Raw genomic sequence first — 115,343 nt, 5'->3', positions numbered from 1 at the left:
CCGCGCGCCCCTCGCACCACGACGGCGAGGAGGAGCACGAACACAACGATTTTGCCTCCATTGTCGTCGAGCTCCCGGAAGTTGCGAACATCGATGCGCTGGTCGCATCGATCCAGCGGCTTGCGCGCGAACAAAATGTGCTGCGCGCCAAGGGATATATTGCCGTCGCGGGCAAGCCGATGCGATTGCTCCTGCAATCGGTCGGGGAGCGGGTACGGCATCAGTTCGATATGCCTTGGGGCACACGACCAAGGCAGTCGAAGCTGGTTCTGATCGGTGAACACGACGACATCGACGAAGCTGCCATCAGGGCGGGACTTGGAGTCTGATGCACGTCGTCTTTCGCGAGAGCCGCGGTCTCGAGGAGACCGCGACGCCCAAGGATCTCGGCCAGGATCCGGCCGACCTTGTGGTGCTCTCGTTTTCGGACAGCGATCTCGCCGCGTTTGCTTCCGGCTGGCGCCGCGGTCGTGCCGGCCTGCCGTCGCTGAGGCTCGCGAATCTTGCAGAGCTGCGTCATCCGCTGTCGGTCGACACCTATATCGAACGGACGTTGTCGCATGCGCGCGGCGTATTGGTGCGCCTGATCGGTAGCGAGTCCTACTGGTCATATGGACTGTCTGCCCTGCATCAATTGGCGAAGGACCGCGACATCGCGCTCGCGGTGCTCCCGGCGGACGGTCGCGACGACCCGCGCCTGGATGCGCTCTCGACATTACCCATCTCGACGCTCAGACGGCTGAAAGCCTTGTGCGACAAGGGCGGTGCGACGGCGGCGCAAGCGTCGATCGCCCAGCTCGCGCTGGCCGCGGGCTTCTATGCGGGGCCCGTCATGGGAGAGATTGAAATCCCGGAGATCGGTTTCTACGACCCGGATTGCGGTGCAATGGCGGTACAGCCAAGTCCCGATCAGCGGCCGCGCGCGCTGGTCACTTTCTATCGTTCCTATCTCACCGCTGCAGATACCGCACCGGTCGACGCGCTGATCACAGCGCTACGGCAAAAGGGCTTTGATGCCTATGGCGTGTTCGTGACCTCGCTGAAAGCTGCCGGTGTGGCGGATTGGTTGAGGGCTCATTTCGAGCAGCGTGCTCCGGCCGTTATCGTGAATGCGACTGCCTTTTCTGCGGTCGGCGACGGTGGCACGACGCCTTTCGATATCGTATCCTGCCCGGTATTCCAGGTCGCGTTGTCGACGGCCGGGCGCGATGACTGGGCCGGATCGCTTCGCGGTCTTTCGCCGGGCGATCTGGCGATGCATGTGGTGTTGCCGGAGGTTGACGGCCGGCTGTTCGCCGGCGTGGTGAGCTTTAAGTCACCGGGCGAGCGCGACCCCGATCTGCAATTTGCCGGTCTCGCGCACAGGCCCGACGACGAACGCGTGTGTGCTGTCGCCGAGCGGGTGGCGGCTTGGCACAGGCTCGCCAACACGCCGGCAGGCGAAAAGCGGCTGGCAATTGTGCTTTCGAGCTATCCCGGTCGGCCGCACCAGATCGCACATGCAGTCGGGCTTGACGCGCTTGCTTCGGTCGAGACGCTGCTGTCGGATCTCGGCGCTGCAGGTTTCGATGTCGAAGCTGCAGAAGCACTCGGTGAAGCCCTCCTGCGGGAGGAATTGACCTTTGGCGTTGCCGATTACCGCGCGGCGCTGGCAAAGCTTTCACGCGAATTGCAGGAAGACCTTGCGAGCGCATGGGGAGCGCCGGAGGATGATCCCTCTTGTCGCGGCGGCGAATTTCGTTTCGCAGCGATCCGGCGTGGCAAGACCATCATTGCGGTTCAGCCAGAACGCGGCGAAGTCTTTAATCGTGATACCGAGTATCACGATCTCTCGCGCACGCCGCGCCACGCCTATGTCGCCCTCTACCTCTGGCTCAGGCAGCAAGGCATCCACGCCATCGTCCATATGGGGACGCATGGAACGCTCGAATGGTTGCCCGGCAAGTCCGTCGCGCTGTCGTGCTCCTGCTGGCCGGAGGCTTTGATCGGAAATTTGCCGGTGATCTATCCCTTCATCGTCAACGATCCCGGCGAGGCGGCGCAGGCCAAGCGGCGGATCGGCGCCGTCGCGATCGGCCATTTGCCGCCGCCGCTGGCAAAGGCCGCGTTGCCCGAAAGTCTGCGCCGGCTCGAGCAGCTGCTTGATGAATATTCGACCGCCGATGGCCTCGATCCCGCACGCCGCCAGCGCCTGGTTGGGGCGATCCGTGATGAAGCCCGTGCCGCGGGCCTCGATGATGATCTTGGCCTTGCCGCTTCAGCCGCGCCGGCCGATGCCATTCCGCGGATCGATCGATTCGTTTGCGATCTCAAGGAGAGCCAGTTCTGTGACGGCCTGCATGTGTTCGGCCTCGGGGCTTGCGGTGACGCGGAGAAAACCGCGCTGCTCGATGCGCTCTCCGGCAGGCGCGTTGCGCCGGGGCCTGCCGGCTCGCCGTATCGTGGGCGCAGCGATGTGCTGCCTACTGGACGCAATCTGTATGCCGTCGATCCCCGCGCCATACCAACGCCGTCGGCGCATGCGCAGGGGATCAAGCTTGCCGAGGAATTGCTGCGCCGTCATCTGCAGGATCACGGGGACTGGCCGAAGGGGCTGCTGGTCGATCTCTGGGGATCTTCGACCATGCGCACCGCAGGCGAGGACTTTGCGATGGCCTTGCATCTTGCGGGCATTGCGCCGCGCTGGGATCAGGCCTCGGGGCGGATTACGGGTTATGACATCATCGCGCCGGCCGCGCTCGGCCGGCCACGCATCGACGTGACGCTTCGCGTGTCAGGGCTGTTCCGCGACGTCTTTTCAGGTCTTGCACGGTTGTTCGAGGCGGCGAGTGAAGCGCTTTCCGAACGCGACGAGGAGGGTGACGAAAATCCCTATCGCCATCGCGCGGCGCGGGTGTTCGGACCGCGTCCCGGGCAGTATGGCGTCGGCATGGCATCGATGCCGGATGTCTTCACGGAGGAATCGCGCGAAGCGGCCGGTGAAGCCTGGCTATCGGCTTCGTCCTGGGCGTTCGCGACCGATGGAGCGATGCGGCCTGACCGCGCGGGTATCGAGGCGAGGCTCGCCGCGGCTGACGCCTTCGTCCATGCTCAGGACCTGCCAGAGACCGACCTGCTCGTTGCCGCAGACTATGCCGTGCATGAGGCGGGCGTTGCGGCCGCGGCCGCGCGGCTTGGTGCGGCCGCCCTATCGCTCTATCACCTCGACACAACGCGACCCGATCGGCCGCATGCACGCGCGTTGACGGAGGAAATATCGCGCGTCGTGCGTGCGCGCGCGGCCAATCCGGACTGGATCGCAGGCATGATGCGTCATGGCTTTCGGGGTGCGGCCGAGATCGCCGCGACGCTCGAGCACATGGCCGCTTTCGCCCATCTTGCCGACGCCGTGCCTCCGCATCTCTTCGATCTCTATTACGATACGACGCTCGGTAACGACGACGTTCGCGCGTTCATGGCACGTGAGAATGCTGTGGCGCTCGCGGCGATCGAAACCTGCTTCACCCGATTGCATGAAGCTTCGCTCTGGATGACGCGGCGCAATTCGATCGCGGCCGCGCTGCGGGAGGCTTCATGAGCGTCGTCGCGATCAAGGGCTGGTGCCCCGGTGCCCTGCGTCCGATGCAGTCGGGGGACGGCCTGGTGGTACGCATTCGCCCGCATGGCGGAAGGCTCGATGCGAGGCAGGCGGCAGGAATTGCGGAACTGGCAGAGCGCCACGGCAACGGTCTGATCGATCTGACCAGCCGGGCGAACCTCCAGATCCGGGGTGTCAGTGATGGAGGTCTTCTGCCGCTGACCGACGGACTCGCGCGGCTGGAGTTGCTCGATCAGAATCCGGAGTCCGAGGCGCGGCGCAACGTTCTGGTGACGCCGTTCTGGACCATTGGCGACGACACCTGCTCGATTGCCGCTGAGCTCGAGCGGGCTCTTGCCAGCAGTCCTCTCGATCTACCGACCAAATTCGGCTTCGCCGTCGACGACGGGAAGGAGCGCCGGCTAGCCGGCGCCTCCGCCGACGTTCGGATCGAGCGCGATCTTGTAGGTGAGCTCATTGTGCGCGCCGACGGCCAGGCGCTTGGCCGGCCCGTCAGGCGACGAGAAGCCGTGCAGGTCGCGCTCGCGTTGGCCGAATGGTTCATCGCCTCGGGCGGAGCCAAGGGCGGGCGAGGGCGGATGGCCGCCCACATCGGCACCGGCGCAAGACCGCCGGAAGCTCTTCGCGGCCACGCCGAACCCGCTCGCCTCCTGGCTGCGCCACTTCCCGGCCTTTATCCGCATGGCGCGATGCTCGGCGCAGCGTTCGGGCAAGTGCCCCACTCGGCGCTAAGCTATCTCGCCAGTCACGCACCGGCGCTGCGCGTCACGCCGTGGCGGATGATATTGGCGGAAGGGCTGCACGCGGTGCCTCGCTGCGAGAGCTTTATCACACAAGCCGATGATCCAGTTCTGCGCGTTGTTGCCTGCAGCGGCGCTCCGCGCTGTCGCGAGGCGCATGCCGATACGCGCGCGCTGGCGGCCGCGCTTGCGCCGCATATTGCCGCAAATGTCCGGCTTCACGTCTCCGGTTGCGCCAAGGGTTGTGCCCATTCCGCCCCGGCTTCGATCACGCTCGTTGCGACCAGCGCAGGATTCGATCTCGTTCGCGGCGGCTCGACGCGCGATGCGCCGTTCCTGCGTGGACTGAGCGGTACGGAGATCGTTGCGGATCCCTCCGTTCTAATGGGAGGGCATTGATGCCGCACACCTATGAGACCGACGGCGCGGCGATCTATCGGCAATCCTTCGCCACTATCCGGGCCGAGGCGGACCTTCGGCGTTTCACTCCCGACGAGGAGCCGGTGGTCGTGCGCATGATCCATGCTGCCGGCATGGTGGGTCTCGAGGCGCATATCCGCTTCACGCCCGGCATGGCGCATATCGCGCGGACTGCCTTGCAGAATGGTGCGCCTGTGCTCTGCGATGCGCGCATGGTGTCGGGGGGAATCACGCGCGCGCGCCTGCCCGTCGGCAACGCCGTTATCTGCACGCTCGACGATCCTGCTGTCCCCAGGCTCGCGCAATCGATGCGCAATACCCGCTCAGCCGCAGCACTGGAGTTGTGGCGGTCGCATCTCGATGGGGCGATCGTCGCCATCGGCAATGCGCCGACCGCGTTGTTTCACCTCCTCAACATGCTGGAGGATCGCAACTGTCCAAGGCCGGCGGCGATCATCGGCTGTCCGGTCGGTTTTGTCGGCGCGGCTGAAGCCAAGGCTGCGCTGATGGCCGATCCGCCCACGCCCGCGCTCACGGTCGAAGGACGTCTTGGCGGATCCGCGATCACGGTTGCCGCCGTGAATGCGCTGGCAAGCCGGAGCGAATAGCCGTGGGTCGTATTATCTGCTGCGGCCTCGGGCCAGGCGATCCGGACTTGATGAGTGTGCGCGCTGATCGCGAGGTCCGCGCGGCGACGCATGTTGCCTATTTCCGGAAGAAAGGTCGCCCCGGCCAGGCCCGGCGCATCGTCGATGGGCTACTTGCCAAGGACATCTGCGAATACCCGATGGAATATCCGGTCACTACGGAGATCGCCTTTGACAGTCCGGAATATGTCCGCCTCCTCGCCGGCTTTTACGACGAGTGGGCAGAGCGTCTTGCGCGGCTCACTCGCGCGGTCGACGTTGTCGTGCTTTGCGAGGGCGATCCCTATTTCTATGGTTCCTTCATGCACCTGCACGCTCGCTTGCAGGGGCGAATAGAGATCGAGGTGGTCGCAGGCATTCCCGGAATGGCGGGCTGCTGGAATTCGGTTGGCCAGCCGATCGCCCTTGGCGACGACGTGATGACGGTGCTGATGGGAACGTTGCCGGAGCACGAACTCGAACGGCGCGTGCGCAATTCCGATGCGCTCGTGATCATGAAGACCGGGCGCAATCTCGGGAAGGTCCGTCGCGCGTTGGCGGTCGCCGGCCGGCTTGATGACGCATGGCTGATTGAGCGCGGCACCATGCCGGGCGAGCGCGTGGCGCGGCTGAGAGACGTCGACGAGGCAGATTGCCCCTATTTTGCGATCGTGCTGGTGCACGGGCGGGGGCGGCGCATGGAGTCCGCCGAATGACGGGCTCGCTGACCATCGCGGGACTTGGGCCGGGCGACGAAGCGCTGGTCACGCCGGAAGTCTCCGCCGCGCTCGCTGCCGCGACCGACATATTGGGCTATGCGCCCTATGTCGAGCGCGTGCCGGCCCGTGACGGGCTTACGATGCATCCATCCGACAATCGCATGGAGTTGCAGCGTGCGGCCGTCGCCCTGCGGCTGGCATCGGAAGGACGCCACGTCATTGTGGTCTCCTCCGGCGATCCCGGCGTGTTCGCGATGGCTTCAGCCGTGTTCGAAGCGCTTGAAGCATCGCCGCAATGGCAGGGGCTTCCCATCCGGGTCCTTCCTGGCGTGACGGCGATGCTGGCGGCCGCTGCCCGCGCCGGCGCGCCTCTCGGTCACGATTTTTGCGCCATGAACCTCTCCGACAATCTGAAGCCGTGGCCGACGATCGAGAAACGCCTGCGACTTGCCGCCGAAGCCGACTTCGCGATCGCGATGTACAATCCGCGTTCGGCGAGCCGGCCCGAGGGTTTTGGACGCGCGCTCGAGATTCTGCGTGAGGCAGGCTGCGGTGAACGCCTCGTGATCTTCGCGCACGCTGTCAGCACGCCCAAAGAGCGAATTCGAACGGTCACGCTGCACGAGGCGCGATCGGAGATGGCCGACATGCGAACCCTCGTCATCGTCGGTAATTCGGCGACCCGTCGCGTCGGTCGCTGGGTCTATGCTCCGAGGCATGCCCGATGACCGAGCCATTCCATGACCTCGGCCACGCTTTCCGCCCGCGGCCTGTCCGGCAGTTGCGGCCGCGAGAGCATGACAACTGGAAGGCCGAGTTCGCGCGCGGCGTCGATCTTGGCACGCGCGCCCGTTCCCCCGGAATTGCGGGCAACGATCCATTCGATGCCGCGCGAGCGCATCATCTCCAATTCGCCGGCGAGGGTGAATGGTCCGCGCGACACGATGACGTCGGCGTCTGGCAACGGCAGCGGTCCAGCGGGAGGATCGACAAACCTCAAAGTGTAGGCGTGCTGCGGCTTGGCGCCGAAGGGGGCGATATGCTGCCGGCCGATCGCAAGAAACACCTGCGCGTGCTCGTCTGGCAACACCGCGACAGCGGAGCTGATGTCCGCGACCTCGATCCAGCTTTCATCGTGCGCTTTCGCCCAGGGCGCGCGCTCGAGCGCGATCAGCTGGGCTCCACTCGTCGCACACGCCGCAACCGCGTTGCGGCTCATCTCGGCCGCGAAGGGATGGGTCGCGTCAATGACATGCGTAATTCGTTCTCGACGAAGGTATTCGGCAAGGCCGCTCGCGCCGCCGAAGCCGCCGATGCGGGTCGGCAGCGGCTGGTTTGCAGGGGCGCGGGTGCGTCCCCCGTAGGAATAGACCGCGTTGAGCCCCGCACGCGCCGCGGCGTCCGCGAGCACATTGGCATCGCTCGTTCCGCCCAGGATGAGGGCGCGCATCATGGGTAATCCCTGGCTGACAATTATCGGCATCGGCGAAGATGGCCTTGCAGGCCTCTCCGAAGCAAGTCGAAAAGCCCTTGCAGAAGCCGAAACGGTTTTTGGCGGCGAACGGCATCTCGCGCTGGCAGGCATTGCCGACCGCGGCCGTCCCTGGCCGGTGCCGTTCGATGCGGACTGCGTGCTGGCCTGCCGCGGCCGGCCGACGGCGGTGCTCGCCTCGGGCGATCCGTTCTGGCACGGCGTCGGCGCAAGTCTCGCGGAGAAATTGCTTGCCGGCGAATGGATCGTCCATTCCGCACCGTCAACATTCTCGCTGGCGGCAGCACGGCTTGGCTGGCGGCTGGAATCCGTGAGCTGTCTCGGCCTTCATGCTGCACCGTTTGAACGGCTGGTTCCGCATCTGGCGCGCCGCGCGCGCATCATTTGTCTGGTGCGCGACGGCAAGGCGGCCGGCGATCTGGCCGAATGGCTGACAGCGCGCGGCTGGGGGAGTCGCGGTTATGGACTCTCACCGCGGTTGGCGGCCCACGCGAGACCATCACGCAACATCGCGCTGACAGCTACGTCACCGACCATAGCGCCGGTCTGGCAGCCATTGCGTTGGAGGCCGGCGGATCGGACGGGCTGTCACGCAGTTCTGGCCTCCCGGATTCGCTGTTCGTGCATGACGGCCAGATTACCAAGCGTCCGATGCGCGCTCTTGCGCTTTCGGTGCTGGCACCCAAGCCCGGCGAGCGATTGTGGGACATCGGTGCGGGCTCCGGCTCGATCTCCGTGGAGTGGGCCTTGTGCGGAGGCGTGGCGACGGCCATCGAAGCACGAGGCGATCGCGCGGCGAATATCCGCAGCAATGCCGCCGCCTTCGGCTTGGCGCATCGGATCACCGTCATCGAGGGAACGGCCCCCGGCATTCTGTCGGGCATCGAGACACCACAGGCGGTGTTCGTCGGCGGAGGGCTTGATGCCGCGATGTTCGATGGCGTGTGGTCCCGCATGCAGGCGGGAACGCGGATCGTTGCGCACGCCGTCACGTTGGAGACGGAGGCGTTGCTGTCGGACCTGCAGCAGCGTTGCGGCGGCGAACTGATGCGGGTCGAAATCGCGCAGGCAGGTAGCCTCGGCCGCTACCGGTCCTGGGAGGCGGCGCGGCCGGTCGTGCAATGGAGTGCGGTGAAGTGAAGGTCGCGGGTCTGGGATTCAGGCGTGACGTGAATGTTGCTTCGCTGCGCGAAGCGCTTGTCGCCGCAGGTGGTCCCGACGGAATCGCGGCTGTCGCAACCGTCAGCGAGAAGGCAGAAGCGGCGGCGCTCAAATTGCTGGCGCGTGAGCTCAACGTGCCGATCAAGGCCGTGCCGGCCAAGGCCCTGGCTGGCATCATTACGCCGACACAGTCTGAATTCATCAAGGCGAAGCTCGGCGCGGGATCCGTCGCGGAAGCCGCCGCGCTTGTAGCGGCCGGCCGACATGCGCGCCTTATTTCGACACGGATGGTTTCGCACGATCGGACGGCCACCGCAGCGATCGCGGAAGGAGATGGCGAATGACGGTGCACTTCATTGGCGCAGGGCCGGGGGCCGCCGATCTGCTGACCTTGCGCGGCCGTGATCTGATTGCCGCCTGTCCGGTCTGCCTATATGCTGGCTCGCTCGTGCCCGAGGGCGTTCTTGCGCATTGCCAGCAAGGTGCGCGGATCGTCAATACCGCACGGCTATCGCTCGATGAGATCATCGCCGAGATCGTTGCCGCGCACGCGGAAGGCAAGGATGTCGCACGGCTTCATTCCGGCGACCTTTCGATCTGGTCGGCGATGGGCGAGCAATTGCGCCGCCTGCGTGCGCTTTACATTCCCTATACAATCACCCCCGGCGTGCCGGCCTTTTCCGCAGCGGCGGCGGCGCTCGAAGTCGAGCTCACGCTGCCGGGTCTTGCGCAGTCCGTGGTGCTGACGCGAACGCCGGGCAGGGCGAGCGCGATGCCTGAGGGCGAAAAACTCGCCGCCTTCGCCGCCACCGGTGCGGTGCTCGCCATCCATCTCTCGGTGCATATGCTCGCCAAGGTGGTCGCCGAACTCGCGCCTCATTATGGTCTGGACTGCCCGGTGGCGATCGTCTGGCGCGCGAGCTGGCCCGACCAGCGCATCATCCGCGCCACGCTCGGTACCTTGGACGCTGCGGTTGGTACCGAGCTCGAACGCACTGCCCTCATCCTGGTCGGCTGTACCTTGGGAACGGAGGAGTTTGGCGAAAGTCGTCTGTACGCCACCGATTATGACCGTCGCTACCGGCCTGTCGGCACGACGCCGCGTTTTCCGGAGGCGTCGTGATGGCGCGGAGCCTCGTCATCTCCGCGCCGGCATCCGGTGTCGGCAAGACGACGCTGACGCTGGCGCTGGCCCGCGCCTATCGCGATCGCGGGCTGAAGGTCCAGTGCTTCAAGAGCGGGCCGGACTACATCGATCCGGCCTTTCATACCGCCGCTACGGGACGCGCCTCCGTCAATATCGACAGCTGGGCCATGCGGCGTGAGGCGATCGAAGTGCTCGCCGCGCGCGGTGCGGATGCGGATCTCGTTCTGGCCGAAGGTTCGATGGGCCTGTTCGATGGCGTTGCCGCGCGGGGCGTCTCGGGCACCGGCGCCACCGCCGATATTGCCGAGATGATGGGCTGGCCGGTCCTGCTTGTGATCGATCCTTCCGGACAGGCGCAAACCGCTGCAGCGGTGGCTGCGGGACTGCGCGATTTCCGCGCGGGCGTGCGTCTTGCCGGCGTCGTTCTCAACCGCGTCGCCAGCACGCGGCACGAGGACCTGGTGCGCCGTGCCATGGCAGGCGCCGGCATTCTGGTGTTCGGGACGTTGCCCCGCCACGCCGCGATCACTTTGCCGAAGCGGCATCTTGGCCTGGTACAGGCTGAGGAGCAGGGCGAGGTCGACGGCCTGATCGCGGAAGCCGCCCGCTTCGTCGCTGAGCATGTCGATCTCGATGCAGTGCTGCAATCGGCGGCATGCGCCTGGACGGCGCCATGCGCCGCGTACGGCCCAAGCGTAAAGCCACCCGGGCAACGCATCGCTCTGGCGCGCGACGGCGCATTCTCGTTCGTCTATCCGCACATGCTGGAGGCCTGGCGTGCCGCCGGAGCCGAGATCACGACCTTCTCGCCGCTCGCCGACGAGGGTCCTGATGACAGTGCCGACGTCTGCTGGCTGCCCGGCGGCTATCCGGAATTGCACGCCGGCCAACTCGCGGCAAATCGCCGATGTCGCCGTGCGCTAAAATCCTTTGCCGAGACACGGCCGGTGCATGGCGAGTGTGGCGGCTACATGCTGCTTGGCACCGCTTTAACTGACGCCCACGGCACACACCATGAGATGACGGGACTGCTCGGCCTGCATACGAGTTTTGCCCAACGTCGCATGCATCTGGGCTATCGGCTTGCGGAACTTGCTCTGCCGATGCCCGGATATCAGGCCGGCGCGCTACTGCGCGGCCATGAATTCCATTACTCCACGATCGTCTCGCAGCCCGATACAGCTTTGGCTATCGTACGCGACGCGACTGGCGCGGTCGTTGCGGAGACGGGCTCGCGGCGCGGCTACGCCACCGGCACGTTCTTCCACCTCATTGCGGAGGACAGGTGAGCGGCTTTGTTTCCTTTGTCTCGGCCGGCCCAGGCGATCCCGAGCTCCTGACGCTCAAGGCGGCAGCGCGTCTGCGCGCCGCTGATGTCGTGCTGTATGACGACTTTGCCTCGGGCGCGATCCTCGATTACGCCCGAGCCGGGGCCAATCTGGTAGCGGTTGGCAAGCGTGTGGGCCGGCCCTCAGCCAAACAGGAGCACGTCAACCGGCTGCTCATCGACTACGCCGCCGCAGGCGCCCGCGTTGTTCGTTTGAAATCGGGAGACGCCGGCATCGTCGGCCGGCTTGAAGAAGAAATTGAGGCGCTGCAAACTGCGGGCATTGACTACGAGATCATTCCAGGCGTCACGTCGGCCTGCGTTGCGGCAGCGCGCGGCATTCCACTCACCCGCCGGCACACCTCGCGCCGCGTCCAGTTCGTGACCGGCCCAGATGTCACCGGGCGGTTGCCCGCGAATCTCAATTGGGCGGCACTGGCCGATCCGGAATCGACGACCGTGGTCTATATGGGCAAGCGCACATTCCCGGCGCTCGCGGCAAAGCTGATCGAGCACGGCATGGCTCCCGACACCCCGGCGCTATTTGCGGAGTCTCTGGGCCGCGCCCAGGAGCGGATTGTCCGCACCACGATTGCAAAGCTTGCAGAGCAGCTCGCGCAAGCCAGCGCCGCAACGGCGGCGGTCATTCTTTTCGGCGCGCTGGCGGGAGAGACTCTATGATGAGGCCGTCGCCCGATCTCGCGAGCCCCTTGACGTCTCCTCGTCGGAAGGAGCACACAGATCAGGCATGGTGCTCGAAGCGGCGCAAAGCGCCGGAGCATAATCGGGAACCGGGCAAGGGCGGACCTGAATGCGGCGCCCAAAGCCCCGGCCGCCCCCCCCCCGCGCCTGTAAGGCGGTGAGGGGCTCCAATCCGCCACTGGGCCGTCAGCTTGGGAATGCCGGGGCCCGTTTTGAACCGCGAGCCAGAAGACCGGCCCTGCAGTTTTTAACACCAGCGCCGTCGTGTGACGGCAGAAGGGACGTAAGTCATGCATATCGAACCAGGTATCGTTACGGGCGCCAAGCTCGTGCTGAGTTACGCGACCGGTGCCGTTGCCGCCGGCTGCGCTCTCAAGCTCACGGTCGAAACCGTGCGCGAGCAGGGTTTGTTTCATTCGCGGTGCGCACCGTCGCAACAACGGTCCTGGTCTTCTCTTTCTTCGAACTGCTGCCGCATTTCCGGATCGGGGTCTCGGAGGTGCATTTCATTCTCGGCTCGACGCTGTTTCTCCTGTTCGGCGCAGCGCCAGCCGCATTCGGGCTGGCGCTTGGTCTTCTGCTGCAGGGGCTGTTCTTCGTACCGACCGACTTGCCGCAATATGGTATCAACGTGACCACGCTGCTGGTGCCTTTGTTTGCGATCCAGGCGCTGGCCGGGTGGATCATTCCTCGCAGCACCGCCTATGTTGACCTGCAGTATCGCCAGGCGCTTGCGCTTTCGACCGCCTATCAATCCGGCATCGTGGCGTGGGTCGCCTTCTGGGCGCTGTATGGTGCGGGCTTTGCGGCCGAGAACCTCGCCTCCATCGCGTCTTTCGCCGCTTCCTACGCGCTCGTCGTAGTATTTGAGCCGCTGGCCGATCTGGCCGTGCTGGCACTGGCGAAATCACTGCGAGATGTGATGGCCGACGGTCTTGTTACCTATCGCCTTCACAACGCCGCCTGAAGATGGCGTAAGGGCGGTCGCAAGTCGCGGCCGCCCCCACTCATAACGTGATGCTGACACTCTCCCTGATAGGCATTGGCTGCGGCGATCCCGAGCAGCTCACGCTTGCTGCGATCCGCGCGATCAATGCGGCTGACCTGGTGCTGATTCCGCGCAAAGGTGCCGCGAAGTCCGATCTCGCCGACCTGCGCCGGCTGATTTGTGCGCAAGCCTTGACGAACAGCCGCACGCGCGTTGCTGAGTTCGACCTGCCCGTTCGCGGCACCGCGCAGGAGCACTACCGCAAGGGAGTGGAGGAATGGCACGACGCCGTCGCCGTGACCTGGTCCCGGGCAATTGCGGCGTATCTCGGTCATGACGGGCGCGTTGCCCTGCTGATCTGGGGCGATCCTTCGCTATACGACTCGAGCCTGCGGATCGCACGAAGGCTTGATCCGTTGCCAATGATCGAGGTCGTGCCAGGCGTCACGTCGATCCAGACGCTTTGCGCCGCGCATGCACTGCCGCTGAACGACATCGGGGAGCTCTTTCTCGTCACCACCGGACGGCGGCTGCGCGAGGTCGGTTGGCCGTCAGGCACCGACACCGTGGTCATCATGCTCGATGGCGTTGCCGCGTTCCAGTCGCTCGACCCGAACGGACTACATATCTGGTGGGGCGCCTATCTCGGGATGCCCGAGCAGATCACCATGTCAGGTGCGCTTGCAGAAGTGGGGCCAGGCATCGTCGCCGCACGACAGGAAGCACGCGCCAGGCACGGCTGGATCATGGATAGCTACATCCTCAAGCGCGTGTCGTAGCACTCGTGCGAAGGCCGCTGGCATCTTGAACCATCACCAAGGGCAGGACCACATGCTACCCGAGTGGGTCTACCAGGAGTGCCCGGGCGTTTCGACCGTCCATCGCGATGCCGCCCTGGCCCGTCAGGCCGAGCTCACCAAGCCGACCGGTGCGCTGGGTCGCCTCGAGCAGCTCGCGATCGAGCTCGCCGGTCTGCAACAAACCGACCGGCCTCGAGCCGAGCGCGTGCCGATCATCGTCTTTGCAGGGGATCACGGCATCGTCGCGCAGGGAGTATCGGCCTATCCTCAGGAAGTTACGAGCGCGATGATGTCGAATTTCGCGTCAGGCGGTGCAGCAATTTCGGTTCTCGCGCGCGAGCTGGGCTCAATTCTGGAGATCGTCGATGCCGGCACGCTCGCCGAACAGCCAATCCCGGGAGTCGCGACAGACAAGCCGCGCCGGGGCAGCCGGGATTTCAGCAAGGAAGCGGCGCTCGAGTTGGGGGAGGTCGCCTTCGCCTTCGACTGCGGCAAGCGCGCCGTCGCGCGGGCGGCCTCAGCAGAGCCAGATCTTCTGATCCTTGGTGACATGGGGATCGGCAACACCACGACTTCTGCGGCAGTCGCCGCCGCCCTGCTTGGCATGGGCGCCGAGCAGGTGGCCGGCAATGGCACCGGGATCGATGCAGACACCCGTGCGCGCAAGGCGCACCTGATTGATGCATCGCTGGCTCGTCATGACCTTACAAGACCAGGAACTTCTGCCGAGCGGATCCTGTGCGCGGTAGGCGGTCTCGAAACTGCTGCGATTACGGGCGCGATCATCGCCGCCACACAGCGTCGCCTCCCTATCATGATCGACGGTTTCATCGTGTCCGTCGCGGCATTGACGGCGGTGCATCTTAATCCGTCGTGTCGACCCTTTCTCTTATCCTCGCATCAATCGGCCGAGCAGGGGCACCGCCTGGTTCTTGAGGCCCTGAATGTGCAGCCGTTGTTCAATCTGGACCTCAGGTTAGGGGAGGGATCGGGCGCCGCGCTTGCATTGCCGATCCTGCGGCTTGCATGCGCTCTGCACAATGGCATGGCGACCTTCGCGCAAGCCAGCGTTCCGAATCGCTCATAACGCGACATTCTGATTGACCGACACAATCCGCCAATTGTTCCGTAGCCGATCAATTCGGGGGATCGACAGCGGATCGATAACAAAGCGCAACGCTGCTTGCGGTGCGATGTCGAGGGCTACGCAGAGCGCGGCGCGAATAGTGCCGGAATGCACGACGAGCGTTGCTGGACCAGCAGCTATTTTACGTAGTCCATCCCGAACCCTCGCAATTTGATCTTCGAAGCTCTCGCCGCCGGGTGGGCTTGAACGAGCGGGATCCTTCCAGAACTCGGCGTACCCTTCTTCTCCGAGAGCGGCGAGATCGTCGTGACGTCGGCCGGTCCAATCCCCGAAGTCCTGCTCCCGAAACTCAGGCACCAGGATTGGATCAAGCTCGAATGCGCGCGCGGTATCGAGAGTTCGTTGAGACGGACTCGCATAGCTTGCGGCGACCCGTGGCAAGCGCCTTCGCACGGCTTCCAAATGCGCCCGATCGCTGAGATCGGCCGGAGCGCCCGAAGGGGAGATCGTTCCTTCGATAGAATCGACGACCGCATGCCGGACCAACCAAAGAAAGGCTTCCCCTTCCATTCCCATATCTCCGAGATGCTTATCAATGCGAGAAACATCTTGAACATTCGCCCGCGGACGGTTTACCGCGACCAAGGACTGATATCACAGCCGGAGCAAAATGCGTATCTCAACACCTCCCGGCGCCGCCGCCGTGCAAGGAAGGCGCGTTGTTGCCTCGCGTCAGGCCGGGTTTTCATGACCGCGCTCGTGCCTTGTTAATGCGACGGCGATGGGCGCTCGCGCTGATTGCCATCGGCCCCTGTTCTGGAATCGACATCGGCCGGCCTGCGGATGCGTCGGGCATCGAGCTAACTGAGCTCCCGAACGTCTCGAACGGTCGCCGGGGGATCTCCTGCGCGTCGTCGCGGGCGGCAAGTTGTCCCGCGCAGAGACATGCTTTGCAAGCTTAACGGCTAAATCGCCGACAACCTATACCACTGGCTGATATGATCAGGCCAACAGCGAGAATAACCATAAGCTGGTGCGATGTGCAGCAGCATCGCTCCCCCTGGCTGACTTCCCGGTCGGCCGCCGAAAGGGGCAACTGAGCTCGTCGAGAGACGACCATCGTCATTCGATGCTCCGTGGTGTCGTGTTCGGCGTGTCCGGTTGAAGACGCATATGTCCGGAAACCGACGCCGAGGCGCAAGTATTCCGTCGCCGCGGCGCGAAGCACATGATTTTCACTCTTCAAGCAAGGCTCGCACAACGTGCTTGGTGGCACGTCGATTGCTTGGACAAGGTAAAGGATCCGCACGACCATGCCGCTCTCCCAGTCGTTGGCGCAGGAGCTAAATGAACTTTACTCGCTTGATCCAAATCAACACCAGAGACGCCGCACTGAGTGCCGTCAGGTTTCGCAACGCACGAAGAATATTCGCGTTGGCCGCGACACCTGCCTGTCCTCGACAATCTCTAGTCATCCCGCGCGTCTCGCTGAGCGCATCGCGACGTGCGATCTGATCGGGGTCCAGTGGGAGGCGAATGCAGGTGGCTGATCGAAATGTGCTGCTTCAGTAACGAGCCAAAGAAGAAACTGATGGGACGCGGCCGCAGCTGCCATCGCGGCTTTCCTGCACACGAAAACTAAAGGAGTTCCAAAGCATGAACGCGCCAAGCTATTCCGAGGCCCTGGAATTCGCGATCGACCGTTCGTACGAGATCAACCTAGACATGTTGAGATCGCGAAACTTGCACCTTGATACGCACAACGATTATCTCGTCGGCACCTATCCGCCTCTCAAGGCAATGGGGGACCTGAATGCCGAAAGGTTGTTGACTCAGGTCGCGTCGTCAATTGATCTCTATTTCCACATCCCCTTCTGTAATCAGTATTGCAGCTTTTGCCACTTCGCCAAGGAAATCAATCCATCTTCCGAGCGAGTGGAACGTTATTTGGTGGCTTTGAATAAGGAGATGAGTTGGTCAGATGCGGCGCTTGCTGGCAGAGATGTTGAGACTGCTTTTTTTGGAGGTGGTACTCCCTCGTTTTTGACCAACCATCAACTCAAAACGCTATTTGATATGACTAATCAGCGCTTTGATTTATCGAGGGCCGAAGTAAGTTTCGAATTGCATCCCTCTCTTGTGAAGCATGCGGACGCTGCGGATCGCATATCCACTCTACTTAGAGGTGGCGTAAACCGCTTCGTACTGGGCGTTCAAAGTCTAGACTGGAATATTTTGCGCATACAGAGCTGGTCCCGGTCGTCTGAACAGAGTTTCCGCGTCGATAGGTGGAGCCTCTGCCGGGGTTAGGCTGCCATGCGGAGTGGCAGCGGGGTGAAGTAGGCGTGATCCGGCGTGCTGCCGTCAAGACTCGAATGGGGACGCCTGCTGTTATAGAAGTCGAGATATCGGCCGATCGAGCTGCGCGCCTCGCTGACGCTGTCATAGGCCCGCAGGTACACCTCCTCGTATTTGATGCTGCGCCAGAGCCGTTCGACAAACACGTTGTCCCGCCATGCGCCCTTGCCGTCCATGCTGATCGCGATGCCGTTGTCGGCGAGCACGCCGGTAAAAGCCTGTCCGGTGAACTGCGAGCCCTGATCGGTGTTGAAGATGTCCGGCTTGCCGTGACGAGCCAAGGCATCCTCCAGCGTCTCGACGCAGAAGGTCGCTTCCATGGTGATCGACAGCCGCCACGACAGAACACGACGTGTTGCCCAGTCCAGCACCACGGCGAGATAGACGAAGCCACTCGCCATCGGGATGTAGGTGATGTCCATCGCCCAGACCTGGTTCGGTCGCGTGATCTCCATGCCGCGCAGCAGGTATGGATGGATCTTGTGGCCGGGCTCGGGTCTGGTGGTGCGCGGACGGCGATAGAGCGCCTCTATCCCCATCCGCCGCATCAGCGTCTTGACATGCCGGCGGCCGATCTTGCACCCCTCGGCAGCCAGCAGGCCTCTCAGCATTCGCGAACCGGCGAAGGGAAACTCCAGATGCAGCCGGTCGAGACGCCGCATGATCGCGAGATCGGCGTCCGGCACCGGCCGCGGCAGGTAATAAACGCTGCCGCGGCTGATCTGCAAAACTTCCGCCTGCCTGGTGATCGACAGATCATGCTCGCGGTCGATCATCGCTTTGCGCTCAGCAATCCCGCCTTGGTGAGCGCTCCTTCTAAAAAATCGTTCTCCAGCGTCAACTCCCCGATCTTGGCATGCAGCGACTTCACATCGATCGCAGGCGTGGCCGGCGCAGCGCTGCCAGATCCAAAAACTCCGGAAGCGCCGCCCTCCAGCTGCGCCTTCCACGCCGTAATCTGATTGGGGTGGACGTCGAACTGCTCGGCAAGCTGAGCTATCGTCCGGTCGCCCTTGACGGCGGCAAGCGCCACCTTCGCCTTGAAGGCCGGTGTGTGGTTCCGGCGTGCTCGTCTGCTCATCGTCACTCCTGATTCGCAGGCACCAGCGTGCCCGCTGTCAGGCAGAAACTCCACTTATCGACCTGTTCAAATTTGCGGAGCCGGCTCTTACTGAACCGCGGGCACGGTGTGGAGGAGGTGATACAAACCGTAAAATTGCTGAATGAAATGGGCGTTGAGAACCTGTCGCTTGACCTCATGTATGGGCTGCCGCAGCAAACGCTCCGAAGCTGGTACGACTCAATTATCGGCCTATTGGACATGGGAATAGAGAAGTTCAATGTATTCCCATTGATGTTTAAATCGACTGACCCCGTAGCCCGCCATTTGGCTAGAGGACGATATCAATTCGCCGGGGCTAAAGAGCGCATCATAATGCACTTTATGGCAGAGCACATCCTCACTAAACTCGGCTATCGCCACGGGCCGATTTTCTATTGGACTAAGAGGTCGCAGCCGCACTCCGTTCAACAGCGCCGTAAGTACGATTCCTGGAACGACAATAATCTTGTCCCGTTTGGGGTTGGCGGATTTGGTTACATGAGCCAGTGCCAGTTCTATAACGAGGCAGACTTAGATCGCTACCTCTCTAGGGTTGAGGCAGGCGAGAAGCCAGTGTGGAGGGGTGTTGTACTGTCGCAAGACGACCTTATGCGCCGAACGTTAATGTTTGCTTTGCGAAGCAGCGGAGTGTTGCTCTCCCGATTCGAGCGGGAGTTTGGAGTATCGGTTGAAGAATACTTTTGCCGCGAGCTTGAAATCTTAAGGGAGGCGGGTCTCGTCTGCATCTCAAACGATGGCGTGCTGTCGTTAACTGCCGCCGGCAATATCAACTCGGGCGCTGTATCGCTGCTATTTTTCTCCGACAATGTGCTTGAGCGGGTCGCGTACAACGATGGCAGGATAACAGACAAGCGAACCGATCTGCTCGAAAAACACGACTACTCGCCGGCCGCAAGATACGGGTCAAGTGCAGAAATGCAAGCTGTCTTTCGATGAAATCGGGGCGCTCGTCTATGATCCATAGTTTATCCCTTTCCACTCCGGAGCCGCCGCCCTATCGGGAGCAGCAGATATTTTCTCATCTTACCGATGGCATTGATCGCGGGCAGCGAAAACGCCCGCTTGGGCTTGTCAGCAATTTTGTCGCCGATCAGCTTCCGCACTGCATTGCCGAGATCAAAGGCAGTAAACGGCCAGATGAAGGGGTCAAGGCTCTTGGACGCAGCGTCAACGCGATGATTGCATCGACTGACTATGTGGTACAGCTGCTGAATCTGCCGCAGCCCGACTTCGCGATCGCTAAGACAGACATCCAGTATCTCGTCAACTGTGCTTATCAGATGTCAGCGTTTGCCGGTCTTGATCCCGTGGACGCGGAGTTGACGGTGGGAGAGGAGCTGAGCCGTCTTGCCTGCTTAAGTTGTCATCGGCAGCCTAGCATTGAGGTCCTCTCGTATGAAGATATGATCCTTGCGAACCCGGTGCAGAGCGATCCACGCGTGTATTGCCTCGGCGCGGCCGGGGTCGAGGAGCGAGATTTTTGCTTAGGTCACCAACTCATCGAGAGCGAGCTACAGCTAGCAATCGACGCTCTACTTGAATTGCGTGACGCGGCTGGCGCGGACGCTCGTCAATGTCTTTCGGTATGCTTGGAGCGCCTTGAGTCAGCAAATAATGTTCTGACCCGCTTTTACGAACATATGTCGCCTGACCTATTTGGCCAATTCCGTGTGTTTTACGGAAAGAACCCTTACAAGAACAGGCTTGGCCCGAGCGGCCGGTTCTCTGCCCGCATAGTGGCGGTCTCGGTGCTACTGGTCGGTGAAGAACTCTTCCAACAGAGGCCGCAGTTTTATAGGGATGTATATCGGCTGTCCGAATACTATCCGCAGGGATGCATTCACGAGGTGTTCCGCTGGTTGTCACCGGACAATAGAAGCGCGGAGCTCACGCCAACTTGGCTAGAAGGGAAAGCGGACTTTCCTAAGTCTGCAACCATTTCGCCCGTCATGGAACGCCACGGCAATGAAATCGGAAAACTGCGCGCGTCTTGTGTTTATGCGCTGGATCAGTTCACCCGGATGCACCGTATTACTGCCTTAAAGTATACGGTTGAACCGGGTCGTCCAACTGTCGGAGTTGAGGCGTCGGAAAGTGTTGAGGTTGTCCTTTCACAGCGGCTATTAACGGCGGCGCGTCCGTAAGCTGACGGTATGCGCCAGACTTGCGGCGCCCGACACCGGTCGAAAGGTGATGTTCGATGTCTCAAGACGAGGTGATCTTTCGTCGGTTTGAGTCAGGGGATACTGATGATGTATGGCATATGCATAGAAGCGCATCGGAGGATGTTGGTGTGCGTGGCCCGGAAGGAGCGTGGGAGGATGATTTACGCAACATTGGAGAAGTATACATCGCGTCAGGCGGAGACTTCGTGGTTGCGCATATTGGTTCCCGACTCGTTGCCATGGGTGGATTGAAACCTGTTGACGGTGATGTCGCAGAGCTGAAGCGGATGCGGGTCGATCCTGCCTTTCACCGACGAGGGCTTGGGAGGAGGATTCTTAGTGAATTGGAATCGCTAGCCGGTGCTCTAGGATTCAAGTGGATAATTCTCGACACGACAAAGATCCAAGTAGGGGCTCAAAGGCTTTATGAGACGGCTGGCTACGTTCGCCGCAAGGAAGGGATGTTGCACGGATATGCAGTGATTTTCTACGATAAGCGGCTCACCGGCCGGGATGCCCCACCTCACATGATAGACGACATTGTGAGCCTGGATAATCCAGTCTAATCCTGAGTGACCAGCTTCGTGAAAAGCTGAAGAAGGTGGAGGCGCTAGGATTTCGGCGCGCGACGACCAAGAGAAGCGCGGCGTCGCGGAAGCGCGGAAGGTGAGCTCGACGAGTAAAGACGTAGCGATGCCCCCATTGAGGTGATGGTTACCTATCAGACAGTGTCGAACAGCGACTTGGTCAATGCAGACGCTGCGACCAGAATATCGTGCGTTTGTTCGGCCCTGCGTGATGTGTACGACGGACTGATCGCAGAGCCACCGAGCTAAAGCCGGCAGCTTACTTGCCGATTTCTGATTGAATGCGTTCCGTTTCCCCGGCTCTCATCGCCCTTGCGTGACTAATTTGAGCGCTTCTTCTGGAAACGGCTTGGTATCTCTCAAGTGTTTTACGTGTGGTGTTGGCCTGCTTCTTGCTACCCTAGCGTCAGCAAGTCGTCGCTAACAGATCTCGGGGAAGAATTTATGGGCGGGGCAGCGGAAACGTTTTACGGCGTCATCAGACGTCAGGGTATCACGCGTCGCAGTTTCCACAAATTCTGCAGTTTGACGGCAACGAGCCTCGGGCTCGGTCCGCTCGCGGCAAGCCAGATTGCCAACGCGCTGGAGACAAAGCCGCGTGTGCCCGTGATCTGGATGCACGGGCTCGAATGCACCTGCTGTTCGGAAAGCTTTATCCGCTCGGCCCATCCGCTCGTCAAAGACGTGGTGCTGTCGATGATCTCGCTGGATTATGACGCCCTGATCATGGCGGCGGCAGGACACCAGGCCGAAGCCATCCTCGAGGAGACCCGCGCCAAGTACAAGGGCGAGTATGTGCTTGCCGTTGAAGGCAATCCGCCGCTGAACGAAGGCGGCATGTTCTGCATTGATGGCGGCAAGCCGTTCGTCGAAAAGCTCAGGGCGATGGCGGAAGATTCCATGGCGATCATCGCTTGGGGGACTTGTGCGTCCTGGGGTTGCGTGCAGGCGGCCAAGCCCAACCCGACTGGGGCGACGCCGATCGATAAAGTGATCACGAACAAGCCGATCATCAAGGTGCCCGGCTGCCCGCCCATCGCAGAGGTCATGACCGCCTTGGTGACATTCATCACCACGTTCGGAAAGCTTCCCGAGCTCGACCGCCAAGGGCGTCCAAAGATGTTCTATTCCCAGCGCATCCACGACAAGTGCTATCGGCGTCCCCATTTCGACGCCGGCCAGTTTGTCGAGGTGTGGGACGATGAGTCAGCGCGCAAGGGCTATTGCCTCTACAAGATGGGCTGCAAGGGGCCGACCACCTACAACGCCTGCTCGGCCGTTCGGTGGAACGGCGGCGTTTCCTTCCCGATCCAATCCGGCCACGGCTGCTTCGGCTGCTCCGAAGATGGCTTTTGGGACAAGGGCTCGTTTTACGATCGACTGACGACCATCAAGCAATTCGGCATCGAGGCCAACGCCGATCAAATCGGCATGGCCGCTGCTGGCGCGGTCGGCCTAGCCGTTGCCGCGCACGCGGCGGTCACGGCCGTGAAGCGGCTGACCCTAAACCGGGCCGAGTAGCTCAGGAAAAATAATCGAATTCAGAAGGACAACGATGGGCGCCCAGACACCCAATGGGTTCAAACTCGACCATTCCGGCAAACGCATTGTCATCGATCCGCTGACCCGGGTCGAAGGCCACCTCCGCGTGGAGGTCAATCTCGATTCCGACAATGTGATCCGCAACGCGGTCTCATCCGGAACTATGTGGCGCGGCATCGAGACGATCCTGCGTGGACGCGATCCTCGCGATGCCTGGGCGTTCACCGAGCGGATTTGCGGCGTCTGCACCGGCACACATGCGCTCACCTCGGTACGCGCGGTGGAGAACGCGCTGGGCATCACCATTCCAGAGAATGCTAATTCGATCCGCAATATCATGCAGCTCTGCCTGCAGGTGCACGATCATCTTGTACACTTCTATCACCTGCACGCGCTGGATTGGGTCGATGTGATTTCCGCCCTCAAGGCCGATCCCAAGGCGACCTCTGCGTTGGCGCAATCGGTCTCGTCCTGGCCGCTATCATCGCCAGGCTATTTCAAACATCTGCAGATCAGGCTCACCAAGTTCGTTGAATCAGGGCAGCTCGGCCCGTTTAAGAATGCCTATTGGGGGCATCCGGCCTACAAGCTTCCGCCGGAAGCGAACCTGATGGCCTTGGCGCATTATCTGGAAGCGCTCGACTTCCAGAAGGACGTCGTCAAGATCCACGCCATCTATGGCGGCAAGAACCCACATCCGAATTGGCTGGTCGGTGGCGTGGCCTGTGCCATCAATGTCGATGGTACCGGTGCAGTGGGCGCCATCAATATGGAGCGGCTGAACCTGGTATCCTCGATCATTTGCCGTTCGATCGAATTCGTCGAGCAGGTTTATCTGCCCGACGTTGCCGTGATTGGCTCCTTCTACAAAGACTGGCTCTATGGCGGTGGTCTCTCGGGTAAGAGCATAATGTCCTATGGCGACATTCCCGAGAACGCCAATGATTATTCCGCGAAAAACCTCAAGCTGCCGCGCGGCGTGATCCTCAATGGCAATTTCAGCGAAGTCCTGCCGATCGATCACGGCGATCCCGAGCAGATCCAGGAGTTCGTCGCCCATTCCTGGTACAAATATCCCGATGAAACCAGGGGGCTGCATCCCTGGGGTGGTATCACCGAGCCGAATTTCCAGCTCGGGCCCAACGTCAAGGGCACCAGGACCCACATCAAGGAGCTCGACGAAGGCGGCAAGTATTCCTGGATCAAGGCGCCGCGCTGGCGCGGCAACGCCGTCGAGGTGGGACCGCTGGCGCGATACATCATAGGTCACGCGCAAGGCAAAGCGGAGTTCAAAGAGCCGACCGAGAAGCTGCTGAAGACGCTCGATCTACCCTTCGCTGCACTCTTCTCTTCGCTCGGCCGCACTGCGGCGCGTGCGCTCGAATGCCAATGGGCCGCGCACCAGATGCGCTATTTCCAGGACAAGCTTATGGCGCATTTCAAAGCGGGTGACACCGCTACCGCCAACGTCGATAAATGGAAGCCGGAGAGCTGGCCGAAGGAAGCCAAGGGCTACGGTTTCACTGAGGCGCCGCGTGGTGCGCTGGGGCACTGGATCAAGATCAAGGAGACCAAGATCGACAACTACCAGTGCGTCGTGCCGACGACATGGAACGGCTCGCCGCGTGATCCAAACGGCAATATCGGTGCATTTGAGGCCTCGTTGATGGATACGCCGATCGCTGATCCGGAGAAGCCGCTGGAAATCCTGCGCACGATCCATTCCTTTGATCCATGCCTGGCCTGCTCGACCCATGTGATGGGGCCGGATGGCCAGGAAATGGCAACGGTCAAGGTCCGCTAGGGGAGGCGGCATTGCTGGACAAATCTCCGCAAGCGCTAACCGCCGCTGTCGCGGCCGACGCGGTACGCTCCGGCCGCAGCGCCGAGCGTGGCGTCGTCTACGTCTACGAGGCGCCGGTGCGGCTATGGCATTGGATCAACGCCGCGGCAATCCTGGTGTTGGGCCTCACCGGCTATTTCATCGGCAGTGGGATACCGACCATGCCGGGAGAGACAAGCGACAATTTCCTGTTCGGCCATATCCGTTTTGCGCATTTTTTCGCAGGCTATGTGCTCACGCTCGGCTTCCTCTTCCGCATTTACTGGGCGTTCATGGGCAACCCCCATGCTAAGCAGATTTTCTACGTGCCGCTCTGGCGCAAGAGGTATTGGCGCGAGGTGTGGCACGAGATTCGCTGGTACGCTTTCGTTGCGGCCGAGCCAAAGAAATACGTCGCGCACAATCCGCTGGCCCAGCTTGCGATGTTCTTCATGTTTACGCTGGCGATCGCGTTCATGATCGTCACCGGCTTTGCACTGTACGCACAGGGCACCGGCAACGACAGCTGGCAGTACATGCTGTTCGGCTGGGTGTTTTCGATTTGGCCGAACAGCCAGGACCTCCACACCTGGCATCATCTCGGCCTGTGGATGATCGTGACGTTTGCGCTCATCCACATCTATACAGCGGTTCGCGAAGACATCGTGTCGCGCCAGAGCATCGTCTCCTCGATCATTTCTGGCGAGCGCGAATTCCGCGATTGATTGACGATGCAGATGCCAACTCCGGAGAACACGAAACGGATTCTGGTGCTCGGCATCGGCAATATCTTGTGGGCCGATGAGGGGTTCGGCGTGCGGGTGGTGGAGCAGTTCCACTGCCGCTACGCCGTCCCTGGCAATGTCACCATGCTCGATGGCGGCACGCAGGGGCTCTACCTCGTCAATTTTCTCGAGGAGGCCGATTGCCTGATAGCGTTCGATGCCATCGATTATGGACTCGCGCCCGGGCACTTGAAGCTCGTGCGAGACGAGGAGGTGCCGAAATTCACCGGCGCCAAGAAGGTGAGCCTGCATCAGACCGGTTTCCAGGAGGTCTTAAGTGCGGCCGACCTGCTTGGCCGCTGCCCGCGAGAGCTCGCTCTAATCGGCTGTCAGCCACTTGATCTGGAGGATTGGGGCGGGCCGCTGACGGCTCCGGTGCGCACTCAGATTGCGCCTGCGATCGAACTGGCTTGCGAACTGCTGGCGCAGTGGGGTTCTCCGGCAAAACTGCGGACCGCGCCGCTACCGGAGTCGGAGCGTCTACTCGCGAACGACATCGACCATGCAAAGTATGAGAGGAGGGCGCGGCCGATCTAGCGGCTCGCCGATTACCATGTGCCTTGGCTTGCCAATGACGATTATTGAGACCGACGGCATGTCGGCGCTTTGCGAATATGCTAATGAACAGCGGCGCGTCTCAGTCATGCTGCTCTCCGAGCCGCCGGTCGGTGCCAAGGTGCTTGTCCATATCGATACCGCGGTGCGGCTCTTGGATGACGACGAAGCGCGGCTGATCGCGGACGCGCTTGAGGGCCGTGATGCGGCCCTCAATGACCACGATTGCGATCGTTTCTTTGCGGACTTGATCGGTCAAGAGCCGCAACTGCCCGAGCACCTGCGCTAGCCTGGTGCCGCCTCCCGGACACTGCCTGCCCATCTTTGCCTATATCAGCGGGAACCAAATTTGCAGCCGAAACAAGGTTCACGCGGAATATGTCGAGCGGGTGCTGATCCGAGCGGGAACGCAATCGCGAAAGAGCAATGATTGGCACGTGCCTTGCTACACCTCATCCAGCAGAACCATGGATTATCAGGGAGACGGCTGATGGACCTTCAGCCCGGAAACATGATCTGACGCGGCTCCGTCTGTCCGAGGTGGGGACCGAAAGCGTCGCACAAGCGCGAGACACTCGGCATAATCGCCAAGATCCGGGAGATCTCTATCGACCGCATTGCGAAGCTCATTGATCGCCCGCGCGCCAATGGCGCGTCTGTGGACATAAGCATCATCCCTCAGCACACCAACGGAACGTCGTACATGAAACAGGTTTCCGGGTCGCGCCCGATAGCGCCGAGAAAATGCGAGCAGCTGATGAGCGTGTTTCCTATCGCCGCGGAAAGTCTCGGCGCAGCCCATAGCGGGCTGACGGCTGCGGGTGCGCTCGCGAGGCCCGCTTCGCTCAATTGCATCGAGCTGGCAAGGAACTGTCAGAGTGCCAACGCGCTGTTGTCTTCCGTCGCGGCTGCCGTTGCCGGCCAGAAGAGCGACGTGCCGACGCAGCTGTTCAGGCTCGGGAATCTCAGCGATCTCGAGCGCAAGCTGATTGCGGACGTGCTTGGAGAGGGCGAGCTGGCCGGCGTCGTGGCGCTGCCGGGTGGCCGCGTGGCGCAAATCCAGGAATCGGTACTTGCGGGAATCTGGCGCGTGCGCATCGAGACCGACGCCGCACACGAATATGTCGAGGTCGGTGCCATCCCGGAGATCGTGCGGCGCGCCGCAACCGACCTGACGTCGAGCGATCTCATGATCGGCGCGGCACCGGACGGCGCGATGAACGTGCTGCCGGTGCTCGCGGAAATCCGCGAGCGGGCATTGGCCTGGCGGCCGGGCATGCGCTCGCAGATCATCAACTTCACCCTGCTGCCGATGAGCCCGGTCGACCAGGCGTTTCTGCAGCAAAGCGTCGGCAACGGGCCGATCCAGCTCAGCTCGCGCGGCTACGGGACTTGCCGAGTGCTTGCTACGGGCATCCGGAACGTCTGGTCGGTGCAGTTCTTCAATGCCATGGACACCATCATTCTGGATACGCTGGAGATCGGCGGCGTGCCAACGGTCGCCTTGGCCGCCGAGGAGGATTTCTGGGATTCCGCCGAACGCCTGCAAGAAATCATCAAAGCTTACTTCGAATGACGAGCTTCGAGAATTTTAGCGTCCGGAAGGATATCGCAGACGGCGCGCGCATGGAGTGCGGCATCTGTTGGATCGTCTACGACCCAGCTGAGGGGGATGAGGCGACGCAGATTGCAGCGGGAACGCCTTTCGCCGGGTTGCCCGAAAATTGGCGTTGTCGCAAATTGCGATGCGCCCAAATCGAAGTTCATGGGGATTGAAGATGACGCCTAACCGCGAACAGCATCCCCGCAGGAGCGTGCACGCCGATGCGTCGGCGTGGGGCGAGATGCTCTCGGCAGCCTATCGGGATATCGCCGATCGCACCATGCGCGACCTGCCGATCTTCAACGATGCCTTGAGCGTCGAAGCCATCGCCTTTCGCGCGCGCGAGGGCAGGGTCGTCGGCATGATGGTCACGCCCTGGTTCATGAACGTGGTCATACCCATGCGTGACGGCACTTCGCAATCGTCTCCGGGCCCGGGATCGAACCTGCGCTTGCGATTTCCGGCCGGCGAGATCGAATTCACCGTCAGCGATCTGGTGCCCGTGGGCTCGATCGCGAGCTACTCACTGTTCTCGCCGATGTTTGAGTTCGAGGATATGGCGTCCGCGCGCGCCACCGCCGAAGCAGCGCTCGCGGCGCTGATGTCGCCGGCCAATCGCGCGGCGTCACATGGGACAGATGCGCCACATATCAGTTCGTTCGACCGCCGGCATTTCTTGCACGGTGTACTGACGGAGCGGCGCGCATGAGCCTCGCCGTCCGCAACCAGATCGATGTTACCGTATCGCTTGCTGGCGACGCAATTGCCGCGGTCGAGATTCTGCCGTGCGCCCGGCCGCCACTGGCGCGGCTATTCGCCGGCAAGCCGGCCGCTTCGTTGCTCAACGTGCTGCCGCGGATCTTCTCGTTGTGTGCCGCCGCGCACCAGGTGGCATTCCTGTCCGCGATCGAAGCGGCGCGCCGCGAAAACATCAGCCTTGCGACGCGGCAGCATCGTATCGCCATGGTCGTTGCCGAGCGGCTGGCGGAATTGCTGCGGGGCCTGTTTGTCGGGCATTTCGCGCTGGATACCACCAGCGCCGCAGCGATCCGCGCCCTGATGGAGGGGGTATCGGCACTTCTCAGCAGCTCAGAGCCCGGCTGCGGCCAGGTTCGACGCGAGGCAACAGCGCGGGTTCCGATTGCGCTGGCAGCGCTTGGCATAACGAACGAAGACGGCGCGCCGACACTCGGTAACGCACTCGCGCTTCGCATCGCGGCTCTCGAGGAAGACGCGTTGAACCCAATGCCTACGCAGCACTCGTTTTTGTCCGTTGCCGACGACCGCAGCGTCATTGAACGGCTGCTCGCGGATGATGCAGGATTTTGCCGTTGCCCCGACCTGGAGGGCCGCATTCCCGAGACAGGTGCGTGGGCGCGCCAAATGATGCGTGATCAGCTCACGCTAGGCCGGTCGGGGCCGGCCGAGCGGCTGAAGGCGAGGATCGCGGAAATCGTGCGACTGCACGCTTGGCTCCGCTCCAGTGCTTATGTTGAAACAGCGGAGGATGGGATCGTCGAAAGCTACAGGCTGGGGCCGGGCCGTGGTGCGGCCGCGGTCGAATGCGCAAGGGGACGTCTCTATCACGCGGTTGAGCTTGATCGTCAGGGGCAGATGTTGCGCTTGGAATTTCTTGCCCCAACCGAGTGGAATTTCCACGCGCGCGGACCGCTTGTCCGCAGCCTGCAAGGCGCGGTGCTGGCCGCGAAACCGCGGGGACTGGGTGCGGTTCGCGCGATGGTCGCATCCTTCGACCCTTGCGTCGGGTTCGCTCTCAATTTTCGCGAAATTGGCGATGCATGAAATGGCGCTTTGTGAGGGCATCGTCGAGATCGTCGAGGAGGAGGCGCGCCGGCGATCGTTTTCCAGGGTGAAGACCGTGTGTCTGGAGATCGGGGCGCTCAGCCATGTCGCTCCCGAAGCGATGAAGTTCTGCTTTGCGGTCGTTGCCGCGCGGACAATCGCCGATGGCGCGGTTATTGAGGTCATCGAATTGCCTGGCGTCGCCTGGTGCATTGCCTGTTCGAGGAGAGTTGAGATTGCGCAGCGCGATGAGCCGTGTCCCTGCTGCGGCAGCTATCAGCTGCAGGTGACCGGGGGCGAAGAGATGCGGTTGAAAGAGCTGGAGGTCGATTGATGTGTACCGTATGTGGCTGTAGCGAAAGAACGCCCTCCATCGAACGCGCCGACGCGCAAAGTGCGCAAACCCAGGGTCATCACCATGATCATGCGCATGATCACTACGGTCACCACCGTGATCATGTGCATAGCGGTCAAAACGTGCATGATTCTCACAACCATCACCACGGCCATTATCACCATCATGATCATAGCCATCAACATGCTCAGGGCGGAGGGGCGCTTGTGGATTGCGGTGCCGATCCGGCCGGCTTGAAGATCGCAGGTATGAGCAGCGAGCGAACCATTCGGATCGAGCGCGACATTCTTGGCAAGAACAATAGGATCGCCGCCGACAACCGCGCGCGCTTCTTGACCGATGACCTGCTCGTGTTCAATCTTGTTTCCAGTCCGGGCGCCGGCAAAACCTCGCTGCTCGTCCGCGCCGTCTCGGAACTGAAGGATAGCCGCCCGGTTGGTGTCATCGAGGGAGACCAGCAGACCTCGAACGATGCCGATCGCATTCGCGCCACCGGCGCGCCCGCAATCCAGATCAATACTGGCAAGGGCTGCCATCTCGATGCTGCGATGGTCGGTGAGGCTTATCGCCGCTTGCCGCCGCTCAAGGGCGGTATTCTCTTCATCGAGAATGTCGGGAATCTAGTTTGTCCCGCGGCGTTCGATCTCGGCGAAGCCTGCAAGATCGTGGTGTTCTCGACCGCCGATGGTGAAGACAAGCCGCTCAAATATCCGGATATGTTCGCCGCATCGTCGCTGATGCTGATCAACAAGATTGATCTGGCGCCGGTGGTCGACTTCGATTCAGCCAAGACCATCGAATATGCGAGACGCGTCAATCCGAACATTGAGGTGCTGACGGTTTCGGCGCGTACGGGCGAGGGCTTTGCCGCGCTCTACGCCTGGATCCGGAAGCAGGCTGCGAATCAGAGGCGTCCCGTCGGTGACGCATTGCCATGAGCGCGAGCGGCGACGCCATCATCCGCGGCGGAACGCGGCTGCGGGTGCGCGTCAGTGGCGCCGTGCAGGGTGTCGGCTTTCGTCCGTATATTTATGGTCTCGCTACCCGTTATAGGTTGGCCGGGTTCGTCGCCAACGATCCTGATGGCGTGATCATCGAGGTTGAGGGCGACCTTACGTGCGAGTTTGTGGCCGCTTTGCCACTCGAAAGCCCTCCATTGGCGCGGATCGACCACATCTCCGTTCAGGAGATTGATGCGCTTGCGGCGAAAGACTTCTCAATCCGCGCCAGCGAACACGGGAGGGGCTCGACGCGGATCGTCGCCGATGCCGCGACATGCCAGCAATGTCTCGATGAGTTGTTCGACCCGAACAGCCGCCATTACCTCTATCCCTTCATCAACTGCTCTCATTGCGGCCCGCGCTATACCATCGCCGAACGGCTTCCCTACGATCGCCGCAACACGGCGATGGGGGAGTTTGCGATGTGTGCCGCCTGCGCGGGCGAATATGCCGATCCGGCGAGCCGCCGGTTTCATGCGGAAGCGATTGCATGTCCGACATGCGGTCCTCGGCTCAGTCATGGGATCAACGACATTGCCGCGGGGATCGATGGCGGCCAAATCGTCGCAATAAAGGGGGTTGGCGGGTACCAGCTGCTTTGCGACGCTCGCAACCATGACGCCGTGCAGCGTTTGCGCAGGAGGAAGCAGCGCGACCAGAAGCCGTTCGCGGTCATGGTTGGTTCCGTAGAGCAGGTCAGCGAGATTGCGGAGGCGAATGCCGCCGAGCTCCCACTGCTCGAATCTGTCGCCCGTCCGATCGTCCTCCTGCCGTCGCGCAACAATCTAGCGCCGGCGATAGCCCCTGGCCTGTCGCGCGTCGGCGTGATGCTGCCGGCGGCCCCGTTGCATCACCTTATCTTCCATGCGCTTCGTTCGACAGGTGCATGGCATGGGGCTGAAGGTCCGGTCATTGTCAGCACCAGTGCTAATCCCGGCGGCGAACCGCTCCCGATCGACAACGCGGAGGCGCTGCGGCGGCTCGCGGGCATCGCCGATCTTATTGTGACCCATGATCGCGATATTCTGACGCGCGCCGATGATTCGGTAGTGGCGGTGGTGGCGGGGCGGCGCCAATTCATTCGTCGCGCCCGCGGCTATGTTCCCGAACCGATTCGGCTTGCGAGGTCCGTGCCGCCCGTCCTCGCCGTCGGCGGCGCGTTGAAATCGACCATCACGGTCACACGGGGCAGTGAGGCCTTCGTCTCCCAGCACATCGGCGATCTCGATACGGCTGAAGGCATCCGGTTCTTCGAGGAGACGATCCGGCACCTCACATCGACCCTCGACATCGATCCGGTCGTCATTGCCCATGATCTGCATCCCAACATGGCGGCCACCCGCTTTGCGGAAGCAAGCGGCCGCGCGCTGGTCGCTGTTCAGCATCACCACGCGCACGCTGCGGCCGTCATCGCGGAGCATGGCCTTGCGGGACCTACGCTCGCCCTTCTCCTCGACGGCTATGGTTATGGCCCCGACGGCGGCAACTGGGGTGGCGAACTCTTGTTGTGCGAAGGCGCCGGGTTTCGACGGATCGGGCATTTCGCGCCGTTGCAAATGCCTGGCGGAGATCGCGCAGCCCGCGAGCCTTGGCGCATGGCGAGCGCAATATTTCACTTGCTGGGACGGGAAAGCGAAATCAGGCCGCGCTTTGCAGCACAGCCTCAGGCCGAGCGTCTGCCGTCAATGCTCGATCAGCCCGGCGTGGCGACCACGACCAGCGCGGGCCGACTGTTCGACGCAGCGGCGGCGCTGCTGGGGATCGCGACTTTGCAGAGCTATGAGGGCGAAGCCGCGATGAAGCTCGAGGCGCGTGTGCGGCGGACTGCGGTGCTTGAAGCGGGCTGGATGATCGATGGCGACGTGCTGTCCTTTCGCCCGCTGTTTGCGCGTTTGATTGCAGACAACGTCGGCGCCACGGAGGGAGCGGAGCTGTTTCATGGCACGTTTGCCGCTGCCTGCGTTGACTGGGTCGCGCGCGCGGCGCGGACAACTGGCGTTACCGCCGTCGTTCTGAGCGGCGGCTGCTTCCTGAACGCGGTACTCGCGGATGAAATCGAGCGCGGCTGCATTGCGGCCGGCCTCACTCCGCTGCTGCCACGGCAGGTTCCGCCCAATGACGGTGGCTTGAGCCTCGGACAAGCCTGGATCGCCGCTCTGCAGATTGCAGAATGGCCGTCAGCCCTGGAAGGAACAGCCTAATATGTGTCTCTCGGTACCAGCTGAGGTCGCGAAAATTCTTGCTGATGACATGGCCATCGTGTCCATCGACGGCATCAGCAAGGAGATATCGATCGCGTTCATCGACGATCTCGCGGTGGGGGACTACGTCCTTGTCCATGTCGGCTATGCCCTGGCTAGAATTGACCCGGCGGAAGCCAAGCGCACGCTGCAGCTCCTACAGGAGCTGGGCAGCGTGGGGCAGGACCTCCAGTCATGAAATATGCCGACGAATTTCGCGACAAGACCATCGCGCGGGGGCTAGCGCGTGTGATTGGCGCCGAAGCCGATCTGCAAAGGGAATATCGGTTCATGGAATTCTGCGGCGGGCACACGCATGCGATTTCCCGCTATGGCCTGGAGGATATGCTGCCTGCGAATGTTCGCATGATCCACGGGCCGGGTTGTCCCGTCTGTGTTCTCCCCGCCAGCCGGATCGACATGGCGATCAGGCTCGCCGAGCAGCCGGAGGTCACTCTCTGTGTCTATGGCGACCTGATGCGCGTGCCCGGCTCGCAGGGAAAATCCCTGCTGAGCGCCAAGGCGTTCGGCGCCGACATTCGGATGGTCTACTCGACGCTCGATGCGATCCGGATCGCCGAACAGGCGCCGAATCGAGAGGTGGTCTTTTTTGCCATTGGATTTGAGACCACGACGCCGCCGACAGCGGTGATGATACGGCTTGCCGAGAAGAAATGGCTGAAGAGTTTCAGCGTGTTCTGCAACCACGTGCTGACTCCCTCGGCGATGCACAGCATTCTCGAGAGTCCCGATATCCGCAATATCGGGTGGGTCGAAATTGATGGCTTCCTCGGGCCTGCGCATGTCAGCACCATCATCGGCACGGAACCTTACCAGGTCCTCGCAGAACAATTCGGCAAGCCGATCGTGATCGCGGGATTTGAACCGCTCGACATGATGCAGGCGATCCTGATGCTGGTGCGGCAGGTGAACGAAGGCCGACATGAGGTGGAGAACCAATACAGCCGTGCGGTGACGCGGAAAGGCAATCGGCGCGCCCAGGAAGAGGTGTCGGATATCTTCGAATTGCGTGACCAGTTCGAATGGCGCGGGCTCGGGCTCGTACCCCATAGCGGACTAAAGCTAAAGCAGGCTTACGCTCAATTCGACGCCGAGATGCGTTTCACGATGCACGAAGTGCGCGTCGCCGATAATCCGGCGTGCGAGTGCGGGGCCATCCTGCGCGGCGTGAAGAGGCCGGTTGACTGCAAGCTGTTCGGAACCGTCTGCACGCCGGAAATCCCGATAGGATCCTGCATGGTCTCATCGGAAGGCGCCTGTGCCGCGCATTGGACGTATGGACGGTTTCGCGATTATCGGTTGAGGCGGGCGTGATGAGAGCCTATCAACGCAAGCTCGACATCAAGAACGGACGGGTCGACCTGTCCCATGGCGCCGGGGGACGCGCCATGGCCCAGCTGATCTCCGGCCTGTTTCACGAAGCCTTCGGCAATGAATGGCTCGCCCGCGGCAACGATCAGGCGGCCTTCGATGTTGGCGCCGGCAGGATGGTGATGACGACCGATGGCTATGTGATTTCGCCGCTGTTCTTTCCCGGCGGCAATATCGGATCGCTCGCGGTGCACGGCACGATCAATGATGTCGCGATGGGCGGCGCGCGTCCGCTCTATCTGTCGGCAAGTTTCATCATCGAGGAGGGCTTCCGCTTTTCGGATTTGAAGACGATTGCGGATTCGATGGGTGAGGCCGCGCGCGCCGCCGGCGTTTACATCATCACGGGCGACACCAAGGTCGTCGAGCGCGGGAAGGCGGACAGCCTGTTCATCTCGACGACGGGGGTCGGGGTTTTAGCCGATGGGCTCGATCTCTCCGCCGAGAAGGCAAGGGTCGGCGACCGCGTGCTGGTCTCCGGCAGTCTCGGCGACCATGGTACGGCGATCATGTCGAGGCGCCAGAATCTCGCTTTCGAGACCGAGATCGTCTCGGATTCCGCAGCGCTGCATGATCTCGTAGCCCTAATGGTTGCGGCCGGTGGCAGCAGCATCCGGGTGATGCGCGACCCCACGCGCGGCGGTCTTGCGGCGATGCTCAACGAGATTGCGCATCAGTCGGGTCTCGGGTTCCATCTGCAGGAAGAGGCCATTCCGGTGAAGCCGGCGGTTGCCGCCGCCTGCGAACTCCTTGGGCTTGATCCGCTACACGTCGCCAACGAGGGCAAGCTCGTTGCCATCGTGGCGCCTGACATGGCCGATGCCGTGCTTGCAGCCATGAAGGCGCATCCGCTCGGGTGCGATGCGGCTGATATCGGCGAGGCCGTAGCCGACAATCATCAGTTTGTGCAGATGTCAACCAGCTTTGGTGGCGGGCGAATTGTCGATTGGCTGTCGGGCGAACAATTGCCCCGGATCTGTTGAGCGCAATCGCACTTCTGCCATTTCGTGCTTTGAGGAGATCGCTCTGCGATCCTCATGAAGCACTTGTTCGCCTCGAGCGCATCAATCAAACCGAACATGCGGGATGGGACTCGAAGCGGAACGGCGCACGTCGATCCTCGACATCAAGCCCTGCTCTCAACATCAGTTGTGTGATAAATTCCTTCTTCTCACAAACATTAAATGAGTGTCAGGGAGTGGCTATCGCTCCCGCTATCATGCTAACCGGTCTCCTTAGCATGGACATCGACGGAACGCAGATTTCGCGGCTAAAGCGGACCGATTGATATGGCGCAAAGACACAGGGGAGCGCAGCGGTTAGGGTGATGCTGATATAAGCGTGGGATAGTAACCGTTGCAGGCCTCAATCCTGAAAAAGTATTGCGATGCCTGCCTGCCTTGGTACACCATCTATCCAACTGTACCGGAGTTCTCCCCGGCTGTCGGTGCACAGGATTGTGAGAAATGGCTGAGGCGCCTGCCGGCTGACGACTCCGTGTCGCTCTATCTCCACATTCCGTTCTGCCGGTCGATCTGTTGGTATTGCGGCTTCCCTACGGCCATCACTGGCCGGGTTGCGCCGATCCTCAATTATTTGTCGGTGCTGCGCGAGGAGATCCGGTTGGTCGCGGAGCAAGCGCTGCCCGTGAGAGACGTGCACTTCGGCGGCGGAACGCCGACCGTCATCGAGCCAGCGGAGTTCCTGGCCCTGATGGAACTCCTGCGCCGCCGCTTCGCGTTCAGGAAAACGGCTGCGATCGCCGTCGAGATCGACCCGCGCACGTTCACGGTCGAGATGGCCGAAGCCTTAGGAGCAGCCGGCGTGAACCGCGCGAGCGTCGGCGTGCAGAGCTTCGATCCCATTGTTCAAAAAGCGGTCAACCGGTCCAGAGTAAGGCGCAGACGGCCGCTGCCGTCGAAAAATCTGCGCCAGCACGGAATAAGCCGCATCAACTTCGACCTCATTTTCGGTCTCCCAAATCAGACGGTGCAGTCCTGCGTCGAGAGCGCGACGACGGCGGTAGCCATGCGCCCGGACCGGCTTGCGGTTTTCGGCTACGCGCACGTTCCTTCGTATATGAAACGTCAGCGCCTGATCGATGAGGCAGCGCTGCCGGACAGTGCTGCCCGCGCCGAACAGGCCGCGGCCGTGGCCGATACGCTTGTCGCCACCGGCTATCACCAAATCGGGCTCGACCATTTCGCCTTGCCGGACGATGAGCTCGCGCTGGCGCAGAAAGCCGGTCGCCTGCGGCGTAACTCCTTGGGTTACTCGGCCGACACCTGCAAAACCCTGATCGGCTTCGGCACGTCGGCCATCGGCCGTCTCGGCGACGGTTACGTCCAGAACGATGTTGCAACAGGCTCCTACAGCCGGCACATCAGCTGGCCGTCTGGCGACGTCAAAAGGCTACCGTCTCACCGATGAAGACCGCGTCCGAGCCGCGATCATCGAGCGGCTGATGTGCGATCTGGAGGCCGACGTGCCGGCAGTCTGTGCCGCCCACGGAGTTTATGCGATCCCTTTTCTCGATTCAGCTGAACGCTTGGCGATGCTCGCCGAGGACGGGTCTCAATTGAGCCAATATGCGACGAGAGCGGCGAGCTGAACAGCGGCCAAGAAATTCCGGGCGAGCTTGTCGTATCGTGTGGCGATGCGGCGGAAGTCCTTGAGCCGGCAAAAGCAGCGTTCGATGACATTTCGGCCTCTGTAGGCGCGTTTGTTGAAGCGATGAATGACGACAAGGAGGCGTTACGCCAGGCGGCCTGACGATGCTCGGGCCCACCAAAGGGATGGACGCCACCCCTCTCCGCCGCCGTCGCTCGCCCGCTGCGCTTCTGGGTGAGGCGAGCGACGGCGGCTCCGAGGGGATGGCTCGGCCGGACCCCATGATCGATTTTGCTGAACTTGACGCACAGAACTCTCTTCAGTCGCGGGGTTCGGCTGGATATGTCTGCTACGAATTTGGGTTCGCCTGACCTCCTGCCTCAGCCTTGGTTTACTGACGGGCCTTAGTGGCAAACCCAGGCCCGCACTTTGCAGTCCTCGTCACCGGTCTCATTGCATCTGACCACCGCGCCTTGTTGCGATCGCTCCTCTTCCAATTCACCAAGTGGGTGGGACCACCACGCACGTCCCAGCCCGCGTCCCCTGCCTATGGCAACGGCGGCGCAAGCGTTATTTTCGTAAGCTGTGATTTGGCAATCCGAGCCGCCGTTGCCGCGACAGTTGAGCAGGGCCCACCGTCTAGCGTCCCGTTGTGATCCAGACCCGTACGAGAAACCGACCACGTCATCTGGTTTGGAGTATGCGATGGCCCCGGAGCCGGCGAACGCGGTAGTGTTTGAAATGAACAGCGCGAGGGCGCCGATTATTAGTTTACGCATTCACTTTCCTCCATTTGGATTTGAGCATCGCACCGAGCAAGAGGCCGCTTGCTCGCTGCTCCGTTTGTTGCCTGCAACCTCTTGCAAGTTTCGGGCGCAAAATTCGGCGCTGTTCCGCCAATCGCCGATTGACACTCGACTATGGTGAAAGCGAAAGGCGGGCTTTTTTGGCGGGGTAAATTGCCCCCATCGGTCACGAGACGACAGCCACAAGGCCGCCGCGCCGATCGTGCTCCCGCTACTCCGCGGGCGCTGCGGAAAGCGTCGGAATTCCATGATGAGCAGGCACGTACTCGATCTTTGTCATCGGCGCCTTGGTGGCTCGCAGACTGCCGACATGATAGCCCTGCCTCTGAACGGCAGACTTGATCTCGTCGCTGACTTTCAGAACCCTTCTTCTGCTCTTCCGCCATTTCATCTGGTAGCAAAACAGCTCTAGCCGCAACTATCGCGTCCTGTGATATGCTCCCAAAACCGCTGTGGATCGAAGTGCCGCGAACTTCTTTGGCGTTGGTCTGTTCTTTACTCGGCATCAGCGCTTTTCTCCATAATCCAAGATCCTGTCGTGCCGTTCATGTTCAGCTCAAATTGGCGCCTATTGCCCTACGGCGAGATAGAGCAAGGGCCGTGCCAGCGCTCCTCGCGCGCATTAAGCGCCTGATTGTGCTTTGAAACAGTTCGCGATGCGCAAACGGCGCACGGTGTTTTGAATCTCACAGCTTTGTGCACCGCTGTCAGAAAGCGGACAAGGATCGAGGGGCTGACGCATCCGGACCTTGCCCCACGGACTTGATCCGGGTTGAAGGCAATTCCTTTTTGGCAATGCGCGCGGCGCCCTGGGAGACTTGCGGTGGGCTACCGCCAACTGCTGCAAGAGGATTTCACGGTCCATGCCGCGCTTACAGCAAACTAGCTAGCACTACTTTGGCAGATTTATTGGATTGATCGTCGCAACAGGATTGAACGAAGCCGCTACCGCGGCGTGAACGGCGAGGTGGCGTAGAGCGCCTCCTGCCTGAGAGGATGTGGGTGTTGCAGCCCACCCTCTCAGACAGGAGTATTGAGATGGCCGATTTGAGCCCTCTTCGCCGCCGCATGATCGAGGACATGACCGTCCGCAATCTGTCGCCGGCGACGCAGCGATCCTACATCAGCGCGGTTTCGAAGTTCAGCCGTTATTTCGGCAAATCGCCGGATCGGTTGGAACTGGAAGACGTTCGCGCCTTTCAAGTGCATCTGGTCTCGACCGGCATATCATGGCCGGCGCTGAACCAAATCGTCTGTGCGCTGCGGTTTTTCTACGGCGTTACTCTTGGCGAGGCGCTGATCCCGGAACGCATTCCCTATGCGCGAGAACCGCGCAAGCTGCCGGTCGTGCTCAGCGCCGACGAAGTGGTTCAGTTTCTTGAAGCGGTATCGAGCCTGAAGAGCCGCGCCGCACTGACCACCGCCTATGCGGCCGGGCTGAGGGCCTCGGAGGTCGCGGGACTGCGGATCGAAGACATCGACAGTGCTCGCGGTGTCATCCAGGTGCGCCACGGCAAGGGGGCGAAGGATCGCAACGTGATGCTGTCGCCCCAACTACTCGGCATCCTGCGCACCTACTGGCGGCTCGCCCGGCCGCGGGTTTATCTGTTCCCGGGACGCGACGAAGACCATCCGATCGATCAGACCGTGTTGCATGCCGCCTGCCGGTCGGCGGTGAAGGCTGCGGGCCTGACCAAGCGCGTCACGCTGCACACGCTGCGCCACAGCTTCGCGACACATCTTCTGGAGAACGGAACCGACATCCGGATCATCCAGGTTCTGCTCGGGCACAATAACCTGTCGTCGACGGCGCGCTACACGCAGGTCGCCACCGATACGATCCGGGCGACGCAGAGCCCGCTCGACCGCCTGTCGCTGGAGGTGACGCCACCGGTATGACGACGCGTCCGGGATGCGGGTTATGGCCCGCCCCGACGTCCGTCCGCACAGACCCGCCATCGAGATTGCCGATATCTTGCGCCGGCATGGCGACGCCTATCGCCGTTTGCATGCCGGTCATCTCGGTCGGGTCGAGCGGCGCGTGATGAGTGCGATCGTTGCGTGCCGAACCGAGGCGCTCGGCGGTCACATGGAGGCTTGCGACGACTGCGGCATGACACGCATCGCTTATAATTCCTGCCGGAATCGGCATTGTCCGAAGTGTCAGGGGCGAGCCCGAGCCGCGTGGCTTGCCGCGCGAGAAGCCGACCTGCTGCCGGTTCCCTATTTCCACGTCGTCTTTACGCTTCCTGCACCGATCGCAGCGATCGCTTTCCAGAACAAGGCCGTCGTCTATGCCATCCTGTTTAAGGCCGCCGCTGAGGCGATGACGACGCTTGCTGCCAATCCGCGAAGGCTCGGTGCAGAGATCGGCGGCGTCGCGGTCCTGCATACCTGGGGACAGGCGCTGACGCATCATCCTCACATTCACTGTGTCGTGCCGGGCGGCGGCCTCTCGCCCGATGGCGCGCGCTGGATCGCCAGCCGACCAAACTTCTTCCTGGCCGTCAAACCGCTCGCCCGGCTGTTCAGACGCCTGTTCCTCGAACGTCTGACCGCCGCCTTCGACGCCGGCACCCTGAACTTCTTCGGCGATCTCGCATCCCTGGCCGAGCCTGCTGCCTTCGCAGCTCACCTCCTCGCTATGCGGCGCATCAGCTGGGTCGTCTATGCCAAGCGGCCGTTCGGCGGCCCCGCGCAGGTGCTGGCCTATCTCGGCCGCTATACCCATCGCGTTGCAATCGCCAACAGCCGGCTCGTAGCCCTCGACGAGGATCACGTCGCCTTTACCTGGAAGGACTACCGCCAGAACGGCGCGACAAGGATCATGAAGCTCAAGGCCGACGAGTTCATCCGCCGCTTCCTTCTTCACACGCTGCCCGATGGCTTCCATCGCATCCGCCACTTCGGCTTCATGGCCAACCGCCATCGCGCTGCCAAGCTCGCCCTTTGCCGCGAACTTCTCGATCGCGAGCGAACAGCCCCAAACGATGGCCAGCCGCCGCCTGTGGATTCGGAAGCTCAAACCTGGGCCGAGGTTCCTGCCTGTGCCGATTGTGGTGGCGTCATGCGCATCATTGAGCGCTTTCGACACAGCTTCAGCCGCTCCAGCCCTCGAACACCACCGTTCCGATGCGACACATCGTGAGCCAAGTCATGCCGTGCACGACGATCATCATTCGTCATTCCGCTCCCAGCGTCTCGATCATCGCGGACGATGTCGAATCCGTGCTGTCACACTGCGCGACAACAACCGTCCGATGCAACAAAAAGTCTATCGTGATCTCCGGCGAAGCGCGTTTGGTCTCAACTCTTCCCCGATGCGCACATCTCGTGTCTCTGCCTCACGCGCCGAGCCAGCAGATCGGGCCTTGCGATCTCAAACAATCCCCATAGCGTAAAATCGCGCATAGCCTCCCGCGCCTTCGTTCAATCCGGCTTCAATGAGGTCGCGTCATAAGCGCCTGCCGCGCCCTCGCGTGAGCGCGACCTCACAGAACCCTCCAGATTCCCCAATCAGGTTTTCAATGATTCATGAGAGGTCGGCTTATGGAGGGCCGATCTATGGACGTGGACTGGCAAGCCGATCTCGATCGCTGGCTTGCGCCGTTTGTCGCGGCGCTAGGGCATAAGACGCGGGCCCGGATGTGCCCACTCTACGTCGCGGGTTTGATTGGTCCGGGAGACCGCAAGAGCGATCAACCGATGGCGGCACGCGCCAGCGGGGTCGGTTACGATCAGCTCCATCATTTCGTCGCTGCCGGAGTTTGGGACAGTGCTCCACTCGAGGCTGCCCTGCTGAAGGAGGCAGACAGATCGGTTGGCGATGATGCGGGTTTTCTTGTCATCGATGATACGGTTGCCCAAGAAGGGACGTCACTCGATTGGCGTCGCGCCACAATATGCCTCGTCGCTCGGAAAGACTGCCAACTGTCAGTCGCTGGTCTCGCTAACATTGGCGTCGCGGGAGGTGCCGGTGATGGTGGGCCTGCGGCTGTTCCTGCCCGAGAACTGGACAAATGATCCTGAGCGCATGGCGCGGGCCGGTGTGCCGAAGGATGGACAGACTGCTCTGACAAAGCCGGAGATTGCGATCGAGGAGATCGACCGCGTCATCGCCTCTGGTGCGCGTTTCGGCTGTGTGCTGGCCGATTCAGGGTACGGCTCCAGCGGGCCTTTCCGTCAGGCTTTGAGCGAGCGCGGTCTGCTGTGGGCGGTGGGTCTGTCGCGGCGCCAGAACGTCTATCCCGCCGACATTGCCCTGATCTTCCCCATCGCGAAGACCTGAAAGCCCGCAAATACCACATCCCTGATCAGCCACCGGTCTCTGCTGAAGCGTTATTGGCCGAAGGCAAATGGCAAAGGGTCAGCTGGCGGCGGGGCACCAAAGGTCGGCTGACATGTCTCTTCACGGCCCGCCGTGTCCGCGTTGCGGATGGCCATAAGCACCGGATGATCAATAACCGTATGCAGTGCATGCCTGGCGACGAGGTCTGGCTCGTCGGCGAGCGGCGGTCGACCGGGGAGCAAAAATACTATGTGTCGAACCTGCCGGCCGATGCCACCATCAAGACGCTTGCTGCCACGATCAAGGCCAAGTGGGTCTGTGAACAGGCTCACCAGCAGCTCAAGGAGGAGCTTGGGCTCGACCACTTCGAAGGTAGATCCTGGACGGGATTACATCGACATGCGTTGATGACGATGATCGCCTACGCCTTTCTCCAATCCCGCCGCCTCAAAGCCGCGGGACGGAAAAAAGAATCTCAGGACCGCCACCACAACCAAGCATGCCGGCCATCAGGCAAGCCATCCTCGACCTCTTCGCACGACCTCCACCCCGACGATGTCCTCACTGTGACCTGCTCCTTGCAGATATCGCGACGACTAAAGTGCCAAAGTAGTGCTAGTCACGTGACTCTAAAGTTCGCCACATAAAGTCTCCTGGGCTTTGTGGCAGAAGCGTTTGACGGAAGCCAAAATCTGGTACGCCGACTTGGACCATTTGAAGGGCTTCTGATATTTGTTGTGCTGGTCGATGAAGGTACGGATGTCGGCCTCGAGCTGCCTGACGGAGGTGTGGACACCTCGCTGGATCTGCTTTCTGGTGAGTTCAGCGAACCAGCGCTCGACCTGATTGATCCATGACAGGGCTTCGACGTCTTATCGGACGGAGCACAGTTCGGATGGCGAGCGATCCTTGAAGCAAATCGCCATAGAGGGGGCTGCCGGGTGGCGAACGTTGAAAAAGCCCTCGCGACCACGCGTGCGGTTCTCAAAGATCAATGCGAGGAGGAAACCGAAGATCTTGGCTTGCCGGTCCGCGGTGCGATTCAGGCAATGCGTGCCACTCACGAAGCACGAGCCGCGCAGCGCAATGTTGAAGCAGATGAAGCCGAACGGCTGAAGCGTTTGGAGCGGTTGAACACGATCACGCCCCTGTCAAACGCACTGATCGGCGATGCACATTCGAATTGGATAGAGACGCCGCACTCAAGCCTCATCGGGATGACACCGCGCGAAGCCGCAGCACAATCCGCCGGACTTCTCGAAAACGCGACACGCCTGCTGCACAATTTAGCGGCGGAGTTGGCGAAGAAGGCGAAATGGGTCGATGAGTTGGAGCGGGAAGCGTCCAAGCTGTTTTCACGCCCCGACAAGCTTTGTCTCTGTATGACAGTCAGCGATCCGGACCTGCCCGGACTGGCCTCGCCAAGCGTCTACATCAAGGACGAGCAAACGATGCAGCAATGTCTCGTACTTTGAGGCGTCGTTTTGGAAAGCGGTAGTGTCGCCTATCGCACGGCGCCAATGGATACGAGGGGCAAGAGCCTGTGAAATTCTTTTCGACTATCATCGAATAGTTGGACATGGCGGTTGCGGAGATTGCCGTCGATCAGCCGATTTACAGCCGCTTGGCGCTGATCCTGATCGATAACGCCACGGAATTGCTCATTCACCGATCGTGCGAACAATACGCTGCCCACGGCACCGAAAGGATAGGACTCCGCCTAGTCCCAAGATGCGTCGCGAGGCGACGGGTGATTACTTGGAGCAGAAGCTGGCCGTAATGAGGCATGTCGATGCAATCACGGAGGATGAAAGACGCTTCATTGCGATAGCGCATGGCTGCCGTAGTGAACTGTATCATGTCGGATTGCGCCACGAGGAAATTTCGCGGCCGATTGCTCAACAATACTTTCAACTCGCGTGCGCGTTCCTTCCGAAGATGGGACCAGGGTCGATAGGGTGGGGGCCTGATTTCAAGCTCAGCGAGCGTGTCAGAAGATACATTCCGGAGGGTGGTGGACCAGGATCGATGGCTTTCCGTCATCGGGAGCCGATAGCTGCTGCGCTACTTGCGGCGCTGCCTCGCAGTGCGGTCTCGTTGGGAACGTCGCTCAAGACCGACCTGATGCAGCGGATCGGACGCATCGAAAAGCACTTCAATTACCTCAGTCGGGGTCTCGATGGGAGAGCACCGCCGGCTGCGACGCTGGAAAATCTCCAATTTGCATACGATCACAATTCCGCGCTTCGGAGAAAGAGTGGCGAGAACATTTGGATTCCATGGGACGCGCCGTTCATGCAGGGCCATAAAACGCGTCTCATGGCGACGTGGAAGCGACGGTACTCGACTGTGCCCATTGTTAAGTGGCGGCAGAAGGCGAATCTTATCGGAAAGGAGACGAATTGGCTGCGCGCAGCTGCGGCGCATGATGATCTCGGCCGGCAGATGGATTATTTGGATGTCGCTATTACCGAAGCGCTTTCTGAATTTGATGGCTGGGTGCAACAGCAGATCGACCGGGCGCGGGGCAAGTGAGCTGTGCGATTAGCCGAAGTGGTCGTGGCACCCTCAAGGTCCTTCCCGCGGAGGCCCGGGTCAGGCGATGACAGCGCGACCTCAGGGCACCGGAATTCCATGACCGTATGATGGTATTCCCTGTAGGTTTCTAGTCCTGCAGGGCCGGATCATCAGCGGCAGCAGCATGCGGCGAGTATGGCAGGTCGGGCCATTGACCGAGGCCGGCTCGTTTCACCCGCCTTCCGAGCGCCAGCACCTGCGGGAATTGGCCGTCCCAAGCCAATGTTAGATAGACACGGTTACGGATCATTTCCCATCCGAAAGATCTGTTTACGTTTCACCTTGACAGGAATGACCTGTTTACGTATCATCCACCAACAAAATGATCCGGGAACATATCAATGGCCCCAGACCCCTTCCTCAAGGATCTTGGCATGCACTTTAGAAAGGCGCGCATGGCCGCTGGCTTGTCCCAGGAGCAAATCGCCCTTCGGGCGAACATCAGCAGACCCCGCTATCGGGACATTGAAACCGGTGCCGCTGCCGCCCGTGCAACGACGCTCGTCAACATCGCCCGCGCCCTTGGCATGGAAATAATGTTGATCCCGCAGGCGATGGTGCCCGCTATTCAGTCGATGCTGCAGCCCGGCGCCGACGATGATGATCGCCCCGCATTCACGTCAGACGTCGAAGAGGAGGAAGGCGCATGAGTCCGACCGTCCTCGCGGCGGAGCGCATCCAGTCGCTCGATATCTCGTTGAACGATCTTCCAGTCGGCACGCTCGTGCGGACGCCGGGCGACTACAATGCGTTCAACCTTTTGCCCGCTTACCGGAACTTAAACAACCCGCCAATCTTCAGCCTGTCGCTTCGCTCAGCGGACGGCAGCCTTCGCCGGGATCCCAAACCCATACGCGGCGCGCTGCCACCGTTCTTTGCCAACCTGCTGCCCGAAGAGAAATTGCGCGAGGCGATGGAAAAGCACCACGCGGCGTCAGTAAGAAAAGGAAACGACTTCGATCTTTTGGCTGCGCTCGGGACCAACCTGCCAGGAGCGGTACGCACTTTGCCGAGTGACGGTATCCCCATTCCAACTGGTCCAGAAGTGAAGGGCAATAAAAAGCTGCGATTTTCGCTTGCCGGTGTGCAGATGAAGCTTTCCGTTATGAAAAACACAGGAAAGGAAGGTGGGATCACACTCGCCGTAGACGACGAGCAAGGGCAATATATCGCGAAATTTCCCTCCCTCACGCACATCGGACTATCGGAAAACGAATTCGCAATTCTCGCCTTGGCGGAAGCGCTGGGGATGGAAGTGCCGGCACGCGAACTCGTCGACAAGAAGGAGTTCGCCGGCATTCCGGAAGAGTTCAACACCATGTCCACGGGCAAGGTGCTGCTTGTCCGCCGCTTCGACCGCGGCGCGGACGGGGCCCGCGTCCATATGGAAGACTTCGCACAGGTCTTTGGCCGCTATCCGTCGGAGAAATACACTGGCGCAGCCTATCATAATATCGCGGCAGCGCTGAACAGCGGCGTCTCCTTTGATTCAGCCATCGAATTTGTTCGGCGCCTTGCACTTACCGCGGTCACCGGGAACGGTGATATGCATCTCAAGAATTGGTCGTTGCTGTATCCCGGAGACGGACTGACACCAACGCTGTCGCCTGTCTACGACGCGCTTTCAACAATTCCCTATATCCCTAAAGACGGCCTCGCCCTCAGCCTCGCCGGCGAAAAGTCGTTCAAGGCGCTTACTCCAGAGCGCTGGCGCAATTTCGCAAATCGTAGTCGTCTTCCGGAAGGGGCAGTGATGACAGCCGTAGCCGAGACGGCGGCGACCGTGCGCGACAAGTGGTCGGTTCTTCCAGAACGCGATGTTGTGCCTGCCCAGGTCCTCAGCCGGATCGATGCCCATATCGAAGAAATGGCAAACGTTCTCGATCCGTAGATCCCAAGCCGACGATGCAGGGTCAGGGACGTGAACCTATAAATCCAGAGTGGTCCGCAGAGTTCCGCTTTGATACGGATTGTGTTGAGAAACTCGAAAATCGCGGGGCTCCGAAAATCTCGCAAGTGTCGCGCATTGGCAATTTCAGCCGCTGCAAGGCTTTGCAGAATCGATACGAGCGCCAGCGATCGTTTTTGGGTAATTGATGTGGTCATCTCACAGCGAGATAGACGCACCAGCGGTCCTGAGAATTTTCAGTCATCAGCGAAAAGGGACTTTTTCAACACAATCATACATATTCCGGGCTCCAGCCCGGACATCGCGTGAGGTCTGGAAAAGGGCCACCAGTGGACTCTAGGCTGACCGCCCGACGACCACAGTATCGATGGTTGCGACAGAGCATGAGATGATGAACAGATGCGAGCCTCCCCAAATGCGCGTCTGCAAGCATTTCCGCAAACCTGCTGCATCAGTCCGTCCCGATCAATTGGCATCGCTCGGGCTACGGCTAATTGATCCTGCGCAATAGGGGCGGAAATCGCTGAATTTCTGCACCATTTGGCCGCCAGAGGACGGCCGAAGACCTTGCTCCCGCGCGAACCGAGATATTTTTTGTTCGATGCTGTCTATTCATAATATTTCGGAACGCGATGTCTCTATTATTCGCGAGGCGACTGAGCACAACAGGACGCGCGTGTTGTGGATGTCGGCGGGCGTTAGAAGAATATTTCAACAAACGGACGAAGTCGCAAACGCAAGTGATTCAAGTGGACGATAGATGATGCCGCGAAGCGCGGACTGGCGACGATTTGAGAGGGCTTTCAGCGACCATGCGATAGGTGGCCGCAAATCGCTTCGACAGAATGGAGACAATTGTCGTTGGAGGAACAGGAGAGCCGCTCGCTTGCAATCGCGCACGCAGGGAGCAGAATTGTACGAATTCGTTAGGTAACGAGTTCGTGCACGCTGTTCGTCACCGCACGGCAACAAACAATGCGTCGGCTGCGAAATTAAGAAAAATTGAGTATCTCCTCTCAACGAAAAATAGTTCGTCTTAGACTCGCGCATTCGAAAATTCTTTGAGAGGATTGATAATCAGGCAATGATGCCGGTCAGGGAGCTCATGATGCGCAACAACATCTTCGGCATCGTGATTTCGTTACGCGCAGAGCTTGTTGATAACTTGTGTGCGTCCTTTTGTTGACGCTGCCCGGATGCCGCTGGTCGGCCAGCCGCTCGAGCTGTTCTACGAAGGGGGAAAATAGATCGACATGCGCGGGGCTGCTCGCAAACGGTCAGCCGGGCTCCAACGCTCCCAGCACGAACACGAGGGCCCCGATGTGGGGGCGACACGCAGGTCCAAAGAAGAAGAGAGCGCTCCAGACGACCATGACGATGTTGTCGACAAGTTATTTTCGATTTTCTGTGATATTTTTGGCCAGGAGCGACACGAACATCTTATCACCTCATTGTGAACTAAGACGTCATATTAATTTCAACCACAGGGTGTATCTGCTTCGGGCTGGGTGCTGCAGCAGCCTCCGGCGCCGCTACTGAACTAGCTGGTATGTTGCTTGAGCTTGGACGAGGATGTGACATGGTGACCACGCGTGAAGTGTCTGTCGATGACGTCACAACGGTAACCCACATGGTTGCTGCCCTACTTGCTGAACTTGAGGGCGGCCAAGTGCAGGCCGGACTAGATACCCAGCTTGCTGTCGACCTCCTCGTAAAAGAGCGCGTCTATGGGTTTCTGGCTTTCGCGGAGGCTCGTCCTGTAGGCATCATCATGTTGTCGGAAAGCGCGGCCCTTTTTGCGCGCGGAACCTACGGCATCATTACCGAACTCTACGTGGTGCCGGACCAGCGATCGTCTGGGGTCGCGATGCGCCTCATTGAGGCTGCCGTGAGCCTGGGGACGGTAAAAGGCTGGGGTCAGCTTGAACTGGGGGCGCCGAGGCAGCCGACGTGGAGCCGCAACCGCAGCTTGGCCTTCTACTTGAAGGCCGGTTTTGCAGAGATCGGCCCACGCCTCAAGTTGCCGTTGCACCGCCTTGGCCAGAGCATTTTCGCCGAACGCTGGCCAGTCTCCCAGGGCGTCCGGACGGGAAGGCTTGCGAGCGGGCCGTTTCTCGAACGTCGCGATAGCTCTAAACTAACAGCTTGTTGAAGAAGTCACCAGCGGGCAGGCGTTTGGCATAATTCTCTGGAGTGATTGAATCGGGAAATGGAGATGCGCCGCTGCTGACGAGCAGTATGGATCGCTATTCAGCTATGTGGATTTGGAAGCCCGCCTCCGCGGTGATCATCCGCTGCGAACGATCCGGATAATAGCAAACGCGGCGTTGAGTGTCGAAGGCTTTCACGGCGCTTTACGTGGACTTCGGGCGGCCATCGATCGCACCAGAGAAGCTGCTTCGAGCGGTGGTGCTGCAACCCTTCTAGTCATCTGGAACGCAAGTTCGTCACATTATAATGATAGCTCGAATCTCTCTGTAGAGGAGAGCGCTTGTGGCGAATGCAGCTGTGAGAGGCCGGCCGATCGAGCCGTTGGTGCTGAGTGCGCAGGAGCGGAGTACTTGGAGAGACAAGTCCGTCGTCACCGTGTTGCGCGGTCGCTATCTGACCGGTGCCGCGCGATCCTGCGATGTGCGGACGGCTTGCCAATTGCCCCATGAAGGAGAGCTTGGCGCCTTGGCCATCACCTTTGCGATAGAGCCTGGCGTCCGGTCGGTGGTTGATCCATGCGTCTCGTTGGAGCGCTTCTCCTTGTGGAAGCCGCGCTCGCCATTGCGGCCTGGATCCGGCGGCTTGTCTTGCCGTCCTTGCCCGCTCTTCATTGATGCCCACGCCTCGATAAGCGTGCCATCGACCGAGAAGTGATCGTTCGACAGGAGCTGCTTCACCTCAGCCTGGTCCAACACCGCGCCGAAGAACTTCGCCGCCACATCCCCTTCCAGAAGCCGCTCCCGGTTCTTGGTGAATACCGTCACGTCCCAGATCGGCGCGTCCATCGACAGCCCGACGAACCAACGAAACAAAAGATTGTAATCGAGTTGCTCCATCAACTGGCGCTCTGAGCGCACCGAGTAGAACGCTTGTAAAAGCAGCGCCCGCAACAGCTTCTCTGGCGGAATCGAAGGCCGGCCAAGCTTCGCGAAATCGCCTGAGAGCGCCTCACGTGCCCCATCGACAAGCCGCCTAATGGCCCGCAGCGGGTAATCTTTGAACCCGCGCCGAGCAGCTCACGTACGAAAAAAGGCCCTCTGACGCCTCATCCGCGCATCGGCTGTCCTCCGCCCCGATTCAACAGGACAAAGGAATCACAATCGCAGCCGATCCGCGATACTTTTTTCCGCAGCCTGCTCGTCTAGTAGGTAAACCTCTGCACTGACGAGTGGGGGAGAGCGATGTCGTACTGCGCAACCGCTAACCCTCCAGCTAAGGAGCAGTCCCAAACGCTGCATGACGCCGAACACTTCATCGCCAAGCTGCCAAACGCGAGCACGACGCGGCGGAACCTTGGTGGATAAGATTACTGTAGTCCATCCGATCGGCGCTGCCGAAATTGCCGACGTTGCAGTAGCCGGCAATGACCTCTCTGTGCGATGGAGCGGTCGAAAGTTTGGACAGAGCCTCCATTTGTCAATTCTGGCATTTTGGGCGCCCCCTTCGTTGCGTCGAAGCAATGCAGCGTCTCGCCTCCGTTCCGCTTGTTATCAGCCTGGTACAGGCTGGGAATACTCGCTTACGACGGACGTGCTGAGGGCCGTGATCGAGAAAGTGACGGGAAGCAGCCTGGAATCGTTTGTCACCGAGCGGTTCATGACCACGACGGCGATTATTGGCCCCGGCGCGATCTCGAATCCCATTCGGGAAGCGTTCTATGCGGCTGATTGAGGTTCGACACCCAGCGCTCTTCTGATCACAATCGTGGGATCCGCCCCGCGAGGCTGACACGTTCGAGTTGGGCCCATAAGCATCGGTCGAAGGCCAGCGCCAACCCTGTCCGATTCACCCCAGATAGTGTTGCAAAAGTCGAAAGTTGCAGGGCTCAAGATTTTTCGCGAAAGCACTAAGCAGCGAGCGATCGCTGATTCGTATGACCTCAATCGTGGTATTGAAGTTGCCTGTGAATTTTGCGTGAGGCCGTGAGGTCCCTCACATTTTGTATACGAAAGTCGCGCCCACGGCCCGCAGAATTTTGGTCATAGGCGAAAATCGACTTTTGCAACACAATCCCCCAGAAAGCGGACCGCGCGTCCTTAGTGATGGTCTTCGGCTTGGGGCCAATAGCCGGCGTTCAGCTCGCTCCCAGCCCTAATCGCGGGGGCCCTGCCGCGGCTGAGGATTGTTGGCAGGGTTGGTATCGTACTTCGATATTCGCGTGATGAGCCCGCTAGTAGTGAGCGGTTGCAAGTCCACCTCCAGCGCGTCGGCAATCTCCTTGGCATAGATCTCCCGGTCGTCTACGTAGAGTGCAAAGGATTTCAAATACTTTTCCTTCTTCGCTGGATTCTCAATCGTCGCCTTTGTCCACTGGTAGAGCGGATAGTTTTCGACGCAGTGCTCTTCTGCTGCGGCGACATACTCCGCAAAGGCATCGAACTGGCATTTCGGCGCAGCGCGATGCTTGGCGAGGATATCGAACAGCGGTGCCAGTGCCGGAACACGAAGTTTTCGGCCTACCGATTCCGCCGTGGCGGAATCATTCACATCGAACCTAACCTGATACTGCCAGTGAGAAGCCACGCTATGCTCGCCTTCTGGTCGCACCCGATTATTCTCCTTTTCCCATCGCAAGGCGCTACCGCTTCCTCACGAGCAGGTCCGGCATGCATTGTATCACAAGCTGGCCGCAATGTCAGGCCACCGTTGCGTTAGGAGCTCCTCATTTTTAAGGCACTCGTTGGACGAACGAAGATCGATCACCACCCGTTGATAGGTGCCGCTGCCGATCTCCTCTATCCCGTCGCTTGCCGGCACCTTGAAGTCAACTCGTTTTCCCTCGACGTTGATTACCTCGGCCGTCGCGCACACCTCGTGGCCTACAGGCCGTGGCGGCGAAGGGCTGTACGTCTACTGCAGCGCCGACCGCGCTTTCGATGAGGCTCGCGAAAACCAGATCTTCGTCAGACCCGCGCTGGCCGTTTGACCTCAACTAGCACAAGCAACGAACGCGGGAGCATAGTCTATAACGGTAGGAGCTCCGTGAATTTGCGAACGCGTTAGGCGGTCTTCATTGGGCGGCTGCTTGGTGACCTTACGCGCGTTACACTGCACCGGCCATCAATGCTGACGGGCACGTCACCCTCGATGGTGGCGCGACGAACGACGCGATGCTGGTCGCCGTAATCATTGACCGCATAATGGTGTGTGGCGCGGTTATCCCAGATCGCGACATCGCCCTCCCTCCAGTTCCAGCGCACGGTGTTTTCAGGCGCGGTGATATGAGACTGGAATATATCCAACAGCTTTTGGCCGTCATATTTGGGGATGCCAAGAAAACGCTGTACCAAAGCGCCGAGCACTAGCGTCCGCTCTCCGGTCTCGGGGTGGACACGCACCACGGGATGCTCAGTCTCGAAGTTGGTTCTGGTGAAGACCTCGTCAAAATGCTTCTTATCGACCTCGCGGACTCGGGCCATTCCGGCATAGTCGAAGACGTTGCTGTGAACGGCCCAGAGCTCGTCTGCAAGCCGTTGCAGCGGTGGCGGCAGGTCGAGATAAGCGGCCGCGGCGTTCGACCAGACCGTATCGCCGCCGAATAGTGGGATCACAACGGCCCGCAGCACCAAAATCTTGGGATAGGAATCGGCGAAGGTCCCATCGGCGTGCCACACATCGGCCCGGCCACCGCCGCGCGCGGAGTCAAGCTCGAGGAGCGATGCCGTTCCCTTGGCAACGCCGAGCATCGGATGCGGCACCAGCTTCCCGAAACGGGCAGCAAATCGCTCCTGCTCGGCGTCATCGAGATGACCTTGGTCGCGGAAGAAGATCACCTTGTGGTCGAGCAGCAAGCTGTTGAGTGCAGCGATCGTCTGGTCCGGCAAATCGCTCGAGACCTTGGTATTTCTGATTTCGGCGCCGATGCGCGCTGCGCGTTTGACGATATCGGTACGCGGAATGACATTATCGATCAAGGTCGTTTCGCTCATGGATGTTCCAGCCTTTGCGGTTTCTTCACCAAACGAACGCATTCAGCTGCGACCCGGATTGGGTGAACGCTAGATTGCTAATCATCAAATCCGCGGCAATCGGCCCGTTGGTGCGCTGTTCGTGCGAGGCAAAAGCGGCCACGCACGGATCGCGGCTGATCCGTACCATTTTCGATGGGATACGCCTGAAACTCGCCGGTGCCCCTTGCCTCGGTGCAGCATTAGCTTGATTGAGGATCGACGATCCGGCAGGTTCAACTTCGAAGAGTCTCATCGAGACTGCCTTCGATCATTGGTTTGGTGAAACTTCTCTACGATCGCGGATACGATCTCGTCCTTCCAAGAAGATACGAAGCGCTTGGGTGCGCAGGTGACGTCACCGGGTTTCATAGGCAAACCTCGCATTTAGCAAGTGATCTCCAGCAAGCACCGTGCCAGCCGCGAAAACGAGCTGCGAACGACTACCTGGCGGCAAGAGCGCCAAAGGATCGGGAAAACCCGGCGCGACGGTCACCAAATTGGGCCGATAATTCGACCAGAAAGCTGGCTAGCCCCGATGGCCAGCGCGCGCGAAGAAGCAGCGCCTAACGATACGTGAGGTCGAGCGCGTAGGTCGGGGCCAACGGCACAGCGGCGTATGATCGTCAGGCGTCCGTTCGGATCCGCACGAGAGGCGATAGTCATCAGATGACCTTCCATCTTTCAACATCAGACACGTCCGGTTCAAGACGGAGATGTCGGAGATCTGACAACCTGCAGCGTCGATCCAAAGGCATGCTGGCGGCTATGCCGTGTGTTTTCTCTCGTGAAGCAAGGCACACACCAAATCCGGCACCATCGCGGCATCCCCGATCTCGATGTGGTAGCACCTTTCATTCCCGAGCTGCTCCGGCGATAGCCGACCGCCCGATGCACGTAGATTCAGATCGAGTTACGGGGGGCTGGTCGACAATACCGCCGGCGCATCGTTTGCAGCTCTCCGCGAGTGATCGAAGTTCCCGTCACGAGAACATCGCGGTTGATGTTTGCCCAGGTCATTCCCCGGCCAATGGATGAAGAGAACCGTGACCCGCCTCGCTGCTAGCGTTCTGTCCCGCAAGTTCGTAGCATGGTTATTGCATCGGTTCCGCGTACCCGATGAAGGAGATATCGATGCGCACCGGACGGGCGAAGGCGATGCTGACGATTTCCAGCGACGAAGACACGCAGCTCACGGCCATAACACGGTCGCGCTCGCTGCCGCGGCGCTGACGCTGCGAACAGAGATCGTGCTGGCCTGCCAACGCGAGCCGAGCAACGTCGTCTTGGCGACGCGGCTTGGTGGTCGGCCCCATACGATCGGCAAACGGCCCAATCGCTTTATCGCAAATCGCATCGAGGATCATCTACGATGAGACGCGTACCGGCGGACCCCCGCACGGTTGAGGATGAGGCTGTGGCCGAGCTGATCAGCAAGACACTTGCTCGCAAGCCCAAAGCCGCAATCCATTGGAGCGTGCGCCCATCTAAAGAGACGGAAGTTGCCAAAAGCACCGTTCATCGCCTGTTCCAACTCTTCGGTCTGCGGCCTCACTGTACCGGCAGCTTTAAACCCTCGACCGATGCTTTTTTGTCGAGAAGTCCCGCTTCCAGAAGATTGGAAGGCGATGGAGGAGACTGCTCGCATGAGTGACGGGCTTCAAAAGGGAGATGACGCGGCCACCATTGAGGAACTGCTCCAACTGCTAATCAGCATCCTAGCGTCAGCAAGGCGGCTTCCGCGCGGCCCAAAAAGCGATGCAGCGTTACGGCAGATAGGGGAACTTCAAAAAGGTGTAGGCGTGGTCCTGCTGAAGCGGTTTTACGATAAAGCATAGCAAGCTCCTTTGCCGTGGGGCAGGGCTGCCTGCGGACAATCTGCCTCAACTCACGACGGAGCCGCGTAAGGCCCGCAACGAGATGTCGGATCTCGCTTGGCGGCCGATGACTCCGGGCGATCTACACCCCCGTCGGCCGCCCGGTTGGCAGCAATCTCGGCGAAGCACAGTGGAGCGCGCGGCTTCGGCACATCAGAGTCAAGCTCTTGGGCTGCCGCGAGACTTGGCATCGCTGCACTTCACCTGCCAGCGTGGTGAAGCGGCGAAGAAAATGCAAGGGGCTATCCGCCGAAAGGCGAGAATGCGTAACAGCTCCCATACTTTCCTGCGCGGTCCAGTAAGGTGCCGCGGCGATGTGCGGCAGAAAGTTCGCTGGTTGCGAGCGGCTTGATAGATGGCGGCCATAACCAGACAGACCTTGAAGGGAGCAGATTGAATATCACGCACAACGTTCTCTTCGGATTTCATCTCTTAGACAGCTCGTGCTGAAACACCATCGGCTATTTTGTTTCAGGGGAGGGTGAGAGATAGACAATGCAAGCGCTAAGCGTCTGCGGACTACCGGGCGGCCGTAAAGTGTCTGAACGCCGCCGAGCGGCGGCGGTTTGCTAGAGCCGGCCACTTGGGTCGCTTCCGAAATCGATCGGTTGTGCGGCCCTTTTCACTCAGCGGCAACAGGAGCTCCGAAATCGTCCTATCGGCACCGGCCGCCATTGAACTCGATAGCTGCATCGTAACTGTCCCGATGCTCAAACGCCTCAAGCCCGGTATGCGAAAAGCCTGGTACTTTCCACGATGTGTGCTGTCTGAGGCTGTCGAACCCGTGATCTTGCGGGGCTATCACGGCGCAGCACGACCGACGCCGGCATTTATCACCGTGAGGAACCTCGCACGCATGACCGCGGGGTGATGACCGAAAGATTGCGGGTCATCACCGATGGCGGGCATTCCTATTCCAAAGAACTCGTCGATTTCTTGCAGCATATATTACGTACCGGGTGCCAAAATCCGAACGTGCCGCACTGTCGTGCTCGACGGGTCCTACCATGAGGATGGAATCGGACCTTGAAGGAGCTTGGTCAGCACGAGGCTCGATCATGTGCAGCGCGGCCACCCGCTCGGTTCTCCATCAGCCCGTGCCCAATGGAGCCCTCTTGGTAAGGACTGCCGGAGACTGCCGCTGCGAGCGTGCTGTTCGGGCCTCTGCAAGAGCGTCTGGATCGGTAGTCGAAGCATGGGTGTCGTTCGAGCGTTTCTGGCCGTGGAAAGTCCGCATCGGCATTGCGGCCGCCGCCTTGCGCCGGCGGTTCGCCGGAGCCGTCCTTCGGCTTGACACTCTTCATCGAGGCCCAGGCCTCGATCAGCGTACCATCGACCGAGAAGTGATCACTCGGTAGAAGCCTCTTCACCATAGGCTGCGCCAGCACCGCCGCCCGATGTCGCCTTCCAGCAGCCGGTCGCGGTTCTTCGAGAATACCGAATGGTCCCAGGCTGCGTCGTCGACGCCGATGCCGACGAACCAGCGGAACAGCAGGTCGTATTCCAGCCGCTCCATCAGGAGCCGCTCCGAGCGGATCGAATAAAACGCCTGCAACAGCATCGCCCGCAGCAGCTTCTTCGGCGGGATCGACGGCCGCCCAATCGGCGAATAGAGCGCGGCAAACTCGCGCTCCAGCTCTGACAGCGCCTCGTTCACCATCCTCCGGATCGCTCGCAGCGGATGATCGCGCCGCACCCGCGACTCCAGGTCGACGTAGCTGAACAACTCGCCCGTTCGATTGTCGAGGCCGCGCGCACGCACCGTCTCCGAGATCTCGTCGGAGCCAATGAATCACGCTCGCCGGCCAAAAACCATCGCGACTGCGTTCAAAGGCGACCGCTATGCGTGTAATCGCGTGCCCAAAGTTTGCCGCCTCCTCGCGCCAGCGGTGTAGCAACCGGAGCAGCGCGTCTTCTTCGTCGGCGCCAAGCTTCGCGCGACGTAGGCATGCACGTCCGCAACGTGCAGCGCTCAGTGAATGATATGGAGGAGCTGGTCTATATCCAGAGCCAGCCGCTCGACATCGCGGATTGTCCGGAGGCCAAGCAGATCCGGATCACGAAGGGCCGCATCGATTTTAAGAACGTCCATTTCCATTATGGCAACGATGGATTGCCGCTCTACAGGGACTTCTCAGTGTCGATAAAGGCCGGCGAACGGGTCGGTCTGGTCGGTCCCTCCGGCTCCGGCAAGACCACCTTTGTGAAGCTCATCCAGCGGCTTTACGACGTGAACGGCGGTCGGATCCAGATCGATGAGCAGGACATTTCGAAGGTGACGCAGGCTTCGCTGCGCTCTCAAATTGCGATTGTGCAGCAGGAATGCCTCTTGTTCCATCGCTCGCTAGCCGAGAACATAGCCTACGGCCAGCCCGGCGCCAGCCAGGCCGAGATTGAGGAGGCGGCACAACTCGCCAGCGCGCATGAATTCATCGCGCGCCCGCCGAAGGGTTACGGTACGCTGGTCGGCGAGCGTGGCGTAAAGCTTTCCGGCGGCAGCGCCAGCGGGTGGCGATCGCGCGTGCCTTCCTTGCGGACGCGCCGATCTTGATTCTGGACGAGGCAACCTCGAGCCTTGATTCGGAGTCGGAAGTGCTGATCCAGAACGCGATGGAGCGGCTGATGGTCGGGCGCACCACGCTGATCATCGCGCACCGGCTCTCGACGGTGCGCGCGCTCGATCGGCTGCTCGTCTTCGATCGCGGCCGCATCATCGAGGAGGGCGACCACGCCGCGCTGATCCGTCTAGACGGCGGCATCTACCGCCGTCTGTTCGAGCGGCAGCGCTGGAGCGTGGCGAAGGGGCTGGTTTGAGGCCAATGCGGAAAGGGTCGGATGAGGCGTGATTCACTCGTTTTTGCGGGGACTCTCGACGGTTTTGTGAGGCGCGGCGACGGGCCGGTGACGGACGCCGTGCGCGACCTCATTGAAGTCGGATTGAACTGGCCCGCTGCCGCTAACACGGTGGCCGAGGGAGCGGCGCAGCTCGATGTAGCGCTCGACCTTCTCGCCGAAGAATGCGGCGAAGGCGGTCATGCGGCGCCTCCCGGAAGGGGGAGCGCGACCTCAGCGAGCTGCCCCGGGTTTGCCGGAGGCCATTTGGTTTAAATGCTGCCATGGTCGACTGTTCCAGCATGGCGTAGTAGCGTTGCTCGGCTTCTGGGATGTTGCCGATGGGCCCCAGGAGCCGTCGGTTGTTGAACTGACCTGCCACCGAACTTTCATCCAGCGGCGGTTAGAGCGGTTCACGGCTTGATTGAATCGGAAGGGATTCCGGATTTGGGGCGAATATGATTCAAGATGACCGCAATGTGCTGCAGCAAAATGGCTGAACCGCGCAATCCGGCTCAGATAAAGCTTAGCGGATGCTCGCTTGTAACCGAGCGAGAAAAAATACCCCGCGATGCGATCCATCTCGGCGCCGAGCGCCCGTTACGAAGGCGCTTGAGCAGCCCGCGATACGAAAAATAGAACTTGAGCATTGTGCCCCTCCGGCGTTGCGGCGCAGGGGGATCCCGCGTCCGCGCGAGAGGCACGAAATATTACGTGGCGGAGGAATCCAGGCGTGGCGGGACCTGGCTGGCGTTAGGGCGCCTCCGCCATATAATCTCGTCCGACACATAAGAACGGATCTGAGCCGGCATCGCGCACAAGCGCAACAAGGCCATCGATGTTCTTGAGGACAATCGACTTCGAGAGGTCTTGTCGCCATTGACGGTCCGTCTTGGCATCTTAAGCTCTGTCCGCTTCAAGACGTCAATGTCCCATTGTCGACAGTTGGATGGCAGTATTCCCCGAGCGAGGCGCGAAGCTCATTCTTTCGTCAGGAAGATCTTGCAGGACATCTTTGGCACGCTAGTTGCTAAGATGGTGGGCGTCACACCACAATCTCGCCGCCTCGGCTAAGAGTTCAGATGAAACTTGTTCGATTGATCCAGATCAGTGCGATGCTGATGCTGCCGCAGTCCGTGGCACGCGCGCTGTTGCGAGGTTTCTCACATTCTGATGTCGCTTCGATTCCCGGCAATGACTTTGCCATAATAGTGCTAGGTCTGTTCGCACTCACGTTTGAGTGGCATTCTCGGAGCGAAGGTCCAGCAGCGTTTTGACGCTCAACAGTCCGGCAGAACGAAGTGGCTTGCTGCCGCTCCGAAACGGGGCGTGCTCGTATTGCTGCGATTATCGACCGGACTTCCCTAATGGATATCAGGTCGCAAAGTGGTGGTGATGGATTTTCTGAGTGAGGTCTCTAGTCGGTTTTGCGCGCCGTTTCGGGCTACCCAGGCTGCACGACGAGTTAACCAGAGCGCGAACACGGCTCCGGCTTTCCTCCGCTGCGCGCTGGCGCGCATCTCTGCTCGTGCTCAGATTTGGTGGCGAAGCGCTCGGGCATGTCACCTGCGACCATTTAAGTCGCTAGTTGTTGCAGATCCTACTGCGCGTGATTTTGCGGAGTTGAGCAGTCAATCGCGGGGCCATTGAAAGTGCTGGCTCGCGTGGCACACGAGGAGTTTTCGTCTATGGGGGTGGAATACGAACATTGCGACACATGTGTGTTGGCCTCGTCGAGTTGCGAACTCGGCGATTGGGCTGGGCAACGACCTGAAGCCTCACCAATAGGTTCTACCGTCTTTGTTGGTAGTGGCACGCTAGCGATTAGGTGCGCTCAGCTAGCGATGGAGATGGGCCACGTCATCGGCGCAATCTTGAGTGCCGACGCCATATTCCGCGATTGGGCTGCTCGCGCCAATATCTTGTGCGTAGGGAGCGTTGAAGAGCTCTCCATACTTCTCAATACCGAACCGGTGGACTGGATATTTTCTGTTGCCAATCCGTTCATGTTGCCAGCAGATGTGTTTGGGCGAGTGCGTCGAGGGGCTTTCAACTACCACGACGGTCCGTTGCCACGGTATGCGGGAACTCATGCGACGTCTTGGGCGCTGCTGGCCCAAGAGACCGAATATGCCGTCACGTGGCATCGCATCGATGATGGTGTTGATACGGGTGACCTGGTTGTTCAACGCCAAGTCTTGATTGCGCCCACTGATACGGCGCTAACCCTGAACCTCAAATGTTATGAGGCTGCAGTCGAGGGCTTCCGAGAGCTTTTAACTGGTTTAGCGAATGGAGAGCTCAATACCTGTCCGCAGGCGCTAGTGGACAGAAGCTACTTTCCGAGATGTCGACGTCCAGATGCGGCGGGCTGTCTGCGATGGGATCGATCCGCGCAAGATCTCTCAGCGATAACGCGCGCCTTAGACTTTGGGCCGTATCATTCCAATTCGTTATGTCTGTCCAAGGCTCTTGTGGGCGATGACGTTGTCGCAGTCAGGTGCTTGGAGGTGTCGTCTGCCCGCTCGGGCTTTTCGCCGGGTTCCCTGGTTGAAATCCACCCGAGGCACTGGCGTGTGGCGACGGCCACAGAAGATGTTGATGTCTGGTTTGGCAGCTCAGATGGTGAGACTCTGGACGCCCGGGCACTCGCAAGGCACTCCGATCTGAATGTAGGCGATCGCCTCCCGATTCTAAGCGATGACGAGGCGCGGAGCATAACTGTTACACATGAAATGTTGGCGCCTCGGGAGAGTTTCTGGCGACAGCGGCTTGAGCAATCTAAAATATTGCAGCTTCCTTTTCTGTCGTCTCCACAAGCTGTGGCTCCCCCAAGATGGCAGTCGAGTTCGTGGCTCATTCCAAGTGCTTTGGCCGAGCTGTCCCCCAATGATCGCACCGAGTACATACTGAGCGCTTGGCTGATCTATCTCGCCCGCCTCACGGGAGAATCAGAGCTTCAATTGGGATGGACTCCCCCAGCGAATGAATCGCGAGCCGGGGTGAAGGCGGTGGAGGTGCTTGTCGCTTCTGTCGTGCCAATGGAAATTGTCATAGATCTCGGTCATGATTTTGCAGAGGTGCGCAGGGCGGTGGCGGCCGAGTGTGCTCAGCTGAGGGAGCACGATAGCTTTGCGCGGGATCTTATCGCGCGCTACCCGACGTTGCGGGGCGGTGAGGCGCTACGATCGCGCCGTCCCTGGCCGGTTGGCGTTACGGTTACTGCAAATAGCGGGTCTGCCGCTGGTGATCTTGCAAGCCCGAGTTTTGAGGCGCCCCTATCCGGTGATTTGCTGACGTTTGAGGTTTGCGCTCTGGAAGGGAGCTTTCGATGGCACTTTGATGCAGGTCGCTTGGCGCCCAAGCAGATCGACCGCATGACGCAGCATTTGCAGAATTTGTTGTGTGCTGTGATGGCCGATGCGCAGCAGCCGGTAGGACGAATTCGGCTCTTGTCGTCCGCTGAGCGCGCGTATCTGTTGGAGGAGCTGAACCGGACGGCGGCGCCGTATCCCGAGCAGCAGTGCATCCATGAGCTGTTTGAGGCGCAGGTGGGCAAGGCGCCGGATGCGGTGGCGGTGGTCTATCAGGACCAGCGCTTAAGCTATGGCGAGCTCAATGCGCGGGCGAACCGGCTGGCGCATCATCTGATCGCGCTCGGGGTCAGGCCGGACCAGCCGGTGGCGATCTGCCTTCAGCGCAGCATCGCGATGGTGGTCGGGCTGTTGGCGATCCTCAAGGCGGGCGGGGCGTATCTGCCGCTGGATCCGGCCTATCCGTCGGCGCGGCTGCACCAGGTGCTCAAGGATGCGGCACCGCCTCTGCTGCTGGCCGATGCGGCGGGACGATCGGCGCTGGGCGGCGATGCGCTACTCGATCTGACGGTGGTCGACCTGGAGACGGCGACCCCGGCGTGGGCGCAGCTGCCGGCCGCGAACCCGGACCCGCGCGCCCTCGGTCTGACCTCGCGCCATCTCGCCTATGTGATCTACACCTCAGGATCCACCGGAACGCCCAAGGGCGTCATGGTCGAGCATCGGGGATTGGTCAATCTAGGGTTGGCTCAGATCGTGCTTTTTGGCGTTTGTTCCAACAGTAGAGTGGTGCAGTTCGGCTCCTTTGGTTTTGATGCAAGTGTTTCAGAGCTTGTCATGGCGTTTGGCTCAGGAGCCGCCTTGCACTTGCCTGCGGGTGAGATCCGTCAATCGACCAAAGAGCTATCGGACTATCTGCGAAACGAAGCCATCACGCATGCGACGTTGCCTCCAGCATTGCTTCAGGGAAGCCAGCATCTGGAATATTTGGCGTCGCAACTTCTCGTTCTTGCTGGAGAGCTCCCGAAGGCCGAGCTTATCCGAGCCTTGCCTGCAGCATCTATTGTCAACGCCTATGGACCTACCGAAGCAACAGTCTGCGCGACGACGTGGAGCTGCCCGGCTGATTTTGATGGGGCCGTTGTCCCGATTGGCCGTCCGCTTGCGAACACGCGGATCTATCTGCTGGATGGTGATGGCGCGCCTGTTCCGTTTGGGGCCGTAGGGGAGCTTTACATTGGCGGCGCGGGGGTGGCGCGGGGCTATCTGAACCGTCCCGAGCTGACCGCGGAGCGGTTTTTGGCCGATCCGTTCAGCACTGAGCCTGGGGCGCGGATGTACCGGAGCGGGGATCTTGCGCGCTATCTGCCGGACGGCAATCTGGCGTTTCTGGGCCGCAACGACGACCAGGTGAAGATCCGCGGCTTCCGGATCGAGCCGGGCGAGATCGCGGCGCGGCTCGTCGAGCACGCCGCGGTGCGTGACGCGGTGGTGGTGGCGCGCCAGGACCGCGCCGGCGAGCAGCGGCTGGTCGCCTATGTGGTGTGCGCGTCCGAGGCGGGCTCGGATGGGCTGGATGGAAGCAAACTTGCCGGCACCTTGCGCACGCACTTAAGTGCGCGGCTGCCGGACTACATGGTGCCGTCGGCGTTTGTGCACCTTGCGGCGCTGCCCTTGACGGTGAACGGCAAGCTCGACCGCAAGGGCCTGCCGGCGCCTAAGGATGAGGCGTATGCGCGCGCCGCCTATGAGGCGCCGCAAGGCGAGATCGAGACGGCGCTGGCGACGATCTGGGCCGAGCTTCTGGGTGTTGAGCGGGTCGGACGGAACGACCACTTCTTCGAACTGGGCGGCCACTCGCTCTTGGCGGTGCAGCTGATCGAGCGTCTGCGGCGGCTGTCGCTGGGGGTGGAGGTGCGGACTTTGTTCGCCAGGCCGGTGCTGGCGGATCTGGCCGCGAGCCTGCGCAGTCATCACGAGGTGGCGGTGCCGGCCAACCTGATCACGGCAGAGAGCCGCTCGATCACGCCGCAGATGCTGCCGCTGATCGAGCTGACGCAGGGAGAGATCGACCGGCTCCTCGCCACGGTGCCCGGCGGCGTCGGCAACATCCAGGATATTTATGCCTTGTCGCCGCTGCAGGACGGCATCCTGTTCCATCATCTGTTGGCCCGCCAAGGCGATCCGTACCTGCTGGTGTCGCAGATGGCGTTTGCCGACCGTGGCGTGTTGGACCGCTATCTTGCCGCGGTTCAGCGGGTGGTGGACCGGCACGACATCTTAAGGACGTCGTTTGTCTGGGAGGGCCTGTCGCGCGCGGCCCAGGTGGTGTGGCGGAACGCGCCACTCAATGTGACCGAGGTCGAGCTGGATGGCTCCGGCGGTGCTGGCCACGCGCAGCTCAGGCTGAGGTTTGATCCGCGCCAGCACCGCATCGATCTTGGCCGGGCCCCGCTGTTGCGGTTTGTGATCGCGCGCGAGCCCGGCAGCGCGCGCTGGCTGCTCTTGCAGCTGCAGCATCATCTGATCGGGGATCACACGACGCTGGAGGTGATGCATGCCGAGGTTAAGGCCGTGCTCGGCGGGCGCGACCATGAGCTGGCCGCCCCGCAGCCGTTCCGCAACCTGGTGGCGCAGGCGCGCCTGGGCGTTGGTACCAAAGCGCATGAAGAGTTCTTCCGGGGACTACTGGGGGACATCGATGCGCCGACCACGCCGTTTGGCTTAAGCGAGGTCCACGGCGACGGCTGCGGGGTTCATGAGGCGCATCGGAGGCTGCCGCAGGCGCTCAACGCGCGATTGCGCAGCCAGGCGCGGCGGCTTGGGGTGAGCCTGGCCAGCCTGTGCCATCTGGCGTGGGGACAGGTGGTGGCGCGCAGCAGCGGCCGCGAGCAGGTGGTGTTCGGCACGGTGCTGTTTGGCCGCATGCATGGCGGCGCGGGTGCCGACCGCACCATGGGCCTGTTCATCAACACGCTGCCGCTGCGGCTTGATCTGGACGGCACCGGGGTCGAGGCGAGCGTGCGGACCACGCACGCCCGGCTGGCCGAGCTGCTGGCGCACGAGCATGCCTCGCTGGCGTTGGCGCAACGCTGCAGCGGCGTTGCGGCGCCGGCGCCGCTGTTCAGCGCGCTGTTGAACTACCGCCACACCGCGCCGGCGCTCGCTTGCGGACCGGATGCTGGGCTGGGCGGCGTGGAATGGCTGGGCGGGGAGGAACGCACCAACTATCCGCTGACCCTGTCGGTGGATGATTTTGGCGAGGCGCTCGGTCTGACGGCGCAGGTGGCGGAGCCCGTCTCCGCGGATCGGGTCTGCGGCTACATGCAGCGCGCGCTCGAGCAACTGGCCGACGCGCTGGAGCAGGCGCCGAACACGCCGGTGCGCGAGCTGGATATCCTGCCGTCCGCTGAGCGCGCGTATCTGTTGGAGGAGCTGAACCGGACGGCGGCGCCGTATCCCGAGCAGCAGTGCATCCATGAGCTGTTTGAGGCGCAGGTGGGCAAGGCGCCGGATGCGGTGGCGGTGGTCTATCAGGACCAGCGCTTAAGCTATGGCGAGCTCAATGCGCGGGCGAACCGGCTGGCGCACCACCTGATCGCGCTCGGGGTCAGGCCGGACCAGCCGGTGGCGATCTGCCTTCAGCGCAGCATCGCGATGGTGGTCGGGCTGCTGGCGATCCTCAAGGCGGGCGGGGCGTATCTGCCGCTGGATCCGGCCTATCGAGCGCGCGGCTGCACCAGGTGCTCAACGATGCGGCCCCACACCTGTTGCTGGCCGATGTGGCCGGCCGCGCCGCACTCGGCAGCGATGCGCTACTCGATCTGACGGTGGTCGATCTGGAGACGGCGACCCCGGCGTGGGCGCAGCTGCCGGCCGCGAACCCGGACCCGCGCGCCCTCGGTCTGACCTCGCGCCATCTCGCCTATGTGATCTACACCTCGGGATCCACCGGAACGCCCAAGGGCGTCATGGTCGAGCATCGGGGATTGGTCAATCATACAATCTGGCAGGCGGATCGATTCCAGTTCGCTGCCCACGACATTTCTTGCAGCGAACCTCCCCCTCTTTTGATGCTGCGGTTTGGGAGCTATGGACACCTTTGTCGATCGGGGCACGTTCAATTCTTCTTCCTCTCGACCGGCAACTAGATATTCGAACAATTTTGAGTCTGCTGGGTAAGTACCGAGTGACAGTTCTGCAATTGGTTCCGTCGCTTCTTTCAGCATTGCTTGGGATCACTGACGTTGAGCAAAAGGAAATCGATTATCTACGCTACATATTCTGTGGTGGAGAGCTCTTCAGAAACGAGTTAGCCACTAAATGGCTGCGATTGGCATCGACGGCACTTGTCAACCTCTATGGACCTACTGAGGCGACGATTGACGCGACAGCTTGGTTTTATCGAGCTGGATTTGATGGGGCCGTTGTCCCGATCGGCCGTCCGCTTGCGAACACGCGGATCTATCTGCTGGATGGTGATGGCGCGCCTGTTCCGTTTGGGGCCGTAGGGGAGCTTTACATTGGCGGCGCGGGGGTGGCGCGGGGCTATCTGAACCGTCCCGAGCTGACCGCGGAGCGGTTTTGGCCGATCCGTTCAGCACTGAGCCGGGGGCGCGGATGTACCGGAGCGGGGATCTTGCGCGCTATCTGCCGGACGGCAATCTGGCGTTTCTGGGCCGCAACGACGACCAGGTGAAGATCCGCGGCTTCCGGATCGAGCCGGGCGAGATCGCGGCGCGGCTCGTCGAGCACGCCGCGGTGCGTGACGCGGTGGTGGTGGCGCGCCAGGACCGCGCCGGCGAGCAGCGGCTGGTCGCCTATGTGGTGTGCGCGTCCGAGGCGGGCTCGGATGGGCTGGATGGAAGCAAACTTGCCGGCACCTTGCGCACGCGCTTAAGTGCGCGGCTGCCGGACTACATGGTGCCGTCGGCGTTTGTGCACCTTGCGGCGCTGCCCTTGACGGTGAACGGCAAGCTCGACCGCAAGGGCCTGCCGGCGCCTAAGGATGAGGCGTATGCGCGCGCCGCCTGTGAGGCGCCGCAAGGCGAGATCGAGACGGCGCTGGCGACGATCTGGGCCGAGCTTCTGGGTGTTGAGCGGGTCGGACGGAACGACCACTTCTTCGAACTGGGCGGCCACTCGCTCTTGGCGGTGCAGCTGATCGAGCGTCTGCGGCGGCTGTCGCTGGGGGTGGAGGTGCGGACTTTGTTCGCCAGGCCGGTGCTGGCGGATCTGGCCGCGAGCCTGCGCAGTCATCACGAGGTGGCGGTGCCGGCCAACCTGATCACGGCAGAGAGCCGCTCGATCACGCCGCAGATGCTGCCGCTGATCGAGCTGACGCAGGGAGAGATCGACCGGCTCCTCGCCACGGTGCCCGGCGGCGTCGGCAACATCCAGGATATTTATGCCTTGTCGCCGCTGCAGGACGGCATCCTGTTCCATCATCTGTTGGCCCGCCAAGGCGATCCGTACCTGCTGGTGTCGCAGATGGCGTTTGCCGACCGTGGCGTGTTGGACCGCTATCTTGCCGCGGTTCAGCGGGTGGTGGACCGGCACGACATCTTAAGGACGTCGTTTGTCTGGGAGGGCCTGTCGCGCGCGGCCCAGGTGGTGTGGCGGAACGCGCCACTCAATGTGACCGAGGTCGAGCTGGATGGCTCCGGCGGTGCTGGCCACGCGCAGCTCAGGCTGAGGTTTGATCCGCGCCAGCACCGCATCGATCTTGGCCGGGCCCCGCTGTTGCGGTTTGTGATCGCGCGCGAGCCCGGCAGCGCGCGCTGGCTGCTCTTGCAGCTGCAGCATCATCTGATCGGGGATCACACGACGCTGGAGGTGATGCATGCCGAGGTTAAGGCCGTGCTCGGCGGGCGCGACCATGAGCTGGCCGCCCCGCAGCCGTTCCGCAACCTGGTGGCGCAGGCGCGCCTGGGCGTTGGTACCAAAGCGCATGAAGAGTTCTTCCGGGGACTACTGGGGGACATCGATGCGCCGACCACGCCGTTTGGCTTAAGCGAGGTCCACGGCGACGGCTGCGGGGTTCATGAGGCGCATCGGAGGCTGCCGCAGGCGCTCAACGCGCGATTGCGCAGCCAGGCGCGGCGGCTTGGGGTGAGCCTGGCCAGCCTGTGCCATCTGGCGTGGGGACAGGTGGTGGCGCGCAGCAGCGGCCGCGAGCAGGTGGTGTTCGGCACGGTGCTGTTTGGCCGCATGCATGGCGGCGCGGGTGCCGACCGCACCATGGGCCTGTTCATCAACACGCTGCCGCTGCGGCTTGATCTGGACGGCACCGGGGTCGAGGCGAGCGTGCGGACCACGCACGCCCGGCTGGCCGAGCTGCTGGCGCACGAGCATGCCTCGCTGGCGTTGGCGCAACGCTGCAGCGGCGTTGCGGCGCCGGCGCCGCTGTTCAGCGCGCTGTTGAACTACCGCCACACCGCGCCGGCGCTCGCTTGCGGACCGGATGCTGGGCTGGGCGGCGTGGAATGGCTGGGCGGGGAGGAACGCACCAACTATCCGCTGACCCTGTCGGTGGATGATTTTGGCGAGGCGCTCGGTCTGACGGCGCAGGTGGCGGAGCCCGTCTCCGCGGATCGGGTCTGCGGCTACATGCAGCGCGCGCTCGAGCAACTGGCCGACGCGCTGGAGCAGGCGCCGAACACGCCGGTGCGCGAGCTGGATATCCTGCCGTCCGCTGAGCGCGCGTATCTGTTGGAGGAGCTGAACCGGACGGCGGCGCCGTATCCCGAGCAGCAGTGCATCCATGAGCTGTTTGAGGCGCAGGTGGGCAAAGCGCCGGATGCGGTGGCGGTGGTCTATCAGGACCAGCGCTTAAGCTATGGCGAGCTCAATGCGCGGGCGAACCGGCTGGCGCACCACCTGATCGCGCTCGGGGTCAGGCCGGACCAGCCGGTGGCGATCTGCCTTCAGCGCAGCATCGCGATGGTGGTCGGGCTGCTGGCGATCCTCAAGGCGGGCGGGGCGTATCTGCCGCTGGATCCGGCCTATCCGAGCGCGCGGCTGCACCAGGTGCTCAACGATGCGGCACCGCCTCTGCTGCTGGCCGATGCGGCGGGACGATCGGCGCTGGGCAGCGATGCGCTACTCGATCTGACGGTGGTCGACCTGGAGACGGCGACCCCGGCGTGAGGCGCAGCTGCCGGCCGCGAACCCGGACCCGCGCGCCCTCGGTCTGACCTCGCGCCATCTCGCCTATGTGATCTACACCTCAGGATCCACCGGAACGCCCAAGGGCGTCATGGTCGAGCATCGGGGATTGGTCAATCTGGAGTTGGCTCAGAATGTGCTTTTTGGCGCTTGTTCCAACAGTAGAGTGGTGCAGTTCGCCTCCTTTGGTTTTGATACAAGTGTTTCAGAGCTTGTCATGGCGTTTGGCTCAGGAGCCGCCTTGCACTTGCCTGCGGGTGAGATCCGTCAATCGACCAAAGAGCTATCGGACTATCTGCGAAACGAAGCCATCACGCATGCGACGTTGCCTCCAGCATTGCTTCAGGGAAGCCAGCATCTGGAATATTTGGCGTCGCAACTTCTCGTTCTTGCTGGAGAGCTCCCGAAGGCCGAGCTTATCCGAGCCTTGCCTGCAGCATCTATTGTCAACGCCTATGGACCTACCGAAGCAACAGTCTGCGCGACGACGTGGAGCTGCCCGGCTGATTTTGATGGGGCCGTTGTCCCGATTGGCCGTCCGCTTGCGAACACGCGGATCTATCTGCTGGATGGTGATGGCGCGCCTGTTCCGTTTGGGGCCGTAGGGGAGCTTTACATTGGCGGCGCGGGGGTGGCGCGGGGCTATCTGAACCGTCCCGAGCTGACCGCGGAGCGGTTTTTGGCCGATCCGTTCAGCACTGAGCCTGGGGCGCGGATGTACCGGAGCGGGGATCTTGCGCGCTATCTGCCGGACGGCAATCTGGCGTTTCTGGGCCGCAACGACGACCAGGTGAAGATCCGCGGCTTCCGGATCGAGCCGGGCGAGATCGCGGCGCGGCTCGTCGAGCACGCCGCGGTGCGCGACGCGGTGGTGGTGGCGCGCCAGGACCGCGCCGGCGAGCAGCGGCTGGTCGCCTATGTGGTGTGCGCGTCCGAGGCGGGCTCGGATGGGCTGGATGGAAGCAAACTTGCCGGCACCTTGCGCACGCACTTAAGTGCGCGGCTGCCGGACTACATGGTGCCGTCGGCGTTTGTGCACCTTGCGGCGCTGCCCTTGACGGTGAACGGCAAGCTCGACCGCAAGGCCTGCCGGCGCCTAAGGATGAGGCGTATGCGCGCGCCGCCTATGAGGCGCCGCAAGGCGAGATCGAGACGGCGCTGGCGACGATCTGGGCCGAGCTTCTGGGTGTTGAGCGGGTCGGACGGAACGACCACTTCTTCGAACTGGGCGGCCACTCGCTCTTGGCGGTGCAGCTGATCGAGCGTCTGCGGCGGCTGTCGCTGGGGGTGGAGGTGCGGACTTTGTTCGCCAGGCCGGTGCTGGCGGATCTGGCCGCGAGCCTGCGCAGTCATCACGAGGTGGCGGTGCCGGCCAACCTGATCACGGCAGAGAGCCGCTCGATCACGCCGCAGATGCTGCCGCTGATCGAGCTGACGCAGGGAGAGATCGACCGGCTCCTCGCCACGGTGCCCGGCGGCGTCGGCAACATCCAGGATATTTATGCCTTGTCGCCGCTGCAGGACGGCATCCTGTTCCATCATCTGTTGGCCCGCCAAGGCGATCCGTACCTGCTGGTGTCGCAGATGGCGTTTGCCGACCGTGGCGTGTTGGACCGCTATCTTGCCGCGGTTCAGCGGGTGGTGGACCGGCACGACATCTTAAGGACGTCGTTTGTCTGGGAGGGCCTGTCGCGCGCGGCCCAGGTGGTGTGGCGGAACGCGCCACTCAATGTGACCGAGGTCGAGCTGGATGGCTCCGGCGGTGCTGGCCACGCGCAGCTCAGGCTGAGGTTTGATCCGCGCCAGCACCGCATCGATCTTGGCCGGGCCCCGCTGTTGCGGTTTGTGATCGCGCGCGAGCCCGGCAGCGCGCGCTGGCTGCTCTTGCAGCTGCAGCATCATCTGATCGGGGATCACACGACGCTGGAGGTGATGCATGCCGAGGTTAAGGCCGTGCTCGGCGGGCGCGACCATGAGCTGGCCGCCCCGCAGCCGTTCCGCAACCTGGTGGCGCAGGCGCGCCTGGGCGTTGGTACCAAAGCGCATGAAGAGTTCTTCCGGGGACTACTGGGGGACATCGATGCGCCGACCACGCCGTTTGGCTTAAGCGAGGTCCACGGCGACGGCTGCGGGGTTCATGAGGCGCATCGGAGGCTGCCGCAGGCGCTCAACGCGCGATTGCGCAGCCAGGCGCGGCGGCTTGGGGTGAGCCTGGCCAGCCTGTGCCATCTGGCGTGGGGACAGGTGGTGGCGCGCAGCAGCGGCCGCGAGCAGGTGGTGTTCGGCACGGTGCTGTTTGGCCGCATGCATGGCGGCGCGGGTGCCGACCGCACCATGGGCCTGTTCATCAACACGCTGCCGCTGCGGCTTGATCTGGACGGCACCGGGGTCGAGGCGAGCGTGCGGACCACGCACGCCCGGCTGGCCGAGCTGCTGGCGCACGAGCATGCCTCGCTGGCGTTGGCGCAACGCTGCAGCGGCGTTGCGGCGCCGGCGCCGCTGTTCAGCGCGCTGTTGAACTACCGCCACACCGCGCCGGCGCTCGCTTGCGGACCGGATGCTGGGCTGGGCGGCGTGGAATGGCTGGGCGGGGAGGAACGCACCAACTATCCGCTGACCCTGTCGGTGGATGATTTTGGCGAGGCGCTCGGTCTGACGGCGCAGGTGGCGGAGCCCGTCTCCGCGGATCGGGTCTGCGGCTACATGCAGCGCGCGCTCGAGCAACTGGCCGACGCGCTGGAGCAGGCGCCGAACACGCCGGTGCGCGAGCTGGATATCCTGCCGTCCGCTGAGCGCGCGTATCTGTTGGAGGAGCTGAACCGGACGGCGGCGCCGTATCCCGAGCAGCAGTGCATCCATGAGCTGTTTGAGGCGCAGGTGGGCAAGGCGCCGGATGCGGTGGCGGTGGTCTATCAGGACCAGCGCTTAAGCTATGGCGAGCTCAATGCGCGGGCGAACCGGCTGGCGCACCACCTGATCGCGCTCGGGGTCAGGCCGGACCAGCCGGTGGCGATCTGCCTTCAGCGCAGCATCGCGATGGTGGTCGGGCTGCTGGCGATCCTCAAGGCGGGCGGGGCGTATCTGCCGCTGGATCCGGCCTATCCGAGCGCGCGGCTGCACCAGGTGCTCAACGATGCGGCCCCACACCTGTTGCTGGCCGATGTGGCCGGCCGCGCCGCACTCGGCAGCGATGCGCTACTCGATCTGACGGTGGTCGACCTGGAGACGGCGACCCCGGCGTGGGCGCAGCTGCCGGCCGCGAACCCGGACCCGCGCGCCCTCGGTCTGACCTCGCGCCATCTCGCCTATGTGATCTACACCTCGGGATCCACCGGAACGCCCAAGGGCGTCATGGTCGAGCATCGGGGATTGGTCAATCTTATAGCATGGCATGTGCAAACGTTTTGTCCGCAACCCGAAACCTGCTGTGCGCTCACGGCTGGACTAGCATTCGATGCCAGCACTTGGGAGCTATGGTCTGCGTTATGTAACCGCAGCACATTGCTGCTCCCGCCCAGAGCGCTGGCAGGAGATCTCTCCTTTTTGCTGCAATGGTGGCGTGATCAATCGCTGGACTCCGCCTTTTTGATCACGCCGCTCGCCACGATCGCGTTAGAAGATAAGCTGGTAAATCCCACATTGGAGTACTTGCTTGTTGGCGGGGATCGTCTCCAGCGTGTGCCTGCGCCTCTACCAGCGGCTCTCAAGCTAATAAACAACTACGGCCCCACTGAAGTGACGGTCGTGGCGACCTCGGGACGGCTTTTCGTCGACATTGTGCCGCATATCGGCCGTCCGCTTGCGAACACGCGGATCTATCTGCTGGATGGTGATGGCGCGCCTGTTCCGTTTGGGGCCGTAGGGGAGCTTTACATTGGCGGCGCGGGGGTGGCGCGGGGCTATCTGAACCGTCCCGAGCTGACCGCGGAGCGGCTTTTGGCCGATCCGTTCAGCACTGAGCCTGGGGCGCGGATGTACCGGAGCGGGGATCTTGCGCGCTATCTGCCGGACGGCAATCTGGCGTTTCTGGGCCGCAACGACGACCAGGTGAAGATCCGCGGCTTCCGGATCGAGCCGGGCGAGATCGCGGCGCGGCTCGTCGAGCACGCCGCGGTGCGTGACGCGGTGGTGGTGGCGCGCCAGGACCGCGCCGGCGAGCAGCGGCTGGTCGCCTATGTGGTGTGCGCGTCCGAGGCGGGCTCGGATGGGCTGGATGGAAGCAAACTTGCCGGCACCTTGCGCACGCACTTAGTGCGCGGTTGCCGGACTACATGGTGCCGTCGGCGTTTGTGCATCTTGCGGCGCTGCCCTTGACGGTGAACGGCAAGCTCGACCGCAAGGCCTGCCGGCGCCTAAGGATGAGGCGTATGCGCGCGCCGCCTATGAGGCGCCGCAAGGCGAGATCGAGACGGCGCTGGCGACGATCTGGGCCGAGCTTCTGGGTGTTGAGCGGGTCGGACGGAACGACCACTTCTTCGAACTGGGCGGCCACTCGCTCTTGGCGGTGCAGTTCTCAAGCCGGCTGTCGCAGGCTGTTGGTGTCGAACTGCCGCTGACGAGGCTGTTTGCCAAACCGGTGCTGGCCGATCTGGCGGAAAGCGTGGTCGAGATGAGCCGCCGCGGTCCGCAAGACCTCCCGGCCATTGTGGCCGTGTCGCGTGATGCGGCGCTCGTGTTGTCGTTTGCGCAGCAGCGGCTGTGGTTTTTGGCGCAGCTGGATCAGGGCAGCACGAGCTATCACATGCCGCTGGCGTGGCGGCTGCAAGGTGCGCTCGACCGCAGCGTCTGGCAGCGCAGCCTTGACCGTTTGTTTGCCCGTCACGAGGCGCTGCGCAGTGTCTTTGTCGCCTCAGAGGGTGAGCCTCGGGTCGAGGTTCTGCCGAAGGATGCGGGGCTGCCCGTCACGGAGCATGATCTGCGCGCCCGGGGAGATGCGGACGCCGCGCTTTTGGAGCTGTGCCGTGAAGAGGCGCGCACGCCGTTCGATTTGGCGCGGGGGCCGCTGATCCGCGGCCGGCTGATCCGGATGTCGGACGAGGAGCACGTCTTGCTGCTGACCCAGCATCACATTGTCTCGGATGGCTGGTCGCTGGGCGTGTTGGCGCGTGAACTCAGTCAGCTGTACCGGGCGTTTGAGGCTGGACAAGACGATCCGCTGCCGCCGCTTGCGATCCAGTATCCGGACTATGCCGCCTGGCAGCGGCGGTGGCTAACAGGGGAACGGCTGCAGAGCCAGGCGCAGTATTGGCGCAACAATCTATCTGGCGCGCCGGCCCGTCTGGCCTTGCCGACGGACCGGCCGCGGCCGGCAGAGCAGTCGTTTGCCGGGGCCATGGTGCCTGTCGTGATCGATGCGGATCTGACGCGGGGTTTGAGGCGGCTGAACCAGCGGCATGGCACGACCTTGTTCATGACGGTGCTGGCGGCGTGGGCGGCGGTGCTGTCGCGTCTGTCGGGGCAGGACGACATAGTGATCGGGGTGCCGAGCGCCAATCGCGGTCGGCGCGAGGTCGAAGAGCTGATCGGCTGCTTCGTCAACACCCTGGCGCTTCGGCTTGACCTGTCGGGGGAGCCGAGCGTGTCGGAGCTGTTGGCGCGGACGCGGCGCACGGCCTTGGGAGCGCAGGAGCATCAGGACCTGCCGTTTGAGCAGGTGGTGGAGATCGTGCAGCCGCCACGGCGTCTTGATCACACGCCGTTGTTCCAAGTGATGCTGGCCTGGCAGAACAACGCCGCCCCGGCCTTCGACCTTCCTGGGCTGCGTGTGGAGGGGGCGGCAGACGGCTTCGATCAGGTCAAGTTCGATCTGGAGCTGAACCTTTGCGAGCATGGCGAGGTCATCGCGGGAACGCTGGGCTATGCTACGGCGCTGTTCGATGAGACGACAATCGAGCGGCAACGAGGCTATCTGCTGGCGCTGCTGCAGGCGATGGTTGCCGATGCGCGGCAAGAGGTCGGGCGCATTGAGCTGCTGCCGTCCGCTGAGCGTACGTATCTCCTGGAGGAGCTGAACCGGACGGCGGCCCCCTATCCGGCGGAGCAGTGCATCCATGAGCTGTTCGAGGCGCAGGTGCGCCAAGCGCCGGATGCGGTGGCGGTGGTCGATGCGGAGGAACGCGTAAGCTATGGCGAGCTCAATGCGCGGGCGAACCGGCTGGCGCACCACCTGATCGCGCTCGGGGTCAGGCCGGACCAGCCGGTGGCGATCTGCCTTCAGCGCAGCATCGCGATGGTAGTCGGGCTGCTGGCGATCCTCAAGGCGGGCGGGGCGTATCTGCCGCTGGATCCGGCCTATCCGAGCGCGCGGCTGCACCAGGTGCTCAACGATGCGGCCCCACACCTGTTGCTGGCCGATGTGGCCGGCCGCGCCGCACTCGGCAGCGATGCGCTACTCGATCTGACGGTGGTCGACCTGGAGACGGCGACCCCGGCGTGGGCGCAGCTGCCGGCCGCGAACCCGGACCCGCGCGCCCTCGGTCTGACCTCGCGCCATCTCGCCTATGTGATCTACACCTCGGGATCCACCGGAACGCCCAAGGGGGCACAGAATGAGCATCGGGCCATCATCAATCGGCTGATCTGGATGCAAAGAGCCTATGGTCTCAAGGCAACTGATGTCGTGTTGCAGAAGACGCCATTTGGCTTCGATGTCTCGGTCTGGGAGTTCTTCTGGACGCTGCTTGAAGGTGCGACCTTGGTGCTGGCGCCTCCGGATGCGCACAAAGACCCCGATGCATTGGTGGACTTGATCATCAGCCAACGCATCACCACGGCACACTTCGTACCATCGATGCTGGTCAGCTTTATCGATACGAAGGGGGTTGATCGCTGCACATCGCTGCAGCGCCTGTTGTGCAGTGGCGAGGCGCTTCCTGCCGCCAGCTTGCACAAGGTTCGGCGCGTATTGCCTGGGACTGGCCTGCATAATCTCTACGGTCCGACGGAAGCTGCGATCGACGTGACAGCGTGGAGCTGCCCGGCTGATTTTGATGGGGCCGTTGTCCCGATCGGCCGTCCGATTGCGAACACACGGATCTATCTGCTGGATGGTGATGGCGCGCCTGTTCCGTTTGGGGCCGTAGGGGAGCTTTACATTGGCGGCGCGGGGGTGGCGCGGGGCTATCTGAACCGTCCCGAGCTGACCGCGGAGCGGTTTTTGGCCGATCCGTTCAGCACTGAGCCGGGGGCGCGGATGTACCGGAGCGGGGATCTTGCGCGCTATCTGCCGGACGGCAATCTGGCGTTTCTGGGCCGCAACGACGACCAGGTGAAGATCCGCGGCTTCCGGATCGAGCCGGGCGAGATCGCGGCGCGGCTCGTCGAGCACGCCGCGGTGCGTGACGCGGTGGTGGTGGCGCGCCAGGACCGCGCCGGCGAGCAGCGGCTGGTCGCCTATGTGGTGTGCGCGTCCGAGGCGGGCTCGGATGGGCTGGATGGAAGCGAACTTGCCGGCACCTTGCGCACGCACCAAGGCGCGCGCGGCTGCCGGACTACATGGTGCCGTCGGCGTTTGTGCACCTTGCGGCGCTGCCCTTGACGGTGAACGGCAAGCTCGACCGCAAGGCCTGCCGGCGCCTAAGGATGAGGGTATGCGCGCGCCGCCTATGAGGCGCCGCAAGGCGAGATCGAGACGGCGCTGGCGACGATCTGGGCCGAGCTTCTGGGTGTTGAGCGGGTCGGACGGAACGACCACTTCTTCGAACTGGGCGGCCACTCGCTCTTGGCGGTGCAGCTGATCGAGCGTCTGCGGCGGCTGTCGCTGGGGGTGGAGGTGCGGACTTTGTTCGCCAGGCCGGTGCTGGCGGATCTGGCCGCGAGCCTGCGCAGTCATCACGAGGTGGCGGTGCCGGCCAACCTGATCACGGCAGAGAGCCGCTCGATCACGCCGCAGATGCTGCCGCTGATCGAGCTGACGCAGGGAGAGATCGACCGGCTCCTCGCCACGGTGCCCGGCGGCGTCGGCAACATCCAGGATATTTATGCCTTGTCGCCGCTGCAGGACGGCATCCTGTTCCATCATCTGTTGGCCCGCCAAGGCGATCCGTACCTGCTGGTGTCGCAGATGGCGTTTGCCGACCGTGGCGTGTTGGACCGCTATCTTGCCGCGGTTCAGCGGGTGGTGGACCGGCACGACATCTTAAGGACGTCGTTTGTCTGGGAGGGCCTGTCGCGCGCGGCCCAGGTGGTGTGGCGGAACGCGCCACTCAATGTGACCGAGGTCGAGCTGGATGGCTCCGGCGGTCCTGGCCACGCGCAGCTCAGGCTGAGGTTTGATCCGCGCCAGCACCGCATCGATCTTGGCCGGGCCCCGCTGTTGCGGTTTGTGATCGCGCGCGAGCCCGGCAGCGCGCGCTGGCTGCTCTTGCAGCTGCAGCATCATCTGATCGGGGATCACACGACGCTGGAGGTGATGCATGCCGAGGTTAAGGCCGTGCTCGGCGGGCGCGACCATGAGCTGGCCGCCCCGCAGCCGTTCCGCAACCTGGTGGCGCAGGCGCGCCTGGGCGTTGGTACCAAAGCGCATGAAGAGTTCTTCCGGGGACTACTGGGGGACATCGATGCGCCGACCACGCCGTTTGGCTTAAGCGAGGTCCACGGCGACGGCTGCGGGGTTCATGAGGCGCATCGGAGGCTGCCGCAGGCGCTCAACGCGCGATTGCGCAGCCAGGCGCGGCGGCTTGGGGTGAGCCTGGCCAGCCTGTGCCATCTGGCGTGGGGACAGGTGGTGGCGCGCAGCAGCGGCCGCGAGCAGGTGGTGTTCGGCACGGTGCTGTTTGGCCGCATGCATGGCGGCGCGGGTGCCGACCGCACCATGGGCCTGTTCATCAACACGCTGCCGCTGCGGCTTGATCTGGACGGCACCGGGGTCGAGGCGAGCGTGCGGACCACGCACGCCCGGCTGGCCGAGCTGCTGGCGCATGAGCATGCCTCGCTGGCCTTGGCGCAACGCTGCAGCGGCGTTGCGGCGCCGGCGCCGCTGTTCAGCGCGCTGTTGAACTACCGCCACACCGCGCCGGCGCTCGCTTGCGGACCGGATGCTGGGCTGGGCGGCGTGGAATGGCTGGGCGGGGAGGAACGCACCAACTATCCGCTGACCCTGTCGGTGGATGATTTTGGCGAGGCGCTCGGTCTGACGGCGCAGGTGGCGGAGCCCGTCTCCGCGGATCGGGTCTGCGGCTACATGCAGCGCGCGCTCGAGCAACTGGCCGACGCGCTGGAGCAGGCGCCGAACACGCCGGTGCGCGAGCTGGATATCCTGCCGTCCGCTGAGCGCGCGTATCTGTTGGAGGAGCTGAACCGGACGGCGGCGCCGTATCCCGAGCAGCAGTGCATCCATGAGCTGTTCGAGGCGCAGGTGCGCAAAGCGCCGGATGCGGTGGCGGTGGTCGATGCGGAGGAACGCGTAAGCTATGGCGAGCTCAATGCGCGGGCGAACCGGCTGGCGCACCACCTGATCGCGCTCGGGGTCAGGCCGGACCAGCCGGTGGCGATCTGCCTTCAGCGCAGCATCGCGATGGTGGTCGGGCTGCTGGCGATCCTCAAGGCGGGCGGGGCGTATCTGCCGCTGGATCCGGCCTATCCGAGCGCGCGGCTGCACCAGGTGCTCAACGATGCGGCACCGCCTCTGCTGCTGGCCGATGCGGCGGGACGATCGGCGCTGGGCAGCGATGCGCTACTCGATCTGACGGTGGTCGACCTGGAGACGGCGACCCCGGCGTGGGCGCAGCTGCCGGCCGCGAACCCGGACCCGCGCGCCCTCGGTCTGACCTCGCGCCATCTCGCCTATGTGATCTACACCTCGGGATCCACCGGAACGCCCAAGGGCGTCATGGTCGAGCATCGGGGATTGACAAATTATCTGTGCTGGGCCTGTCATGCCTACGATTCCAGATCATCCTCCGTGGTCTCCTCTCCTCTGGCCTTTGATGCAACAGTTACCAGCCTGTTTGCACCTTTGATCTGTGGTGGCCATGCAGATCTTATGATGGAGGGACAAGAGGTCGAGGGGTTAAAAGCAAAGATCAGCGCGGAATGCGGAACAATCAAGATCACCCCGAGCCATCTGGATGCTCTTGGGCAACAGATGCTGGCGGACTCCGCTGCCAGCCAAGTTGAATCATTTATTATCGGCGGTGAAGCGCTGTCGCATTCAACAGTTGAGTTGTGGCGCAAGATCCAGCCCACGGCCCGAATGGTGAATGAATATGGCCCAACCGAAACAGTTGTCGGTTGTATCTTTTATGACGTTCCGACAGAAATGGCTGTATCTGCGAACATCCCGATCGGCCGTCCGATTGCGAACACGCGGATCTATCTGCTGGATGGTGATGGCGCGCCTGTTCCGTTTGGGGCCGTAGGGGAGCTTTACATTGGCGGCGCGGGAGTGGCGCGGGGCTATCTGAACCGTCCCGAGCTGACCGCGGAGCGGTTTTTGGCCGATCCGTTCAGCACTGAGCCGGGGGGCGCGGATGTACCGGAGCGGGGATCTTGCGCGCTATCTGCCGGACGGCAATCTGGCGTTTCTGGGCCGCAACGACGACCAGGTGAAGATCCGCGGCTTCCGGATCGAGCCGGGCGACACCGCGGCGCGGCTCGTCGAGCACGCCGCGGTGCGTGACGCGGTGGTGGTGGCGCGCCAGGACCGCGCCGGCGAGCAGCGGCTGGTCGCCTATGTGGTGTGCGCGTCCGAGGCGGGCTCGGATGGGCTGGATGGAAGCGAACTTGCCGGCACCTTGCGCACGCACTTAAGTGCGCGGCTGCCGGACTACATGGTGCCGTCGGCGTTTGTGCACCTTGCGGCGCTGCCCTTGACGGTGAACGGCAAGCTCGACCGCAAGGCCTGCCGGCGCCTAAGGATGAGGCGTATGCGCGCGCCGCCTATGAGGCGCCGCAAGGCGAGATCGAGACGGCGCTGGCGACGATCTGGGCCGAGCTTCTGGGTGTTGAGCGGGTCGGGCGCCACGACCACTTTTTCGAACTGGGCGGTCACTCGCTCTTGGCGGTGCAGTTGCTCAGTCGAGCGCTCGATCTTGGGCTGAAGCTCAGCGCCGCCGACCTCTTCCAAGCCCCTGTTTTGCAGAAACTTACGTCGAAGGTTGAGTTGCAGCAGCCGCACCGCAATGCAGCTGGAGTGCTATCCGTTCGTGTAACGGGATCGCAAGCGCCACTCTTCTTTGTTCCTACAGGTTTGGGGGATTGTTCCTATGTCGTCAGTTTGGTCAAAGAAATGGACATAGACTGTCCTGTCTATGCTCTGCCATGGCCGTCCTTCGATGAACTTTGTTCGCCAACTCTTGAGGCGATAGCCTCGCAACTAATCTCGGCGATCAAAGAGATTCAGCCGCAAGGCCCATATCGCTTCGCCGGATATTCCTCAGGGGCATTCTTGGCCTACGCAATTGCCCAGCGCTTACTAAGCCTCGATGAAACTGTGTCATTCATGGCTTTCATCGATGTTACGTTACCTGCAAATCCATTGAGCATGTCGCCAGCCAAAATAGTACTAGAAATGGTGCTAGAGTCTCTCAAGCCCTTGGATGATGAGCGGTTCGAAGTGTTGGAGCACTTTGCTAGACAAAGTTCAGTTGCCCAGTTGCTTGAAAAGGCGCAGCAACTTGGGGCGCTATCTCTAGATCATGATCTCGAAATTGACGCTTTGAGGTGTGCAAGAATTGCCCAATTTCGAAGGGCGCTGCAGTTATACCAAGTTCCATCCCTGCCAGTTGAAATACATCAGTTTTATGCCACAGAGGCCAGTTCACCCATACGCGGTTGGGACCAAGTTTTGAGTGCAGCGGCCATTCATGCTGTGCCAATTCCAGGCAACCACATGACGATGATGAGTGCTCCAGAGAACCGCCGAGTTCTGGCTCGATCCATATCAGCGGCCTTAAACCCCAATTTGGGAGCTTGAATCACAGGCGCTCGGCCACCCAAATATGCGGTCCGTTCTTTAATCGCGGGCACGGTGTCAACCCCGATAGACAAAGTGATCCACTGCCGGGTTCATGGTTCTTTCCGCGGTCGTCTCTCCAGGAGCCGCCGCATGATGGCGTTCAAGAGGTGTGCATCTCGATGTGAAGAGCGCGGTGCGTAGTCGTCCGTTAAGAAGCCGATCTGAGTGTTGATTGGGCGGTGAAGGCTGCGATGAGGGCGGTGAGGAAGAGGCACCAAAAATCCCTCAGCCAAGCGAGGATGCGGCGGAAGTTGTGTCCGACGGCGGAGAGAATGACGTTGGCGGCGTCTCCGGCGCGGCCCTTGAGATAGCAGCGGCCGAGGTGGCTTTCGGCCTTCAAGTGCCCGATGATGGGCTCGATGGCGGATCGGCGTCGCAGCTCGCGTTTGATGACGCCGAAGACGCCGCGCTTCTGGCCTGAGATGAAGACGCGGCGCGGGTTCTCCGTGCCATGGCCGCGGTATCCCTTGTCGACATAGGCGCGCTCGATCGGACAACCGGTGAGCCTCCCGGTGTCTGCGATGACGCCGCCAAGGGTGTGGCCGTCGTAGGGGGTGTCCGGCAGCGCCCTGGCATGCAGCACGAAGTGGCCGCCGGGGCCACGGCGGTTGGTGGTGACGATGGAGGCCTTGAAGCCGAACTCATAAGGTGCGCTGGCCTTGCCCTTGCCGATGCACTCCACCTCTGGGGCATGGAAGGAATGATAGCGGTGTTTTGACCCCACGTGGCTAATGAATGACGTGGATATCGACGGTGGTCGGTTGACCGCGCGCAATGCGGATGTTGGGCTTCACTCAGGACAAAGCCTGAGACTACCGATGTCGACCGAATCCAAGTTGCGCGAGAAGTTGCGGAAGATCGAGGCCCTGTTCGCTGGGGCCGGGACGGCCGGCGAACGGCTCGCTGCGGAGGCGGCGCTGGAACGTGTCCGGGCGCGTCTAGGAGAACTCAGCCGGCAGGATCCATCGATTGAGATGCAGTTCTCGATGCCTGATCAATGGTCGCGCCATTTGTTTCTTGCACTGTGCCGACGCTATGGCTTGAAGCCCTACCGCTATTATCGGCAGCGGCGCAACACGGTCATGATCAGGGCACCGAAGCGGTTTCTCGACCAAGTCCTGTGGCCCGAGTTTTCCGAACTTGACCAAGCTCTGCGAGCCTACCTTCATCAGGTGACGATGCGCGTGATCCGCGAGGAGGTTTTCGCCGATGCAAGCGAGGCGCAGGAGATTTCCGAGGCGCTGCCACCGAACTGATGGCAGATTTGATCATGCAGCAAGGCGGGCTTTGCTGTGCTGAGCCCATGCCCAGGGCAATAATTCGTCGATCTTCGCCATCGGCCAACCATTAACGAGTTTGCTGAGGATATCAGCAAGGTACGGTTTGGGGTCGATGTCTTGCAGCTTTGCCGTTTCGATCAGCGAAGCCATGCAGGCCCAGTTGACCGCGCCCTGATCGTGGCCTGCGAAGAGGCTATTCCTGCGATTGAGAGCTATAGGCCGCATCGCGCGCTCGACGCTGTTGGTATCCATCTCGATGCGGCCATCGTCGAGAAAGCGCACCAAGCCTGGCCAATGATTGAAGCCGTAGCGGATCACCTCGGCAATTGTGCTCTTGTCTGAGACCGCCGCAAGCCTGTTCTCAAGCCAGGTTTTCAGCGCCTCGACGAGCGGCCTGGTCTCCATCTGACGGATAGCGCGGCGTTCATCGGCACTGCGACCGCGGATCCGATTCTCGATCGCGTACAGCGCTGCAATCCGCTCCAGCGCCTCATGCACGATCGGTGCCGGGCCGCCCTCGTCGATCTCGACAAATCCGCGACGCCAGTGCGTCCAGCAAAAGGCCAGCGTCGCTGGACCGCCGTCGCGCTGCGGATCGGCCAACTGCTTATAGACCGTGTATCCGTCGCAATGAACGATGCCGGTATAGCCTGCAAGCAATGCCGTGCAATGCTCGCCGCCGCGGCCGGGCGCATAGGTATAGACAACGGCCGGGGGATCCAGCCCGCCCCAGGGTCGATCATCCCGCGAGATCGCCCAGAAGTAGCCGGTCTTGGTTCGGCCCCGCCCGGGATCGAGCACCGGCGCGCGGGTTTCATCGACCACGATTTTCGCCGAAGCGAGCACGATTTCTTTCATCCGTAGATAGACCGGCTTGATTTCGGCTGCGGCGGCGCCAACCCAACCAGCCAATGTCGAGCGATCGACCGGTAAGCCCTGCAGCCGCATGATATGCGCCTGGCGGTAAAGTGGTTTGTGCCAGGCGTATTTGTCGACCACGACATCGGCGACAAGGTTTTCTGTGGGAATGCCACTCTTGATCAAGCGCTCCGCCGCTGGCGCCTGCACGATTGCGCTCTCGCATGACCGGCAGCCGTATTTCGGCCGGTGTGTAACGATCACCTGATACTGCGCGGGGATCTTGTCGAGGCGTTCGGCGGTTTCCTCGCCGATCACATGCATCAGGCCATGGCAGCAGGGGCATGCCGTACTGTCGGGAGTAAGCGTGATATGCACGCGTGGAAGATGCGCCGGCAGCGATCCCCGATTGGTCTTCCGCTTCTTCTTCGGAGCTTCTTCTATTGGCGCTGTCTTGTCTTGTTCGGCATCCTCCGCCGCCACCGCCGTCTCAAGATCCTCGATTGCCAATTGCAGCTGCTCAGGGTCAAGACGTTCGGACTTGCGGCCGAACTGCGCACGCCGAAGTTGCTGCAACAAATGGCGAAGCCGATCGTTCTGCTCCGCCACGCGCCGGCATTCTTCCAGCGCGGCATCGCGTTCGCTCGACAGCTGAACCACCAGCTCTCGCAAGGCATCGAGATCGTCAGGGGAAGCATCGATCGGCATGACGATATAGAATCAGATTCGCGTTCAGTTGTGTTGCTCTCAAACCTGATCTGATTCAAAAAGTCGCAGCTTTCACGACGTCGCCGTCGGCCGCGTAACGTCGCGCGCATGCAGCCGCGACCAATCCATCCCATCCACAAGCGCGGCCAATTGCGCCGACGTCAGTCGCATCACGCCGTCGGTGATTGGAGGCCACTTGAACGCTCCGCTTTCAAGCCGCTTCCACAATAGCACCAGCCCGGTGCCGTCCCAGGCAACCATCTTCACACGGTCCGCACGTTTCGAGCGGAAGACATAAATTGTGCCGGAGAATGGATCTTCGCCAAGCGTCTCGCGCACCAGTGCCGCCAGCCCATCCGCCCCCCGGCGGAAGTCAACCGGCTTCGTCGCAATCAAAACCCGTAGGCCTGCCGTAATCATGCCGCAGCTTTTACCGCACGGAGTACGTCAGTCAGAAAGATCAGATCAACACCAGGTCCAGCATGAACCACCGCGCCCGCGATCTCGATCGTGATCAGTCGGCTTTCCTGTGGATTCCCAACCGCCGTCGAATTGTACCCGGGCGTCACAATGGGAACGAACGTCAGCCCCTCTTCATTCGGGAGTACAAGTAATCCCCCTCGTGCTGCTTTTGCGCCACGCAAACAAATGCTGAGGACTGATCTCGTACCGTCGCGCAACCTCCGAAACAACCGCTCCAGCGCGATACGACTCCGCGACAATCCGGCCCTTCTGTTCCTCGGTCCAGCGACGCCGGCGGCCAACACCAGTCCGGACTTCAAAACGGCCAAACGGCCGCGAATTGTCAAATATATCGTCGACCATATATGTGAACCGATCTCGCCAAACCGATCCACATCTGACGAATCGTCAGCGCCGCCGCAAGGTGCGGTCAAAACACCGCTATCGAAGGAATAGAGCTTCCAGCCGCGCTGGCGCTGCTGCTGCGAGCGGATCTGCGCGGCGCGGCCGAGCGGAAGTGCGAACGTCTGCTCGAGCGCCGTCTGTCCTTCGATCTTGCGGCGGATATCGCGGATGATCCGGCCCAGCCGGCTGCGCAGGATACGCAACTGCCGCTGATGTCGCTTGAACTGCTTGGCGTGGGCATAGCGTCCCGCCATCATCGCTGCCTTCTTGGCGATCCGCAGGTAGGATTGACGCAACCGCACGCCGTGCCTGCTCGCCAAGTGGTTCAGTCCCCGGATCGCCGCATGCAGCAGCTTGGCGTCGGTCGGGAAGGTGATGGCCTTCGGCTGCACCGTGGTGTCGACCGTGACCCGCTTGAGGTCATTGCGGCGCAAGGCGGCCGGCGCCGTGCGCCACCCGCAGGCTCTCGGCCAGCAGCAGCTCCAGCTTCTCGCCGAGCCGCTTGCGCCAGTGGCTCAGGTCAGAGCGCTCATGCGGGAAGGCGTGCTGGAAGAACTCCTCGCCGGTGAAGTACTGGAAATACGGGTCGTGGACCCAGCGCTCGCACACCCCCTCGTCGGATAGCCCGTAAATGTGCTTGAGCAGCAGCAGACCGATCATGAAGCGGGTCGCGATCCCTGGCCGGCCGTGCTCGCTGTAGAGCGGCGCAATCTCGCCGTCGATCCAGTCCCAGTCGATCTTGCCAGCGAGCAAAACCAGTTCGTGCTTCAGATTGATGATCTGGTCGAGCCGAGCCCGGAACAGATCGTTCGATCCAGTCGTCTGGTGCTTCTTCGGCCGCATCGTCCCCTCCGATGCAGACAAGGAATCATGCTTCCCGCTTCGAGGGAATCCCGAAAACGAAATCGCAAGGTTCCGGCGCTCAAAGCAGCAAAACCTTGCAATCCGGAAACGCCCCTTGGCCCTAATCGAGATTCCCGTTCAGTGGCTTAGGTCTTCTTCACAGACGACGACTTACATAGGGTAATCGCGGGGTTGGGAACACCGGCGCGATTGTGATGCGTTGGATTAAGGTGGTTGCCCCCCGATAGGATGAAATACGGTCTCGACTCGACGCCGGGCCCAGCATCAAACGGGAGACAACCATGAAGCAGTTTATCGGCCTCGACGTGTCATTGAAAGATACAATCGTCTCGGTGCGCAAAGGAGGCAAGCGGATCTGGCGCGGAAAATGCCCATCCGATCCCAAGCTGATAGCCGATGTCATCCGCAAGCGAACGCGGAACGCATCGTGTTCAGCGATTTGCATAGATGCGCGGCACGCCAAGGCGGCGCTAGATATGGCGCCAAACAAGACCGACGCAAATGACGCGGATGGGCTCTCGCATCTTGCCGAGGTCGGCTTTTACCGCGAGGTGCGGGTGAAGAGCTTTGACAGCATGCTGGTTCGCACGCTGGTCGCAGCGCGCAACCAACTGCTCAAGATGACAACCCAGCTGTCCAACCAGATCCGCGGCCTGATGAAGACGTTCGATCTAGTCGTTCCCAAGGGGGCAGGACGCGTGTTTGAGGGCCATGTGTGCAGCAAGCTGGCGAACAATGCCGTCCTCAAGCAGATTATCAAGCCGTTGCTCGATACCTGGAGGGGCATGCGCGCCCGCGCCGCTGAATTGAGCAAGCAGCTTGTTGCTTCAGCCCGCGCGAGTGAGGTGAGCAATGCCAGTTGGTTGCGTCGATCCCTGGCATCGGCGCGGTAACAGCTTCCTCCTTCGTTGCAGCGATCGAGGATCCGGGAAACTTTAGAAAATCGCGCTCGGTGGGCGCCTGGATCGGTAATAGCGAACGAAGAATTTCAATAAAAGAGCCCAATCGCCAAGGATTGCTGCTTCGTGAGGCCGAGGTCCTCATCGACCTTGTGGTATGGCGCGCGCGGTTCCGCGGGCCGCGCCGAAGTTTGAGTTGAGTAGACTGCGGTGCTCATCGTCTCATGCGCTGGTTCCGCCGCGACGCTGATCCAGTGCGGTATCAAGGCACCTGATCAAGTGCTGTCCGGCGAAGGGCTTGGCCAGGAAGCAAATCGCTCCGGCGCTCAGCGCACGGGCGTGAACGCGATCATCGGGAAAGGCAGTGATGAAAATGAACGGTGCACTGTAACCCTGGGCCCGCATATGTGTCAGCAGGTCCAAGCCGCTCATAATCGACATCTGCACATCCGCAATCACACACGATGTTCCGTTCAGATGGGGCGAGCGCAAGAACTCCTCGGCCGACACAAATGTATGGACGATATAGCCGCGGGATTTCAAAAGATTATTTATCGCAGCACGGACCGACCCGTCGTCATCGACGATGGAAATGAGCGGAGGCGTGGACAAGACGATCCCCTCCTAACGCGGGAAAGGCGCTTGCCGAAGCATAGCCGCCTGGACCAAGGGTAGGCTTGTGGACCAAGGTGGGCGTGCGGGATGAAAATGTAAACTCATACTTAGGCTTATTCGGGGTGGTTGGCACAAATTCCGAGGGTCTCAGCCATTCTGACTAAATCGGCCAGCGACCGTGCGCCCATTTTCTTCATCACCCGTCCGCGATAGATCCTGACGGTCATTTCGGCGAGCTCGAGCTCTGCGGCTACTTGTTTGTTCATCAGGCCGGCGGCGACCAGTTTCATCACTGCCTGTTCGCGTGGGCTTAAGGTCTCGAACAAGGACTGCAAGTTCGCAACCGTCTTCTCAACTTCCCGCCTCTTGCGATCCCGTTCGGTCGCGGCGACGACAGCGTCAAGCAGCTCCTGATCGCGAAACGGCTTGGTAAGAAAATCGACCGCTCCACCCTTCATGGCCTTGACGCTCATTGGAATGTCGCCATGGCCAGTTATGAAAATAATCGGAATGTGAAGGTTCAACTTGGCTAGCTCAGTCTGCAGCTCGATGCCGCTCAATCCAGGAAGCCTGACGTCAAGGACGAGGCAGCTGGCAACCTTCGGAAGGTTGCCTTGCAGCATTTCCTGGGCCGATCCGAACGCAGCAACGTCCAGGTTCACCGATCGAAAAAGATTCGCGAGCGAACGACGCATTGAGACGTCGTCGTCGATCACGAACACGATCGCCCTTCCGCTCGGCTCCTCGGTCTTCACGCCTTGGTGCGGCGAGTCGGAGCGCCCGGTCACGACACGACCTCTTTATGCAACGGAAGGGCGAATTGAAAAGTCGCGCCCGGCTCTTGCTCGCGGGCGATCGACAGGCTCCCTCCGTGAGCCTCCACGATCGAACGGCAGATCGAAAGCCCCATTCCAAGGCCGCTTGATTTAGTGGTAAAAAAGGGATTGAACACGCGATCCGCGTCGTCCTCGGTGATCCCGACACCGCAATCAGTCACGGCAAGGTGCACGCGTCCCATATCGTCCTGGGATGACCGAATCACCAGTTCGCGCGGCCGGTCCCTGACCGTCTGCATGGCCTCAATCCCGTTCATCACCAGATTTGTGATCACCTGTTGCAGTTGAACCCGGTCACCCAGGATCAAGGGGAGGGCCGGCGTCAACTCGGTCCGTAACGACACCTGATGGCTGACCAGCTCGCGTGTCACCAGCGCGATTACCTCCTTGACGATGTCATTGATATCGACCGGCACCATCTCGATCTCGCCTTTCTTCGCAAGCGCGCGGATGCGGCGGATCACCTCGCTCGCCCGAATCCCGTCCTCGATGATCCACTCCACTGAGCAGCGCGCCTCCGAAAGATCAGGAGTCTCGCGACCAAGCCAACCCAGGCAAGCCTCGCCATTGGTGACAATGGCGGCGAGCGGCTGGCTTATCTCGTGGGCGATGGAGGTTGTCAGCTCGCCCAGCGTCGTCACGCGCGTCACGTGCGCGAGCTCTGCCTGTGCCTTCCGCAGTTCTCGTTCGGCCTGATCTGCGCGGATGGTTGCGGTGATGTCAGTGCTGACGCCGCGATAGCCGAGGAAATTGCCGGCAGCATCAAAAAATGGCTTTCCGCTGGTCCGGACGTAAATTGGAGATTCCATCTGGGTGACGGTGCTATAGATGAAATCGCGAAATGGAAGACGTGCATCGAGTGTCGCCCGATGCTGCCGCCACTTCTCGGGTTCTGCTTCGACATCGCGCGCAATTTCCCAGCGAAGCAGGCCGACGACCTCTGTGGCCAGAATGCCTGCTGTGCTGGTGTGCTCCGATAAAAGGATGACCCGGTGGTCCGGCCCGGTCTCCCAGAGCCAGTCGGAGGCCGTTTCGGCGTAGTCGCGAAACCGCTGCTCGCTTTCGCGCAACGCAGCAAGAGCCCCTTCCAGTCGTTCCCTGGCCGCATGTTGCTCGGTTACATCCATATGCGTTCCGATGAGCTCGCTGACGTTGCCATCGCTGCCGACCACGGCGTGCGCAACGGAATGTATGCGCCTTATCGCGCCATCTGGAAGAAGGATTCGGAAATCATATTCGAAATGCCCTCCCTTGTCTTTGATAGCCTGGCGCGGCACTTCCTGAAGCCGCGGCAAGTCGTCTGGATGGATACGCGACCGGATGGTCTCTATCGATACAGCCTGTTCCGGATCGAAGCCAAACAGACGATCGATTTCGGCGGAGCGATACACAAATTCGAGACGGTCGACGTCCCAGGACCAACTGCCCGTGTGGCTGAGATGCTGGGCTTCGGCCAGATAGGCCTCGCTACGACGCAACTGCTGTTCCGCCTGCTTTGCAGTCGTAATATCCGTCACTGCGCCGACAAACTCGATATCACCAGAGGCGGTTCTAATGGCTCGTGCCAGCGCGTGGAGGTGCTTCACCGAGCCGTCCGGCATCAGCAGTCGGTATTCGTGCTCGAAATCCTCTTCGTTTTGGAGCGCTCGTTCGATGGTCTCTCGCACGGCAGCCCGATCTTCTGGATGGGTTCGATCAACGACGAGTTGCGGGATCGGTTTCGTCGACGGATCGTATTGGAAAATACGAAAGGTCTCCTTTGACCAGTGGACCTCGCCGGTGGCGACGTTCCAGCCGAAGCTGCCGGTGCGGCTCAATTCCTGCGCCTGGGCCAGATGGGCTTCGCTCCGCCGCAGGGCAGTTTCCGTCCGCTTTCGCTCGGTGATATCTTCGCAAGCGATAAGGACGACGAGCTTGTCTTCTGCCCACTGCATGGCTTTGGCGTTTTCGCGCACCCACAGCACCGAGCCATCCTTCCTGATCTTCTGGATCTCCCAAGTGTGCGATTGGCCGACCGTTTCAATGCACAGCCCGACGCGCTCGCGAACAAACGGACGATCTTCTTCCAGAAATACCTTCAGCACGGAATGCCCGACAAGCTCCGAGGGCGCATAGCCGAGCTGTGTTGCGCCAAACGTGTTGACGTTCAGGACCATTCCGGTGGCATTGACCATGAATTGCATGACCGGGTTATGCTCGAAGATTTCGCGCCACTGTTTCTCGCGGTCGCGCAACTCAGCCTCGCTGCGCCGGAGCCCGGCTGCGGCCTCAAGCGCAACCTCCCTTTCTCGGCGGACTTTTCCGATCAGGTGCGTTCCAACAATTGAGGCAACAAGAAAGGCCACAACCACAGGAAGATCCTGTGGATCATTCAGATTGAAAGTGGGCGGCGCAAAGAAGTAGGCCAAAGCAGCGAAGGGCAAGATGAAAAGCATGGCAGAGGCTATGAGGCTGCCCATCAGAGAAAACACCAATATCATTTCCAAATAGCCGAACGCCGTCGCGGCGAAATGGGAGTGAAGGTACAACGAGGTTAGCGTCATCAACGCCAGCGCGAAAAAACTGCGTGGCTGAGCGTCCGAACCTGAACTTAGTAAGCTGGTTACTCATGATCCTAAACTATCGAAAGGAGCTGGAGAACTATACGAATGTTTTAACCCGGCCCTGGCGCTGATTTTCAGCAGCTAGCGCTAGCATTATCATGCCTCGGCACAATTCATCCATTATCTCAATGGTTTACGCGGAAGAGCGACTTCCGTGCTCCCCGGCTTTGATGACGCCGAAAGAAGCTTCGCCAAAAATTGGCCGATTGAGGCGGCCATCAAGACCTTCTTAGAACCCACACGGCAGTGCGCGTAGAACCGGTAGAGCGCAACAAGCGAGGCCGGCACTTCGAAACCGAGTATCAATCACGGGAAGCCTTTGGCGAGATGCCTATGTTGGCCAGTCTCCTAAATCTAGGCCTCGAGCAGGGCGTCGGCCAGGCGCCGTGGACCGCACCGGGCGAGATCTTGGAGGGGGACCGCGCGCTTTCGTGTCGACCCGCGCGTGGGTCTTGGTGGTGAGGCCTCCTCGGCTTCGGCCCACACAACGATCTCCACTCTTTTTTGGCCCCGGAGGCGTGCTGATGGATACTTACAATCGAACTGCCATCGTGAGCCTTGATGACAGCATTCATCAGACCGATCCCAGATAGCCGCCTTGCGCCACTGGTTGAACCGATTGTCGTGTACGACCCGTATCGTTCCGGCAGGTGAAGGCCGGTGCCGCAGTCGAGTAGAGTTCATTCAAGATAGCCACACCAACGCGACCACGCATAGTGAGCTGCTTCTGTATTGTTAGATCTTATCGATTGCGCTCCGACCTGTTTGGCCCGGAGCCGACCAGCATTTGGTGTCTTAAGGCGGTTTGGAGTGGCGCTTTGCAGCAGCGATTATCATCTACGGTGTCGCCCAAGCCGCTCGGTAATATCGTGCCACTCGCCACAAGCCGAGCTGGCATCGAAGATGAAGTTGCCACCGGCAGCTTGGGGTCCAAGGGTTGAGGATGTGATGCGTCAGAGCGCGCCCAAATCAACTACCAACTTCAGCAGTGGATGGAACTGACGCAGACATGGCAATTCGCATTAAATGAACGCCGCGCGGCGGCCAGATCAAGGAACTACGGATGCAATATGTGAAAGCTTTGATGCGGTGCCATGTGGGGAGTGCGCATCAATGCCAGGGATGGAGTGAAGCGTGATCAAAGCAAGCGCGACGACAAAGTCGCTGGCTGGAAAGCCCACGCCTTCCGCTCCAGATGATGATCCCTATCTGTGGTTGGAACTGATCGAAGGCGCGCAGGCGCTGAAATTTGTCGAGTGGCAGAATGGCAAGACGCTGCAGGTGTTTGGCGGCGCGGCATTGGAGCGGGATCGCGATGCGCTGACCTCGATTTATGACCGACCTGACAATATCCCCTATGTCAGCCGGCGCGGCGGCTACCTCTACAATCTCTGGAAGGACGCCAACAATCCACGCGGCGTCTGGCGACGAACCTCTCTGGAAGAATTTCGCATGCCGAAGCCTTCATGGGAAGTTCTGCTCGACATCGATCAGCTCGCTATCAGCGAAGGCCAAGACTGGCTTCTGAAAGCGACGGCCTCACTGGCCGGCGATCATAGACGGATGATTTTGAGCCTATCGCGCGGCGGCAGCGATGCCGTCACCTTGCGTGAGTTCGATACCGGCGCGAAGACATTTGTCAGCGATGGCTTCGTCCTGCAGGAAGCCAAGGGCGGGGTTGAGTGGCTCGATCGCGATACGCTGGTGCTGTCGAGCTCTCATGGGCAGGGCATGGCGACGACCTCCGGCTATGCGCGTACGGTGAGGCTCTGGCGTCGCGGTACGCAGGCGGATCAAGCGCCGGTGATCTTTGAGATCGCAGCCGATCATGTCGGAGCCGGCTGGGATGTCGACCACACCGTTGCGCCGCCGCGGATGTGGTTCGTCGATGGGGTGGACGCCTTCAATTTTGCCCGCTGGCTCGGTGACGAATCCGGTGCCACGACTAGAATCAATTTGCCAAGCAACATCTGGATGCTCCCCCATCGCGATTGGCTTGCCATCAAAGATGGCCGCGAAGCTCCAGGCGATGGGCTACGAGGCCGATTTCTACGAGCCGGCGGCGGGCGGCCATGGTTACGGCCGGGACAGCAGCGAGCGCGCCGGCTTCGAGGTGCTGGGCTTTCGGTTCCTGAAGAGCAAGATCGGCTGGCTTGACGGCGAGGCTTAGGCGGGCCCGACGTTTGTGATCCCACAGACTCCAGTGTGATTGTTGCATGACATTTCAGCGGTAGGAGATTGGAAAGAAGCTCGGTTTGACCAGCCCTTTCTGAGGCCTACGCCGTCCAGCGGCATCGGGGGCAGCCTTTCCATTTCTAACGCTTCAACGTTCGCGTGGAGAATACGATGCGCAGCCGCCAATTTCGAGGCCGCCACGTCAACAACGATCATGGCGAGCTGGCTTGCCTGAGCTAGGCGCCCGTTCGCCCCACACGAAGGAGAAACGAGATGAATCAGCGGGATGTGGCCGAAGTCAATCTTCACGACCTACAGGTCTCGGATCCGCTGATTGGGAAATGCCAGCACTTGGTGACGGAAGTGGCGATTCCCTATCAATGGGACGCGCTGAACGACCGCAATCCCGCAGCGACCCGGAGCCACGCGGTAGAAAACTTCCGTATTGCCGCCGGACGTGCGAAGGGGGAGTTCTACGGCACGGTTTTTCAGGACAGTGATGTCGCAAAATGGCTAGAGGCGGTTGCTTGGTCGCTGTGCCAGACACCCAATCCGGACCTGGAGAAAGCCGCCGATGAGCTGATTGAAGTGATTGCGGCCGCCCAATGCGGCGACGGCTATCTCAACACCTATTTCATGCTAAAGGCGCCTCAGGACCGCTGGAGCAACCTAGCCGAATGCCATGAGCTTTACTGTGCCGGCCACTTGATTGAAGCGGGTATCGCTTTCTTTCTGGCTACTGGCAAACGACGCCTGCTGGAGGTCGTTTGCAAGCTTGCGGACCACCTCGGCACAGTTTTCGGCCCGGAGCGCGATCAGTTACACGGCTATGATGGCCATCCAGAAATTGAACTTGCATTGACGCGCCTCTACGAAGTGACGCAGGAGCAGCGATATCTGACGCTAGCCAATTATTTCGTGGAGCAACGCGGCACAGAGCCGCACTTCTATGACATAGAACACGAGAAACGCCGGCAATCCTGCCACGTCAAATCATCTGGCGTGCCCTGGACGGTGAAAAATAAAGCCTATAGCCAGGCGCACCTGCCAATTTCGGAACAGCGGACCGCAACCGGTCATGCGGTTCGGTTTGTATACCTCATGACTGCGGTCGCTCATCTCGCGCGTCTGCGTCAGAACGAGCAGCAACGCCAGGCTTGCCTGCGGCTATGGCAAAACATGGTGCAGCGCCAGATCTATATCACCGGCGGTATCGGCTCGCAAAGATCTCGGCGAAGCGTTCAGCAGTGATTACGATCTGCCGAACGATACTGCGTACGCGGAAAGTTGCGCGTCCATTGGCCTGATGATGTTCGCGCGCCGTATGCTGGAGATGGAAGTGGACAGTCGCTATGCCGACGTGATGGAGCGCGCGTTCTACAATACAGTCCTGGGCAGTATCGCTTTTGATGGGCGTCACTATTTCTATGTTAACCCGCTCGAAGTTCATCCCAAAACGCTGCGGTCCAATGGCATCTACAGTCATGTCAGGCCGGTGCGGCAACGCTGGTTTGGCTGCGCCTGCTGTCCGCCGAACATCGCACGCATTTTCACATCAATTGGTCATTACATCTATACGCCATGCTCCGACGCGCTCTATATCAATCTCTATATTGGCAACAGCGTGGCGGTATCGGTCGGCGGGCATACGCTGCGGTTGCTCATGAGCGGCAACTATCCTTGAGGGACGAGGTGGAAATCGCTGTGGAATCTGCACAGCCAATCGCCCACACGCTCGCCCTGCGCCTGCCGGAATGGTGCAGCGCGCCGGAGACGACCCTGAACGGCGAACCTGTCAATTGTGAGTCGCGCAAGGGCTATTTGCACATTCACCGCACGTGGCGGCAGGGAGATCGGCTCAAACTATCGCTGCCGATGGAAGTACGCCGCATATACGGTCATCCGCAACTTCGCAATTTGGCGGGCAAGGTGGCTATCCAGCGTGGCCCTTTGATTTATTGTCTGGAAGAAGCCGACAACGGGACCGAGTTACACAACGTTTGGCTTCCTGCAGAAAGCCGGTTTTCGCTTATCGAAGGCACTGGTCTCTTTAGCGACAAGATTTTGCTGCAGGCTGATGGGGTTCGGTTGCAACACACGCATTCCGAAGAAAGGGGGCTTTATCAGTACGACAAACTGCCCGGACAGCTACAACCGCAGCCGCTGACATTCATTCCGTGGTTCAGCTGGGCTAACCGCGGCGAAGGCGAAATGCGGATTTGGATTAATGAGCGTTGACGCGAACGCCTGAGTCGCGCGTCAAGTGCGATCAAGTTTGGCCGTGATGATGCCGTATCATCTCGGGCGCATCGGAGCTGACCCTTGCTTTCTTGACGGGCGGACCATCTTGCAGTGCGTCAGCCGTGTTCGGATTATCTACGCTGGCTGTCCGATAGTCAGCTAGATTGCCGCCCAGAAACAAGACCTCGGTCTCCTCGGTCGGTATTCCCCTCACCCAAACTCGCAACTCGTCATCTCCAGGAGCATGGCCGCGCTCTAAAATACCGTTGATTTTTTTGGTCGGCCAAGCGGTGACACTCGGTACCGTGTAGGTGTGTAACTTCTTAGCGTTCTCTGCAATTGCCTTCGCGCCATGCTCGGTCTCGTCCTTTGAAAGGAGCAGTCGTGAGGGGTCCTCGCACAATGACACAAAAGCACTCTCTGTAACGCCTTGGGTGTGCAATGCAGCGAGGCGCGCCATATCAATTTCGTCCTCCCTTTCGTCGTCCGAGCAGATAGCGGCCTTAGAAACATGCGGGCTAGCGTGAGCACGCAAATCCGCTAAGGAACGCACATGCGCGATGGCACTCACCTCCTTCTCTAGGAGCGGCTCGCAATCGATGTCCTCGTTCTGAAAACGGTGTAGCGGCAGATACGATGATGCCAACACGTCCTCGAGAATGTGGTCGCCATCGATACTGCCCGCGGAAGATCCGGTTGTTCTTGGCCACTGTGCTGTTCGCTGCTCAGCCAGCCTGATCTCGTTCCTGAGCGCCTCAACGCTCGCTCCGGCCAGTGATGCGGCAAGTTCGGCGCGCCCTCGGATGAACGATGGGGCCGGGCACCGTTCGCTTTCCTGGATAGCCCACGCTCCCAGATTGCCTTTCGTCATGATCGAGGGCGATCCAACTTCGGAATCTGTCAAAGCGGTAGCTGAATCAGACGTTTGGTGGATTGGCCGAAGGTCACTTAGCTGCTGCTCAAAGTTCGCTTGGTCCGCGGACGGGTGTGCTGATGACCTGGTTTGTCCGCTCAGGTCGTCCGGCTGTTCCGGCGCCCGTTGATGCTGCCGCAGGAGACCGTAAGCTTGGACGGAGTCTTCTGCAGTGTTCGGTGTATCGATATTCATTGTGTTCCCCGCGAGCATAGGTGCATCGGTCCTATTTTTGTAAGGGGGGCGGCTTTCGAGAAGCTGACGAGTCAGAGAAGGAATGCCACTGACGCCCAAACTTTTTCGATCGCTTCCCGCTCAGCTGCCATCACTGCGGAGGAGAGCGCCCCACGAACCTGCATCGGCGGCGCGGATCCACCCTCCGCCACGAAGCGGACGACTCGTAGCCTGCAACAGCACCACTACAGGATGTCAGAGCCGTGGGGGCGATAGGGCTCTCTCCTTTCCAGTCGCGCTCGCCGTCGTGGCTCGCTGCGGCGCCTGCGGCCCAGGCACCCGCAAGACCTATCGAGCTCAGCCGCAGCGCAAGCATCGGCCGGGCAAGGCTCATCATTTTGATTTCGACTTCAGCATGATGGCCTGCACGGCCATAGGGCGATCCGCTGCCCCGTACTGGGCTGCTAGCGGAGCGGCAAACGGAGGTTGCAATTGCTTTCACCTTCCCGACTCAAAACTCTCTCATGCTCATAGGAGCCTTTCTTCGGCAGACACCGATCCTGCTGCACCCGCAGAAAGAACGCTTTGGCCATTGGCTCATATTCTATTTTCTCTAAACCGCGTCAGCTTCTCGAAAGCTAACGGTAGTAGCGTGGGAGGTCGAGAGCGAACGCGCTGCTCAGATATGCGAAACGGCTCCAATCGGACGGGAACATGGCCCCATTTAACAAAATCAATCCGTTCGACAGAGAGTTTGCTGCCTACAACTCCACGGTCCAGCAGCCGCAACAGCAGCAAGTGGATTTTGCGCAGCATTTGGACGAGCTGCCTCAGATGGATGCCGTTAATACCGACAAAGAGTTTTCGATATCTCTGAGGAAGACGATCGCCTCATCCAAGCAGCGGCCGATGCAGCCCGTGATCGGGGGACGCCGCCGAGCACCGTCACCGTCGGCATTTATGATCGTCATCTTCAAATTGGCTGATGCGCTCAAGCGTTCTGGCCAAACTATTGCTATGCTCGATGACGAGTCGTTGCTCGATCGCGCTAAACGGCTGTTTCCGAAAGACAAGGTAATCGTCCCCGCGTTGTCAATGCTTAGTCGATATCGTGAGCCCGGTGCCGCCGCTCGCCCCATTACAACACATTATCGCGCTTCCAAAGAAGATGACCGCCTCATCAGGGCGGCGGCCGAAGCAGGCTTTGGTCGAGCGATCGACCGGAAAACCGCCGAAAATTATTCTAGCAATCTTCGCAAGTTATCTGCAGCACTCCGGCCTTCCTCGAAGGCTATGCTCGGTCACGATCTCGCTGGTCGGCACGCTAAGAGGTTGTTTCCGAGCGACAACAAACTCATCTATGCGTTGAACAGGCTTCGTGAGTACCGCGAGAGCGCGGGCAGGGCACTTCGCGCGAGGAGGGAGGCAGTTCGCGGTTGCCATTAGGGCCGGCGGCCCATGCGCCCGTGCAAAGTTTCGGTCAGGAACAGCTTTTGGGTAGTGCCGCGGATCGGGGCGGCCCGGTGCTGGCCGACAGATTCGATGCGCCGGAGCTTTGGCAGGGAATGGGTTCAGCCGCCCACTGGCCCGCGCAGAGTGTCGACCAGGAGCAGCTTTTGGATGCCGCGGATCGGGGCGGCGAGCCTGCAAGCCAGCTTTGAAGAGCGCGTGAGCGGACTGCGAGACGGTTCGGGCTCGGACAGGCCCAGGCGCGGCTACAGCCAGGCCTTTGGGGAGGACGTGGCGCTTATTCGCGAAGCCAAGCCAGCAGCCCGCGACAAAGGCGTACCCGAGCGTTGCGTCACGAACGCGCGAACTGATGTACAAGATCTAAGCATCTGGCTTCGCTAGAACAATAGGGCTCCAATAGCGGGCCGGCTTGACCACGATTCCCTTGTGGCCGATATGCGGGACTATATCACCAATGGTGGTGGTCCCCGGAGTGTCGTGTCGTCGGTGAACTCCCGACGCTAGACGACCTACTCGGTCGAGCCCCTCGCGCCCTAGATCCCTATCCCTAGATGCCCGCCTGATCAACGAGGCGTTGTGGCACGCCGCGCGCGACGTTGGAGCCTCGACTGGTGAGCAGAGGAGGCCTATTCATATGCGGGCTACCCGTCTTCGCGCGCTCAGTGACTGGCTGAAAAAGGAGAATAGGGGGAGCTCGTTGGCCGGCTCAACGGCACAGCGGCAGTCAGCGGCACCAGGACGTGTTTCAGGAAGACGTTACGGTGTTCAGGGGATCGGGTCGAAATCGAACACTAATGGACGGGGATTTGGCGATCCTTCGGAACTACCTACAAACGGTCGACGCGGACCAGGCGCTGGGGTTGCAAGGCCGCGAGCAATCGGGTTTGCCCGCAATGGAGGGCGATCAGGACCCTTCTGTCGGGGCTCCGTTGTCAGACATCTATGGCGGTCTTGAGCCACTGGTTCACCTGAATGCGCCCACACCGTACGATTTGCGTGACGATGCTCACCCTGCGCCCGCGCTGGACCTCGCCGGACCGTCGTCGTCTGCCAGGGCTCCGTCGCCAGACATCTACGGCGGCCTTGAGTCACTGGTTGATTTGAATGCGCGCACAGCGCACGAGTTGCGTGACGATGCCGACTCTGCCCCGCCCTGGACGCCGCCAAACCGGCCGTAAGTCGTCCGAATCGTCCCACCCGGTAAGCGGTTCAGAGGCATATCACGCAGCGACCTGATTTCTGTTTCGCCGTTCCTGCAGGACTTTCCAACGGCACCTACCAGCTGCCGGACGCGGGCAGGGGAGGGCAATTGGTCGGCGTCAAGGCCAGCCGCGAGCTAGCCGACATTTTGGTTCGACATGGATGGCAATCGCACTGAGAGGCTTCGAGATTTGCAAGAGCGGGTTAATCGACGCGAATGCGAGAGTGACTGCGTCGCTGATCAATCAACGCGGCAGAAGCCACGCTGATAGTGCGATCTTCTGTCGCCAGCGCTCGCCTTCGCATATTATTGATGACGAGCTTTGGAATCGCTGCCGGCAGGAAAATGATCTGGACTTTACGGCCGCGAACCCAAGACCAAAGCGATCCTGACGACCCCAGGAAATCACACCATCGCTGTTGCGGGACCGATTACCGGGGCGAATCCGCCTTCGGCCGCCAGTGAAGCAGTTCAAGTGCGCGGGCGATACGCAAGATATCGCGCGCAGGTCACCACCCTTCACATCCGTAGCAGCTACGACAGGTTTCCTGCATTGTCCGCACCGCGACACGCGCCAAGATAGTTGGATCCGATTCACCCCCTGCGGCCAGAGTTAAGACCTTCTCGGCAAGGCATGCCTTCAACGAAGACGTCCGCCTCGCTTCGGGCACCATCCGGACAGCATGCTCCAAAACACCTCTCAACTCAGCACATACTTTATTTTGCGCGGATTTTGCAGGCGTCATGATGCTACTCCACAAAATAGAACCTGTTCATGCGGGCTCCGGCCTACCCAGCCAGTGTTTCCAAAAAAACATAGAACTCGGCACCCGATGGCCCCTTCCGTCGAGTGAGTGTGGCAGTCGGGTTGGGGACGGTCACACCGACGAATACAGGAGATATGATGAGGTCATGTAACGTTCGACGAAGGAATCACTGCGGCTCGCTGGGATGTAGTGCCACTCGATCTGCCGGTGCTGCGACCAGCCCGTTGCCATGCTGGTGAGCTCGGTGCCGCGGGGGACGATCATCGCTGGACAAACGTGGAATGCAATCACAGCGTTGAGCTCGCGCGCGACCCGCAAGACTGGCGACGAACGTATACGATAAGCAAGACGTTCGCGCGTGAAGTCATCGACGATGGCCAGGATGCGGAAGCCAGAATAGATCTCAACTTCTAATTGGTCGAGAGCGTCCAGGCCCTCATCGCGCTCTTGGGGAGCTCAGTTCATTTAGCGGAAGACCGAAGCGCTCTGGCACCCCGGGGGCGGCGCGTAGCCGGCCAAGGAATGGCTTCAATGCTCTTTCGATGGCGTCCCGATCAGCCAACAGCTTTACCTTCGTCCACCACCAGATCGTCTCGTCCATGTCGACATCCAGTCCAGAGAAGAATTCGATGCGCTGGCTGCCTCCGCGTCGCTCAACGCGCGAAGTTTGCGCCACAGTCAGTTCCCTTGCCGCTCACCACAGTGCCAGCCCAAAATCCACCCGGTATCGCACTCGCACTACGGTTCACCCGAAGATGTGCTGAACGATGCCTCCTTTTTTCAGACGAGAAGCGCGTAATCCTATCGTCATGGCCCTTGGATATGTATGGTCAATTCTCCCCGGGCTTCGCGAGGTAACGCTTATCCTGCATAGACTGTATCTGGACGACATGCTGGCGGCGCTGAAGCAGCTGGACGAGAAGAACGGCCCGCCGCCACGCGGGAGATTGACCACGCGGCGGCCTCGTTTCAGCAGGCCTGACTGCACTGCTGCTGACGAGCCGCAGCGTTCTATCGACAGACACGCTGCGATGAGGTGGCATCGATCGATGCAACCCTCGCGCACACCGAATCAGTCGCGATCGAGCCGCGAGGCAAATGTACTGCCACTTGCTGAAGAATGGCACGATTGGTCAGTAGTTCCACTAAGTAGGCATCCGGGATGACTTCGATTGATGATAGCTTAAGTGAGATCAAATCCGTGCGGAACGACATTTGGCGTTGTCGTAGATTGCTTCAAACCGAGCTGCCTGATGCGGAGCGAAAAGTCGTTGAGAAGCGCCTGCTTGAACTGCGTTCCGCCTTTGAACGGCTCTTAGCAACCACATTTCCTTTGACGTTGAGGCTCTGTGGTCAATTCGGAGCCTGTGCCGCCCGGCCGCGGCTGTCGATGCCAGTCCATTGCGCCAACCGGCCGCGCGGATCGATCTCCAAGAGCTTGACACCGGAACGAACATCGCTGCAGTGACGGGAGATGCCGCGCAGCACACCGTCCCGCGAGGCCAACTCCGGCACGCCGGAGATGGCCGATTACGAGATCCTTGTAGATGCGCGTGCCGATTTCGACTGGCGCCCGCCAACGGCCGGCGAAGTTTGAGTAGACAAAGCGTTTCCGCGTCTAGCAGGATGCTGAAAAAGACGTTTCGTGAGTCGGCTGGAGTGTGATTCTGTGCATGCGTTTGATTCCTTTGGATTGGGGACCTGGATGCGCGGCGAAGATAAGCATGCGGAACACCTTTTCAGCTACGTGCGGCTGGAGACACGGATCCCGACGGACCATCCGCTGCGAGCGATCCGGGAGCTCGTTGATGCGGCGCTTAAGGATTTGTCGCGGTCGTTTGATCGGCTGTATGCCCGCGAAGGACGGCCGTCGATCCCGCCGGAGCGGCTGTTGCGAGCGCTGTTGCTGCAGGCGTTCTACACGGTGCGCTCGGAGCGGCAGTTGATGGAGCAGCTCGACTACAATCTGCTGTTCCGCTGGTTTGTCGGATTGTCTGCGGACGATTCGGTGTGGGACGCGACCGTATTCTGCAAGAACCGAGATCGGCTGCTCGACGGCGATATCGCGGCAAAGTTTTTCACAAGCGTTCTCAACCTGCCGCAGGTGAGCAAGCTGCTGTCGAGCGAGCACTTCTCGGTCGACGGGACCTTGATCGAGGCCTGGGCCAGCATGAAGAGCTTTGTACCGAAGGATGACGACGGCAAACCACCTGCGGACAAGGGCGGCGGCGGGCGCAATGCCGAGCGCAACTTTCACGGCCAAAAGCGTAAGAATGACACGCATTCTTCGACCACTGACCCGGACGCCAGGCTGTTCCGCAAGGGCGCTGGCAAGGAAGCTAAGCTCTGTCACATGGGTCATCTGATGACGGAGAACCGCAACGGGCTGATCGTCGATGCGCGACTGACCGAGGCCAACGGCACCGCTGAACGGACGACCGCGCTCGACATGATCGAGGATAATGCCAACCCTGGCAGCACTGTGGGGGGCGACAAGAACTACGACACTGCCGACTTCGTCGCGGGCTGTCGCGAGCGCGGCTGCACCCCGCATGTCTCCCAGAACAATGCCAATCGCCGCTCGGCGATCGATGCGCGCACCACCCGCCATCCCGGCTATCGCATCAGCACCATCAAGCGAAAGCGGATCGAGGAGCCGTTCGGCTGGATCAAGACGGTCGGCGGGCTGCGCAAGACCCGTCATCGAGGCCGAGGCTTGGTGGAGTGGTTCTTTGTATTGACCGCAACCGCCTACAATCTCGTTCGCATCCCCAAAATTCTGGCAGCGACGGGATGAATCCGTCTGGAGCATCGAAAATGACGAAAAACGGCAACCAGAACCCGGCGTCCGACGCCGTTCGGACCTCATCGACCGTCGCCTCGTCGCGCTCATTGAGAAAATCGCTCCCGCAATCAGCTTTTTCAGCACCCTGCTAGATCACCAGCCGGTTCGCAATGGCGTCGGCAGCATCGGTCCATCCGTCTCCGTCGACGATGCCGATCCTGCCCGGTCGGGTTTCGTCTGCGACATGGAGACGAGGACCTGTCCCCGCCTACTGCAGTCGGCGCGAACCGCTTTAAGCATCTGCATGGTATAATGGACGCGCTCACCGACGACATCTTCCATCTGCGCGGTGTCGGCAAACAGCGCGTCATGAAAGGCCATCTTGCCCCGGATCACAGGCGGGCGTGCAGCACGCGCTTTCTGTCCGAAAGTAAACCCTCGGCTTGTCTCAAATCCGCCAATCTGTTGCGAACGCGACGTTGCGCAAAAGTCCGAGGGCTATCGCGTCGCTTACGCTGGCCTAAAACCTTGCAGGAAATAAGCAGATAAGGGCCAATGTTTTTTGCGATCGCCGCAGATCCGGTGTTTGGCCCCGACAATATGGATGCACTCGGCGCTTTCAAAGATGCGCGCATCGTTCACTTCGCAATGGTGCAACGGTTGCGGGCAGATCGGGTGCTGGACGATCGATCGATTCCGACGGCCGCCCTCTAGCCATCATAGCCAATCTGGTCGGCCAACCGTGAAGCTGCATTGCCTGCTCGCGCGCGACTGCGGGCAATTGTTGGCGCCGCGCTCGGGGCTACAGAAGAGGCTGTCAGAGCTGAAGCCCACCCGCGACGGCAAGAAGGTCCATTTCAAGCGTCATCAGCACCGTCACTGCGGCCAGATCGAGAAGATCGCGGTCGTTGCCAAGTCCACACGATCGTACTGTTGCGGGGCGTTCCGCGACCGGCAAGGAACTGGTCGCCACGCGTGCACGAGCTGTCGCCCCCGCTGCCTGAGACGGTGCTGGATCGGAATTGTCCGCCCAAGAGAAGAGGTCTTCATCGGAGCGCTGAACTCGCTCAAGGAATATCGAATGGCTGACATGGCAACGCCGTTTCTCGACGAGATCGGTGAGATCTCGCCACTCCTCCAGAAGCTGCTTTGTCTCCTGCAGGAGCAGCGGTTCCAGCGCGTCGGCGACTAGAGACTATCAAGGTCGCCGTACTGTCACTGATGCCATCAACCGCAATCTCCAAAGGCGGTGGCGCGAAACAAGTTCCGCGCAGACCTCTACCATGGCATCAGCGTCGGGGAGCGGGGCGAAAATTACCGACCGCGACACCGTTATCGCGGGCATGGAGAAGTCGGGCTGGGCGCGGGCGGAGGGCGATTCGCCTCCTCGGGTTAACCCCATGCCAGACCAGCTACGCGCTCAAGAAGTACGGCATTCATATCAGGCGCCTGTGAGCCGAGTGTTGTGGTCGCGACACGCTGTCTGGCCCAGGACACGCGCGAGACGGAAAATAGCCGAGATAAATCAAAGCTCGGCGTTTGGCACGAGCCTTGAAAGAAAGAAGCCGTCCCGCGTCGCCTGCCCAAGGAATCGGAGTTTATGGCTTACAAGATAATCGCCTCCCAGTGCACCGTCTGCGGCGCGTGTGAGTTCGAATGCCCCAACGCAGCAATCGGCCTCAAGAACGACATCTATGTAATCGATCCGAAGAAGTGCACCCAATGCGAGGATCATTTTGACGCGCCGCAATGCGCTGTTGTCTGCCCGGTGCCCGACACATGCGTGCAGGCATAGAAGAGCGGCCGATGAGTGGGGCCGTGACGCGCAGCAAGATTGAGACTCTCTCGGCGGCGGTAACTTCTCTGATCGGTCGCCCGATTGGCCTGATCGCCGGCCTCGAACTGCGTGCGGCTTGCGCGATCGCCTATGCATCGAAGCAGGCACGGCGCAGCCCTCGTCGGAAATGGGCGGAGTTGTCCTTGCGGAGCAGGCAATTGTAGCCGTACGGGAGACGGTCGACCGGGTGCGCCGCATCGACGTCGATCAATATCGATATGGTTTTGAGACGGTCATTGAATCGGAAAAGGCCCCAAGGGTCTGTTCGGAAGACACCGTCCGCTTCATTTCCGCGAAGAAGAACGAGCCGGCCTGGATGCTGGAATGGCGGTTGGAGGCCTATCGCCGCTGGCTGACCATGACCGAGCCGACCTGGGCGCGCGTCAACTACCCCAAGATCGATTACCAGGACATTCACTACTACGCGGCGCCGAAGCCGAAGAAGACGCTGTCCTCGATCGACGAAATCGATCCTGAAATCCTCGAGCCCTACGAGAAGCTCGGCATTCCCTTGCGTGAAGTCGCCATTCTCGAAGGTGTCGAGCCCCCGCCCGGCGGCAAGCCGTCGGCCAATCGCAAGATCGCGGTCGACGCGGTGTTCGACTCGGTTTCGGTCGCGACCACGTTCCAGAAGGAGCTGAAGGCCGCCGGCGTGATCTTCATGCCGATCTCGGAGGCGATTCGCGAGCACCCCGATCTGGTGAAGCAGTATCTCGGATCGGTCGTGCCGACCTCGGACAACTACTTCGCGACACTAAATTCGGCGGTGTTCTCCGACGGCTTGTTCGTCTACGTGCCGCCGGGCGTGCGCTGCCCGATGGAGCTGTCGACCTATTTCCGCACTAACGAGCGCAATACCGGCCAGTTCGAGCGCACACTGATCATCGCCGACAAGGGCTCCTACGTCAGCTATCTCGAAGGCTGCACCGCACCGCAGCGCGATGAGAACCAGTTGCATGCCGCCGTGGTCGAACTCGTCGCGCTCGACGATGCCGAGATCAAATATTCGACGGTGCAGAACTGGTATCCCCGGCAATTCGGAAGGTGTTGGCGGCATCTACAATTTCGTCACCAAGCGCGGCGACTGCCGCGGCAACCATTCGAAGATCTCCTGGACCCAGGTCGAGACCGGCTCGGCGATCACCTGGAAGTATCCGAGCTGCATCCTGCGCGGCGACAATTCGCGCGGCGAGTTCTACTCGATCGCGATCTCGAACGGTCACCAGCAGGTCGATTCTGGCACCAAGATGGTCCATCTCGGCAAGAACACGTCGAGCCGGATCATCTCCAAGGGGCATTGCGGCTGGCGTGTCGCAAAACACCTATCGCGGCCTGGTAACTGCTCACCGCAAGGCGACGGGCGCACGCAACTTTACCGCCTGCGACTCGCTCCTTGCCGCCTGAATTGACCTGTGTGCCGCCGACCGAACCGTTTCCGAAGGCGGGCCGCCGTTCACCGTGAGGCTGCTTGATGCGCTGATCGAGCCGTCCACCTCGAGCGCACCCGCATGTGTGGTCTCACGGCAACAATGGCGCGAGAGGGACATAGATCTGGGACAGATGCTGCAACGCTGTGCAGCAGGGGGCGCCCTCTTTCATCTGAGCACGGGAGCGCCCCAATCGGGCACGGTGGCCTGCCGATCCTCAGTCGCCATCTGCCTGTCGGGCAAAACCGAGAGCCGGCGGGCCTACACGTCCCCGCAGGCCGCCTCGACATTCTTCGGCCCGCGGCCATAGCCTGCGATCATGAACAGCGCGCGGATGATCGCGAGGTTCTTCAAGGCATCGATCAGGACCTGGGCGTTGCCAGGTGCCGGCTGATTCCAGAAGTCGTAGAAATAGCAAGTCGAGATCCGAGATAGAAGACCAAAACAAACACAAAGAAGCGCGCACCAAAGTTCAACGCGATCATCAGCCCCGTGATGAGTTCGAGCGCGCCGACCACAACCGCCAGAGGTTGCGGCGTCGGCATTCCGGTCGCGCTCTCAAGCGGCGCGGTGTAGGGCGCGAACGCCTCGGGAGTTGAAAATTTGGTCGCGATGAGATCGGCGGTCTGCTGTATGCCGAACAGCTTTGTCGCCCCCGTGTAGATGAACAGAACCGCGAACAGAACTCGCCCGAAGGTAACGAACGCTGGCTGGTGGATCTCACTGCAGTGAGGATGCGGGAAGAGCGGACGGAGGAGCGGAACGATTATGGTCCTTCCGCTCTCCGCGATCAAATCGAATCCGCCTGCGCCCGGAAGGCGACCGCCTTCAATTAGCCGAGTTGCTGACGGCCGGCGCGCTCCTGGGCTTCGACGGCGGCAACCGCCGTCATGTTGAGGACACCGCGCGCCGTCACCCCTGGGGTGAGGATGTGCGCCGGACGCGCCGGGCCGATCAGGATCGGACCAACGGGAAGCGCGTCCGCCAGCGTCTTGATCATCTGGTAGGCGACGTTGGCGGTGTCGAGATTCGGCATGATCAGGATGTTGGCATCGCCTTCCAGGTTCGAATGCGGCAGCACGAGTTTTCGCGCGGCAGCCGAGAGCGCGGTATCGCCCTGCATCTCGCCGTCGGCCTCGAGCTCCGGATGCTTTTCCTTCAATAGCGCGGTGGCACGGCGCATCTTGCGCGAGGAATCCGTATCATAACTGCCGAAGTCGGAATGTGACACGAAGGCGACGCGTGGCTTCATGTTGAACCGCTGGACATGGGTTGCCGCCAGCGACGCCACCTCCGCCAGCTCCTCGGCGCTCGGATTCGGACGCACCTGAGTATCGGCAATGAAATAGGACCCCTTGCTGGTGATCATCATTGCCAGCGCCGCGAAATCGCTGACGCCGGGCAGGAAGCCGATGATCTCGCGAACATGGCGCAGATGGCTCATATAGCGGCCTTCGACGCCGCAGATCATGGCGTCAGCCTCGCCGCGCACCACTGCCAGTGCGGCAATCACGGTGTTGTTGGTGCGAACCACCGTGCGCGCAGCCTCGGGCGTGACGCCGCGCCTGCCAGCCACGTCGATATAGGTCTGCACGTAGGAGCGGTAGCGCGGATCGTCTTCCGGGTTGACGAGGTCGAAATCTTGCCCAGCCTTGATCGAGAGGCCGAACCGCTTGATCCTGGCTTCGACCACGGAAGGCCGCCCGACCAGGATCGGCCGCGCCAGCTTCTCTTCCAGCACCACCTGCGTCGCGCGCAGCACGCGCTGGTCCTCGCCCTCGGCATAGATCACGCGGACCGGCTGGGTCTTGGCCTTGGCGAACACCGGCTTCATGACGAGACCGGAGCGGAAGGCGAAGCGTTCCAAGAGCGCGGTATATTCCTCGAAATTCGTGATCGGGCGCGTCGCCACGCCGGATTCCATCGCGGCTCGCGCCACTGCCGGCGCGATGCGCAGGATCAGCCGCGGATCGAACGGGCTCGGAATCAGCGAGCCCGGGCCGAAGCCTTGCGCCTCACCGCTGTCAAAACCTTGCGCCACCGCATCCGACGGCGGATCGCGCGCGAGTTGCGCGATAGCGTCGACGGCGGCATGTTTCATTTCCTCGTTGATCCCGGTGGCGCCGACGTCGAGCGCGCCGCGGAAGATGAACGGAAAGCACAGGACGTTGTTGACCTGGTTCGGAAAGTCGGAACGCCCGGTGCAGATCATCGCGTCGGGGCGCGCTTTCCGCGCCTCCTCCGGCATGATCTCCGGGGTCGGATTGGCCAGCGCCATTACCAGCGGCTGGTCCGCCATCGACTTGACCATCTCTGATGTCAGCACGTTCGGCGCGGATAAACCTAAGAAAATATCCGCGCCGCCGATCACATCCGCCAGCACGCGCGCGCTGGTCTTCTGCGCATAGACCGCCTTCCAGCGATCCATCAGCGTGTTGCGCCCTTCATGCACGACACCGTCGATGTCGCAGACCCAGATGTTCTTGCGCTGCGCGCCCATCGACACCAACAGATTGAGGCACGCGATCGCCGCAGCACCGGCGCCGGAGCAGACGATCTTCACATCGGGCAGCCTCTTACCGTTCAACAGCAACCCATTGACGATCGCGGCTCCCACGATGATGGCCGTGCCATGCTGGTCGTCGTGGAACACCGGGATCTTCATGCGCTCCTTGAGCTGCGCCTCGATCTCAAAGCATTCCGGTCCCTTGATGTCCTCGAGATTGATGCCGCCGAAGGTCGGCTCCAGCGCCGCCACCGTCTCGACCGCGCGCTCGATGGTGTCGGCGGCGATTTCGATGTCGAAGACGTCGATCCCTGCGAATTTCTTGAACAGGACCGCCTTGCCCTCCATGACGGGCTTGGACGCCAGCGGGCCGATGTTGCCGAGGCCGAGCACGGCGCTGCCGTTACTGACCACGGCGACCAAATTGCCACGCGCCGTCAGCGAGGCGGCCTCAGCGGGGTCTTTGGCGATTTCGGTGCAGGCGGCGGCAACGCCGGGCGAATAGGCGAGCGCAAGGTCGCGCTGGTTGACGAGCGGCTTGATCGCCTGGATTTCGAGCTTACCGGGTCGTGGCAGCCGGTGATAAGCCAGCGCCGCCGAAAGGAGATCTTCAGAATGGGATGACATGCTACTCTCGCGTTTCCTGACCCGAAGCTTCTAATTCTGTGCTAGTCTAACCGAGGTCAGTTGTCCGGTAGATGGAGCCGGATGTGAAGCACGCCCGGCAGCCTGGATGCAACATCGGATCGCACCCCATCAACAGCCCCTAGTGCGTTAAGGCGCATCAGCTAGGGCGGCCTGGGCGTCGACGCGCATGCAGAAGACCATAGAGCGGAAATCGTACGAGCGCTGTGGCTTGAGGTGCTCAAGGCACTCGAGCAACGCCTGCGGATCGGCCGGGACGATCTCTCTGGCTGGTCGGCCCAATAGCATTGGGATCAGGATGGCGACGAGGCCAGGCGCAATGTGCGCACGACCGTCGCCAACGAGGTGAGCAGCGGTCGGGCTTCGCAACAATGGTGAACCAGACTGGCTGACGCAGCCTTGCAGCTGGGGCGCCTCGTCACGTGCCATTTCCGGCAGCGGGCCCGCCAAGTATCGCAATGTTCTCGCGGCCCTTGTGGGGAAATGCGGTGCAATATCACGCGCGCCCGCCCTTGTTTTATTTCGAACAGGATCAAACGAGCACGTCTGTGGACACGCTCGATGTCGGGTTTGCAACAACGGTCCGGTTACCCGCGCGAACGTGGCTATCTACTTTCAACTGCGCTGATTTTTGCGCTTACGCCGCGGCTGGCACGGTCGTTGCAAAACTCTTGGCTGAGAGCCGCCGTCGCAACAGGAAACCTTTGAAGGATATCAGCATGAGTCTAGCCCCGACCCAGAGCATCGCAGAAATCAAAGCCCGCAACAAAGAGCTGATTCAGGAGGTGCTGAAGGTCTATCCGGAGAAGACCGCAAAACGGCGCGCCAAGCACCTCAATGTTCACGAGGTCGGCAAGTCGGACTGCGGAGTCAAGTCCAACCTCAAATCCATCCCCGGCGTGATGACGATCCGCGGTTGTGCCTACGCGGGCTCCAAAGGTGTGGTCTGGGGACCGATCAAGGACATGATCCATATCAGCCATGGTCCGGTCGGCTGTGGACAATACTCGTGGGGCTCGCGGCGTAACTATTACGTCGGCACGACAGGCATCGATAGTTTCGTGACCTTGCAGTTCACCTCCGACTTCCAGGAAAAGGATATCGTGTTCGGCGGCGACAAGAAGCTCGTCAAAGTCATTGACGAGATCCAGGAGCTGTTCCCGCTCAACAACGGCATCACCATCCAATCGGAATGCCCGATCGGCCTGATCGGCGACGACATCGAGGCGGTCTCCAGGGCGAAGTCGAAGGAATATGGGGGCAAGACCATCGTGCCGGTCCGCTGCGAGGGTTTCCGCGGCGTGTCACAGTCGCTCGGTCACCATATTGCCAACGACGCGGTGCGCGATTGGGTGTTCGACAAGGTCATGCCCGAGAGCAAGCCGATGTTCGAGCCGACGCCCTATGATGTCGCGATAATCGGCGACTACAATATCGGCGGCGACGCGTGGTCATCCCGAACCTCCTGCTGGAGGAAATGGGCCTGCGCGTTATCGCGCAGTGGTCCGGCGACGGTTCCCTGGCCGAGCTCGAGGCAACGCCGAAGGCGAAGCTTAACGTGCTGCATTGCTACCGCTCGATGAACTACATCTCGCGGCACATGGAGGAGAAGTTTGGCATTCCCTGGTGCGAATACAACTTCTTCGGGCCCGCTAAGATCGTGGAGTCGCTGCGCAAGATCGCCGGCTATTTCGACGACAAGATCAAGGAGGGTGCCGAGCGGGTGATTGCAAAATATCAGCCGCTGGTGGACGCGGTGATCGCTAAGTATCGCCCGCGCCTGGAAGGCAAGAGCGTGATGCTGTTCGTTGGCGGGCTACGTCCGCGCCACGTGATCGGCGCCTATGAAGATCTCGGCATGGAGGTCGTCGGCACCGGCTACGAGTTCGGCCACAATGATGACTACCAACGCACCGCCCAGCACTACGTCAAGGATGGCACGTTGATCTACGACGACGTTACCGGCTACGAGTTCGAACGCTTCGTCGAGAAGGTCCAGCCTGACCTGGTCGGCTCGGGCATCAAGGAAAAATATGTCTTCCAGAAGATGGGCGTGCCGTTCCGCCAAATGCACTCCTGGGACTATTCGGGTCCGTATCATGGCTATGATGGATTTGCGATCTTCGCGCGCGACATGGACATGGCCATCAACTCACCGATCTGGAAGAAGACCAAGGCGCCGTGGAAGGACGTCCCGAAGCCGAAGCTGTTGGCTGCCGAATAACTCGAGGGGCCCGGCTCTCTACTGAGAGCCGGAGCCGACATTAATCACGATTTTCGAAGGGATCCTACCAATGGCGCAGAGTGCAGAACACGTGCTCGATCATTTCGAGCTGTTCCGCGGTCCGGAATACCAGCAGATGCTGGCCAACAAGAAGAAGATGTTCGAGAATCCCCGCGATGCCGCGGAGGTCGAACGCATCAGGGAATGGGCGAAGACGCCCGAATATCGCGAAAAGAATTTTGCGCGGGAAGCGCTGACGGTAAACCCAGCCAAGGCCTGCCAGCCACTGGGCGCGGTGTTCGCCTCGGTTGGCTTCGAGGCCACGCTGCCCTTCGTGCACGGCTCCCAAGGCTGCGTGGCCTATTACCGCAGCCATCTGTCGCGGCACTTCAAGGAGCCAAGCTCCTGCGTCTCCTCGTCGATGACGGAGGACGCTGCGGTATTCGGCGGGCTGAACAACATGATCGATGGGCTCGCCAACAGCTATAATATGTATAAGCCCAAGATGATCGCGGTCTCCACCACCTGTATGGCGGAGGTGATCGGAGATGACCTCAATGCCTTTATCAAAACGTCCAAGGAAAAAGGCTCGGTGCCAGCTGATTTCGATGTGCCGTTTGCGCACACGCCAGCCTTCGTGGGCAGCCACGTCACCGGGTACGACAATGCGCTCAAGGGCATCCTCGAGCATTTCTGGGACGGCAAGGCGGGGACAGCCGCGAAACTCGAGCGCGCGCCCAACAAGAAGATCAACCTCATCGGCGGCTTTGACGGCTACACCGTCGGCAACATCCGCGAGATCAAGCGCATCTTCGAATTGATGGGCATCCAGTACACCATTCTTGCCGATAATTCCGATGTGTTCGATACACCGACCGACGGCGAGTTCCGGATGTATGACGGCGGCACGACTCTGGAAGACGCCGCGAACGCGGTTCACGCTAAGGCAACGATCTCCATGCAGCAGTGGTGCACGGAAAAGACGCTGCCGTTCATCGCCGACCATGGCCAGGAGGTCGTGGCGTTCAATTATCCGGTGGGCGTGTCCGCAACGGATGAGTTTCTCATGGCGCTGTCGCGCATCAGTGGCAAGGACATTCCGGAGGGACTGGCACGAGAACGCGGCCGCTTGGTCGACGCGATGGCCGACTCCAGCGCGCATGTCCACGGCAAGAAATTCGCGATCTATGGCGATCCAGACCTCTGCTATGGGTTGGCTGCCTTCCTGCTCGAGCTTGGCGCCGAGCCGATCCATGTGCTGTCCACGAACGGCAACAAGGCCTGGGAGAAGAAAATGCAGGCGTTGTTTGGGAGCTCGCCGTTTGGGCAGAACTGCCATGCCTATCCGGCGCGAGACCTCTGGCATATGCGCTCGCTCTTGTTCACCGAGCCTGTCGACTTCCTGATTGGTAACACCTATGGCAAGTATCTGGAGCGCGACACGGGTACGCCGCTGATCCGGATCGGTTTCCCAATCTTCGATCGGCATCACCATCACCGCTCTCCGGTGTGGGGCTATCAGGGGGGCATGAACGTGCTGGTGAAGATTCTCGACAAGATCTTCGACGAGATCGACAAGAAGACCAACATTGCCGGCAAAACCGACTATAGCTTCGACATCATTCGTTGATAACGAACGGCGCGCGCCATCGCCGGCAAACGTCGGCGATGGCCTAAGCGCACGATGGACTGATCTTCGCGAACAAGCTCGGTTGAGAGGAGAGACGGATGAGTTCGCTATCGGCCACGATCCAGGAGATGTTCAACGAGCCGGGCTGCGCTAAGAACGCCAACAAGTCGGATGCCGAGCGCAAGAAGGGCTGCACCAAGCAGCTGCAGCCGGGCGGCGCCGCAGGCGGCTGCGCCTTCGACGGCGCCAAAATTGCGCTGCAGCCTTTTACCGACGTCGCCCATCTGGTGCACGGTCCGATCGCCTGCGAGGGTAATTCCTGGGACAACCGCGGTGCGGCTTCGTCTGGCGCCAGCATCTGGCGGACCGGCTTCACCACTGACATGAACGAAACCGATATAGTATTTGGGGGCGAGAAGCGTCTCTACAAGGCAATCAAAGAGATCATCAACAAGTACAGCCCGTCGGCCATCTTCGTCTATCAGACCTGCGTTCCCGCCATGATCGGCGACGACATCAATGCGGTTTGCAAGGCGGCTTCGCAAAAACTCGGCAAGCCGGTCATTCCCGTAAATTCGCCGGGCTTCGTCGGCCCCAAGAACCTAGGCAACAAGCTCGCCGGCGAGGCCTTGCTCGAGCACGTCATCGGCACGCAAGAGCCGGACTACACCACGCCCTACGACATCAACCTGATTGGCGAATACAACCTCTCCGGCGAGCTTTGGCAGGTCAAGCCGCTGCTTGACGAGCTCGGTATCCGCATCCTCTCCTGCATCTCGGGGGACGGCAAATATCGCGAAGTCGCCTCTTCGCACCGGGCGCGCGCTGCCATGATGGTATGTTCGAAGGCGATGATCAATGTCGCGCGCAAGATGGAGGAGCGTTACGGCATCCCGTTTTTCGAAGGGTCGTTCTATGGCATCCAGGATTCCAGCGATTCGCTGCGCCAGATTGCCCGGCTGTTGGTCGAGCGCGGAGCGCCTTCCGAACTGATCGAGCGCACCGAGGCGGTGATCGCGCGCGAGGAGGCGCGCGCCTGGGCCGCGATCGAACGGTACAAGCCGCGGTTTGCGGGTAAGAGGGCACTTCTGATCACCGGCGGCGTCAAGTCCTGGTCCGTGGTGGCGGCGCTGCAGGAGGCAGGGCTCGAGCTGGTCGGCACCAGCATCAAAAAATCCACCAAGCAGGACAAGGAGCGCATCAAGGAGCTGATGGGGCAGGATGCCCACATGATCGAGGACATGACGCCGCGCGAGATATACAAAATGCTCAAGGACGCGAAAGCGGATATCATGCTCTCGGGTGGCAAATCGCAGTTCGTTGCGCTGAAAGCGGCGATGCCCTGGCTCGACATCAACCAGGAGCGCTGCCACGCTTATATGGGCTACGTCGGTATGGTGAAGCTGGTCGAGGAGATCGACAAAGCGCTGTTCAACCCGATGTGGGAGCAGCTGCGTCGACCAGTGCCGTGGGAGGAGGTGGCCAAGAATCGGCAGACCAAGGGGATGGCGCAGATGGACACGCAGGCCGCCGAGGTCGCCGCCGATCCGGAGACGACCCGGCGCGCGAAAAAGGTCTGCTTCTGCAAGGAAGTCGATCTCGGAACCATCGAGGACGCAATCCGCTCGCATGGCCTGACCAGCGTCGAGGCAGTCAGACAGCACACCAACGCGTTCGGTGGCTGCTGTAAGAGGCGTATCGAGGACATCCTGGCCACCATGCCGGTCTCCTCGCCGCCTGCCATGCTGCAAGCCGCGGAATAGGACGGCGTCATGGCCATCGTCACCACGCCGAAGAAGGCCTGCGCGGTCAACCCGCTGAAGATGAGTCAGCCGATTGGCGGCGCATTCGCCTTCATGGGCCTGCGTGGGGCGATGCCGCTTCTGCACGGCTCGCAAGGGTGCACATCCTTCGGGCTCACGCTGTTCGTGCGGCATTTCAAGGAGGCGGTGCCGCTGCAGACGACTGCGATGAGCGAAGTGGCGACCGTGCTCGGCGGTTATGATAATGTCGAGCAGGCTATCCTCAACATATACAATCGTGCCAAGCCGGAGATCATCGGGATCTGTTCGACCGGAGTGACCGAAACCAATGGCGATGACGTCGACGGCTACATCAAGCTGATCCGCGAGCAGCATCCGCAGCTTGCCAAATTTCCTCTTGTCTTTGTCTCCACGCCCGATTTCAAGGACGCCTTCCAGGACGGGTGGGGAAAGACAGTGGCATGCATGGTCGAGGTACTGGTGGAGGCGCCGGCGGTCGGGGCGGAGCGTGATCCCGCGCGGGTGAATGTCCTCCCCGGATGTCACCTGACGCCGGGTGACCTCGACGAACTTAGGACGATCCTGGAGGATTTCGGCCTGAAGCCATCCTTCCTGCCTGATCTCGCGGGATCGCTGGACGGGCATATCCCGGACGAGTTTACGCCAACGACCATTGGTGGCATCGGGGTTGACGAAGTCGCGGGCATGGGCCGGTCCAGCTGGACCATTGCCATCGGTGCGCAGATGCGGCGGGCGGCAGAAGCCATGCAGGCCAAGTCTGGGGTGCCGTTTCGCTTGTTCGAGCGGCTGTGCGGCCTCATCCCCAACGATGAATTCATCGCTTTCCTGAGCGACATCAGTGGCCGCCCTGTGCCAGCAAAATATCGGCGCCAGCGCGGCCAGCTCAGCGATGCGATGCTGGACGCGCATTTCCATGTCGGCGGCCGCAAGCTCGCGATCGGTGCCGAGCCTGACCTCCTGTTCGACCTGTCCAGCATGCTTCACGAGATGGGCGCGCAGGTGACGGCGGCCGTGACGACCACGCAGTCGCCGGTGCTGGAGCGGATCGGGACCAAGGAGGTGCTGATCGGCGATCTCGAGGATCTGGAAGAGCTTGCTAGGACGAGGAATTGCGATCTGCTGATTACGCATTCGCATGGCCGCCAAGCGGCGGCGCGGTTGAAGATTCCGTTTTATCGCGCGGGATTTCCGATGTTCGATCGGATCGGCGCGGGACACCAGCTATCCGTCGGCTATCGCGGCACGCGCGATGTGATCTTCAATATCGCCAATCTCGTGATCGCCGACCGCGAGGAAAATCATCAGCCGACGCCCGATTGCTGGCGGACCTCGAGACGGCCCTTAAAGCCCGGCCGCCGTAGCTTCATCGACGCAACAGAGGGGTCGATTGCATGAAGGTCGCATTCGCTACCCAAGACTTGAGGCGCGTCGATGCGCATTTTGGCTGGGCCAAGTACATCGCGATCTATGATGTTGGGCCGGGCGGGCACGTATTTCTGAAGGCGGTTCAGTTCTACGGCGATCTCAAGGAAGACGGCAACGAGGACAAGCTCGCGCCCAAGATCGAGGCAATCAAGGATTGCGCCATTCTCTATGTCGCTGCGATCGGCGGCTCCGGTGCCGCGCGGGTAGTGGCGAACAATATACATCCCATCAAGGTGAACAAGCCCGAGAACATCCTGGTGCTGGTCGAGAAGCTTCAGCACGTGCTGAAGGGTACGCCGCCACCCTGGCTGCGCAAGGCGCTGGCAAAGGACCAGGAGCGCACGCTCGATTTCGAAGAATGAGGACGACATGACTGAAGCCGCGGATATCGTGCAAACCGATCGCGCGCTCGATGCGCCATTCGTGAGGGAACTGATCAAGATCTGGCGCGCCCAGGACGTCCATGGCGCCTGGGACGGCAAGAGCGATCTCGATCTCCTCGAACCCTATATTCTGGACAAGGAGAAACGGCGCGCGCTGCCGATCGTCGGCGATCCCGATCCGGATACGGTCTGGCGGCTGGAGCTGTTCTTCAATGCGGTCGCGCTCTCGATCGAGAAGACGACCGGTGTGATGATCCAGCCGATGCTGAAGATGCACCACGAAGGCTTTGGCCGCATGGTGCTGATCGGCGGCCGGCTGATCGTGGTGAACAAGCAGCTGCGCGATGTGCATCGCTTCGGCTTCGACAATCTCGCAAAGCTCGCCGCCGAGGGTGACAAATACGTCGAAGGCGGCATCGAGATGACCCGGAAGTTTCCCGACGTGGCCGAGTATTGAGAGCAGCTCATGAGCGACCTTGAAATGCTGAAAGCGGAAATAAGAAAGCTGTCGGTCAAGGCGACGAAGGCCAAGATGGATCTGCACGATTTGTCGGAGGAACTTCCCGTCAACTGGACCTCGATCATGGCGGTGGC

86 protein-coding genes, 23 pseudogenes and 1 riboswitch (2 of these 110 running past the window's edge) are annotated in these 115,343 nt (G+C 61.2%); of the genes and pseudogenes, 76 read left to right on the top strand and 33 right to left on the bottom strand.

Going from position 1 to position 115,343, the window contains the following annotated elements:
* The 6 genes in view from cobW to cobJ are tightly spaced (at most 2 nt apart) and all read left to right on the top strand, a layout consistent with a single transcriptional unit that may run on beyond the window.
* Nucleotides 1-329 carry the 3' portion of a cobalamin biosynthesis protein CobW gene (gene cobW, locus ACFXS9_RS04230; RefSeq protein WP_057846108.1) on the top strand. 706 nt of this gene lie to the left of the window's left edge, so 329 of the gene's 1,035 nt are visible here — the last part of the coding sequence; its start codon lies beyond the left edge, outside the window; it ends in the stop codon at nt 327-329.
* Entirely contained in the window at nt 329-3,577 is a 3,249-nt protein-coding gene (cobN, locus tag ACFXS9_RS04225) for a cobaltochelatase subunit CobN (protein WP_392685394.1), read from the top strand. Before cobW ends, cobN begins: the two co-directional genes overlap by 1 nt.
* Complete coding sequence (gene cobG, locus ACFXS9_RS04220; RefSeq protein ID WP_392685391.1) at nt 3,574-4,737, top strand: precorrin-3B synthase; 1,164 nt, start codon at nt 3,574-3,576, stop codon at nt 4,735-4,737. Before cobN ends, cobG begins: the two co-directional genes overlap by 4 nt.
* On the top strand, nt 4,737-5,366 hold the full coding sequence (locus ACFXS9_RS04215; protein WP_057846105.1) for a precorrin-8X methylmutase: 630 nt from the start codon (nt 4,737-4,739) through the stop codon (nt 5,364-5,366). The genes cobG and ACFXS9_RS04215 overlap by 1 nt, the downstream gene beginning before the upstream one ends.
* A 2-nt stretch (nt 5,367-5,368) precedes the next feature.
* Nucleotides 5,369-6,100, top strand: a complete 732-nt coding sequence (locus ACFXS9_RS04210; RefSeq protein WP_057846104.1) for a precorrin-2 C(20)-methyltransferase — start codon at nt 5,369-5,371, stop codon at nt 6,098-6,100.
* Entirely contained in the window at nt 6,097-6,831 is a 735-nt protein-coding gene (cobJ, locus tag ACFXS9_RS04205; protein ID WP_057846103.1) for a precorrin-3B C(17)-methyltransferase, read from the top strand. The genes ACFXS9_RS04210 and cobJ overlap by 4 nt, the downstream gene beginning before the upstream one ends.
* Here cobJ and ACFXS9_RS04200 read toward each other — a convergent pair.
* Nucleotides 6,807-7,556, bottom strand: a complete 750-nt coding sequence (locus ACFXS9_RS04200; RefSeq protein ID WP_057846102.1) for a cobalt-precorrin-6A reductase — start codon at nt 7,554-7,556, stop codon at nt 6,807-6,809. The genes cobJ and ACFXS9_RS04200 overlap by 25 nt on opposite strands.
* Between ACFXS9_RS04200 and cbiE the strand changes: the two are divergent.
* From cbiE to cobT, 8 genes and pseudogenes are all read left to right on the top strand, one after another.
* A pseudogene (cbiE, locus tag ACFXS9_RS04195) lies at nt 7,555-8,735 on the top strand (precorrin-6y C5,15-methyltransferase (decarboxylating) subunit CbiE). The gene ACFXS9_RS04200 and the pseudogene cbiE sit on opposite strands and share 2 nt — an antisense overlap.
* Nucleotides 8,732-9,100 (top strand): cobalamin biosynthesis protein, encoded by a 369-nt coding sequence (locus ACFXS9_RS04190; RefSeq protein WP_392685387.1) that lies wholly within the window; start codon nt 8,732-8,734, stop codon nt 9,098-9,100. Before cbiE ends, ACFXS9_RS04190 begins: the two are co-directional and overlap by 4 nt.
* On the top strand, nt 9,097-9,879 hold the full coding sequence (cobM, locus tag ACFXS9_RS04185) for a precorrin-4 C(11)-methyltransferase (RefSeq protein WP_057846099.1): 783 nt from the start codon (nt 9,097-9,099) through the stop codon (nt 9,877-9,879). Before ACFXS9_RS04190 ends, cobM begins: the two co-directional genes overlap by 4 nt.
* Nucleotides 9,879-11,192, top strand: coding sequence for a cobyrinate a,c-diamide synthase (locus ACFXS9_RS04180; protein WP_392685384.1), 1,314 nt, complete (start codon nt 9,879-9,881; stop codon nt 11,190-11,192). Before cobM ends, ACFXS9_RS04180 begins: the two co-directional genes overlap by 1 nt.
* Nucleotides 11,189-11,911, top strand: a complete 723-nt coding sequence (cobA, locus tag ACFXS9_RS04175) for a uroporphyrinogen-III C-methyltransferase (protein ID WP_392685381.1) — start codon at nt 11,189-11,191, stop codon at nt 11,909-11,911. The genes ACFXS9_RS04180 and cobA overlap by 4 nt, the downstream gene beginning before the upstream one ends.
* A 51-nt stretch (nt 11,912-11,962) precedes the next feature.
* Nucleotides 11,963-12,188, top strand: a riboswitch (cobalamin riboswitch).
* 34 nt (nt 12,189-12,222) lie between these two features.
* Nucleotides 12,223-12,899: pseudogene (locus ACFXS9_RS04170) on the top strand (energy-coupling factor ABC transporter permease).
* Nucleotides 12,900-12,949: 50 nt separating this feature from the next.
* Entirely contained in the window at nt 12,950-13,699 is a 750-nt protein-coding gene (gene cobF, locus ACFXS9_RS04165) for a precorrin-6A synthase (deacetylating) (protein ID WP_057846095.1), read from the top strand.
* Between the two features lie 52 nt (nt 13,700-13,751).
* Nucleotides 13,752-14,807, top strand: coding sequence for a nicotinate-nucleotide--dimethylbenzimidazole phosphoribosyltransferase (gene cobT, locus ACFXS9_RS04160; RefSeq protein ID WP_057846094.1), 1,056 nt, complete (start codon nt 13,752-13,754; stop codon nt 14,805-14,807).
* Here cobT and ACFXS9_RS04155 read toward each other — a convergent pair.
* The gene (locus ACFXS9_RS04155) at nt 14,802-15,377 is read right to left on the bottom strand and encodes a histidine phosphatase family protein (RefSeq protein WP_392685378.1); all 576 of its coding nucleotides are present in this window, start codon (nt 15,375-15,377) and stop codon (nt 14,802-14,804) included. The genes cobT and ACFXS9_RS04155 overlap by 6 nt on opposite strands.
* A 1,086-nt stretch (nt 15,378-16,463) precedes the next feature.
* On the opposite strand from ACFXS9_RS04155, the gene ACFXS9_RS04150 reads away from it, so the two are divergent.
* On the top strand, nt 16,464-17,117 hold the full coding sequence (locus tag ACFXS9_RS04150) for a radical SAM protein (protein ID WP_392685375.1): 654 nt from the start codon (nt 16,464-16,466) through the stop codon (nt 17,115-17,117).
* On the opposite strand, the gene ACFXS9_RS04145 is transcribed toward ACFXS9_RS04150, so the two are convergent.
* A protein-coding gene (locus tag ACFXS9_RS04145; RefSeq protein ID WP_392685372.1) for an IS3 family transposase occupies nt 17,114-18,246 on the bottom strand; the annotation gives its coding sequence in 2 pieces (ribosomal slippage) (nt 17,114-17,991 and nt 17,991-18,246; 1,134 coding nt in all). The genes ACFXS9_RS04150 and ACFXS9_RS04145 overlap by 4 nt on opposite strands.
* Before the next feature lie 108 nt (nt 18,247-18,354).
* On the opposite strand from ACFXS9_RS04145, the gene ACFXS9_RS04140 reads away from it, so the two are divergent.
* The 19 genes and pseudogenes from ACFXS9_RS04140 to hemN form a co-directional block, all read left to right on the top strand.
* Nucleotides 18,355-19,224: a hypothetical protein gene (locus ACFXS9_RS04140; RefSeq protein ID WP_392685369.1), complete on the top strand. Its 870-nt coding sequence runs from the start codon at nt 18,355-18,357 to the stop codon at nt 19,222-19,224.
* A 17-nt stretch (nt 19,225-19,241) separates the two neighbouring features.
* Nucleotides 19,242-20,432, top strand: a complete 1,191-nt coding sequence (locus ACFXS9_RS04135; protein ID WP_245309374.1) for a hypothetical protein — start codon at nt 19,242-19,244, stop codon at nt 20,430-20,432.
* A gap of 56 nt (nt 20,433-20,488) precedes the next feature.
* Nucleotides 20,489-21,019 carry a GNAT family N-acetyltransferase gene (locus ACFXS9_RS04130; RefSeq protein ID WP_392685366.1) on the top strand — a complete coding sequence of 177 codons (531 nt, stop codon included), beginning with the start codon at nt 20,489-20,491 and terminating at the stop codon, nt 21,017-21,019.
* Nucleotides 21,020-21,484: 465 nt separating this feature from the next.
* Entirely contained in the window at nt 21,485-22,561 is a 1,077-nt protein-coding gene (locus tag ACFXS9_RS04125; protein WP_392685363.1) for a hydrogenase small subunit, read from the top strand.
* A 34-nt stretch (nt 22,562-22,595) separates the two neighbouring features.
* Entirely contained in the window at nt 22,596-24,386 is a 1,791-nt protein-coding gene (locus ACFXS9_RS04120) for a nickel-dependent hydrogenase large subunit (RefSeq protein WP_392685360.1), read from the top strand.
* An 11-nt stretch (nt 24,387-24,397) separates the two neighbouring features.
* Nucleotides 24,398-25,129: a Ni/Fe-hydrogenase, b-type cytochrome subunit gene (gene cybH / locus ACFXS9_RS04115; RefSeq protein ID WP_392685357.1), complete on the top strand. Its 732-nt coding sequence runs from the start codon at nt 24,398-24,400 to the stop codon at nt 25,127-25,129.
* Between the two features lie 12 nt (nt 25,130-25,141).
* Nucleotides 25,142-25,726: a HyaD/HybD family hydrogenase maturation endopeptidase gene (locus tag ACFXS9_RS04110; RefSeq protein ID WP_057846121.1), complete on the top strand. Its 585-nt coding sequence runs from the start codon at nt 25,142-25,144 to the stop codon at nt 25,724-25,726.
* Between the two features lie 16 nt (nt 25,727-25,742).
* Entirely contained in the window at nt 25,743-26,033 is a 291-nt protein-coding gene (locus tag ACFXS9_RS04105; protein ID WP_057846088.1) for a HypC/HybG/HupF family hydrogenase formation chaperone, read from the top strand.
* Nucleotides 26,034-26,501: 468 nt separating this feature from the next.
* On the top strand, nt 26,502-27,320 hold the full coding sequence (locus ACFXS9_RS04100) for a hydrogenase expression/formation protein (protein ID WP_245309372.1): 819 nt from the start codon (nt 26,502-26,504) through the stop codon (nt 27,318-27,320).
* Nucleotides 27,317-27,533: pseudogene (locus tag ACFXS9_RS04095) on the top strand (rubredoxin). Before ACFXS9_RS04100 ends, ACFXS9_RS04095 begins: the two are co-directional and overlap by 4 nt.
* Nucleotides 27,523-28,056 (top strand): [NiFe]-hydrogenase assembly chaperone HybE, encoded by a 534-nt coding sequence (gene hybE / locus ACFXS9_RS04090; protein WP_057846086.1) that lies wholly within the window; start codon nt 27,523-27,525, stop codon nt 28,054-28,056. Before ACFXS9_RS04095 ends, hybE begins: the two are co-directional and overlap by 11 nt.
* A complete protein-coding gene (locus tag ACFXS9_RS04085) occupies nt 28,053-29,150 on the top strand; it encodes a nickel-dependent hydrogenase large subunit (protein ID WP_057846085.1) in 1,098 nt (365 codons plus the stop codon). The genes hybE and ACFXS9_RS04085 overlap by 4 nt, the downstream gene beginning before the upstream one ends.
* Nucleotides 29,143-29,484: a hydrogenase maturation nickel metallochaperone HypA gene (gene hypA / locus ACFXS9_RS04080; protein ID WP_057846084.1), complete on the top strand. Its 342-nt coding sequence runs from the start codon at nt 29,143-29,145 to the stop codon at nt 29,482-29,484. Before ACFXS9_RS04085 ends, hypA begins: the two co-directional genes overlap by 8 nt.
* Nucleotides 29,484-30,443, top strand: a complete 960-nt coding sequence (gene hypB / locus ACFXS9_RS04075) for a hydrogenase nickel incorporation protein HypB (RefSeq protein ID WP_057846083.1) — start codon at nt 29,484-29,486, stop codon at nt 30,441-30,443. The genes hypA and hypB overlap by 1 nt, the downstream gene beginning before the upstream one ends.
* On the top strand, nt 30,440-32,707 hold the full coding sequence (hypF, locus tag ACFXS9_RS04070) for a carbamoyltransferase HypF (protein ID WP_392685352.1): 2,268 nt from the start codon (nt 30,440-30,442) through the stop codon (nt 32,705-32,707). Before hypB ends, hypF begins: the two co-directional genes overlap by 4 nt.
* 49 nt (nt 32,708-32,756) lie before the next feature.
* Nucleotides 32,757-32,945, top strand: a complete 189-nt coding sequence (locus ACFXS9_RS04065) for a HypC/HybG/HupF family hydrogenase formation chaperone (protein ID WP_309142463.1) — start codon at nt 32,757-32,759, stop codon at nt 32,943-32,945.
* The gene (gene hypD, locus ACFXS9_RS04060) at nt 32,942-34,081 is read left to right on the top strand and encodes a hydrogenase formation protein HypD (protein WP_392685349.1); all 1,140 of its coding nucleotides are present in this window, start codon (nt 32,942-32,944) and stop codon (nt 34,079-34,081) included. The genes ACFXS9_RS04065 and hypD overlap by 4 nt, the downstream gene beginning before the upstream one ends.
* Nucleotides 34,081-35,121: a hydrogenase expression/formation protein HypE gene (gene hypE / locus ACFXS9_RS04055; RefSeq protein ID WP_057846080.1), complete on the top strand. Its 1,041-nt coding sequence runs from the start codon at nt 34,081-34,083 to the stop codon at nt 35,119-35,121. The genes hypD and hypE overlap by 1 nt, the downstream gene beginning before the upstream one ends.
* A gap of 373 nt (nt 35,122-35,494) precedes the next feature.
* Nucleotides 35,495-36,710, top strand: a pseudogene (gene hemN, locus ACFXS9_RS04050) (oxygen-independent coproporphyrinogen III oxidase); the annotation flags it as partial.
* 2 nt (nt 36,711-36,712) lie between these two features.
* On the opposite strand, the pseudogene ACFXS9_RS04045 reads toward hemN, so the two are convergent.
* Both ACFXS9_RS04045 and ACFXS9_RS04040 read right to left on the bottom strand, forming a co-directional pair.
* A pseudogene (locus ACFXS9_RS04045) lies at nt 36,713-36,868 on the bottom strand (transposase); the annotation flags it as partial.
* 284 nt (nt 36,869-37,152) lie between these two features.
* Nucleotides 37,153-37,527: a DUF4189 domain-containing protein gene (locus tag ACFXS9_RS04040; protein WP_082637691.1), complete on the bottom strand. Its 375-nt coding sequence runs from the start codon at nt 37,525-37,527 to the stop codon at nt 37,153-37,155.
* A 1,065-nt stretch (nt 37,528-38,592) separates the two neighbouring features.
* Between ACFXS9_RS04040 and ACFXS9_RS04035 the strand changes: the two genes are divergently transcribed.
* From ACFXS9_RS04035 to ACFXS9_RS04025, 3 genes and pseudogenes are all read left to right on the top strand, one after another.
* Nucleotides 38,593-39,453 carry a tyrosine-type recombinase/integrase gene (locus ACFXS9_RS04035; protein WP_392685345.1) on the top strand — a complete coding sequence of 287 codons (861 nt, stop codon included), beginning with the start codon at nt 38,593-38,595 and terminating at the stop codon, nt 39,451-39,453.
* A 22-nt stretch (nt 39,454-39,475) separates the two neighbouring features.
* A complete protein-coding gene (locus ACFXS9_RS04030) occupies nt 39,476-40,702 on the top strand; it encodes an IS91 family transposase (protein ID WP_392685342.1) in 1,227 nt (408 codons plus the stop codon).
* A 379-nt stretch (nt 40,703-41,081) separates the two neighbouring features.
* Nucleotides 41,082-42,412, top strand: a pseudogene (locus ACFXS9_RS04025) (IS701 family transposase).
* 59 nt (nt 42,413-42,471) lie between these two features.
* Here the strand turns inward: ACFXS9_RS04025 and ACFXS9_RS04020 are convergent.
* A pseudogene (locus tag ACFXS9_RS04020) lies at nt 42,472-42,699 on the bottom strand (IS630 family transposase); the annotation flags it as partial.
* Nucleotides 42,700-42,783: 84 nt separating this feature from the next.
* Between ACFXS9_RS04020 and ACFXS9_RS04015 the strand changes: the two are divergent.
* A complete protein-coding gene (locus ACFXS9_RS04015; RefSeq protein ID WP_392685340.1) occupies nt 42,784-43,317 on the top strand; it encodes a hypothetical protein in 534 nt (177 codons plus the stop codon).
* 283 nt (nt 43,318-43,600) lie between these two features.
* The gene (locus tag ACFXS9_RS04010) at nt 43,601-44,377 is read left to right on the top strand and encodes a hypothetical protein (RefSeq protein WP_392685338.1); all 777 of its coding nucleotides are present in this window, start codon (nt 43,601-43,603) and stop codon (nt 44,375-44,377) included.
* A gap of 130 nt (nt 44,378-44,507) precedes the next feature.
* Here ACFXS9_RS04010 and ACFXS9_RS04005 read toward each other — a convergent pair whose 3' ends face one another.
* On the bottom strand, nt 44,508-44,669 hold the full coding sequence (locus tag ACFXS9_RS04005) for a hypothetical protein (protein WP_156434128.1): 162 nt from the start codon (nt 44,667-44,669) through the stop codon (nt 44,508-44,510).
* A 91-nt stretch (nt 44,670-44,760) separates the two neighbouring features.
* On the opposite strand from ACFXS9_RS04005, the gene ACFXS9_RS04000 reads away from it, so the two are divergent.
* The 5 genes and pseudogenes from ACFXS9_RS04000 to ACFXS9_RS03980 all read left to right on the top strand — a co-directional run.
* Entirely contained in the window at nt 44,761-45,069 is a 309-nt protein-coding gene (locus tag ACFXS9_RS04000; RefSeq protein WP_057847616.1) for a helix-turn-helix domain-containing protein, read from the top strand.
* The gene (locus ACFXS9_RS03995) at nt 45,066-46,310 is read left to right on the top strand and encodes a type II toxin-antitoxin system HipA family toxin (protein ID WP_392685333.1); all 1,245 of its coding nucleotides are present in this window, start codon (nt 45,066-45,068) and stop codon (nt 46,308-46,310) included. Before ACFXS9_RS04000 ends, ACFXS9_RS03995 begins: the two co-directional genes overlap by 4 nt.
* A 1,597-nt stretch (nt 46,311-47,907) precedes the next feature.
* A complete protein-coding gene (locus ACFXS9_RS03990; protein WP_392685330.1) occupies nt 47,908-48,480 on the top strand; it encodes a GNAT family N-acetyltransferase in 573 nt (190 codons plus the stop codon).
* A 49-nt stretch (nt 48,481-48,529) separates the two neighbouring features.
* A pseudogene (locus ACFXS9_RS03985) lies at nt 48,530-48,752 on the top strand (hypothetical protein); the annotation flags it as partial.
* Between the two features lie 69 nt (nt 48,753-48,821).
* Nucleotides 48,822-48,976: pseudogene (locus ACFXS9_RS03980) on the top strand (IS630 family transposase); the annotation flags it as partial.
* A gap of 4 nt (nt 48,977-48,980) precedes the next feature.
* Here ACFXS9_RS03980 and ACFXS9_RS03975 read toward each other — a convergent pair.
* Nucleotides 48,981-49,616 (bottom strand): annotated as a pseudogene (locus ACFXS9_RS03975) (IS5 family transposase); the annotation flags it as partial.
* Between the two features lie 465 nt (nt 49,617-50,081).
* On the opposite strand from ACFXS9_RS03975, the gene ACFXS9_RS03970 reads away from it, so the two are divergent.
* On the top strand, nt 50,082-50,210 hold the full coding sequence (locus ACFXS9_RS03970; protein WP_392685327.1) for a hypothetical protein: 129 nt from the start codon (nt 50,082-50,084) through the stop codon (nt 50,208-50,210).
* A 420-nt stretch (nt 50,211-50,630) separates the two neighbouring features.
* On the opposite strand, the gene ACFXS9_RS03965 is transcribed toward ACFXS9_RS03970, so the two are convergent.
* Together ACFXS9_RS03965 and ACFXS9_RS03960 are read right to left on the bottom strand one after the other, a co-directional pair.
* Nucleotides 50,631-51,062, bottom strand: a complete 432-nt coding sequence (locus ACFXS9_RS03965; protein ID WP_057847619.1) for a hypothetical protein — start codon at nt 51,060-51,062, stop codon at nt 50,631-50,633.
* A gap of 93 nt (nt 51,063-51,155) precedes the next feature.
* Nucleotides 51,156-51,350 carry a hypothetical protein gene (locus ACFXS9_RS03960; protein WP_057847620.1) on the bottom strand — a complete coding sequence of 65 codons (195 nt, stop codon included), beginning with the start codon at nt 51,348-51,350 and terminating at the stop codon, nt 51,156-51,158.
* Between ACFXS9_RS03960 and ACFXS9_RS03955 the strand changes: the two genes are divergently transcribed.
* Nucleotides 51,256-51,465, top strand: coding sequence for a hypothetical protein (locus tag ACFXS9_RS03955; RefSeq protein WP_156434129.1), 210 nt, complete (start codon nt 51,256-51,258; stop codon nt 51,463-51,465). The two genes, ACFXS9_RS03960 and ACFXS9_RS03955, sit on opposite strands and share 95 nt — an antisense overlap.
* 73 nt (nt 51,466-51,538) lie before the next feature.
* Here ACFXS9_RS03955 and ACFXS9_RS03950 read toward each other — a convergent pair whose 3' ends face one another.
* The 3 genes from ACFXS9_RS03950 to ACFXS9_RS03940 all read right to left on the bottom strand — a co-directional run bounded on the left by ACFXS9_RS03950 (nt 51,539) and on the right by ACFXS9_RS03940 (nt 53,853).
* Nucleotides 51,539-52,468 carry a TauD/TfdA family dioxygenase gene (locus ACFXS9_RS03950; protein ID WP_057847621.1) on the bottom strand — a complete coding sequence of 310 codons (930 nt, stop codon included), beginning with the start codon at nt 52,466-52,468 and terminating at the stop codon, nt 51,539-51,541.
* Nucleotides 52,469-52,493: 25 nt separating this feature from the next.
* Nucleotides 52,494-52,742, bottom strand: coding sequence for a hypothetical protein (locus tag ACFXS9_RS03945; protein ID WP_156434130.1), 249 nt, complete (start codon nt 52,740-52,742; stop codon nt 52,494-52,496).
* An 838-nt stretch (nt 52,743-53,580) separates the two neighbouring features.
* Nucleotides 53,581-53,853, bottom strand: a complete 273-nt coding sequence (locus tag ACFXS9_RS03940; protein WP_057847622.1) for a hypothetical protein — start codon at nt 53,851-53,853, stop codon at nt 53,581-53,583.
* 50 nt (nt 53,854-53,903) lie between these two features.
* On the opposite strand from ACFXS9_RS03940, the gene ACFXS9_RS03935 reads away from it, so the two are divergent.
* Together ACFXS9_RS03935 and ACFXS9_RS03930 are read left to right on the top strand one after the other, a co-directional pair.
* Entirely contained in the window at nt 53,904-54,140 is a 237-nt protein-coding gene (locus ACFXS9_RS03935; RefSeq protein WP_392685322.1) for a hypothetical protein, read from the top strand.
* The gene (locus ACFXS9_RS03930; RefSeq protein ID WP_156434132.1) at nt 54,133-54,324 is read left to right on the top strand and encodes a hypothetical protein; all 192 of its coding nucleotides are present in this window, start codon (nt 54,133-54,135) and stop codon (nt 54,322-54,324) included. The genes ACFXS9_RS03935 and ACFXS9_RS03930 overlap by 8 nt, the downstream gene beginning before the upstream one ends.
* A gap of 1,075 nt (nt 54,325-55,399) precedes the next feature.
* Here ACFXS9_RS03930 and ACFXS9_RS03925 read toward each other — a convergent pair.
* Nucleotides 55,400-56,125: pseudogene (locus ACFXS9_RS03925) on the bottom strand (transposase); the annotation flags it as partial.
* A 174-nt stretch (nt 56,126-56,299) separates the two neighbouring features.
* Here ACFXS9_RS03925 and ACFXS9_RS03920 point away from each other — a divergent pair.
* Nucleotides 56,300-57,177 (top strand): annotated as a pseudogene (locus ACFXS9_RS03920) (ABC transporter ATP-binding protein); the annotation flags it as partial.
* Nucleotides 57,178-57,210: 33 nt separating this feature from the next.
* Here ACFXS9_RS03920 and ACFXS9_RS03915 read toward each other — a convergent pair.
* Nucleotides 57,211-57,399, bottom strand: a complete 189-nt coding sequence (locus ACFXS9_RS03915; protein ID WP_392687351.1) for a hypothetical protein — start codon at nt 57,397-57,399, stop codon at nt 57,211-57,213.
* 1,484 nt (nt 57,400-58,883) lie between these two features.
* Here ACFXS9_RS03915 and ACFXS9_RS03910 point away from each other — a divergent pair.
* The 8 genes and pseudogenes from ACFXS9_RS03910 to ACFXS9_RS03875 all read left to right on the top strand — a co-directional run bounded on the left by ACFXS9_RS03910 (nt 58,884) and on the right by ACFXS9_RS03875 (nt 79,590).
* Nucleotides 58,884-65,208, top strand: a pseudogene (locus ACFXS9_RS03910) (amino acid adenylation domain-containing protein).
* Entirely contained in the window at nt 65,094-67,658 is a 2,565-nt protein-coding gene (locus ACFXS9_RS03905) for a condensation domain-containing protein (protein ID WP_392685319.1), read from the top strand. Before ACFXS9_RS03910 ends, ACFXS9_RS03905 begins: the two are co-directional and overlap by 115 nt.
* A 67-nt stretch (nt 67,659-67,725) precedes the next feature.
* The gene (locus ACFXS9_RS03900; RefSeq protein ID WP_392685317.1) at nt 67,726-68,934 is read left to right on the top strand and encodes an amino acid adenylation domain-containing protein; all 1,209 of its coding nucleotides are present in this window, start codon (nt 67,726-67,728) and stop codon (nt 68,932-68,934) included.
* Entirely contained in the window at nt 68,823-71,990 is a 3,168-nt protein-coding gene (locus ACFXS9_RS03895) for an amino acid adenylation domain-containing protein (RefSeq protein ID WP_392687257.1), read from the top strand. The genes ACFXS9_RS03900 and ACFXS9_RS03895 overlap by 112 nt, the downstream gene beginning before the upstream one ends.
* A gap of 28 nt (nt 71,991-72,018) precedes the next feature.
* Nucleotides 72,019-75,213, top strand: a complete 3,195-nt coding sequence (locus tag ACFXS9_RS03890) for an amino acid adenylation domain-containing protein (RefSeq protein ID WP_392687254.1) — start codon at nt 72,019-72,021, stop codon at nt 75,211-75,213.
* Nucleotides 75,214-75,300: 87 nt separating this feature from the next.
* On the top strand, nt 75,301-78,294 hold the full coding sequence (locus tag ACFXS9_RS03885) for an amino acid adenylation domain-containing protein (RefSeq protein ID WP_392687251.1): 2,994 nt from the start codon (nt 75,301-75,303) through the stop codon (nt 78,292-78,294).
* Nucleotides 78,221-78,715: a hypothetical protein gene (locus ACFXS9_RS03880; protein ID WP_392687248.1), complete on the top strand. Its 495-nt coding sequence runs from the start codon at nt 78,221-78,223 to the stop codon at nt 78,713-78,715. Before ACFXS9_RS03885 ends, ACFXS9_RS03880 begins: the two co-directional genes overlap by 74 nt.
* On the top strand, nt 78,598-79,590 hold the full coding sequence (locus ACFXS9_RS03875) for a thioesterase domain-containing protein (protein ID WP_392687245.1): 993 nt from the start codon (nt 78,598-78,600) through the stop codon (nt 79,588-79,590). The genes ACFXS9_RS03880 and ACFXS9_RS03875 overlap by 118 nt, the downstream gene beginning before the upstream one ends.
* A 190-nt stretch (nt 79,591-79,780) precedes the next feature.
* On the opposite strand, the pseudogene ACFXS9_RS03870 reads toward ACFXS9_RS03875, so the two are convergent.
* Nucleotides 79,781-80,341 (bottom strand): annotated as a pseudogene (locus ACFXS9_RS03870) (IS5/IS1182 family transposase); the annotation flags it as partial.
* Nucleotides 80,342-80,450: 109 nt separating this feature from the next.
* Here ACFXS9_RS03870 and ACFXS9_RS03865 point away from each other — a divergent pair.
* Nucleotides 80,451-80,888: a hypothetical protein gene (locus ACFXS9_RS03865; protein WP_392685314.1), complete on the top strand. Its 438-nt coding sequence runs from the start codon at nt 80,451-80,453 to the stop codon at nt 80,886-80,888.
* A gap of 12 nt (nt 80,889-80,900) precedes the next feature.
* Here the strand turns inward: ACFXS9_RS03865 and tnpC are convergent, their stop codons facing one another.
* From tnpC to ACFXS9_RS03845, 4 genes and pseudogenes are all read right to left on the bottom strand, one after another.
* On the bottom strand, nt 80,901-82,478 hold the full coding sequence (tnpC, locus tag ACFXS9_RS03860) for an IS66 family transposase (RefSeq protein ID WP_392685312.1): 1,578 nt from the start codon (nt 82,476-82,478) through the stop codon (nt 80,901-80,903).
* A 72-nt stretch (nt 82,479-82,550) separates the two neighbouring features.
* Nucleotides 82,551-82,898, bottom strand: coding sequence for an IS66 family insertion sequence element accessory protein TnpB (tnpB, locus tag ACFXS9_RS03855; RefSeq protein WP_108522829.1), 348 nt, complete (start codon nt 82,896-82,898; stop codon nt 82,551-82,553).
* Nucleotides 82,899-83,072: 174 nt separating this feature from the next.
* Nucleotides 83,073-83,303, bottom strand: a complete 231-nt coding sequence (locus ACFXS9_RS03850; protein ID WP_392687242.1) for a transposase — start codon at nt 83,301-83,303, stop codon at nt 83,073-83,075.
* An 83-nt stretch (nt 83,304-83,386) separates the two neighbouring features.
* Nucleotides 83,387-84,188: pseudogene (locus tag ACFXS9_RS03845) on the bottom strand (IS5 family transposase); the annotation flags it as partial.
* 302 nt (nt 84,189-84,490) lie between these two features.
* Between ACFXS9_RS03845 and ACFXS9_RS03840 the strand changes: the two are divergent.
* A pseudogene (locus ACFXS9_RS03840) lies at nt 84,491-85,245 on the top strand (transposase); the annotation flags it as partial.
* An 85-nt stretch (nt 85,246-85,330) separates the two neighbouring features.
* Here ACFXS9_RS03840 and ACFXS9_RS03835 read toward each other — a convergent pair.
* The 4 genes and pseudogenes from ACFXS9_RS03835 to ACFXS9_RS03820 all read right to left on the bottom strand — a co-directional run.
* Nucleotides 85,331-85,720, bottom strand: coding sequence for a response regulator transcription factor (locus ACFXS9_RS03835; RefSeq protein WP_392685309.1), 390 nt, complete (start codon nt 85,718-85,720; stop codon nt 85,331-85,333).
* 116 nt (nt 85,721-85,836) lie between these two features.
* Nucleotides 85,837-86,511 (bottom strand): response regulator transcription factor, encoded by a 675-nt coding sequence (locus ACFXS9_RS03830; protein WP_082637734.1) that lies wholly within the window; start codon nt 86,509-86,511, stop codon nt 85,837-85,839.
* Nucleotides 86,508-89,102 (bottom strand): PAS domain S-box protein, encoded by a 2,595-nt coding sequence (locus ACFXS9_RS03825; protein WP_392687239.1) that lies wholly within the window; start codon nt 89,100-89,102, stop codon nt 86,508-86,510. The genes ACFXS9_RS03830 and ACFXS9_RS03825 overlap by 4 nt, the downstream gene beginning before the upstream one ends.
* A 493-nt stretch (nt 89,103-89,595) precedes the next feature.
* Nucleotides 89,596-89,783, bottom strand: a pseudogene (locus ACFXS9_RS03820) (IS5/IS1182 family transposase); the annotation flags it as partial.
* 513 nt (nt 89,784-90,296) lie between these two features.
* Here ACFXS9_RS03820 and ACFXS9_RS03815 point away from each other — a divergent pair.
* From ACFXS9_RS03815 to ACFXS9_RS03805, 3 genes and pseudogenes are all read left to right on the top strand, one after another.
* A pseudogene (locus tag ACFXS9_RS03815) lies at nt 90,297-91,169 on the top strand (S9 family peptidase); the annotation flags it as partial.
* Between the two features lie 441 nt (nt 91,170-91,610).
* Nucleotides 91,611-93,021: pseudogene (locus tag ACFXS9_RS03810) on the top strand (glycoside hydrolase family 127 protein).
* A gap of 8 nt (nt 93,022-93,029) precedes the next feature.
* On the top strand, nt 93,030-93,575 hold the full coding sequence (locus ACFXS9_RS03805; protein WP_392685306.1) for a hypothetical protein: 546 nt from the start codon (nt 93,030-93,032) through the stop codon (nt 93,573-93,575).
* 31 nt (nt 93,576-93,606) lie between these two features.
* On the opposite strand, the gene ACFXS9_RS03800 is transcribed toward ACFXS9_RS03805, so the two are convergent.
* Entirely contained in the window at nt 93,607-94,686 is a 1,080-nt protein-coding gene (locus ACFXS9_RS03800; RefSeq protein ID WP_392685303.1) for a hypothetical protein, read from the bottom strand.
* A 693-nt stretch (nt 94,687-95,379) separates the two neighbouring features.
* Between ACFXS9_RS03800 and ACFXS9_RS03795 the strand changes: the two genes are divergently transcribed.
* Both ACFXS9_RS03795 and ACFXS9_RS03790 read left to right on the top strand, forming a co-directional pair.
* A complete protein-coding gene (locus ACFXS9_RS03795; protein WP_392685300.1) occupies nt 95,380-96,111 on the top strand; it encodes a hypothetical protein in 732 nt (243 codons plus the stop codon).
* Between the two features lie 818 nt (nt 96,112-96,929).
* The gene (locus ACFXS9_RS03790; RefSeq protein ID WP_392685297.1) at nt 96,930-97,313 is read left to right on the top strand and encodes a hypothetical protein; all 384 of its coding nucleotides are present in this window, start codon (nt 96,930-96,932) and stop codon (nt 97,311-97,313) included.
* Between the two features lie 901 nt (nt 97,314-98,214).
* Here ACFXS9_RS03790 and ACFXS9_RS03785 read toward each other — a convergent pair.
* The 3 genes and pseudogenes from ACFXS9_RS03785 to ACFXS9_RS03775 all read right to left on the bottom strand — a co-directional run.
* Nucleotides 98,215-98,367, bottom strand: coding sequence for a hypothetical protein (locus ACFXS9_RS03785; protein WP_392685294.1), 153 nt, complete (start codon nt 98,365-98,367; stop codon nt 98,215-98,217).
* A gap of 172 nt (nt 98,368-98,539) precedes the next feature.
* Nucleotides 98,540-98,779 carry a hypothetical protein gene (locus ACFXS9_RS03780; protein ID WP_392685291.1) on the bottom strand — a complete coding sequence of 80 codons (240 nt, stop codon included), beginning with the start codon at nt 98,777-98,779 and terminating at the stop codon, nt 98,540-98,542.
* A gap of 677 nt (nt 98,780-99,456) precedes the next feature.
* Nucleotides 99,457-99,715: pseudogene (locus tag ACFXS9_RS03775) on the bottom strand (xanthine dehydrogenase); the annotation flags it as partial.
* A 93-nt stretch (nt 99,716-99,808) separates the two neighbouring features.
* Here ACFXS9_RS03775 and ACFXS9_RS03770 point away from each other — a divergent pair.
* Nucleotides 99,809-100,900, top strand: coding sequence for an IS5 family transposase (locus ACFXS9_RS03770; protein WP_214494610.1), 1,092 nt, complete (start codon nt 99,809-99,811; stop codon nt 100,898-100,900).
* 141 nt (nt 100,901-101,041) lie between these two features.
* Here ACFXS9_RS03770 and ACFXS9_RS03765 read toward each other — a convergent pair whose 3' ends face one another.
* Entirely contained in the window at nt 101,042-101,269 is a 228-nt protein-coding gene (locus tag ACFXS9_RS03765) for a hypothetical protein (RefSeq protein ID WP_392685288.1), read from the bottom strand.
* Nucleotides 101,270-101,443: 174 nt separating this feature from the next.
* Between ACFXS9_RS03765 and ACFXS9_RS03760 the strand changes: the two genes are divergently transcribed.
* Nucleotides 101,444-101,602: a hypothetical protein gene (locus ACFXS9_RS03760; protein ID WP_392685285.1), complete on the top strand. Its 159-nt coding sequence runs from the start codon at nt 101,444-101,446 to the stop codon at nt 101,600-101,602.
* A gap of 103 nt (nt 101,603-101,705) precedes the next feature.
* Here the strand turns inward: ACFXS9_RS03760 and ACFXS9_RS03755 are convergent, their stop codons facing one another.
* Entirely contained in the window at nt 101,706-101,861 is a 156-nt protein-coding gene (locus ACFXS9_RS03755; RefSeq protein WP_392685282.1) for a hypothetical protein, read from the bottom strand.
* Between the two features lie 108 nt (nt 101,862-101,969).
* On the opposite strand from ACFXS9_RS03755, the gene ACFXS9_RS03750 reads away from it, so the two are divergent.
* The 3 genes and pseudogenes from ACFXS9_RS03750 to sufB all read left to right on the top strand — a co-directional run.
* Nucleotides 101,970-102,080, top strand: coding sequence for a sigma 54-interacting transcriptional regulator (locus tag ACFXS9_RS03750; protein ID WP_392685279.1), 111 nt, complete (start codon nt 101,970-101,972; stop codon nt 102,078-102,080).
* Between the two features lie 408 nt (nt 102,081-102,488).
* Nucleotides 102,489-102,683 (top strand): 4Fe-4S dicluster domain-containing protein, encoded by a 195-nt coding sequence (locus tag ACFXS9_RS03745; RefSeq protein WP_057846613.1) that lies wholly within the window; start codon nt 102,489-102,491, stop codon nt 102,681-102,683.
* Between the two features lie 199 nt (nt 102,684-102,882).
* Nucleotides 102,883-104,120, top strand: a pseudogene (gene sufB / locus ACFXS9_RS03740) (Fe-S cluster assembly protein SufB); the annotation flags it as partial.
* Nucleotides 104,121-104,413: 293 nt separating this feature from the next.
* On the opposite strand, the pseudogene ACFXS9_RS03735 reads toward sufB, so the two are convergent.
* The 3 genes and pseudogenes from ACFXS9_RS03735 to ACFXS9_RS03725 all read right to left on the bottom strand — a co-directional run bounded on the left by ACFXS9_RS03735 (nt 104,414) and on the right by ACFXS9_RS03725 (nt 107,732).
* Nucleotides 104,414-104,871: pseudogene (locus tag ACFXS9_RS03735) on the bottom strand (DoxX family protein).
* Between the two features lie 113 nt (nt 104,872-104,984).
* A complete protein-coding gene (locus ACFXS9_RS03730; protein WP_392685276.1) occupies nt 104,985-107,285 on the bottom strand; it encodes an NADP-dependent malic enzyme in 2,301 nt (766 codons plus the stop codon).
* Between the two features lie 147 nt (nt 107,286-107,432).
* A complete protein-coding gene (locus ACFXS9_RS03725) occupies nt 107,433-107,732 on the bottom strand; it encodes a SufE family protein (protein ID WP_392685274.1) in 300 nt (99 codons plus the stop codon).
* Nucleotides 107,733-108,022: 290 nt separating this feature from the next.
* Here ACFXS9_RS03725 and nifD point away from each other — a divergent pair.
* The 7 genes and pseudogenes from nifD to ACFXS9_RS03690 all read left to right on the top strand — a co-directional run.
* A pseudogene (nifD, locus tag ACFXS9_RS03720) lies at nt 108,023-109,527 on the top strand (nitrogenase molybdenum-iron protein alpha chain).
* A gap of 70 nt (nt 109,528-109,597) precedes the next feature.
* Nucleotides 109,598-111,157, top strand: a complete 1,560-nt coding sequence (nifK, locus tag ACFXS9_RS03715) for a nitrogenase molybdenum-iron protein subunit beta (protein ID WP_057846609.1) — start codon at nt 109,598-109,600, stop codon at nt 111,155-111,157.
* Nucleotides 111,158-111,255: 98 nt separating this feature from the next.
* Nucleotides 111,256-112,920 carry a nitrogenase iron-molybdenum cofactor biosynthesis protein NifE gene (gene nifE / locus ACFXS9_RS03710; RefSeq protein ID WP_057846608.1) on the top strand — a complete coding sequence of 555 codons (1,665 nt, stop codon included), beginning with the start codon at nt 111,256-111,258 and terminating at the stop codon, nt 112,918-112,920.
* Between the two features lie 9 nt (nt 112,921-112,929).
* Complete coding sequence (nifN, locus tag ACFXS9_RS03705) at nt 112,930-114,336, top strand: nitrogenase iron-molybdenum cofactor biosynthesis protein NifN (RefSeq protein ID WP_057846607.1); 1,407 nt, start codon at nt 112,930-112,932, stop codon at nt 114,334-114,336.
* Nucleotides 114,333-114,728 carry a nitrogen fixation protein NifX gene (gene nifX, locus ACFXS9_RS03700; protein WP_057846606.1) on the top strand — a complete coding sequence of 132 codons (396 nt, stop codon included), beginning with the start codon at nt 114,333-114,335 and terminating at the stop codon, nt 114,726-114,728. The genes nifN and nifX overlap by 4 nt, the downstream gene beginning before the upstream one ends.
* Before the next feature lie 7 nt (nt 114,729-114,735).
* Entirely contained in the window at nt 114,736-115,206 is a 471-nt protein-coding gene (locus ACFXS9_RS03695) for a NifX-associated nitrogen fixation protein (RefSeq protein WP_392685269.1), read from the top strand.
* A 9-nt stretch (nt 115,207-115,215) separates the two neighbouring features.
* On the top strand, nt 115,216-115,343 hold the 5' portion of the coding sequence (locus ACFXS9_RS03690; protein ID WP_392685266.1) for a CCE_0567 family metalloprotein. Its footprint extends 73 nt past the window's final position; the window shows 128 of its 201 coding nt (coding positions 1-128); the start codon lies at nt 115,216-115,218; its stop codon lies beyond the right edge, outside the window.

The organism is Bradyrhizobium sp. RDI18, assembly GCF_043203335.1.
GTDB classification, from domain to species: domain Bacteria; phylum Pseudomonadota; class Alphaproteobacteria; order Rhizobiales; family Xanthobacteraceae; genus Bradyrhizobium; species Bradyrhizobium retamae.
This window is presented reverse-complemented; position numbering and strand designations above follow the sequence as displayed.

What these genes read in the sequence shown, in the direction of transcription:
- cobN (WP_392685394.1), top strand. Translation starts at nt 329, where the DNA reads ATGCACGTCGTCTTTCGCGAGAGCCGCGGTCTCGAGGAGACCGCGACG.
- cobG (WP_392685391.1), top strand. Translation starts at nt 3,574, where the DNA reads ATGAGCGTCGTCGCGATCAAGGGCTGGTGCCCCGGTGCCCTGCGTCCG.
- ACFXS9_RS04215 (WP_057846105.1), top strand. Translation starts at nt 4,737, where the DNA reads ATGCCGCACACCTATGAGACCGACGGCGCGGCGATCTATCGGCAATCC.
- cobJ (WP_057846103.1), top strand. Translation starts at nt 6,097, where the DNA reads ATGACGGGCTCGCTGACCATCGCGGGACTTGGGCCGGGCGACGAAGCG.
- ACFXS9_RS04200 (WP_057846102.1), bottom strand. Translation starts at nt 7,556, where the DNA reads ATGATGCGCGCCCTCATCCTGGGCGGAACGAGCGATGCCAATGTGCTC.
- cobM (WP_057846099.1), top strand. Translation starts at nt 9,097, where the DNA reads ATGACGGTGCACTTCATTGGCGCAGGGCCGGGGGCCGCCGATCTGCTG.
- ACFXS9_RS04180 (WP_392685384.1), top strand. Translation starts at nt 9,879, where the DNA reads ATGGCGCGGAGCCTCGTCATCTCCGCGCCGGCATCCGGTGTCGGCAAG.
- cobF (WP_057846095.1), top strand. Translation starts at nt 12,950, where the DNA reads ATGCTGACACTCTCCCTGATAGGCATTGGCTGCGGCGATCCCGAGCAG.
- cobT (WP_057846094.1), top strand. Translation starts at nt 13,752, where the DNA reads ATGCTACCCGAGTGGGTCTACCAGGAGTGCCCGGGCGTTTCGACCGTC.
- ACFXS9_RS04155 (WP_392685378.1), bottom strand. Translation starts at nt 15,377, where the DNA reads ATGGAAGGGGAAGCCTTTCTTTGGTTGGTCCGGCATGCGGTCGTCGAT.
- ACFXS9_RS04150 (WP_392685375.1), top strand. Translation starts at nt 16,464, where the DNA reads ATGAACGCGCCAAGCTATTCCGAGGCCCTGGAATTCGCGATCGACCGT.
- ACFXS9_RS04135 (WP_245309374.1), top strand. Translation starts at nt 19,242, where the DNA reads ATGATCCATAGTTTATCCCTTTCCACTCCGGAGCCGCCGCCCTATCGG.
- ACFXS9_RS04130 (WP_392685366.1), top strand. Translation starts at nt 20,489, where the DNA reads ATGTCTCAAGACGAGGTGATCTTTCGTCGGTTTGAGTCAGGGGATACT.
- ACFXS9_RS04125 (WP_392685363.1), top strand. Translation starts at nt 21,485, where the DNA reads ATGGGCGGGGCAGCGGAAACGTTTTACGGCGTCATCAGACGTCAGGGT.
- ACFXS9_RS04120 (WP_392685360.1), top strand. Translation starts at nt 22,596, where the DNA reads ATGGGCGCCCAGACACCCAATGGGTTCAAACTCGACCATTCCGGCAAA.
- ACFXS9_RS04110 (WP_057846121.1), top strand. Translation starts at nt 25,142, where the DNA reads ATGCCAACTCCGGAGAACACGAAACGGATTCTGGTGCTCGGCATCGGC.
- ACFXS9_RS04105 (WP_057846088.1), top strand. Translation starts at nt 25,743, where the DNA reads ATGTGCCTTGGCTTGCCAATGACGATTATTGAGACCGACGGCATGTCG.
- ACFXS9_RS04100 (WP_245309372.1), top strand. Translation starts at nt 26,502, where the DNA reads ATGAGCGTGTTTCCTATCGCCGCGGAAAGTCTCGGCGCAGCCCATAGC.
- hybE (WP_057846086.1), top strand. Translation starts at nt 27,523, where the DNA reads ATGACGCCTAACCGCGAACAGCATCCCCGCAGGAGCGTGCACGCCGAT.
- ACFXS9_RS04085 (WP_057846085.1), top strand. Translation starts at nt 28,053, where the DNA reads ATGAGCCTCGCCGTCCGCAACCAGATCGATGTTACCGTATCGCTTGCT.
- hypA (WP_057846084.1), top strand. Translation starts at nt 29,143, where the DNA reads ATGCATGAAATGGCGCTTTGTGAGGGCATCGTCGAGATCGTCGAGGAG.
- hypB (WP_057846083.1), top strand. Translation starts at nt 29,484, where the DNA reads ATGTGTACCGTATGTGGCTGTAGCGAAAGAACGCCCTCCATCGAACGC.
- hypF (WP_392685352.1), top strand. Translation starts at nt 30,440, where the DNA reads ATGAGCGCGAGCGGCGACGCCATCATCCGCGGCGGAACGCGGCTGCGG.
- ACFXS9_RS04065 (WP_309142463.1), top strand. Translation starts at nt 32,757, where the DNA reads ATGGCCATCGTGTCCATCGACGGCATCAGCAAGGAGATATCGATCGCG.
- hypD (WP_392685349.1), top strand. Translation starts at nt 32,942, where the DNA reads ATGAAATATGCCGACGAATTTCGCGACAAGACCATCGCGCGGGGGCTA.
- hypE (WP_057846080.1), top strand. Translation starts at nt 34,081, where the DNA reads ATGAGAGCCTATCAACGCAAGCTCGACATCAAGAACGGACGGGTCGAC.
- ACFXS9_RS04040 (WP_082637691.1), bottom strand. Translation starts at nt 37,527, where the DNA reads ATGCGTAAACTAATAATCGGCGCCCTCGCGCTGTTCATTTCAAACACT.
- ACFXS9_RS04035 (WP_392685345.1), top strand. Translation starts at nt 38,593, where the DNA reads ATGGCCGATTTGAGCCCTCTTCGCCGCCGCATGATCGAGGACATGACC.
- ACFXS9_RS04030 (WP_392685342.1), top strand. Translation starts at nt 39,476, where the DNA reads ATGGCCCGCCCCGACGTCCGTCCGCACAGACCCGCCATCGAGATTGCC.
- ACFXS9_RS04005 (WP_156434128.1), bottom strand. Translation starts at nt 44,669, where the DNA reads ATGATCCGTAACCGTGTCTATCTAACATTGGCTTGGGACGGCCAATTC.
- ACFXS9_RS04000 (WP_057847616.1), top strand. Translation starts at nt 44,761, where the DNA reads ATGGCCCCAGACCCCTTCCTCAAGGATCTTGGCATGCACTTTAGAAAG.
- ACFXS9_RS03995 (WP_392685333.1), top strand. Translation starts at nt 45,066, where the DNA reads ATGAGTCCGACCGTCCTCGCGGCGGAGCGCATCCAGTCGCTCGATATC.
- ACFXS9_RS03990 (WP_392685330.1), top strand. Translation starts at nt 47,908, where the DNA reads ATGGTGACCACGCGTGAAGTGTCTGTCGATGACGTCACAACGGTAACC.
- ACFXS9_RS03950 (WP_057847621.1), bottom strand. Translation starts at nt 52,468, where the DNA reads ATGAGCGAAACGACCTTGATCGATAATGTCATTCCGCGTACCGATATC.
- ACFXS9_RS03945 (WP_156434130.1), bottom strand. Translation starts at nt 52,742, where the DNA reads ATGAGACTCTTCGAAGTTGAACCTGCCGGATCGTCGATCCTCAATCAA.
- ACFXS9_RS03940 (WP_057847622.1), bottom strand. Translation starts at nt 53,853, where the DNA reads ATGATCCTCGATGCGATTTGCGATAAAGCGATTGGGCCGTTTGCCGAT.
- ACFXS9_RS03930 (WP_156434132.1), top strand. Translation starts at nt 54,133, where the DNA reads ATGAGTGACGGGCTTCAAAAGGGAGATGACGCGGCCACCATTGAGGAA.
- ACFXS9_RS03915 (WP_392687351.1), bottom strand. Translation starts at nt 57,399, where the DNA reads ATGACCGCCTTCGCCGCATTCTTCGGCGAGAAGGTCGAGCGCTACATC.
- ACFXS9_RS03865 (WP_392685314.1), top strand. Translation starts at nt 80,451, where the DNA reads ATGTCGACCGAATCCAAGTTGCGCGAGAAGTTGCGGAAGATCGAGGCC.
- tnpC (WP_392685312.1), bottom strand. Translation starts at nt 82,478, where the DNA reads ATGCCGATCGATGCTTCCCCTGACGATCTCGATGCCTTGCGAGAGCTG.
- tnpB (WP_108522829.1), bottom strand. Translation starts at nt 82,898, where the DNA reads ATGATTACGGCAGGCCTACGGGTTTTGATTGCGACGAAGCCGGTTGAC.
- ACFXS9_RS03850 (WP_392687242.1), bottom strand. Translation starts at nt 83,303, where the DNA reads ATGGTCGACGATATATTTGACAATTCGCGGCCGTTTGGCCGTTTTGAA.
- ACFXS9_RS03825 (WP_392687239.1), bottom strand. Translation starts at nt 89,102, where the DNA reads ATGACGCTAACCTCGTTGTACCTTCACTCCCATTTCGCCGCGACGGCG.
- ACFXS9_RS03800 (WP_392685303.1), bottom strand. Translation starts at nt 94,686, where the DNA reads ATGAATATCGATACACCGAACACTGCAGAAGACTCCGTCCAAGCTTAC.
- ACFXS9_RS03795 (WP_392685300.1), top strand. Translation starts at nt 95,380, where the DNA reads ATGGCCCCATTTAACAAAATCAATCCGTTCGACAGAGAGTTTGCTGCC.
- ACFXS9_RS03790 (WP_392685297.1), top strand. Translation starts at nt 96,930, where the DNA reads ATGGACGGGGATTTGGCGATCCTTCGGAACTACCTACAAACGGTCGAC.
- ACFXS9_RS03785 (WP_392685294.1), bottom strand. Translation starts at nt 98,367, where the DNA reads ATGATCGTCCCCCGCGGCACCGAGCTCACCAGCATGGCAACGGGCTGG.
- ACFXS9_RS03770 (WP_214494610.1), top strand. Translation starts at nt 99,809, where the DNA reads ATGCGCGGCGAAGATAAGCATGCGGAACACCTTTTCAGCTACGTGCGG.
- ACFXS9_RS03765 (WP_392685288.1), bottom strand. Translation starts at nt 101,269, where the DNA reads ATGGCCTTTCATGACGCGCTGTTTGCCGACACCGCGCAGATGGAAGAT.
- ACFXS9_RS03760 (WP_392685285.1), top strand. Translation starts at nt 101,444, where the DNA reads ATGTTTTTTGCGATCGCCGCAGATCCGGTGTTTGGCCCCGACAATATG.
- ACFXS9_RS03750 (WP_392685279.1), top strand. Translation starts at nt 101,970, where the DNA reads ATGGCTGACATGGCAACGCCGTTTCTCGACGAGATCGGTGAGATCTCG.
- ACFXS9_RS03745 (WP_057846613.1), top strand. Translation starts at nt 102,489, where the DNA reads ATGGCTTACAAGATAATCGCCTCCCAGTGCACCGTCTGCGGCGCGTGT.
- ACFXS9_RS03730 (WP_392685276.1), bottom strand. Translation starts at nt 107,285, where the DNA reads ATGTCATCCCATTCTGAAGATCTCCTTTCGGCGGCGCTGGCTTATCAC.
- ACFXS9_RS03725 (WP_392685274.1), bottom strand. Translation starts at nt 107,732, where the DNA reads ATGGCACGTGACGAGGCGCCCCAGCTGCAAGGCTGCGTCAGCCAGTCT.
- nifK (WP_057846609.1), top strand. Translation starts at nt 109,598, where the DNA reads ATGGCGCAGAGTGCAGAACACGTGCTCGATCATTTCGAGCTGTTCCGC.
- nifE (WP_057846608.1), top strand. Translation starts at nt 111,256, where the DNA reads ATGAGTTCGCTATCGGCCACGATCCAGGAGATGTTCAACGAGCCGGGC.
- nifN (WP_057846607.1), top strand. Translation starts at nt 112,930, where the DNA reads ATGGCCATCGTCACCACGCCGAAGAAGGCCTGCGCGGTCAACCCGCTG.
- nifX (WP_057846606.1), top strand. Translation starts at nt 114,333, where the DNA reads ATGAAGGTCGCATTCGCTACCCAAGACTTGAGGCGCGTCGATGCGCAT.
- ACFXS9_RS03695 (WP_392685269.1), top strand. Translation starts at nt 114,736, where the DNA reads ATGACTGAAGCCGCGGATATCGTGCAAACCGATCGCGCGCTCGATGCG.